Below are 112,893 nucleotides of genomic sequence, written 5' to 3'. Positions count from 1 at the left end.
CAGCGGCTCGATGTCGCTGTCCTTCTCCAACCCGCGCTTCGAGGACGTCAAGGCGTCCCTCGAGGAGTGCAAGGACAAGGACATGACCTACGCGGCGCCGCTGTTCGTCACCGCCGAGTTCATGAACAACACCACCGGCGAGATCAAGTCGCAGACGGTGTTCATGGGCGACTTCCCGATCATGACGAACAAGGGCACGTTCGTCATCAACGGGACCGAGCGCGTCGTCGTCTCCCAGCTCGTCCGCAGCCCCGGCGTCTACTTCGACAAGACCCTGGACAAGACGTCGGACAAGGACGTCTTCTCGGCCAAGGTCATCCCCAGCCGCGGTGCGTGGCTGGAGTTCGACGTCGACAAGCGCGACACCGTCGGCGTGCGCATCGACCGCAAGCGCCGTCAGCCCGTCACCGTGCTGCTCAAGGCCCTGGGCTGGACCGAGGACCGCATCCGCGAGCACTTCCAGTGGTCGCCCACGGTGCTGGCCACCCTCGAGAAGGACCACATCGCCGGGCAGGACGAGGCCCTGCTCGACATCTACCGCAAGCTGCGCCCGGGCGAGCCGCCGACGCGCGAGTCGGCGCAGGCGCTGCTGGAGAACCTGTTCTTCAACTCCAAGCGCTACGACCTGGCCAAGGTCGGCCGGTACAAGGTCAACAAGAAGCTGGGCGTCTCGGTGCCCCAGAGCACCAGCACGCTGACCGAGGACGACATCGTCGCCACCATCGAGTACGTCGTGCGTCTGCACGCCGGGGAGCCCGAGCACGGCGTCGACGACATCGACCACTTCGGCAACCGTCGCCTGCGCACCGTCGGCGAGCTGATCCAGAACCAGATCCGGGTCGGCCTCTCCCGCATGGAGCGCGTGGTCCGCGAGCGGATGACGACCCAGGACGTCGAGGCGATCACGCCGCAGACCCTGATCAACATCCGGCCGGTCGTCGCCTCCATCAAGGAGTTCTTCGGCACCAGCCAGCTGTCGCAGTTCATGGACCAGACCAACCCGCTCGCGGGCCTGACCCACAAGCGCCGCCTCTCGGCGCTGGGTCCCGGTGGTCTGTCGCGCGAGCGCGCCGGCATGGAGGTCCGCGACGTCCACCCGAGCCACTACGGCCGCATGTGCCCGATCGAGACGCCGGAAGGCCCGAACATCGGCCTGATCGGTTCGCTGTCCTCGTTCGGCCGGGTCAACGCGTTCGGTTTCATCGAGACGCCGTACCGCAAGGTGGAGAACGGCACCGTCACCGACCAGATCGACTACCTGACCGCCGACGAGGAGGACCGCTTCGTCGTCGCGCAGGCCAACAGCCCGCTCGACGCGCAGGGTCGCCTCGCCGAGGAGCGCGTCCTGGTCCGCACCAAGGGCGGTGAGGTCGACTACCTCGCCCCCGAGAACGTGGACTACATGGACGTCTCGCCGCGGCAGATGACCTCGGTCGCCACGGCGATGATCCCGTTCCTCGAGCACGACGACGCCAACCGCGCGCTCATGGGCGCCAACATGCAGCGTCAGGCGGTGCCGCTGCTGCGCAGCGAGGCCCCGCTGGTCGGCACCGGCATGGAGCTGCGTGCCGCCGTCGACGCCGGCGACGTCGTCGTCGCGGAGAAGGCCGGTGCGGTCGAGGACTCCACCGCCGACTACGTCACGGTCATGGCCGACGACGGCACCCGGCAGACCTACCGGCTGCTGAAGTTCCGCCGCTCGAACCAGGGCACCTCGATCAACCAGACCCCCGTGGTCCACGAGGGCCAGCGGGTCGAGGTCGGTCAGGTCATCGCCGACGGCCCCTGCACCGACCAGGGCGAGATGGCGCTGGGCAAGAACCTGCTCGTCGCCTTCATGCCGTGGGAGGGCCACAACTACGAGGACGCGATCATCCTGTCGCAGCGCCTCGTGCAGGACGACGTCCTGTCCTCGATCCACATCGAGGAGTTCGAGGTCGACGCCCGCGACACCAAGCTCGGTGCCGAGGAGATCACCCGGGACATCCCGAACGTCTCCGAGGACGTGCTGGCCGACCTGGACGAGCGCGGCATCATCCGCATCGGTGCCGAGGTCGTCCCCGGCGACATCCTCGTCGGCAAGGTCACGCCGAAGGGCGAGACCGAGCTGACCCCCGAGGAGCGGCTGCTGCGGGCGATCTTCGGTGAGAAGGCCCGCGAGGTGCGCGACACCTCGCTCAAGGTCAAGCACGGTGAGTCCGGCAAGGTCATCGGCGTCCGCGTGTTCTCGCGCGAGGACGGCGACGAGCTGCCCGCCGGCGTCAACGAGCTGATCCGGGTCTACGTCGCCCAGATGCGCAAGATCTCCGACGGCGACAAGCTCGCCGGACGCCACGGCAACAAGGGCGTCATCTCGAAGATCCTGCCGCAGGAGGACATGCCCTTCCTCGAGGACGGCACCCCGGTCGACATCGTCCTGAACCCGCTCGGCGTCCCCGGCCGGATGAACGTCGGCCAGGTCCTGGAGACCCACCTCGGGTGGATCGCCAAGCAGGGCTGGGAGGTCAACGGGGACCCGGACTGGGCCAAGAACCTGCCCGAGGCCGCGAAGTCGGCGGCGCCCGGCACCCGGACCGCCACGCCGGTGTTCGACGGCGCCAAGGAGGACGAGATCATCGGCCTGCTGGGCTCGACGATCCCGAACCGCGACGGCAACCGGATGGTCCAGGAGACCGGCAAGGCGCGGCTGTTCGACGGTCGCTCCGGCGAGCCGTTCCCCGAGCCGATCTCGGTGGGCTACGTCTACATCCTGAAGCTGCTGCACCTGGTCGACGACAAGATCCACGCCCGCTCGACCGGCCCGTACTCGATGATCACGCAGCAGCCGCTGGGTGGTAAGGCGCAGTTCGGTGGTCAGCGCTTCGGTGAGATGGAGTGCTGGGCGATGCAGGCCTACGGCGCGGCCTACGCGCTGCAGGAGCTGCTCACCATCAAGTCCGACGACATCCTCGGCCGCGTGAAGGTCTACGAGGCCATCGTCAAGGGCGAGAACATCCCCGAGCCGGGCATCCCCGAGTCGTTCAAGGTGTTGCTCAAGGAGCTGCAGTCGCTCTGCCTGAACGTGGAGGTCCTCTCCAGCGACGGCAACGCGATCGAGCTGCGTGACACCGACGACGAGGTCTTCCGGGCAGCTGAGGAGCTGGGCATCGACCTGTCCCGCCGGGAGCCGTCGTCCGTCGAAGACGTCTGATCGGCAGCCGGCCGGCCCTGAGCAGTCGGGGCCGGCCGGCCACCACCTCCAAGTCATAGAAGCGAAGCACTAGCCCCTGAAAGGGGTCACACCTTGCTCGACGTCAACTTCTTCGACGAGCTCCGCATCGGGCTGGCCACCGGCGACGACATCCGCCAGTGGAGCCACGGTGAGGTGAAGAAGCCCGAGACCATCAACTACCGGACCCTCCGCCCGGAGAAGGACGGTCTCTTCTGCGAGAAGATCTTCGGTCCCACCCGGGACTGGGAGTGCTACTGCGGCAAGTACAAGCGCGTCCGGTTCAAGGGCATCATCTGCGAGCGCTGCGGCGTCGAGGTGACCCGGGCCAAGGTCCGCCGCGAGCGGATGGGCCACATCGAGCTGGCCGCGCCGGTCACGCACATCTGGTTCTTCAAGGGCGTCCCCTCGCGCCTGGGCTACCTGCTCGACCTGGCGCCCAAGGACCTCGAGAAGATCATCTACTTCGCGGCCTACATGATCACCTCGGTCGACGACGAGGCGCGCCACCGCGACCTCCCGACCATCGAGGCCGAGATCAGCGCCGAGAAGTCGAACCTCGAGGGCCAGCGCGACGCGAACGTCGAGGCGCGCCAGCAGAAGCTCGAGGCCGACCTCGCCGAGCTCGAGGCGGAGGGTGCCAAGTCCGACGTCCGCCGCAAGGTGCGCGAGGGCGGCGAGCGCGAGATGCGCCAGCTGCGCGACCGCTCGCAGCGGGAGATCGACCGCCTCGACGAGGTGATGGACACCTTCCGCAAGCTCGAGGTCAAGCAGCTCATCGCCGACGAGGGCCTCTACCGGGAGCTTCGCGACCGCTTCGGGGAGTACTTCGAGGGCGGCATGGGTGCCGCGGCGCTGCAGAAGCTGCTCGCCGGCTTCGACCTCGACGCCGAGGCCGCCTCGCTGCGCGAGACCATCCGCAGCGGCAAGGGCCAGCGCAAGCTGCGGGCCCTCAAGCGGCTGAAGGTCGTCGCGGCGTTCCAGCAGACCCGCAACTCGCCCATGGGCATGGTGCTGGACTGCGTCCCGGTCATCCCGCCGGACCTGCGCCCGATGGTGCAGCTCGACGGCGGCCGCTTCGCCACCAGCGACATGAACGACCTGTACCGCCGCGTGATCAACCGGAACAACCGGCTGAAGCGTCTGCTGGACCTCGGTGCGCCCGAGATCATCGTGAACAACGAGAAGCGGATGCTCCAGGAGTCCGTGGACGCGCTGTTCGACAACGGCCGTCGCGGCCGGCCGGTCACCGGCCCGGGCAACCGCCCCCTGAAGTCCCTGAGCGACCTGCTCAAGGGCAAGCAGGGCCGGTTCCGCCAGAACCTGCTGGGCAAGCGCGTCGACTACTCCGGTCGTTCGGTCATCGTCGTCGGCCCGCAGCTGAAGCTGCACCAGTGCGGTCTGCCCAAGCAGATGGCCCTGGAGCTCTTCAAGCCCTTCGTCATGAAGCGGCTGGTCGACCTCAACCACGCGCAGAACATCAAGTCCGCCAAGCGGATGGTGGAGCGCGCGCGTCCTGTCGTCTGGGACGTGCTGGAGGAGGTCATCACCGAGCACCCGGTGCTGCTGAACCGCGCGCCGACGCTGCACCGCCTGGGCATCCAGGCATTCGAGCCGCAGCTGGTCGAGGGCAAGGCCATCCAGATCCACCCGCTCGTCTGCACCGCGTTCAACGCGGACTTCGACGGTGACCAGATGGCGGTGCACCTGCCCCTGTCGGCCGAGGCGCAGGCCGAGGCCCGGATCCTGATGCTGTCGAGCAACAACATCCTGAGCCCGGCCGACGGTCGCCCGATCACCGCGCCGACCCAGGACATGGTGCTGGGCCTCTACCACCTGACGACCCTGGTGCCCTCGCGGCACGAGGCCGACGGTGGGCGGCCGGCGGCGTACGCCTCGGCGGCCGAGGCCCTCATGGCGTTCGACATGGGTGCCCTGGGGCTGCAGGAGCGCGCGCTGATCCGCCTCGACGAGGTGTTCGGCGTCGACAACGGCAAGGTCAACGAGGCCTGGACGCAGCCCGAGGACTGGGCGCCGGGTGCCCCTGCCCTGGTGGAGACCTCGCTGGGCCGCGTGCTGTTCAACGAGGCCCTGCCCGAGGACTACCGCTTCGTCAACTACCAGGTGCCGAAGAAGGAGCTCGGGGCGATCGTCAACGACCTCGCCGAGCGCTACCCCAAGGTGCAGGTGGCGGCGACGCTGGACGCCCTCAAGGCGGCCGGCTTCCGCTGGGCGACCCGCTCGGGTGTCACGATCGCCATCGACGACGTCGTCACCCCGCCGGCCAAGCGCGAGATCATGGACCGGCACGAGGCCGAGGCCGCCAAGATCGAGAAGCAGTACGAGCGCGGCGTCATCACCGACGCCGAGCGTCGCGGCGAGCTGATCGAGATCTGGACCCGCGCGCGGGCCGAGGTCTCCCAGGCGATGGTGGACAACTTCCCGACCACCAACCCGGTCTGGGTCATGGTCAACTCGGGCGCCCGAGGCAACATGATGCAGATCAGCCAGATCGCCGGTATGCGCGGCCTGGTGGCCAACCCGAAGGGCGAGATCATCCCGCGGCCGATCAAGGCCAACTTCCGGGAGGGTCTGTCCGTGTTGGAGTACTTCATCTCCACGCACGGCGCCCGCAAGGGTCTCGCGGACACCGCCCTGCGGACCGCCGACTCCGGGTACCTCACCCGTCGTCTGGTGGACGTCTCGCAGGACGTCATCATCCGCGAGGAGGACTGCGGCACCGAGCGCGGCGTGATCATGCCGATCGGCACCGTCGTCGACGGTGTGGTGACGCGTGACGCGCACGTGGAGACCAGTGTCTACGCCCGCGCACTCGCCGCCGACGTGGTGGCCGAGGACGGGACGGTGATCGCCCCCGCGAACGCCGACCTGGGTGACGTGCTGATCCAGTCGCTGATCGACGCCGGGGTGGCCGAGGTCAAGGTCCGCTGCGTGCTCACCTGCGAGTCGCTCCTGGGCACCTGTGCGACCTGCTACGGCCGCTCGCTGGCCTCGGGCAAGCTGGTGGACGTCGGCGAGGCCGTCGGCATCATCGCCGCCCAGTCCATCGGTGAGCCGGGCACGCAGCTGACGATGCGCACCTTCCACACCGGTGGTGTGGCCGGTGCCGACATCACGCACGGTCTGCCGCGTGTGGTCGAGCTCTTCGAGGCCCGCGTCCCCAAGGGCAAGGCGCCGATCGCGGAGCTGGCCGGCTCCGTCCGGATCGAGGACAGCGAGCAGTTCCGCAAGCTGACCATCACCCCGGACGACGGCTCGGACGAGGTCGTCTACGAGAAGCTGTCGCGTCGCTCGCGGCTGCGGGTCGAGGACGGGGCGCACGTCGAGGTCGGCGAGCAGCTGACCGAGGGTGCCGTCGACCCGCACGAGGTGCTGCGGATCATGGGCCCGCGCGAGGTGCAGCTGCACCTGGTCCGCGAGGTCCAGGAGGTCTACCGCTCGCAGGGTGTGTCGATCCACGACAAGCACATCGAGGTGATCATCCGCCAGATGCTGAAGCGGGTGACCATCATCGACTCGGGCGCCACGGAGTTCCTGCCGGGTGCGCTCGTCGAGCGGGCGCTGTTCGAGACCGAGAACCGCCGTGTCGTCGCCGAGGGCGGCGAGCCGGCCTCGGCCCGACCGGTGCTCATGGGCATCACCAAGGCCTCGCTCGCGACCGAGTCGTGGCTGTCGGCCGCCTCCTTCCAGGAGACGACGAAGGTCCTCACCGACGCCGCGATCCAGGGCAAGAGCGACAGCCTGCTCGGGCTCAAGGAGAACGTGATCATCGGAAAGCTGATCCCGGCGGGTACGGGCATCAGCCGCTACCGGAACATCACGGTCGAGCCGACCGAGGAGGCGCGGGCCGCCGTCTACACCATGGCCGGCTACGACGACGGGCAGTACTACAGCCCGGACGTCTTCGGTCAGGGCACCGGCGAGGCCGTGCGTCTCGAGGAGTACGACTGGCGGGGCTGATCCCCTAGCCACGCAGTGACGAAAGGGCCCCGCGAACCGTCAGGTTCGCGGGGCCCTTCCGCATTTCGGTCAATCCATGGACGAAAGCCGCCTCGTCGTCGCCAGAGCCGCCTTACGAGGTGGCTCCGGAGGCCATGGGGCGGCTCCGGTGTGCGGCGACGGCAGCCATTCCGAACGTCGCTCCACCGACCAGGAACCAGGGATTCCACAGCAGCAGCGTCCACGTCCGCTGCGCGCCGCCGATGTCGCCGTTGCCATGGCCGACGTCGGCCAGGAGGAGCACCTCGATGCCCACCGCGCGCGGGACCAAGACGGTGGCCAGGTCCGGCTTCGAGTAGCGGCAGGAGCCGACGCCGGCCCGTCATCGGTATCCGAGCCAGGCCGACTCCCAGCGCTGCGGCCACGAGCAGAGCGAGGGCGACGCCCCCAGAGGCCTCCGACCACGAATCAGGTGGGCCGCTCGTCAGCGAGCTGCTCACCCGCGGACTCGGCGAGGCCCACGGTCCCACCCAGCGCCCAGTAGAGGTGCAGGATCGCGAAAGTGGTCGCCCTACCGGCGGCGGCGTAGCCCCATCGCCGGGATGGTCGGCCCTGCCGATTCACCCGGCGAGGCGCTTCACGGTCTCCACGGTGCGCAGGCGGGCCTCCCGGCTGCCGTCGAGGGGCTGGAGCATCAGCGTCGTGACGCCGGCCTCGGCGAAGGCGGCGATGCGCTCGGCGACGTAGGACTCGGGGCCGATGAGCGACGACGCCCGGACGAGGTCGTCGGGCACCGCGGCCGCCGCCTCGTCCTTCTTGCCGTCCAGGTACAGGTCCTGGATCTGCTTGGCCTCGGCCTCGTAGCCGTAGCGGACGGCGAGGTCGTTGTAGAAGTTCTTGCCGCGGGCGCCCATCCCGCCGATGTAGAGCGCCAGTGCGGGGCGGACGAACTCCAGCAGCGACTCGACGTCGTCACCGATGGCGACGGGCACCCCGGTGATGACCTGCAGCTCGCCCAGCGCGGGGTCGCGCTCGGCCCTACCGGCGGCGAGGGAGTCGCCCCACACCGACCCGGCCTTCTCCGGGACGAAGAAGATCGGCTCCCAGGCTTCGGCGATCTCCGCCGCGAGCTCCACGTTCTTCGGGCCGAGGGCGGCCAGCATCACCGGGACCCGCTCCCGCACCGGGGTGTTGATGAGCTTGAGGGGCTTGCCGAGGCCGGTGCCCTGGTCGGCCGGCAGCGGGACCGTGTACTTCTTGCCTTGGTGGTCCAGCCGCTCGCGGCGCCACACCTGGCGGCAGATCTCGACCACCTCGCGGGTCCGCTGCAGCGGGGCGTCGTAGGGGAGCCCGTGCCAGCCCTCGATGACCTGCGGCCCGGAGGCACCGAGGCCCAGGGTGAACCGGCCACCCGAGACGAAGTCCAGCCCGGCCGCCGTCATGGCGGTCAGGGCCGGCGTGCGGCTGTAGATGGGAAGGATCGCGCTGAGCAGCTCCACCCGCTCCGTGACGGCGGCCAGGTAACCGAGCTGGCTGACCGCGTCGAAGGTGTAGACCTCGGCCACCGCGGCGACGTCGAGGCCGGCCGCCTCGAGATCCCGGATCTCCGCCGCTGTCTCCTGGAAGCCGCCGCTGTAGCTGGCCTGGATGCCGATGCGCACGTGCACTCCTCTGTCCCTCGGCGCCACCGTTGGCGCCGCTGGGCACGGTATCGGGCGCCGCGCGGGGGAACGGAGGAGCTGTGCTCCGCCCGCCGGCGGCGGTAGCCTCCGGCTCCTCGGCTGGTGCCCGCCCCCTCCCTGTCGGCCTGTCGACAAGGATGTGAGGGACCCGGCTTTGACCGGCCCAGGTGGCACGGGTATCGTGGTCAGCCGTGCCCAGGGTGCCCTGGGCCTGCTCCCGTTCGCGGTGCGCCTGGGTGGCTGGAGGAACAACTTCTCCTGGTCGCCGGGGACCATCCGCCGGGCCGCGTCCGACGCGGTGACCGGAGGGTGGCGGCGCCGAGTCGCGAGGGGCAACCGAGTTCGGTCCTTCATCGGACCGGTCCGGGGAAGGGCGACACACCCGACCGCGTGGACCGGAGGTGGAACACGGCCGGGGTCGGGAAGGTTCCCTCGCGGGGGCCGGCACCCGAGCACCACCAGCAGAGCACCAGCAGTCAGCAGGCATTCGATGAGCACCACCCAGCGCAGGTAGGAGATCCAGGCCACCCATGCCCACGATCAACCAGCTGGTCCGCAAGGGCCGCGAGGACAAGGTCGTCAAGACCACGACGCCGGCGCTGAAGGGTTCCCCCCAGCGCCGCGGCGTGTGCACCCGCGTGTACACGACCACGCCGAAGAAGCCGAACTCGGCGCTGCGGAAGGTCGCCCGCGTCCGCCTCACCAGTGGCATCGAGGTGACCGCCTACATCCCGGGCGTCGGCCACAACCTGCAGGAGCACTCGATGGTGCTCGTGCGCGGCGGTCGGGTCAAGGACCTCCCGGGCGTGCGCTACAAGATCATCCGCGGTTCGCTGGACACCCAGGGCGTCCGCAACCGCAAGCAGGCTCGCAGCAAGTACGGCGCCAAGAAGGAGAAGAGCTAATGCCGCGCAAGGGTCCCGCGCCGAAGCGCCCGCTGATCGCCGACCCGGTGTACCAGTCGCCCCTGGTCACCCAGCTGGTGAACAAGGTGCTGGTCGACGGCAAGCGCTCCGTCGCCGAGGCGATCGTCTACGGCGCTCTCGAGGGCGCCCGTGCGAAGAGCGACACCGACCCGGTCGTCACGCTCAAGCGCGCGCTGGACAACGTGAAGCCGTCCCTCGAGGTCCGCAGCCGCCGTGTCGGTGGCGCGACCTACCAGGTCCCGGTCGAGGTCCGCGCCTCCCGCAGCACCACGCTCGGCCTGCGCTGGCTGATCCAGTACAGCCGGGCGCGCCGGGAGAAGACGATGACCGAGCGTCTGATGAACGAGCTGCTCGACGCGAGCAACGGTCTGGGTGCCGCCGTCAAGCGGCGCGAGGACACGCACAAGATGGCCGAGTCGAACAAGGCCTTCGCGCACTACCGCTGGTGACGTCCGTCCACCAGCGCCCGCGGCCGGCGGGACGACCGGGCCACCCCCGGAACCCGCTCGCGGACCAGAACCAAGAGGAGAAGTAATGGCCAGCAACGAGGCCCAGCTCCGCAAGACCCGGAACATCGGGATCATGGCGCACATCGACGCCGGCAAGACCACCACGACCGAGCGCATCCTCTTCTACACCGGTATCACGTACAAGATCGGTGAGGTCCACGACGGCGCGGCCACGATGGACTGGATGGAGCAGGAGCAGGAGCGCGGCATCACCATCACGTCCGCCGCGACGAAGTGCTCCTGGAACGGCCACGACATCAACATCATCGACACCCCGGGTCACGTCGACTTCACCGTCGAGGTGGAGCGTTCCCTGCGCGTGCTCGACGGTGCCGTCGCGGTCTACGACGGTGTCGCCGGCGTCGAGCCGCAGACCGAGCAGGTCTGGCGGCAGGCCGAGAAGTACGGCGTCCCGCGCATGTGCTTCGTCAACAAGCTCGACCGCACCGGCGCGGACTTCTTCCGCTGCGTCGACATGATGATCGAGCGCCTGGGTGCCAACCCGCTGGTGCTGCAGCTGCCGATCGGTGCCGAGGCCGACTTCATCGGTGTCGTCGACCTGGTCCAGATGCGCGCGCTCACCTGGCGCGGCGAGACCAAGATGGGCGAGGACTACGCGATCGAGGAGATCCCGGCCGAGCTCTCCGACCAGGCCGCCGAGTACCGGGAGAAGCTGCTCGAGAACATCGCGGACTTCGACGACTCGCTCATGGAGGACTACCTCGGTGGCGAGGAGATCGAGGTCGACCGGCTGAAGGCGGCCATCCGCAAGGCCACCATCGGCGGTCAGGTCAACCCGGTCCTCACCGGCACCGCGTTCAAGAACAAGGGCGTGCAGCCCCTGCTCGACGCCGTCGTCGACTACCTGCCCAGCCCGCTGGACATCGAGGCGATCATCGGCACCGCGCTCGACGGCGAGACCGAGGTCCTGCGGCACGCGGACGAGGACGAGCCGTTCTCCGCGCTGGCCTTCAAGATCCAGACCGACCAGCACCTGGGCAAGCTCACCTACGTCCGCGTGTACTCCGGTCGCCTGGATGCCGGTTCGCCGGTGCTGAACAGCACCAAGGACCGCAAGGAGCGGATCGGCAAGATCTACCAGATGCACGCCAACAAGCGCGAGGAGCGCGATGGTGTGGGTGCCGGTCAGATCGTGGCGGTCAACGGACTCAAGCAGACGACGACGGGTGACACCCTCTGCGACCCGCAGAAGCCGGTGATCCTGGAGTCGATGACCTTCCCGGCGCCCGTCATCTCGGTGGCCATCGAGCCGAAGACGAAGAGCGACCAGGAGAAGCTGGGCACCGCGATCCAGAAGCTCGCCGAGGAGGACCCGACCTTCCAGGTGAAGCTGGACGAGGAGACCGGCCAGACGGTCATCTCCGGCATGGGCGAGCTCCACCTCGAGATCCTCGTGGACCGCATGCGCCGCGAGTTCAACGTCGAGGCGAACGTCGGCAAGCCGCAGGTCGCCTACCGCGAGACGATCCGCAGGGCCGTCGAGCGCTACGACTACACCCACAAGAAGCAGACGGGTGGCTCCGGCCAGTTCGCGAAGGTGCAGATCGCCATCGAGCCGCTGGAGATGAGCGGTGACTCGGCGACCTACGAGTTCGAGAACAAGGTCACCGGCGGTCGCGTCCCGAAGGAGTACATCCCCTCGGTCGACGCGGGCATGCAGGACGCCATGCAGTACGGCGTCCTGGCCGGCTACCCCATGGTCGGCGTCAAGGCCAGCCTGCTCGACGGCCAGTACCACGAGGTCGACTCCTCGGAGATGGCCTTCAAGATCGCCGGCTCGATCGCCTTCAAGGAGGCGGCGCGCAAGGCCGACCCGGCCCTGCTCGAGCCGCTGATGGCGGTCGAGGTGACGACGCCCGAGGAGAACATGGGCGACGTCATCGGCGACCTGAACTCCCGCCGCGGGATCATCCAGGCGATGGAGGAGCGTTCCGGCGCCCGCATCGTCAAGGCCCTGGTGCCGCTGTCGGAGATGTTCGGCTACGTGGGCGACCTGCGCAGCCGCACCCAGGGACGGGCGAGCTACTCGATGGTGTTCGACTCGTACGCCGAGGTCCCGGCCAACGTCGCCAAGGAGATCATCGCCAAGGCGACCGGCGAGTAATCGAAATGCGGGCAGTCCTGCCCGCGCTCCTGCGAGCACCACCCCACCCCAGAGCACGCACCACCTGCGTAACCACGAGGAGAGGAACCCAGTGGCCAAGGCCAAGTTCGAGCGGACCAAGCCGCACGTCAACATCGGCACCATCGGGCACATCGACCACGGCAAGACGACGCTGACCGCGGCGATCACCAAGGTCCTGCACGACAAGTACCCGAACCTCAACGAGGCGTCCGCGTTCGACCAGATCGACAAGGCGCCCGAGGAGAAGGCTCGCGGCATCACGATCTCGATCGCGCACGTCGAGTACCAGACGGAGAACCGTCACTACGCGCACGTCGACTGCCCCGGGCACGCCGACTACATCAAGAACATGATCACCGGTGCCGCCCAGATGGACGGCGCGATCCTCGTGGTCGCCGCCACCGACGGCCCCATGCCGCAGACGAAGGAGCACGTCCTCCTGGCCCGCCAGGTCGGCGTCCCCTACATCGTCGTGGCGCTCAACAAGGCCGACATGGTCGACGACGAGGAGATCCTCGAGCTCGTCGAGCTGGAGGTCCGCGAGCTCCTCAGCGAGTACGAGTTCCCGGGTGACGACGTCCCCGTGGTCCGCGTCTCGGCGCTCAAGGCCCTCGAGGGCGACGCCGAGTGGGGCGACAAGCTCATGGAGCTGATGAACGCCGTCGACACCGCGATCCCGGAGCCGGAGCGCGAGATCGACAAGCCGTTCCTCATGCCCGTCGAGGACGTCTTCACCATCACGGGTCGTGGCACGGTCGTCACCGGCCGCGTCGAGCGTGGCATCGTCAAGGTCTCCGAGGAGATCGAGATCGTCGGTATCCGCGAGGGTTCCACCAAGACGACCGTCACCGGCGTCGAGATGTTCCGCAAGCTGCTCGACCAGGGTCAGGCCGGCGACAACGTGGGTCTGCTCCTCCGCGGCATCAAGCGCGAGGACGTGGAGCGCGGCCAGGTCGTCGTGAAGCCCGGCTCGATCACCCCGCACACCAACTTCGAGGGTTCGGTCTACATCCTCTCGAAGGACGAGGGTGGCCGTCACACGCCGTTCTTCAACAACTACCGTCCCCAGTTCTACTTCCGGACGACGGACGTGACCGGCGTGGTGACCCTGCCCGCCGGCACCGAGATGGTCATGCCCGGCGACAACACCGAGATGACGGTGGAGCTCATCCAGCCCATCGCCATGGAGGAGGGCCTCCGGTTCGCCATCCGTGAGGGTGGCCGTACCGTCGGCGCCGGCCGGGTCGTCAAGATCAACAAGTAACACCCTGGTGGGCGGCGGCCGCTGGTCGGCCGCCGCCCGCCCAGGAGCCGGGCCCACCCGGATCCGCCCCCGGGTCAACAGACCCACTCGAACTTTCACAACCGATCGGCAGGAGCAGAAGACAGCGATGGCGGGACAGAAGATCCGCATCCGGCTGAAGGCCTATGACCACGAGGCGATCGACGCCTCGGCGCGGCGCATCGTGGAGACGGTCACCAAGACCGGAGCGCGTGTGGTCGGCCCGGTGCCTCTGCCGACGGAGAAGAACGTGTACGCGGTGATCCGTTCGCCGCACAAGTACAAGGACTCGTTCGAGCACTTCGAGATGCGCACGCACAAGCGGCTCATCGACATCCTCGACCCGACGCCGAAGACGGTCGACGCGCTCATGCGCATCGACCTGCCGGCCTCGGTCGACGTCAACATTCAGTAAGGGCAGTCAGCAGACATGGCGAGCACATTTCGCGGTCTCCTCGGCGAGAAGCTGGGGATGACCCAGGTTTTCGACGAGAACAACCGTCTCGTGCCGGTGACCGTCGTCAAGGCGGGCCCGTGTGTGGTGACCCAGGTGCGCACCCCCGAGGTCGACGGCTACTCCGCCGTCCAGCTCGGCTTCGGTGAGATCGACCCGCGCAAGGTGAACCGTCCCGAGGGCGGGCACTTCACCAAGGCGGGCGTGACGCCGCGGCGCCACCTGGTGGAGCTGCGCACGAAGGACGCCGGCACCTACACGGTCGGCCAGGAGCTGACCGCTGACGTGTTCGACGGCGTGGCCAAGGTCGACGTCATCGGCACCAGCAAGGGCAAGGGCACCGCCGGCGTCATGAAGCGTCACGGCTTCAAGGGCCTCGGCGCGTCGCACGGCACCCAGCGCAAGCACCGGTCGCCCGGCTCGATCGGTGGGGCCTCGACGCCCGGCCGCGTCTTCAAGGGCCTGAAGATGGCCGGTCGCATGGGTGCGGTCAAGACGACCACCCTGTCGCTGGTCGTCCACAAGGTGGACGCCGAGCGCGGCCTCCTGCTGATCAAGGGCGCCATCCCGGGTCCGAAGGGCGGCCTCGTGCTGGTCCGCTCGGCCGTCAAGGGTGGCCCCGTGGGGAGTGACAACAAGTGACCCAGTCAACCGAGACGCGCACCGACCGCCAGGTCGACGTCCGCACCCCGGCAGGGGAGACCTCCGGCAGCGTGACGCTGCCCGGTGAGCTCTTCGACGCCAGCGCGAACGTGTCGCTGATGCACCAGGTCGTCGTGGCCCAGCTGGCTGCGGCCCGCCAGGGCACGCACGCCACCAAGACGCGCGGCCAGGTCAGCGGTGGTGGCGCCAAGCCGTACCGCCAGAAGGGCACCGGCCGGGCCCGTCAGGGCTCGACCCGCGCGCCGCAGTTCGCCGGCGGTGGCACGGTCCACGGCCCGCAGCCGCGCAACTACGAGCAGAAGACCCCGAAGAAGATGAAGGCCGCCGCTCTGCGCGGTGCCCTCTCCGACCGGGCCCGCGAGGGCCGGGTGCACGTGGTCTCCGCGTTCGTGGACGGCGACGCCCCGAAGACGAAGGCCGCTCTCGCGACGCTGAACGCGGTGACCCAGGCCAAGCGGGTCCTGATCGTCCTCGACCGGGACGACGTCCTCAACTGGGTCAGCCTGCGCAACGTCCCCGAGGTGCACCTCATCGAGGCCGGCCAGCTCAACACCTACGACGTGCTGGTGTCCGACGAGGTCGTCTTCACCGAGACCGCGCTCGCCGAGTTCGTGGCCGGCCCGGCGAAGGGCAAGCGCTCCGGCGTCGACCTTCCCGACCTCGCCACCCACGAGATCTCCGGTGGCGTCCCGTCCATCGCCCCCGCCGCTGGTGAGGGCACCGTCGAAGAGTCCACCGAGGAGAAGGCATGAGCGTCCGCGACCCCCGGGACGTCCTGCTCGCCCCGGTCATCTCCGAGAAGAGCTACGGGCTCCTCGAGGCCAACCAGTACACGTTCATCGTGCTGCCGGAGGCCAACAAGACGCAGATCAAGATCGCGGTCGAGCAGATCTTCAAGGTGAAGGTCCTCGGCGTGAACACGATCAACCGCCAGGGCAAGCGCAAGCGCAGCCGGGGTGCACAGATGGGCAAGCGCAAGGACACCAAGCGCGCCATCGTGTCGCTGGCCGCGGGCGACCGCATCGAGATCTTCGGGGGCCCGGGCGCCTGAGCGCGGCTGGGCACCCGCCCACCCCGCCACCCCCGGACCCACGGACCAGAGATAGAAGACAGGGACTGAGTCAGCAATGGCTATCCGCAAGTACAAGCCGACGACGCCGGGCCGCCGCGGCTCCAGCGTCGCCGACTTCGCCGAGGTCACCCGCGACCACCCCGAGAAGTCGCTGGTCCGACCGCTGCACGGTCGGGGCGGGCGCAACGTGCACGGGAAGGTCACCGCTCGTCACCAGGGCGGTGGTCACAAGCGCGCGTACCGGCTCATCGACTTCCGCCGGGCCGACAAGGACGGTGTGCCGGCCAAGGTCGCGCACATCGAGTACGACCCCAACCGCACGTCGCGGATCGCGCTCCTGCACTTCGCCGACGGCGAGAAGCGCTACATCATCGCGCCGGCCCGCCTGAAGCAGGGCGACACGGTGGAGTGCGGCCCCGCGGCCGACATCAAGCCGGGCAACAACCTGCCGCTGCGGAACATCCCGGTCGGCACGGTGGTTCACGCCATCGAGCTCCGTCCCGGTGGCGGGGCGAAGATCGCCCGCTCGGCCGGGACCAGCGTCCAGCTGGTCGCCCGTGAGGGCCGGTTCGCGCAGCTGCGCATGCCGTCGGGCGAGATCCGCAACGTCGACGTGCGCTGCCGCGCCACGATCGGCGAGGTGGGCAATGCCGAGCAGTCCAACATCAACTGGGGCAAGGCCGGCCGCATGCGGTGGAAAGGCAAGCGCCCGACCGTCCGTGGTGTGGCCATGAACCCGGTGGACCACCCGCACGGTGGTGGTGAGGGCAAGACCTCCGGTGGTCGCCACCCGGTGAACCCGAAGGGCAAGCCGGAGGGCCGGACGCGCAAGCGGAAGGCCAGTGACGCCCTGATCGTGCGCCGCCGGCGCACAAACAAGAAGCGCTGAGCGGGTAGAGGAGTCCGACAGACATGCCACGCAGCCTGAAGAAGGGCCCGTTCGTCGACGACCACCTGCTCAAGAAGGTGGACGCGCAGAACGAAAAGGGCACCAAGAACGTGATCCGTACCTGGTCACGCCGTTCGACGATCATCCCGGACATGCTGGGTCACACCCTCGCGGTGCACGACGGCCGCAAGCACGTCCCGGTGTTCGTGACCGAGGCGATGGTCGGGCACAAGCTCGGCGAGTTCGCTCCCACGCGCACCTTCCGTGGGCACATCAAGGACGACCGCCGCTCGCGGCGGGGCTGACCAGGTAGAGAGAGATTCAGATGACTTCCCAGTTGGGACAGGAGGCGCCGGTCGCCCGGGCTACGGCCCGGTTCGTCCGAGTGACCCCCATGAAGGCCCGCCGGGTGGTGGACCTGATCCGCTACCTGCCGACCGATGAGGCCCTGGCGCTGCTGCGGTTCGCCCCGCAGTCCGCCAGCGAGCCGGTGGCCAAGGTGGTCGCCAGCGCGGTGGCCAACGCCGAGCACAACCTGCAGCTGGACCCGGCTGCACTCGTGGTCAGCGCCGCCTACGTCGACGAGGGCCCCACGCTCAAGCGGATCCGTCCGCGTGCGCAGGGTCGGGCGTTCCGCATCAACAAGCGGACCAGCCACATCACCGTCGAGGTGAGCGAGGTCGCCACCAGCGACGTCCTCGCGCAGAAGTCGCGCAAGGCGCGCCGGGACACCGGCATGTCGGGCCCGGCCACGCAGCAGACGAACAACACGAGGGGAGGGACCCGCTAGTGGGTCAGAAGGTCAACCCGCACGGGTTCCGACTCGGGATCACCACCGACTACAAGTCCCGGTGGTACGCGGACAAGCTGTACAAGGACTACGTCAAGGAAGACGTCGCGATCCGCAAGCTCATGTCCAAGGGCATGGAGCGGGCCGGCATCTCCAAGGTCGAGATCGAGCGCACCCGCGACCGGGTCCGCGTCGACATCCACACCGCGCGGCCGGGCATCGTCATCGGCCGTCGCGGTGCGGAGGCCGACCGCATCCGTGGCGAACTGGAGAAGCTGACCGGCAAGCAGGTGCAGCTGAACATCCTCGAGGTGAAGAACCCCGAGTCCGACGCGCAGCTGGTCGCCCAGGGCGTGGCGGAGCAGCTCTCCAGCCGGGTCAGCTTCCGCCGCGCCATGCGCAAGGCGATGCAGTCCGCGCAGCGGAGCCCGCAGGTCAAGGGCATCCGGGTGCAGTGCTCCGGCCGTCTCGGTGGTACCGAGATGAGCCGCTCGGAGTTCTACCGCGAGGGCCGCGTGCCCCTGCACACGCTGCGCGCCAACATCGACTACGGCATCTACGAGGCCCGCACGACCTTCGGTCGCATCGGCGTCAAGGTGTGGATCTACAAGGGTGACGTGAGCGGCTCCCGGGCCGAGCGTGCCGCCCTCGAGGCGCTGGCCGACCGTCAGCAGCGTCGCGAGCGGGCCCAGCGCCCGCAGCGCCGTTCCGGCTCGTCGGGCACGACCGCCGGTGGGACCGAGGCCGGTCGCGCCGCCGTCGAGTCCTCCACCGGTCCGGTCGAGGAGGCCCCCGAGGCCGTCGTCGCCCAGACGTCCGGTGAGGTCGCGCCCGAGCAGACCGTCGCCGAGGCCGCCGGCCCGGAGGCCACCGCGGCCGCCGAGACCACGGCCACCGAGAACACGAGTCCGGAACAGGGGGCCTGACGCCATGCTCATCCCACGGCGCGTCAAGCACCGCAAGCAGCACCACCCGAGCCGCTCCGGCCGGGCCAAGGGCGGCACCGAGATCAACTTCGGTGAGTTCGCCATCCAGGCCCTGGAGCCGGCGTACGTCACCAACCGGCAGATCGAGTCCGCCCGTATCGCCATGACGCGGCACATCCGCCGTGGCGGCAAGGTCTGGATCTCGATCTACCCGGACCGTCCGCTCACGAAGAAGCCGGCCGAGACCCGCATGGGTTCTGGCAAGGGTTCCCCGGAGTGGTGGGTGGCCAACGTCAAGCCCGGCCGCGTCCTGTTCGAGCTGTCCGGTGTCGCCGAGCCCGTGGCCCGCGAGGCCATGCGCCGCGCGATCCACAAGCTGCCGATGAAGTGCCGCTTCATCACGCGTGAAGGAGAAGTGTGATGGCCGCCGGTCTGACCGCTCCCGAGCTGCGCGAGCTCTCTGCTGACGAGCTCGCTGCGCGGCTGCGCGAGTCCAAGGAAGAACTGTTCAACCTGCGGTTCCAGGTGGCCACCGGCCAGCTGGACAACAACCGGCGACTGCAGACCGTCCGCCGCGACATCGCCCGGATCTACACGATCATGCGCGAGCGCGAGCTGGGTCTCTCGGTCGCCCCGAACGAGGGTGTGGCATGAGCGAGACCCAGGAGTCGACCGGCCCCGGCCTGGCCGGCCGTGGCTACCGCAAGGTCCGTGAGGGCCTCGTCGTCAGCGACAAGATGGAGAAGACCATCGTCGTCGAGGTCGAGGACCGCGTGAAGCACGGCCTGTACGCCAAGGTCATCCGCCGGACCAGCAAGCTCAAGGCCCACGACGAGCAGGGGGTCGCCGGCATCGGCGACCGCGTGCAGATCATGGAGACCCGTCCGATGTCCGCCACCAAGCGCTGGCGGCTCGTGCAGGTCATCGAGAAGGCCAAGTAACCCCAGCAGCACGGCGTGCGGTGGCCCCCGGGGCCGCCTCGCGCACGTCCAGCAGCAGCGAGTAGGCTGGACGACTGGCGCGCCCCTCGGGTGCGCGCCGCATCCCGGTACCCGTGCCTCGGACGCACCGGCGGCCTCAGCCGCCGGTGCGTCCGCACGCGGGTGCCGGACAGCCGGTTCACCGTTCCGGCCCGGCTGTCACAACAAGATTTGGGAGTAGGCGTGATCCAGCAGGAGTCGCGACTGCGGGTCGCCGACAACACCGGTGCGAAGGAGATCCTCTGCATCCGGGTGCTCGGCGGTTCCGGGCGACGCTACGCAGGCATCGGTGACGTCATCGTCGGCACCGTCAAGGACGCGCTGCCCGGTGCCGGCGTCAAGAAGGGCGATGTGGTCAAGGCCGTCATCGTCCGCACGGTGAAGGAGCGCCGTCGTCCGGACGGCTCCTACATCCGTTTCGACGAGAACGCCGCGGTCATCATCCGCGACAGCGGCGACCCGCGCGGGACGCGCATCTTCGGCCCCGTCGGACGTGAGCTCCGCGACAAGCGCTTCATGCGGATCATCTCGCTCGCGCCGGAGGTGCTGTGATCATGGCGGACAAGACGCCGTCGATGAAGGTCAAGAAGGGCGACACCGTCCTCGTGCTGTCCGGCAAGGACAAGGGCGCGAAGGGCCGGGTCATCGCCGCCTACCCGAAGGACCAGAAGGTCCTGGTGGAGGGCGTCGGCCGGGTGAAGAAGCACACCCGCATCAGCTCGACGCAGCGCGGCGCCCAGCAGGGCGGGATCGTCACGCAGGAGGCCCGCATCCACGTGAGCAACGTGATGGTGATCGACTCCGAGGACAAGCCGACCCGGGTCGGTTTCCGCAAGGACGAGGAAGGCCGCAGCATCCGGGTCTCGCGGCGCACCGGTAAGGACCTCTGACCTCATGAGCGCACCCACCCGTGAGCTGCCCCGCATGCTCTCGTACTACCGCGAGGCGATCGTGCCCGCACTCCAGTCGGAGTTCGGCTACGAGAACGTCATGCAGATCCCGCGTCTGACCAAGATCGTGGTCAACATGGGCGTCGGCGAGGCCACCCGTGACGCCAAGCTGATGGACGGCGCGGTCCGCGACCTCACCGCCATCACCGGCCAGAAGCCGGCCGTCGTCCGGGCCCGCAAGTCCATCGCGCAGTTCAAGCTGCGCGAGGGCATGCCGATCGGCGCGAAGGTCACCCTCCGCGGTGACCGCATGTGGGAGTTCCTGGACCGCCTGCTGGCCCTGGCGCTGCCGCGCATCCGCGACTTCCGCGGGCTGTCCGCCAAGCAGTTCGACGGCCACGGCAACTACACGTTCGGCCTGACCGAGCAGTCGATGTTCCGCGAGATCGACGTCGACAAGATCGACCGGCAGCGCGGTATGGACATCACGCTGGTCACCACCGCCACGACCGACGAGGAGGGTCGCGAGCTGCTCCGCCAGCTCGGGTTCCCCTTCGCCGGCCTGACCGTCGTGAACACGACCCGCTGAGCCGGGGCAGGAGAGACAGATGGCCAAGAAGGCTCTGATCCAGAAGGCGGCCCGCAAGCCGAAGTTCGCGGTCCGCGGTTACACCCGCTGCCAGCGGTGCGGTCGCCCGCACTCCGTCTTCCGCAAGTTCGGCCTGTGCCGGATCTGCCTGCGGGAGATGGCGCACGCCGGGGAGCTCCCCGGCGTCAAGAAGTCCAGCTGGTGAAGGACCCGGCCGCTCCCCAGGACACGCTCCGCGTGCCTGGGGCCCTGCGGCCGGGCCGTTCCATCCCTTTCAGTAGCACCACCGATCGCCGAGAGGCCCAGCGCCAAGTCTCGAAAGACCCAGCGCATGAGGAACCGCGGCGAGAGAGGCACCACACGCCATGACGATGACCGACCCGATCGCGGACATGCTGACGCGTCTGCGTAACGCCAACCAGGCGTACCACGACTCAGCGTCCATGCCGTCGTCGAAGTTGAAGACGCACATCGCCGAGATCCTCCAGCAGGAGGGCTACATCGCCGGCTGGACCGTCAACGACGTCGAGAAGGACGGCCACACCTTCAAGCAGCTCGTGATCGACCTGAAGTACGGCCCCAACCGTGAGCGGAGCATCGCCGGCGTGCGCCGGGTCTCCAAGCCCGGTCTGCGGGTGTACGCGAAGTCCACGGCCCTGCCCAAGGTGCTCGGCGGTCTCGGCGTGGCGATCATCTCGACCTCGACCGGGCTGCTGACCGACAAGCAGGCGAACAAGAAGGGCGTAGGTGGGGAAGTCCTCGCCTACGTCTGGTAAGGGGCGAGCGAGATGTCACGGATCGGACGACTCCCGATTCCCGTGCCGGGTGGCGTGGACATCGCCATCGACGGCCAGACGGTGAACGTGAAGGGCCCCAAGGGTGCCCTCTCGCACACGGTCGCGGCGCCCATCACGGTGGAGCGCAGCGACGACGGCGCGCTGCTGGTGCAGCGGCCGAACGACGAGCGGCAGAACCGGGCCCTCCACGGGCTGTCCCGGACTCTGATCGCCAACATGATCACCGGCGTCACCGAGGGCTACACCAAGACCCTCGAGATCGTCGGCGTCGGCTACCGCGTCCAGGCGCGCGGCTCGAACCTCGAGTTCGCCCTGGGCTTCAGCCACCCGGTTCCGGTGGAGGCGCCCGAGGGCATCACCTTCGCCGTCGAGTCCCCGACCCGCCTGCGGGTCAGCGGCATCGACAAGCAGCTGGTCGGCGAGGTCGCAGCCAAGATCCGCAAGATCCGCAAGCCCGACCCGTACAAGGGCAAGGGTGTGCGGTACCAGGGCGAGGTCGTCAAGCGCAAGGTCGGGAAGACGGGTAAGTGATGGCTCAGGCAGAGAAGGCCGTTCGGGTCCACAAGCCCGTCGGAACCGACATCAGCACGGCGCGCCGCGTCTCGCGGCTCCGCCGTCACAACCGGCTGCGCAAGCGGGTCACCGGCACGCCGGAGCGTCCGCGCCTGGCGGTCAAGCGCAGCTCGCGGCACATCCACGTGCAGCTCATCGACGACACCGTCGGTCGCACGGTGGCCAGTGCCTCCACGATGGACGCCAGCCTGCGTGGCGCCGAGGGCGACAAGTCGGCCCTCGCCCGTCAGGTGGGTGCGCTCATCGCCGAGCGCGCGAAGGCCGCCGGCTTCACCGCCGTCGTCCTCGACCGTGGTGGCAACCGGTACGCGGGGCGCATCGCCGCCCTGGCCGACGGTGCCCGTGAGGGTGGGCTGGACTTCTGATGCCCGCCACCCGTAGCAGCACGAACGAGCAGATCGAGAGGGACGTCTGATGCCAGGACCACAGCGACGCGGCGGCGGCGCCGGCGGCGGTAACGACCGCCGCGACCGTCGTGACGGCGGGCGGGGCCCCGGAGGCGCTCCCGCCGAGAAGAGCAACTACATCGAGCGCGTGGTCGCCATCAACCGCGTGTCCAAGGTCGTCAAGGGTGGTCGGCGCTTCAGCTTCACCGCCCTGGTGATCGTGGGCGACGGTGACGGCACCGTGGGCGTCGGTTACGGCAAGGCCAAGGAGGTGCCCGCGGCGATCGCCAAGGGTGTCGAGGAGGCCAAGAAGCACTTCTACAAGGTGCCGCGCATCGCCAGCACCATCCCGCACCCCGTGCAGGGTGAGGCGGCGGCCGGTGTCGTGCTCCTGAAGCCGGCCAGCCCCGGTACCGGTGTCATCGCCGGTGGTCCGGTGCGCGCCGTGCTGGAGTGCGCCGGTATCCACGACGTGCTCTCCAAGAGCCTCGGGTCGTCGAACCCGATCAACATCGTGCACGCCACGATGCAGGCGCTGAAGGACCTCGTCCGCCCCGAGGAGATCGCGGCTCGCCGCGGCCTGCCCCTCGAGGACGTCGCCCCGGCCGCCATGCTCCGTGCCCGTGCGGGTCAGGGGGTCTGAGATGACGCAGCTGAAGGTCACCCAGGTCAAGTCCGCGATCGGGACCAAGCCCAACCAGCGCCAGACGCTGCGTTCGCTGGGCCTGAAGAAGATCAACGACTCGGTCGTCCAGGAGGACCGTCCCGAGATCCGCGGGATGGTCGCAACGGTGCCGCACCTGGTCACCGTCGAAGAGGTCTGAGGAATACTCGCCATGACTCTGAAGGTCCACCACCTCCGCCCGGCCAAGGGCGCCCACACCCCCAAGACCCGCGTGGGTCGCGGTGAGGGCTCCAAGGGCAAGACGGCCGGTCGCGGTACCAAGGGCACCGGCGCGCGGGGCAACACGCACGCGCGGTTCGAGGGTGGGCAGACCCCGCTGCACATGCGGCTGCCCAAGCTCTCGGGCTTCAAGAACAACAACAAGGTCGTGTTCCAGGTCGTCAACCTCGACCGCATCGCGGCGCTCTTCCCGCAGGGTGGTCTGGTCGACCCGGACACCCTCGTGGAGGCCGGCGCGGTCCGTCGCGGCCACCCGGTCAAGGTGCTCGGCACCGGCGACCTGGGCGGCGTGAAGGTCGACGTCCACGCGCACGCCTTCTCCTCGTCCGCCGCCGAGAAGATCGGCGCGGCCGGGGGCAGCACGAACCGCATCTGACACCGGGCGACCCCCGCGGGAGTGTGACACCGCGCCCGTGGGGGTCGTCTGCTGCCCGGTCGCCGTCGGCGGCCGGGCGCTGACCGTTCTGCAGTCGCGTGCGGCGACCGTGTCATGGAAGCGGCGGATGGCCGCATTGCTAACCTCATACGACCGATCAGGGGAGGGCACGTGCTGCAGGCGTTCGCTGCGGCGTTCCGGACGCCAGACCTCCGGCGCAAGCTGCTGTTCTCCCTGGCGATCATCGCCGTGTACCGGCTCGGGGCGCAGGTCCCGGGACCAGGTGTCTCCGTGGAGGCCATCAACAGCTGCCTGGAGCAGGCGCAGGCATCAGACCAGCGGGACATCTACTCGCTGGTGAACCTGTTCTCCGGCGGCGCCCTGCTGAGACTCTCCGTCTTCGCGCTCGGGATCATGCCCTACATCACGGCGAGCATCATCGTGCAGCTGCTGGTGGTGGTGATCCCGCGCTTCGAGGTGCTGAAGAAGGAAGGGCAGTCGGGTCAGGCCAAGCTGACCCAGTACACCCGCTACCTGACCATCGCCCTCGCGGTGCTGCAGAGCACCGGCATCATCGCCCTGGCCCGCAGCGGCCAGCTCTTCCCGAACTGCAGCGCCCAGATCATCCCGTCCAACTCGGTGTGGACGACCGTGGTGCTGGTCATCGCGCTCACCGCCGGCACGGCGATGATCATGTGGCTGGGCGAGCTGCTGACCGAGCGGGGCATCGGCAACGGCATGTCCGTGCTGATCTTCACCTCGATCGCCGCTCGCATCCCGGCCGAGGGCGGGTCGATCCTCCAGTCCCGCGGCGGCCTGGTGTTCGCCGTCGTGTGCGTCATCGCGGTCGTCATCATCGGCACGGTCGTGTACGTGGAGCAGGCGCAGCGCCGCATCCCGGTCCAGTACGCCAAGCGCATGGTCGGCCGGCGCATGTACGGCGGTACGTCGACCTACCTGCCGCTGAAGGTGAACCAGGCCGGCGTCATCCCGGTGATCTTCGCGTCGTCGCTGCTGTACCTGCCGCAGCTGATCATCCAGCTGCAGGGCAACGAGACCGGCGGCGTCCGCCAGTTCTTCGAGAACAACATCGTCGACCAGAGCAGCCCGGTGCACATCGCGGTGTTCTTCGGCCTGATCGTGTTCTTCACGTACTTCTACGTGTCGATCACGTTCAACCCCGAGGAGCGAGCCGACGACATGAAGCGCTACGGCGGTTTCATCCCTGGCATCCGACCGGGTCGCCCGACGGCTGAGTACCTGCAGTACGTGCTGTCCCGGATCACGCTGCCGGGCTCGATGTACCTGGGACTGGTCGCGGTCCTCCCGAACTTCTTCCTCGCCGTCACGCAGCCGGGGCAGAACCAGAACTTCCCGTTCGGCGGGGTGGCGGTCCTCATCATGGTCGGAGTGGGGTTGGAGACGGTGAAGCAGATCGAGACGCAACTCAACCAGCGCAACTACGAAGGGTTCCTGAAGTAGTGCGCGTCGTCCTCCTGGGCCCTCCCGGAGCGGGCAAGGGCACCCAGGCGCAGATCATCGCCGGCGAGCTGAAGGTCCCGGCCATCTCCACCGGGGACATCTTCCGCGCCAACGTCAGCGGTCAGACCGAGCTGGGCCAGAAGGCCAAGACCTACATGGACGCCGGTGACCTCGTCCCGGACGAGATCACCGTGGCCATGGTCAAGGACCGGCTGGCCGAGCCCGACGCCAAGGCGGGCTTCCTGCTGGACGGCTTCCCGCGGACCATCGCGCAGGCCGAGCAGCTGCGGTCGTCCCTGGAGGACCTCGGCAACGCCCTCGACCGGGTGCTGGAACTCGTCGTCGACGAGGAGGAGCTGGTCCGCCGGCTCTCCGGACGGCGGATGATCGTCGACGGCCAGGAGGTCCAGCGGGACGACGACAAGCCGGAGACGGTGCGTCACCGGCTCAAGGTGTACCGGGAGCAGACCGCCCCGCTGTCCGGCTTCTACGAGGGCGAGGGCCTGCTGGCCCGTATCGACGCGATCGGCTCGGTCGAGGAGGTCACCGCCCGGGCGCTCCGCGCCCTGGGCGTCGACGGGGACGGCGAGGCCGGGCAGCCGGCCTCGGTCTGACCGCCTGCCTCCGGGCACGGTGAAGGAGCAGCACGGCAGATGACGGCAGGCATCCTCGGTCGCATCCCGCTGCTGGCGAAGTGGAGTGGACGCATGATCCAGATCAAGACCGCGCAGGAGATCGAGCTCATGCGTGCCTCCGGCCTGATCACGGCCGGGGCCCTCAAGGCGGTCAGGGCGGCCGTGGCTCCCGGTGTCAGCACCGGTGAGCTGGACGCCGTGGCGGAGGACCACATCCGGTCCCACGGCGCCGTGCCGAACTTCCTCGGTTACCACGGCTTCACCGGCACGATCTGCGCCTCGATCAACGACGAGATCGTCCACGGCATCCCGGACAAGGAGCGGCGGCTCGCCGCGGGCGACAACATATCCATCGACTGCGGCGCCATCCTGAACGGCTGGCACAGCGATTCGGCGATCACCGTCACGGTGGGAGAGCCGTCCGCCGAGGATGCCGCCCTCCTCGAGGTGACCGAGCGCTCCCTGTGGGCTGGCCTGGCCCGCGCGGTCGCCGGCGGCCGCCTCACCGACATCAGCCACGCGGTCGAGGAGTCGATCCGCTCGCACGCGCACCCGTACGGCATCGTGGACCACTACGGGGGGCACGGCATCGGCACCGAGATGCACCAGGACCCGCACGTGCTCAACTACGGCCGCCCCGGGCGTGGGCCCAAGCTGGTGCCGGGGCTGGCCCTGGCCATCGAGCCCATGGTCACCGTGGGCGACCCCGCGACGGCCGAGCTCGACGACGGGTGGACCGTCGTCACCAAGGACGGCTCCCGCGCCGCCCACTTCGAGCACAGCGTCGCCATCACGCCGGAGGGCCCCTGGGTCCTGACGGCGGAGGATGGCGGCGTCGCCGGTCTGGCCCCGTTCGGCATCACGCCCCGCACGTAGGGCCCTCGCACCGCTGCGGGGGCGCAACCGCGGGCGATGGCCAGCGTCACCCCGGGGCGGGTTGGTGACGGAAGTGACGTCGGGGTACAGTGGCCGACGGCGTTCGCGCCGTCTCGTCGTCGTGCTGTGGCCGCATGATCCGGGACGCCCTCGCGAGAGCGTCTGCACCACCAGTTCTGCAATCACCGAGTGCGTGCAGCGGGAACCCCCGTGTGCGCAGAGGTATTCGCACCACCGAGTCAAGGAGCGCGTTCGAGGCATGGCGAAGAAGGACGGGGCCATCGAGGTCGAGGGTCGCGTCGTCGAGCCGCTGCCCAATGCGATGTTCCGGGTCGAGCTGCAGAACGGACACCGGGTGCTCGCCCACATCAGCGGCAAGATGCGGCAGCACTACATCCGCATCCTGCCCGAGGACCGCGTGGTCGTGGAGCTCTCGCCCTACGACCTGACGCGCGGTCGCATCGTCTACCGCTACAAGTAACCGCTCGGACCGTGCAGCTGCCGCGAGGCAGAGCGCGGCGGGCGCACGATCCGAGGAAATGAGGGGCGGCACCGGTGAAGGTCCAGCCGTCGGTGAAGACAATCTGCGACAAGTGCAAGGTGATCCGCCGGCACGGCCGGGTCATGGTCATCTGCGACAACGCCCGGCACAAGCAGCGCCAGGGCTGAGGGAGTACCAGAACATGGCACGACTGGCTGGCGTCGACCTCCCCCGCGAGAAGCGGATGGAGATCGCGCTCACCTACATCTACGGAATCGGCAAGCACCACGCCAAGGAGACCCTGGCCGCGACGGGCGTCAGCCCGGACCTGCGTGCCAAGGACCTCAGTGACGAGGACCTGCTGAAGCTCCGCGACTACATCGACGAGCACTTCCGGGTCGAGGGTGACCTCCGCCGCGAGGTCGCCGCCGACATCCGTCGCAAGGTGGAGATCGGTTGCTACCAGGGTCTGCGGCACCGCCGTGGTCTCCCGGTGCACGGTCAGCGCACCAAGACCAACGCGCGCTCGAGCAAGGGCCCGCGCAAGACCATCGCCGGCAAGAAGAAGGCCGGCAAGAAGTAAGCCGCGCAACCGCGCCGTCGCGCGTCCCTGAGGGGGGAACGACGGTGCAGCGCGTGCTGCCTCTCTAGGCCACGAAGAGAAGGAACCCCACACACACATGCCTCCCAGGGCTCGCGCCGCGGCCGGTGCCAAGAAGGTCCGCCGCAAGGAGAAGAAGAACGTCGCTCACGGTGCTGCGCACATCAAGAGCACGTTCAACAACACGATCGTCTCGATCACCGACCCCAACGGGAACGTGATCAGCTGGGCCTCGGCCGGCCACGTCGGCTTCAAGGGCTCCCGCAAGTCGACCCCCTTCGCCGCGCAGATGGCCGCCGAGAACGCGGCGCGCAAGGCGCAGGAGCACGGCATGCGCAAGGTGGACGTCTTCGTGAAGGGCCCCGGCTCCGGCCGGGAGACCGCGATCCGCTCCCTCCAGGCCACCGGCCTCGAGGTCGGGCAGATCCAGGACGTCACGCCGCAGCCGCACAACGGCTGCCGCCCCAAGAAGCGCCGCCGGGTCTGACCGGCCACCGACGAAGACGAAGAGGTAGATAGACGTGGCCCGTTACACCGGAGCCGACTGCCGCCTGTGCCGGCGCGAGAAGATGAAGCTGTTCCTCAAGGGCAGCAAGTGCGAGTCCGCCAAGTGCCCGATCGAGATCCGGCCGTACCCGCCGGGCGAGCACGGCCGCGGCCGCAGCAAGGACAGCGAGTACCTGCTCCAGCTTCGTGAGAAGCAGAAGGCCCGCCGCATCTACGGCGTGCTGGAGAAGCAGTTCCGCGGTTACTACGAAGAGGCCAACCGCAAGACCGGCAAGACCGGTGAGGTCCTGCTCCAGATCCTGGAGTCGCGGCTGGACAACGTGGTCTACCGGGCCGGCTTCGCCGAGTCCCGCGACATGGCCCGCCAGCTGGTGCGCCACGGCCACATCCGGGTGAACGGCCGCAAGGTCGACATCCCGTCCTACCGGGTCAGCGAGAACGACATCATCGAGGTCGCGGAGAAGTCGCGCACGATGCTGCCGTTCGAGATCGCCCAGGCGCGCGCCGGCGAGCGTCCGGTTCCGCCGTGGCTGGAGGTCATCAGCAGCCAGCTGCGCGTGCTCGTCCACAGCATCCCGGCCCGCCAGGTGATCGACACCCCGGTCCAGGAGCAGCTGATCGTCGAGCTCTACTCGAAGTAATAGAAGGACCACGTCCTCCCACCCTTCGCAAGCTCGGGGCGGGACCCGGGACGGGGCCGTTCCAGCACTTCACCAGCACCACGGCTCCGGCGGGCGGACAGATGCCCGCCGGAGCCCGCACCACCCCCCTCACGGCGTCATATGGCGGGTGCCGGAGGACCTCGAGGAGAAACAATGCTCATCGCACAGCGCCCCACGCTGACCGAGGAGATCATCTCGGAGCAGCGCTCGCGGTTCGTCATCGAGCCGCTCGAGCCGGGCTTCGGCTACACCCTCGGCAACTCCCTGCGGCGCACGCTGCTGTCGTCCATCCCCGGTGCGGCTGTCACCAGCATCCGCATCGAGGGCACCCTGCACGAGTTCACCACCGTGCCGGGCGTCAAGGAGGACGTCACCGAGATCATCCTGAACCTCAAGGGTCTGGTGGTCAGCTCCGACTCCGACGAGCCGGTGACCATGTACCTGCGCAAGCAGGGTCCCGGTGAGGTCACGGCCGCCGACATCGCGCCGCCGGCCGGTGTCGAGGTGCACAACCCCGACCTGCACATCGCGACCCTCAACGGCAAGGGCCGTCTCGAGGTCGAACTGGTCGTCGAGCGTGGCCGTGGCTACGTGCCGGCGCCGCAGAACAAGCAGCCCGGCCAGGAGATCGGCCGCATCCCCGTGGACTCGATCTACTCGCCGGTCCTCAAGGTCACCTACGCCGTCGAGGCGACCCGCGTCGAGCAGCGCACCGACTTCGACCGCCTGGTCGTGGACGTCGAGACCAAGCCGTCGCTCGCCCCGCGGGACGCCATCGCGTCCGCCGGGTCGACGCTGGTGGAGCTGTTCGGCCTGCTGCGCGAGCTGAACGTCGACGCCGAGGGCATCGAGGTCGGGCCCAGCCCGGCCGAGGCCGCGGACATCGCGAACTTCTCGATGCCGATCGAGGACATGGACCTGACCGTCCGGTCCTACAACTGCCTCAAGCGCGAGGGCGTGCACACCGTCGGTGAGCTCGTCACCCGCTCCGAGGCCGACCTCCTCGACATCCGGAACTTCGGTGCCAAGTCGATCGACGAGGTCAAGATGAAGCTGGCGGCCATGGGCCTCGCGCTCAAGGACAGCCCGCCCGGGTTCATCCCCACCTCGGTCGAGAGCTACGACGAGGGCTACGAGACCGACGCCTACCAGGGCACGGGCGAGTACGCCGCCGGCTACGACCAGGCCCAGTACGACGAGACCTCCTACCAGGAGACCGAGCAGCTCTGACCGGTGCGGGCCGGACGGCGGCGCACCCGCCGTCCGCCCCCGCCGCGGGGCGCGCGACACTGACGCCACGAGCAGTTCAGCACGACGCAGTACGGACGAGAAGCAGCATCACGGATGCAGCCGGCAGCGAGCGCCCGGCCGCCTGAGGAAGGACCGACATGCCCACCCCCACCAAGGGCCCCCGTCTCGGCGGGTCCCCCGCGCACGAGCGGCTGATGCTGGCCAACCTGGCCACCTCGCTGTTCGAGCACGGGCGGATCACCACCACCGAGACGAAGGCCAAGCGGCTGCGTCCGCTGGCCGAGAAGCTGGTGACCTTCGCCAAGCGCGGTGACCTGCACGCCCGTCGTCAGGTGATGACCACCATCCGTGACAAGGACGTCGTCCACACGCTGTTCGCCGAGATCGGTCCTCGCTACGAGAACCGTCCCGGTGGCTACACCCGGATCACCAAGGTGGGTCCCCGCAAGGGCGACAACGCCCCCATGGCGGTCATCGAGCTGGTCGAGGCGCTGACCGTGGGTCAGCAGGCCGTCGGCGAGGCCGAGCGCGCCCGTGGCACGAAGTTCGCCGCCGGTGCCGGTGCCGGTGCCGGTGCCGGTTCCGCCGCTGCCGCCGGTGAGGTCACCGCGGACGCCGTCGAGGTTGCCGAGGACGCGACCGAGGACAGCACCGAGGAGTCGGGCACCCTCGCGTCGGAGAACGAGGACGTGGCCGCTGCCGAGGGCGGCGCGGACGTCGAGGCGCCGGCCGACGAGGCTGCTGCCGACGACGCCGAGGGCACGGACGGCGCCAAGTGAGCGAGGCCGACGGCACGACGACCGGCCCGGGTGGCGACACCTCGCCGGCCGTGACCGACGGCAGCATCACGGACGAGGCGCAGGAGATCGTCACCGACGTCTACAGCCCCGACGGTGAGCGCCAGGACGACGGCGACGTCACCCCGCAGCCGACCGCGCAGAACACCGCGGTCGTCGACGACCCGGCTCTCTCGCCCGAGGTGGCCGACGCCGCCGCGGGTGAGGTGAACGCTGCGGAGACGGGTGACGCCGCCACGGCCAGCCTGCACGCTCCGGGTGGCGAGTCGGCGCCCGACCCGAAGTGACGCACCGCTGACCATTCAGCACCCGGACGAGCCCGCCACCGGCAACGGTGGCGGGCTCGTCCGTCTCCGTCTGGCCGTCCAGTACGACGGCACGGACTTCCACGGCTGGGCCCGCCAGCCGGCACTGCGCACGGTGCAGCAGGAGCTCGAGCGGGGACTGGCCACGGTCCTCCGCACCGACGTCGACCTGACCGTCGCCGGACGCACCGACGCCGGCGTGCACGCCACGGGGCAGGTGGTCCACTGCGACGTCCCGCGGGCCGTCTGGGAGGACCAGCAGGAGAAACTCCTCCGCCGGCTGCGCGGAGTCCTGCCGCCCGATGTCGCGGTGCCCCGGGTCGAGGAGGCGCACCCCGACTTCGACGCCCGCTTCGGAGCGCTGGCCCGGCACTACGTCTACCGGCTGACCGACGCGCCCGCCGGGCCCTCGCCGCTGCGCCGCGCCGACACGGTGGCCTGGCCCCGGCGGCTGGACGCGAGCGCCATGGACCTCGCCGCCGGCCTGCTGCTCGGCCAGAACGACTTCGCCGCCTACTGCAAGCGCCGCGAGGGCGCGACGACGATCAGGACGCTGCTGCGGCTCACCGTCGCCCGGCAGCACGAGGACGACGGATCGCACACCGTCCGGATCGACGCCTCGGCCGACGCCTTCTGCCACTCGATGGTCCGCAGCCTCGTGGGCGGGCTGGTCGCGGTCGGCGAGGGGCGCCGGCCGCTGGACTGGCCCGGCAGCCTGCTCGTCCGCACCGAACGGGCCAGTGACGTCCCGGTCGCGCCCGCGCACGGGCTGACGCTGGTGGCCGTGGACTACCCGCCCGACGCCGAGCTCGCCGCTCGCACGCAGGTCACCCGCGCCCGCCGCGGCGACTGAAGAAGGACCCCGCCCTCCCCGCCCCTCGCAGGCTCGGGGTGGTGCCCTGGGCGGGGCCGTTCCATCACGTCACGTCGGCGACGGCCTCGGCGATCGGCGTCCCCCCGGACACCAGTTCCACGACGGCGCCGTCGCGTCCGGCGTCCAGCAGCGCGACGAGGACGGCGGCGACGTCGTCCCGCGGGACGCTGCCCCGCTCCACGTGCCGGTCGAGGGTGACCGTCCCGGTGCCCGGGTCGTCGGTGAGCCCGCCGGGCCGCAGCACCGTCACGGCGAGACCCGGGCGGGCGAGCAGGTCCTGCTCGGCGGCGAGCTTGGCCCGCAGGTAGGCCGTGAACACCTCGTCCACGCCGTCGGGGGAGGCACCGTCGGCGACGAGGTCCACGCCCATGGAGGACACGAGCAGGTAGCGCCGCACACCCGCCTGCTCGGCGGCGTCGGCGAGGAGCACGGCCGCGCCCCGGTCGACGGTGTCCTTGCGGGCCGTGCCGCTGCCCGGGCCGGCGCCCGCCGCGAAGACCACGGCGTCGGCGCCGGAGAGGACCTCGGCGACGTCGTCCACGGTCGCCTGCTCCAGGTCGAGGACGACGGGTTCGACGCCGTCGCCCTCCAGGTCGGACCGGTGGTCGGGGTTGCGGACGAGACCTGTGACGGAGTCCCCGCGGGCGGACAGCAGGCGGCCGAGGCGGCGGGCGACCTGCCCGTGGGCCCCGGCGACGACGATGCGCATGCAGCCGCCCTACCCGGTGCGGCGCGCGGCTACCGCCCGGGCGTGCGCCAGCTCCTCGGGGGTGTCGCAGTCCAGCCACGGCGGGGGAGCGCCCACGGCCACCTCCGGCCGGTAGCGGTGCACCACCAGCCCCCTGAGCGCCCGGTGCAGGGCCGTGGGCCCGTCGGGGTCCCCCACGGCCGTCCGGAGCGCCGCCGTCCGCCAGACGCCGAGCAGGAGCTGGTCGCGACCGGTGTCGTCGACGACGAGCACGCCGTCGGCGGACAGCCGCTCCCGCAACCGGGCGACGAGCTCCGCGGTCAGGAAGGGCAGGTCCCCGGCGAGGACGGCGACGACGTCGGTGCCCACGGCGGCCAGCCCGGCCCGGAGCGCGGCCACCGGTCCGCCACCCACGGGGTCCTCCCGGGCGAACAGCACGTCCCCGGGAGCCGGCTGGGGAGGTCCGACGACCACCCGGCGGCGGGCGCCGGGCACGGCGTCGAGCACCGCGGACAGCAGGCTGCGGCCGCCGACCTCCAGCTGCGGCTTGGCCTGCCCGCCGAGACGGGACGCCCGGCCACCGGCCAGCACGACGGCCGAGTACGGCGGGAGTTCCTGCATGCGCAGCACCGTAGGCCGCGCGGCGTGGGTACCGTCCACGTCGTGGGACGAGTCACCAGTCGCACCCCGGTGCTGCGCATCCGGGGTCCGCAGCACACCACCCGGCCGGACACGGTGGCGGCCGAGGAGCCGCTGGAGATCCGGCTGAACGGCACACCGCTGGCCGTGACCATGCGGACGCCGGGCGACGACTTCGACCTGGTGCACGGCTTCCTGGCCACCGAGGGCGTGATCCACGGCTCCGGCGACGTCGCCGGGCTGCGCTACTGCGACTCCGTGGACGCCGACGGCCGGAACACCTACAACGTCGTGGACGTCGACCTCGCGCCCGGCGTGCCGGTCCCGGACACCGGCCTGGAGCGGAACTTCTACACGTCCAGCTCCTGCGGGGTCTGCGGCAAGGCCAGCATCGACGCGATCCGCACCAAGACCTCCTTCGACGTCGCCGCCGACCCGGTGCGGCTGCCGCTGGAGGTGCTGCTGGCGCTGCCCGACCGGCTCCGCGCCGCGCAGCAGGTGTTCGACAAGACGGGCGGGCTGCACGCCGCCGGCCTGTTCACCGCCGAGGGCGAGCTCCTCGCCCTGCGCGAGGACGTCGGCCGGCACAACGCGGTGGACAAGGTCATCGGTGACGGGGTGCGCCAGGGGCGGCTGCCGCTGGCCGGTCACGTGCTGATGGTGAGCGGCCGGGCGAGCTTCGAGCTCACCCAGAAGGCGGCGATGGCCGGCATCCCGGTCCTGGCGGCGGTGTCGGCGCCGTCGTCCCTGGCGGTCGAGCTGGCCCGCGAGGTCGGCATCACCCTGGTGGGCTTCCTGCGCGGCGACGGCTGCAACGTCTACACGCACACCGAGCGGATCCAGCTGGACTGAGAGACCGGACCACGGCCGCGCACGAACGTGAGCCGCCCCGCGAGGCGTCCGGAGGAGTGGGGGCCGGAGGCTCCCGCGACGAGGGGCGGGACGGGCTCAGTGCAGGTCGGGGACGGCACGTGGCCGCGGTGCGGTCCGGAGGACCGCACCGTCATTGCTCAGTGATCGCCGCCGCGGAGCTGGCTGACCACGTGGGGGAGCAGCGGGCCCAGCACGGCGAGGCCGTCCTTCACCCCACCGGTCGAGCCGGGCAGGTTGACGATCAGCGTGCGGCCGGCCGTGCCGGCCAGCCCCCGGGACAGCACCGCAGTCAGCACGCCGTTCTCGGCGCCGTAGCGGCGGACCGCCTCGGCGATGCCGGGTGCTTCGCGCTCGAGCACCGCACGGGTCGCCTCGGGGGTGACGTCGGTCGGCGAGAGGCCGGTGCCGCCGGTGGTGACGACCAGGTCGACGCCGAGGTCCACCGACGCCCGCAGCACCGCCTCCAGCTCGGCGACGTCGTCGGGGCGCACGTGCGGCCCCTCGACGGCGAAGCCCAGCTCACGCAGGCCGGCGGCGAGGGCCTGGCCGCTGCGGTCCTCGTAGACGCCGGCGGACGCGCGGTTGGAGGCGGTGACGACGACGGCGCGCGCACCGGCCGGGAGCTCCCTCATCGCGTCCACTCCCCGCTCTTCCCACCGCTCTTGCGCAGCAGCCGGACGTCGGTGATCGCCGCTCGGGGGTCGACGGCCTTGACCATGTCGATCATCGTCAGGCCGGCGACGGAGACCGCGGTGAGGGCCTCCATCTCCACGCCCGTCCGGTCGGCGGTGCGCGCCGTGGCGGTGATCTCGACGGCGTCGTCGGTGACCTGGATGTCGACGGTGACGCCGTGCAGGGCGATGGGGTGGCACAGCGGCACGAGGTCGGGCGTGCGCTTGGCCCCGGCGATCCCGGCGATGCGCGCCACGGCGACGGCGTCCCCCTTGGGCACGCCCTTCCCGCGGAGCAGGTCCACGACCTCAGAACTGACCAGCACCCGCCCGGCGGCAGTGGCCTCGCGTGCGGTGACCTGCTTGGCGCTGACGTCGACCATGCGCGCGGCGCCGGCCTCGTCGACGTGGGTGAGCCGCGGTCCGGTCATTGCAGGGCTCCTTCGATCAGCACGACGTCCACTGCGGCGCCGGCGGGCAGTTCGGTGACGTCCTCGGGGACGACGACCAGGCAGTTGGCGCGGGCCAGGTGGGCCACCAGGTGCGAGCCGGGGCCGCCGACCTGGGAGACCTCACCGGCGTCGTAGCGGCCGCGCAGGAACTGGCGGCGACCGGCGGGGGAGCGCAGCGAGCTGGTGAGCCGGGCCGGCGCGCGCAGCCGGTGCGGGGACGCGTGCCCCAGGGCGCGGCGTAGCGCCGGGCGGACGAACACCTCGAAGGAGACGAACGCGCTCACCGGGTTGCCCGGCAGGGTGACCACCGGGACGCCGTCGACCGTGCCGGCGCCCTGCGGGCCCCCGGGCTGCATGGCGACCTTGCCGAACTCGACGGTCCCCAGGGTCGCGAAGGCGTCCTTCACGACCTCGTACGCACCCGCGCTCACCCCGCCGCTGGTGACCAGCAGGTCGGCGCCCGCCAGCTCGGCCCGCACCGTGGCGAGGAACTGGTCGACGTCGTCGGGGACGAAGTGCAGCCGCCGCGGGATCCCCCCGGCCTCCTCGACGGCGGCGGCCAGCAGCACCGAGTTGGACTCGTAGATCTGGCCGCGGGCCAGCGGCCGGCCGGGGGCGACCAGCTCGCTGCCGGTGGAGAGGATCAGCACCCGCGGGCGGCTCCGGACCGACAGCTCGGTCACGCCGACGGCCGCGGCGAGGCCCAGCTGGGCGGCGGCCAGCGGCGCCCCGGCCGACAACGCCATCGTGCCGGCCGCGATGTCCTCGCCGGCCGCGCGCAGGTGGCTGCCGATCGGGGGGCGGGCGCGGATCTCCACCACCTCGGTGCCGGCGTCGGTGAGCTCCACCGGGACGACCACGTCGGCACCCGGGGGCAGCGGGGCGCCGGTCATGATGCGGTGCACCGTCCCGGGCGCCAGGGGGACGACGTCGGTGCGCCCGGCGGGGATGTCCTCGGCCACCGGCAGCCGCACGGGTGAGCCGTCGGCGGCCGCCAACTCGGCCCACCGGCCGGCGTAGCCGTCCATCGCGGAGTTGTCGAACCCGGGCAGGGGGACCTGGGCGACCACGTCCCGCGCCAGCACGCGACCGTGGGCCTCGGCCAGCGGGACCGTCTCCGCGGGCATCGCCGGCAGCAGGCCGTCGACCACCGCCTGATGTTCCTCGACGCTGCGCACGGGGCACATCCTCGCTGATCGCCGGGCGAGCGGCGCCGGCAGCGACCGAGGACGGGGATCCATGGCCGACGTGGTCGTCCTGGGTCAGATCGGCAGGGACCTCGTGCTGCGGGTGGGCGAGCTGCCCGCCGCGGGGGGGTCGGTGCCCGCCGCGGAGCGCCGCGAGCTGCTGGGTGGCAAGGGGGTCAACCAGGCCGTGGCGCTGGCGCAGCTCGGCGTCCCGGTCGCCCTGGTCGGCGTCGTGGGCGACGACCGGGCCGGCGGGGACGCCCTCGCCCAGGCCGCGGCGGACGGCATCGACGTCTCGGGGGTCCGCACGCGGGCCGGCGCCACCACCGCGCTGCTGCTGGACATCGTGGAGGACGGCGGGCGACGCCGGCTGGTCGAGGACGTGCCGCCCGACGTCCTGCTGACCGCCGGCGACGTCGCGGCTTCGGGGTCTGCGATCGCGGGCTGCCGCGTGCTGAGCCTCCAGCTGCAGCAGCCCGGTGCCGCGGTGCGGGCAGCGCTCGAGCGGGCGCCCCGGACCGCCGTCGTGGTGGCCGACGGTGCCCCCGAGGACGGGCCGACCCGGGACGCGGTGCTCGCCCGCGCGGACGTCGTCCGGGCCGATGCCGCGGAGGCCGAGCTGCTCGTCGGTCGCCCGCTGGCCGACGTGGACGACGCCCGCGAGGCGGCCGCCCGGCTCCTCGCGGCGGGGCCCCGGCTGGTGGCCCTGGCGGTCGGGGAGCCCGGCGACCTGGTCGCCTGGCGGTCCGGGCCCGCGCCCGGCGCGGCGGCCGGACCGGGCGAGGTCGACCCGGCGTGGGCCGACGGCGAGCTCGTCGTGCCCCGGCTCGGCGGCGCACCGGTCGACCCGACGGGCGCCGGTGACGTGTGGGTGGCCGCGCTCGTCGCCGCGCTGCTCGGGCGCCGCGGTCCCGAGGAGGCGGCGTGGCTCGCGGCGGCGGCAGCGGCCTCCACCGTCTCGCACGCGGGCGGCCGCCCGGCGCTGGACCCGGAAGAGTTGGCCGCGCTGATCGCCCGGGAGCGCGACCGCGCCGCAGCCCGGTTATCGTCCGGTCGTGGCTGAGATCGACCGGATGCTGGCGGCGAACGAGGAGTGGGCCGGGCAGGCCTCCGGCCTGGGCCTGCCGGCGGCGCCGGCCCGGGGAGTGGCAGTGGTGGCCTGCATGGACGCCCGGATGGACGTCTACCGGCTGCTGGGCCTGGCACCGGGTGAGGCGCACGTCATCCGCAACGCCGGCGGGGTGGTGACCGACGACGTGCTGCGCTCGCTGGCCATCTCCCAGCACGTGCTCGGCACCCGCGAGGTGGTGCTGGTGCACCACACCCGCTGCGGCCTGACCGGGGCCGACGAGGCAGCCTTCGCCGATCAGGTCCAGCGGGCGACCGGGCAGCGTCCGCCGTGGCCGATGCGCGCCTTCGCCGACGTCGACGACGACGTCAGGGAGTCGGTGCGGCTGGTGCGGGAGTCCCCGTACCTGCTGACCGCCGAGGTGCGCGGAACGGTGTACGACGTCGACACGGGGCGGCTGCGCGACGTGGCGTGAACGCGGGCGGCCCTGGTGACGTGCTGGAACGGCCCCCGTCCAAAAGGCTCGCCCCGAGCCTGCGAGGGGGGACGGGGACGGGGACGGGGGTCCTTCGACTGGTATCGTGCCTGGTTGGCGCGCGTGCCGGCTGGTGCCGCGCGTGCAGATCCGTCTCCCGTGCTCGGTGAGGCGATCCCACCAGCCATCCCGACGACGACGCAAGGAGTCGAGCGCCCGTGCGCACGTACACCCCCAAGCCCGGCGAGGTATCCCGGGCCTGGCACGTCATCGACGCCACCGATGTGGTGCTCGGTCGACTGGCCAGCCAGACCGCGCAGCTCCTGCGCGGCAAGCACAAGCCCCAGTACGCCCCGCACGTCGACGTCGGCGACTTCGTCGTCATCGTCAACGCCGGCAAGGTGGCCCTGACCGGCTCCAAGCGCGACGACAAGGTCGCCTACCGGCACTCCGGTCACCCGGGTGGTCTCAAGACCACCAACGTCGGTGACCAGCTCCGCACGCACCCCGACCGCGTCGTCGAGCGCGCGATCAAGGGCATGCTGCCGCACAACACCCTGGGCCGTCAGATGCTCAAGAAGCTCAAGGTCTACGCCGGCCCGGAGCACCCGCACGCCGCGCAGCAGCCCCAGACCTACGAGATCAAGCAGGTGGCCCAGTGACCAGCGCACTGACCGTGACCGACGCCGACGGGCGTCCGATCCAGACCGTCGGCCGGCGCAAGGAAGCGATCGTCCGCGTCCGCCTCCTCCCCGGCACCGGCCAGTTCAAGCTCAACGGCCGCACCCTCGAGGAGTACTTCCCCAACAAGGTGCACCAGCAGCTCATCCGTGAGCCGTTCGTGACCCTGGAGAAGGCCGAGCAGTACGACGTCGTCGGCCTGCTCAAGGGTGGCGGCGTGACGGGTCAGGCCGGCGCGCTGCGCCTGGCCATCGCCCGTGCCCTCATCGAGGTGGAGGCCGAGGACCGTCCGGCCCTCAAGAAGGCCGGCTTCCTCACCCGTGACCCCCGGGTCAAGGAGCGCAAGAAGTACGGGCTCAAGAAGGCCCGCAAGGCTCCTCAGTACTCCAAGCGCTGACCGGTACGTCCGTGGGTCGCCTCTTCGGGACCGACGGCGTCCGGGGTCGGGCCAACTCCGACCTCACGCCGGAGCTGGCCCTCTCGGTGGCTCGTGCCGCCGCAAGCGTGCTCGCCGACCGCGACGGGACCTCGCGTCCCGTCGCGGTCGTCGGTCGCGACCCCCGTGCCAGCGGGGAGATGCTCGAGGCCGCCGTCGTCGCGGGCCTCACGAGCGCCGGAGCGGAGGTGCTCCTGGCCGGGGTGGTCCCCACCCCGGCGCTGGCCTACCTGACCGGCCGCAGCGATGCCGATCTCGGGGTCATGATCTCGGCCAGCCACAACCCCATGCCGGACAACGGCATCAAGCTGTTCAGCCGGGGCGGGCACAAGCTGCCCGACGCCGTCGAGGCCGCCATCGAGCAGACCGTGGGCTCCGGCTCCTCCGACGACCACCGGCCCACCGGTGGTGCGATCGGCCGCGTGCGCGCGCTCGCCGACGGCGTCGACGCCTACGTCGCGCACCTGCTCTCCACCGTGGACCAGCCCCTGTCGGGGCTCTCGGTCGTCGTCGACGGTGCCCACGGCGCGGCCGCGGGCGCGGCGCCGGAGGTCTACCGCCGTGCCGGTGCCACGGTGCACGCCATCGGCTGCGCCCCCGACGGCTGGAACATCAACGACGGCATCGGCTCCACCCACCTGGGGCCGCTGATCGACGCGGTCCGCGAGCGCGGCGCCGACATCGGCCTCGCGCACGACGGTGACGCCGACCGCTGCCTGGCGGTCACGGCCGCGGGCGACGTCGTCGACGGCGACGCGATCCTCGCCGTCTGCGCCCTCGCACTGCACGAGCGCGGCGCCCTCAAGGCCGACACCGTCGTGGCGACGGTGATGAGCAACCTGGGCTTCCACCACACCATGCGCGACGCCGGCATCTCCGTGGCCACCACCGCGGTGGGCGACCGGTACGTGCTCGAGGCGCTGCGGGCGCAGGGCCTGAGCCTCGGCGGGGAGCAGAGCGGGCACCTGGTGTTCCTCGAGCACGCCACGACCGGCGACGGCCTGCTCACCGGGCTGGCGCTGCTGTCCCGCATGGCCGCCACCGGCTCCTCGCTGGCCGAGCTGGCCTCGGTGGTGCGCCGGCTGCCGCAGGTGCTCGTCAACGTGCCCGTGCGGGACCGGCTCGCCGTCGCCGCGAGCGACGAGGTGGCCGCCGCGGTCAACGCGGTGGAGGAGGAGCTCGGGGAGGCCGGGCGGGTGCTGCTGCGCCCCTCGGGCACCGAGCAGCTCGTCCGCGTGATGGTCGAGGCGCCCACCCAGGACCAGGCCGACGCGGTGGCCCAGCGCCTCGCGACGGTGGTCGCGCAGGCCGGCTGAGCGAGCCGGACCCCACCGGGCGGTACCCACCCCTTGGGGGCCTGCCCCGGCCGACGCGGCCGTCGACCGACCTCCGCCCCGGTACCCTCGGTGCAATGTGCGGCATCGTGGGTTACGTCGGTCCGCAGGGCGCGTTGGACGTCGTCCTGGAGGGCCTCCGCAGGCTGGAGTACCGGGGCTACGACTCCGCGGGCATCGCCGTCCTCTCCGACGGGCGGCTGAGCACCGCGAAGAAGGCCGGCAAGCTGGCCAACCTGGAGAAGGTGCTGGCCGACCAGCCGCTGCCGGAGTCCACCATCGGCATCGGGCACACCCGGTGGGCCACCCACGGCGGCCCGACCGACCGCAACGCGCACCCGCACGTCTCCGCCGACGGTGCGGTCGCGGTGATCCACAACGGCATCATCGAGAACTTCGCCGCGCTGCGGGCCGAGTGCGAGACCGCCGGCGTCGAGTTCAGCTCCGAGACCGACACCGAGGTGGTCGCCCACCTCCTGGCGTCGGTCTACGAGAGCACGCCCGAGGGCGAGGGGCGCCTGGCCGAGGCGCTCCGCCGGGTCTGCCGGCGGCTCGAGGGCGCCTTCACCCTCGTCTGCACGCACGTCGCCGAGCCCGACACGCTGGTCGCCGCCCGGCGCAGCAGCCCGCTCGTCGTCGGCGTCGGGGAGACGGCCGACGGCACCGCCGAGTACTTCCTGGGCTCCGACGTCGCCGCCTTCATCGGCCACACCAAGGAGGCGAGAGAGCTCGGCCAGGACCAGGTCGTCGAGATCGACCGCACCCGCGGCCTCACCGTCACCGGCTTCGACGGCGCGCCGGCCGAGCCGGTCGCCTACACGGTCGACTGGGACGCCGCCGCTGCCGAGAAGGGCGGCTACGACTGGTTCATGCTCAAGGAGATCGCCGAGCAGCCGCAGGCGATCGCCGACACCCTGCTCGGCCGACTGGGCGAGGACGGTGAGCTGGTCCTCGACGAGGTGCGCCTCTCGGACCAGGAGCTGCGCGACATCGACAAGATCTTCGTGGTCTCCTGCGGCACCTCCTATCACGCGGGGCTGATCGCCAAGTACGCCATCGAGCACTGGACCCGCATCCCCGTCGAGGTCGAGGTGGCCAGCGAGTTCCGCTACCGCGACCCGGTGCTCGACCGCTCCACGCTCGTCGTCGTGATCAGCCAGTCCGGCGAGACCATGGACACCCTGATGGCGATGCGGCACGCCAAGGAGCAGAAGGCCCGCGTGCTGGCCATCTGCAACGCCAACGGGTCGACCATCCCGCGCGAGTCCGACGCGGTGCTCTACACCCACGCCGGGCCGGAGATCGCCGTCGCCTCGACCAAGGCGTTCCTCGCCCAGATCGTGGCCTGCTACCTGGTGGGGCTGTTCCTCGCGCAGGTCCGCGGGGTGAAGTACGAGGACGAGATCGCCGCGATCGTCGACGACCTGCGCGCGCTGCCCGGCGCCGTCGCCACGGTGCTGGAGCAGATGGAGCCGGTGCGGGAGCTCGGCCGCTCGTTGGCCGACGCGGACACCATCCTCTTCCTGGGTCGCCACGTCGGCTTCCCGGTGGCGTTGGAGGGGGCGCTCAAGCTCAAGGAGCTGGCCTACATCCACGCCGAGGGCTTCGCGGCCGGCGAGCTCAAGCACGGCCCGATCGCCGTCGTCGACCAGGGCACCCCGGTCGTGGTGATCGTCCCGTCGCCCCGCAGCCGCAACTCCGTGCACGGCAAGGTCGTCTCCAACATCCAGGAGGTCCGCGCCCGCGGGGCCCGGACGATCGTGATCGCCGAGGAGGGCGACGACGACGTCCTCCCGTACGCCGACCACCTGATCCGGGTGCCGCGCACGCCCACCCTGCTCGCCCCGGTGGTCACCACCGTGCCGCTGCAGGTGCTGGCCTGCGAGATCGCCGACACCCGCGGGTTCGACGTCGACCAGCCCCGCAACCTGGCCAAGTCCGTCACCGTCGAATGACCTCCCTGATGATCAGGTGACCTGGTCACCGCGGCTCCTGGCTCACGGTCGACGGTGAGCCAGGACGCCGGACGGTGAGCCAGGACCCCGGACGGTGAGCCAGGACGGCGGCCGACAGGCAGACTGACCCGGTGATCATCGGGGTCGGGATCGATGTCGTGCCGGTGGAACGGTTCGCGCAGTCGCTGCAGCGCACGCCCGGGCTGCGCGACCGCCTGTTCACCGCCGACGAGCAGCGGACGCCCTCGGGTGCGCCACGGACGGGGGAGTCGCTGGCCGCCCGGTTCGCCGCCAAGGAGGCGCTGGCGAAGGCGCTCGGCGCCCCCGGTGACCTGCGCTGGCACGACGCCGAGGTGACCGTCGGCGACCACGGCCGGCCGCACCTGGAGGTGCGCGGATCGGTCGCCGGTCGCGCGGCACAGCTCGGCGTCACGTCCTGGCACGTGTCCCTCAGCCATGACGGCGGGATCGCCTCGGCGGTCGTCGTCGCCGAGGGCCTGGCGCGGGAGTCGTCGTGATCGAGCGTGCGAGGTCATGCGGGGACAGAGCATCGCGACCGATCACGGATCCGACGAGCGCCAGCGAGGAGGGTTCGTGATCGGCCTGTTCACCGCCGCGGAGATCCGCGCAGCCGAGGCGCCGCTGCTGGCGGCCCTGCCGGACGGCGCCCTCATGCAGCGCGCGGCGACCGGGCTGGCCACCGTCTGCCTGCGGCTGCTGGGCCGGGCCCACGGTGCTCGCGCGACCCTCCTCGTCGGGGCGGGCGGCAACGGCGGGGACGCGCTCTTCGCCGGCGCCCACCTGGCCCGCCGGGGCGTGCGGGTCACCGCCGTCCTGCTGGCGCCCGACCGCGCCCACGCCGGCGGCCGCGCCGCGCTCGTGCGGGCCGGTGGCCGCATGGTGGACCCGTCCGCGGCCGGGGCGCACCTAAACCGGGCCGACCTCGTGCTCGACGGGATCGTCGGGATCGGTGGCTCCGGCGGGCTGCGACCCGACGCCGTCGCCGTGGTGGACCGGGCCGCCGCCGGACCGGCGCTGATGGTGGCCGTCGACGTGCCCAGCGGGGTGGACGCGGACACCGGCGCGGTCGCCGGAGCCGCGTTCCCGGCCACGCACACCGTCACCTTCGGCGCGGTGAAGCCCGGGCTCGTCGTGGGGGAGGGGCGGGCCCACGCCGGCGAGGTCCACCTGGTCGGGATCGGCCTGGAGGAGCACCTCCCGGTCCCCGGCGCGTGGCAGCTCACCGACGCCGATGCCGCCGGCCGGCTGCCGCTGCCGGACGCGGGGGACGACAAGTACTCGCAGGGGGTCGTGGGCGTCGTCGCCGGATCGTCCACCTATCCCGGCGCCGGGGTGCTGTGCACGGGCGCGGCACTGCGCACCCGCCCGGGGCTGGTCCGCTACGCGGGCACGGCGGCCGACGGCGTGCGGGCCGCGTGGCCGGAGGCGATCGTCACCGACGGGCGGCCGTCGGACGCCGGCCGCGTGCAGGCCTGGGTGGTCGGGCCCGGCATGGGCACCGACGACGACGCCCGCACGGTGCTGGCCGAGGTGCTGGCCACCGACCTGCCGGTGCTCGCCGACGCCGACGCGCTGACCCTGCTCGCCCGCGAGCCCGGGCTCGTGCGGGACCGGCGGGCGCCCACGGTGCTCACCCCGCACGACGGCGAGTTCGCCCGTTTCGGCGCCGAGCCGGGTCCCGACCGCATCGGCGCCGCCCGCCGGCTGGCCGCCGACCTCGGCGCGGTCGTGCTGCTCAAGGGGGACGCCACGGTCGTCGCCGCCCCCGGGGGCACCGCGTTCGTCAACGCCACCGGCACCCCGTGGTTGGCCACCGCGGGCACCGGTGACGTCCTGTCCGGGATCGCCGGCGCGCTGCTGGCCACCGGCCTGCCCGCGGCCGAGGCGGCCGCCGTCGCGGCGCACCTGCACGGCCGCGCCGGGCAGCTGGCCGCTGCCGGCGGGCCCTTCGTCGCCGGGGACCTCGTCCGCCACCTGCCCGCGACGATCAACCGGGTGCGCGGGTTCCGCCCCGGCGGCCTGCCAGACTCGGAGCCGTGACGACGAACGGGACCGGGGCCGAGGTGGTCGTGGACCTCGACGCGATCGCGGCGAACACCGCGGTGCTGCGCGGGCGGGTGGGCCGGCCGCTGATGGCGGTGGTGAAGGCCGACGGCTACGGCCACGGCCTGGTGCCGGCGGCGCGCGCGGCGCTGGCCGGCGGCGCGGACCAGCTCGGGGTCGCCGTGCTGGCCGAGGCGCTGGCCCTGCGGGCGGCGGGCGTGACCGCCCCGGTGCTCGCCTGGCTGAACGGGCCGGGTGCCGACGTCGCCGCCGCGCTGGCCGCCGACGTCGAGGTGTCGGTGAACGCGGGCTGGGGCCTGGCCGAGGTGGTCGCCGCCGCCCGCGCGACCGGCCGCCCCGCGCGGCTGCACCTGTTCGCCGACACCGGCCTCTCCCGCGAGGGCGCGCCCATGACCGAGTGGCCGGAGCTGGTGGCCGCGGCCGCGCGCGCCCAGGCCGACGGCGACGTGTCCGTCGTCGGGCTGTGGAGCCACCTGGCCTACGCCGACGCGCCCACCCACCCCACGATCGCTGCGCAGGTGCGGGTGTTCGAGGAGGCGGTGGCGATCGCCCGTGCCGCCGGGCTCACCGACGCCCGCCGGCACCTGGCCAACTCCGCGGCGACCGTGGCGCTGCCGGACACCTGGTTCGACATGGTGCGACCGGGCGTCGCCGTCTACGGGCTGGACCCGCTCGGCGGGGACGCCGCCGACCACGGCCTCCGGCCGGCGATGACCGTGCGGGCCCGGGTCGCGCTGACCAAGCGGGTGCGGGCCGGCGCCGGGGTCTCCTACGGGCACACCTACACCACACCCGCCGAGACCACGCTCGCCCTGGTGCCGGTGGGTTACGCCGACGGCGTGCCGCGGGCCGGCGGGAACTCGGCCCCGGTGCTGGCGGCCGGCGCGCAGCGGACGATCGCCGGGCGGGTCTGCATGGACCAGTTCGTCCTCGACGTCGGCGACGCGACGGTGTCCCCGGGGGACGAGGTGGTGCTCTGGGGCCCCGGCGACCGCGGGGAGCCGACCGCCCAGCAGTGGGCGGACGCCACCGGCACGATCCACTACGAGCTCGTCACCCGGGTCGGCGGGCGGTTCACCCGCCGCTACACCGGGTCCGCGGGGGCCGTCTGATGGCGCGCGACCGCACGCCCGCCGGCAAGCACCCGCGGGCGCACGCGGCCGGCGTCATCGGCGGCCTGCTCGGCCTGGCCGCGGCCGGCACGGCCGCCGGGGTCGCCGTCAGCCGGATCGCGGCCCGGCGGGTGCGCGCCGCCGAGCTCGGTCCGGCCGCGGAGCTGCCGGAGAACCTCAGCGAGGGCCAGCTGCGGCAGGTCGACCCGCTCGGCATCGAGGCCCGGCCCGCCGACCGGAGCGCGCTGGTGCAGGCCGACGACGGCGTGGTCCTCGCCGTGGAGGAGATCGGGCCGCGGGACGCCCCGCTGACCGTCGTCTTCGTGCACGGCTACACGCTGTCGATGGCCTCCTGGGCGTTCCAGCGGCGCACGCTGGCCGCCGAGGTGGCCACGGAGAACGGGCACCGGCCGAGCGCGCGGCTGGTCTTCTACGACCAGCGCGGGCACGGCGCCTCGGGGCGGGGCAGGTCGGAGCACTCGACCATCGACCAGCTCGCCCGCGACCTGCTCGCGGTCCTGGACGCCCGGGCCCTGCGCGGACCGGTCGTCCTCGTCGGCCACTCGATGGGCGGCATGACGATCATGGGCCTCGCCGCCCTGCACCCGGAGCTGTTCGGCAGCCGCGTCGTCGGCGCCGCCCTGGTCTCGACGTCGAGCGGCAACCTGGCCGACCTGAACTTCGGGCTGCCAGAGATGCTCACCCGGGTGCGCGCCGCCGTGCTCCCGGTGGCCGCCTGGACGATGCGGCACCGGCCCGTGTTCGCCGAGCGGACCAGGCGGCTGGCCGCCGAGCTGGTGTCCGCCGCGACCCGGTCGCTGTCGTTCGGCTCGGCCGACGTCGACCCGGTGCTGGTGCGCTACGTGGACGCGATGATCGCCGGCACGCCCGTCGACGTGATCGCGGAGTTCTACCCGGCGCTCGCGGGCCTGGACGAGACCGGCTCGCTGGAGCCGCTGCGCGCGGTGCCCACCCTGGTGCTGACCGGGGACCGCGACACGATGATCCCCAAGGAGCACAGCGAGCTCATCGTCGAGCGGCTCGGGGGCCCGGAGGACGTCCGGGTCGAGTACGTCGTCGTCCCCGGCGCCGGGCACATGGTGCCGCTGGAGGAGCCGGGCGAGGTCAGCGACGCCCTCGCCGGCCTGATCCGCCGGGTTGCGGCGGAAGTTCGCACCGGCAGCTGAAGGCGCGAGTCAGGCGCCGCCGCCGTCACCACCGGCGCCGCCGTCACCGAGCCCGAGGCCGATCGCGCCGCCCAGCGCCGTGTACGACTGGTGCACCCGGAAGGCCGGCTCGACGCTCTCCTGATTCCAGCGGCCCTGCCTGATCCGGCGGCCGATCTCGGCCGCGCCGAGCGGTGGCGGCGAGGGCCGCTCGAAGATGGCCGACCGCAGCGCCGTGTCGGTCATGAACTCACGCCCGTGCCGCGCGACCGCGACCGCGCTGCCCCCGTCGAGCGCGCGGTCGCCGAACGGTCCCTGGCGGAGGACCTTTCGGCCGGCCGGCGTCGGGCACCACTGTCCCCGGCCGCGAAGGGGACGGCGGCGAAGCAGTCCGGCCGCTGCGAGCGGTCGGGCCAGGCCGGTGATCCGGTCGTCGTTCACCAGCCGCCAGCGGATGGTGTCGACCGACCGGCGCCCGCGCATGCCCACCGCGTCGAGGACAGCCGCCTCGACCGGATGCCGGCGGAACGCCTCGACCATGGCGAGCTCGCCGGAGGGGTGCACGCGCAAGCGGCCGCATTCGACGAGGGCGACGATGGCGGTGTCGACGACGCGCTGCCGTCCGCCGGCGAGGAACGCGAACTCGTACAGATCCAGCTCGGCCATGACCAGCCCCTTCACGCCGGGTCGTCGTGAGCGCAATGTCGCACGCCGCCGGTGCTGGCGGAAGAGGCCCAGGGCACATCGTTAGGGTGCGGGGGTGGCCGCTCCCCGTCCGCCCCGGCTCGACGCGGCCGCCGACGAGGTGGCCCGCGCCGCTGCGGCCGCCCCTGACTGGGCGACCCTCGCGGACACCGCGCGCTCCTGCGTCGCGTGCCCGGAGCTCGCGGCGGCCCGGCAGCACGTCGTCGTCGGGGACGTGCCGGTGACCGGGCGTCCGCTCGTGGCGATCGTCGGGGAGGCCCCGGGGGCGACGGAGGACGAGACCGGCCGGCCGTTCGTCGGGAAGTCCGGCGCGCTGCTCGACCTGCTCCTCGGGGAGGCCGGGCTGGACCGCGGGCGGACCGCCGTGCTCAACGTGGTGAAGTGCCGCCCGCCGGGGAACCGGACGCCGAGGGCCGACGAGGTGGGCCGCTGCAGCGGCTGGCTGCGGCGGCAGCTGGAACTGCTCGACCCGCCGGCGGTGGTCGCCCTCGGGCTCTCGGCCGCGAAGTGGTTCCTGGGCCCGCGCACCGTGCTCGCCCGGGCACGGGAGGCCGGCCCCGTGGAGTGGGAGGGCCGCGGCCTGTACGTGACCTACCACCCGTCGGCGGCCATCCGGTTCGGCCCGAACGGTGCGCCGCGGGCCGCGCTGGCCGCCGACCTCCGCCACGTGGCGACCATGGTCGGCGCCCGGGAGACGCGGTGAGGCGGGAGCACGTGCTGGCCACCCTGGCCGACACGCACGCCCTCGGCCGGGAGCTGGCCGCCCTCGTCGAGCCCGGCGACCTCGTCGTGCTGGTCGGCCCGCTGGGCGCGGGCAAGACGGCGCTCACCCAGGGCATCGGCGCCGGGCTCGGCGTGCGGGAGCCGGTCACCTCGCCGACGTTCGTCATCGCCCGCGTGCACCGCGACGGCCGCATCCCGCTGGTGCACGTCGACGCCTACCGGCTGGGCGGGCACGCCGACGTCGACGACCTGGATCTCGACGCGTCCACCGAGGAGTCGGTGACGGTGGCCGAGTGGGGGCAGGGCCTGGTCGAGCAGCTGGCCGACGAGCACCTCGAGGTGCGCCTGGACCGGCGCGACGACGACGTCCGCACCGCCGTGCTCGTGCCGCACGGCCCCGGCTGGGAGCAGCGGCTGGGCTGAGGGCCGGGTCAGTGGCGGAAGACCACCCGGCGGAGCAGCACGAAGTTGATCGCGGTGCCCAGACCCTGGGAGAGCGCCCAGGCGAGCGTCACCCGCCAGGAGCTGCCGGGCAGCAGCGCGAGGGAGAGGGCGTTGGTCGCCAGGATGACCACGAAGGTCGTGCCGTAGAGGACGGCGAAGCCCGCCGCCCGGCGCCTGCCGCCGGTCGCCCGGAAGGCCCACCGGCGGTTGAGGGCGTACGCGGTGGTGGTGCCGGCGGCGAAGCTCAGCGTCCGCGCCGCGTACGTGGGCAGCCCCAGGTGCAGGCCCACGGTGTAGACGGCGAGGTCCACGAGGGCGCTGAACCCGCCCACGACGCCGAAGCGCAGCAGCTGCCGGAGCAGTCCGTCCCCGGCCTCCCGCGCCATCGGCCGTCCTCCCGCGTCGGCCCCGGCGCGGCCGCCGGGGTCCGCCGGAGTATCACTGCCCGTGCGGCGGGCGGCCGGAGGGCGCCCCGGTTAGCCTGCCGCGGTGAGCGAAGGCAGCGGTCCGCGGGTGGAGCTGGTCCGGCTGGACCCGGGGACCTTGCGCGCCCTCGCCGACGGCGACCGGGCCGCCGCCGAGGCCGGCGCGCCGGTGCCGCTGAGCGCGTACCTCGTGGGCGAGGAGTGCCGGCCGGTGTGGGCCATCCGGGCCGTGCAGGTGCTGGTCGACCCGCCCAGCGCGGACTGGATCACCGGGGTGGTCTGGGACCCGGACCGCCGGCTGGCGGTCGGCAAGGCCGGCTTCCACGGCCCACCGGACGCCTCGGGCATGGTCGAGGTCGGCTACTCGATCGACTCCGCGCAGCGCCGGCAGGGGTACGCCCGGGCGGCGCTGCGGGCGATGCTGGCCCGCGCGGCCGCCGAGCCCGCCGTCACCACCGTCCGCGCCAGCATCGCCCCCGACAACGTCGTGTCCCGCGACCTCGTGCTCGGCGAGGGGTTCGTGGTGGTCGGCGAGCAGATCGACGAGGAGGACGGCCTGGAGATCGTGTACGAGGTGGCGGCCGGCACTCGCCTAGGCTGACCGGTCGTGCTGGTCCTCGCGCTCGACACCGCCACCCCGACGCTCGTCGCCGGGCTGGCGCGCTGGACGCCGGGCGGCGGCACGGAGGTGCTCGCCGAGCGTGCGGTTCCCTCCGGCACGAAGCACGCCGAGCTGCTGACGCCGGCCATCCGGGGCGCGCTCGCCGACGCGGGGGTGGCGCTCGCCGACGTGGAGGCCGTCGTCACCGGGCTCGGTCCCGGCCCCTTCACCGGGCTGCGGGTGGGCGTGGTCACCGCGGCGGCGATCGCCGACGCCCGCGGGCTGCCCGTGGTCGGCGTCTGCTCGCTGGACGCGGTCGGGTCGGGAGCGCGCACGGTCGTCACCGACGCCCGGCGCAAGGAGGTCTACTGGGCCGCCTACGCCGCCGACGGCTCGCGCACCGACGGCCCGGCGGTGGTCCGGCCGGAGGAGCTCGGGCTGCCCGGCCCGTTCACCGGCGACCCGGCGTTCGCCGCCCGGCTGGGTGCCGACGTCGTCCCGGCCGACGTCACGACCGCGGGCCTGCTCCGCGCGGCCACCCCGCAGCTGGCCGACCCGTCCTCCGCCGGACCGCTGGTGCCGCTGTACCTGCGCCGGCCCGACGCCGTGCCGCCGACGTCGATCAAGGCCGTGACGCAGTGACCCGGCTGCGGCCGATGACGCTCGCCGACCTCCCCGCGGTCATGCTGCTGGAGGAGGAGCTCTTCGCCCCCGACACCTGGACGGCGGCGATGTACCGCGACGAGCTCGCGCAGACCCGCACCCGGCACTACCTGGTGGCCGACGACGGCGGCGCGGTCGTCGGGTACGCCGGCCTGATCGCCTACGACGACGAGGCGCACGTGGCCACGATCGGCGTGACGGGCGCGCGGCAGGGGCAGGGCATGGGGGCGCTGCTGCTCGACGCACTGCTGGCCGAGGCAGACCGGCGCGGCAGCCCGGTGGTGCTGCTCGAGGTGCGGGCGGACAACGAGCGGGCCCAGGAGCTGTACCGGCGGCGCGGGTTCGCCGAGATCGGCCGGCGCCCGAAGTACTACCAACCGAGCGGTACCGACGCCGTGGTGATGAAACGGGAGCGGACAGGGGCGTGAGCATCGCAGCGAGGAACGAGCGAGGAGCGGAGCGCCCCGTGGGAGCGACCGGGAGCAGGGAGAAGCCGTGAGCGAGCCGCTGGTCATCGGGTTCGAGACCTCGTGCGACGAGACCGGTGTGGGCATCGTCCGCGGGCACACGCTGCTCGCCGACGCCCTGGCCACCTCGATGGCGGAGCACGAGCGCTTCGGCGGGGTCGTCCCGGAGATCGCCTCCCGGGCGCACCTGGAGGCGATGGTGCCCACCGTGCACCGGGCGCTGGCCGACGCCGGCATCAGCGCCTCCGACGTCGACGCGGTGGCGGTGACGAGCGGTCCGGGCCTGACCGGCGCCCTGCTGGTCGGCGTGGCCGCGGCCAAGGCCTACGCGCTGGCCCTGGACAAGCCGCTCTACGGGGTCAACCACCTGGCCGCGCACGTCGCCGTCGACGAGCTGCAGCACGGGCCGCTGGCCGAACCGTCGATCGCGATGCTCGTGTCGGGCGGCCACAGCTCCCTGCTGCTCGTGCCCGACCTCGCGCAGGAGGTGCAGTCGCTGGGCCGCACCATCGACGACGCCGCGGGGGAGGCCTTCGACAAGGTCGCCCGCGTGCTGGGGCTGCCGTTCCCCGGCGGGCCGCCGATCGACCGGGCCGCCCGCGACGGCGACCCGGGCGCGATCGCCTTCCCACGCGGGCTCACCGGGCCGCGCGACCCCGCCTACGACTTCTCGTTCTCCGGGCTGAAGACCGCCGTCGCCCGCTGGATCGAGGCCCGCGAGCGGGCGGGGGAGCCGGTGCCGGTGGCCGACGTCGCCGCCTCGTTCCAGGAGGCGGTCGCCGACGTGCTCACCGCCAAGGCGGTGCGCGCCTGCCGGGACCACGGCGTCGACCACCTGGTGCTGGGCGGGGGAGTGGCGGCCAACTCGCGGTTGCGCGCCCTGGCCGAGGAGCGGTGCGCCGCGGCCGGCATCGTGCTGCGGGTGCCGAGCCCCAAGCTCTGCACCGACAACGGCGCGATGGTGGCGGCCCTTGGGTCCCGGCTGGTCGCGGCCGGGGTCGCGCCGTCGGAGCCGGACCTGGGTGCCGACAGCTCGCTGCCGATCGACGTCGTCAGCCGCTGAGGCCTCCCGCCGAGATCGCGCGATCTCGGCGCTCCAGCGGCTCTGATGTGTCGAGATCACGCGATCTCGGCGATTCAGCCGGGGAGGCTGACGTCGCAGACCAGCGCGGTGGGGGCGCCGGCCACCCGGGTGACGACGACGGTCGCGGTGCCCCGGGCATCGGTGCGCAGCTGGCGGGCGAGCGTCTCCGGCTCGATCGCCGAACCGCGCTTCTTGACGACCACGCGGCCGATGCCGCGCGAGCGCAGCAGCGCCCTGAGCTTCTTGAGGTTGAACGGCAGGACTTCGTCGACCCGGTAGGACCTGACCCACGGGCTGTCCGCCGCGGCGTCGGAGCTCAGGTAGGCGATCGTCGGGTCCACCAGGGTGGCGCCGAGCTCGTCGGCCGCCAGCGAGACCAGGCCCGAGCGGATGACCGCGGGGTCGGGTTCGTGCAGCCAGGACCGCACCGGCCCGGCCGTCGCCGGACCGGGATCGGCGTCGGCGGTCAGCTCGTGCACCTCCCCGCCCCGGACGACGGTCGCCCGCCGCCAGGTGGTCGCGACCGCCGGGCCCCAGAGCAGCGCCTCGACGATGAAGCCGCCGACCGACACCCACTCCGCCTCGATCCCCGCCGGCGCCCGGTCGTGGTCCAGCCCGGGCGCCACCTTCACCACCGACGTCGGCACCTTCGCGAGCAGCTCCACGACGGTCGACCACGGCGGCGACCAGCGGTCGGGGTCCAGCTGCCGCTTGCCGCCGGCCCGACGGGCGGGGTCCAGCACGGCGGCGCCGCAGCCGGCCACCTCGCCGCCGCGGGCCGCCGCGACGAGCTCCACGGCGTCGCCCGCGACCACCCACACGTCGTCCGCGACGCCCAGGGCCTCGACGTTCGTCGCCGTCAGCTCGCGGGCGACGGGGTCCACGTCGACCGCCAGCACGCGGGCGCCGGCCCGGGCGAGCGCGATCGTGTCGGTGCCCGCCGCGCAGCCGAGGTCGGCGACGGAGTCGGCCCCGCCGGCCAGCAGCCGGGCAGCGCGCCGGGCGGCGAGCTCCGGACGTCCGGCCTGCTCCAGGGCGTCGGAGGTGAACAGCATCCGTTCGGCGTCCGGCCCGAACGTCGCCCGCGCCCGCTGCCGCTGGCGCGCGATGCCCCACGCCGGTCCGGCCAGGTCCGTGCCGGCCTCGCTGCGCAGCCGGGTCAGCGCCGCCACCGGGTCGGTCCCCGCGTCGAGCAGCGCCAGCGCCCGGTCCAGCGCCACCGCGCCCTCCGGCGTCGCCAGGGCGCGCAGCTGGCGCACCGTCTCGGCGGCCTGCTGCTCGGATTCCGGGTCCACCGGCACAGCCTCGCGCACCGGTCCGGGCGGCGGGTCGTCACCCACCCCGGGGACCAGGTTGAGCAGCTGGCACTCTCATAGGTAGAGTGCCAAAGCGACACGGGCTGGCGCCCGACCCCCGCGACGGCGGGTGCCCGGATCCCGTGCCACAGCATCGATATCCCTGCCGTCCTACACCGAAGGGGGCGTCACCGACGTGACGACCGCTACCAAGGTCAGCATCAAGCCGCTGGAGGACCGCGTCGTGGTCCAGGCCAACGAGGCCGAGACCACCACCGCCTCCGGTCTGGTCATCCCGGACACCGCCAAGGAGAAGCCCCAGGAGGGCACCGTCGTCGCCGTCGGCCCCGGCCGCATCGACGACAACGGCAACCGCGTTCCGCTCGACGTGAACGTCGGTGACGTGGTCATCTACTCGAAGTACGGCGGCACCGAGGTCAAGTACGCCGGCGAGGAGTACCTCGTGCTCTCCGCCCGCGACCTGCTCGCCGTCGTGGAGAAGTGACCTCTCCGCTACCCCGGCTCTGACGAGCCACCCGACCGCCCCGGCGACCCGACTTTCACCGGGTCCCGGGGCGGTCGTCGTCCCACCCCTGCACAACCTCTGAGAGAGGTCCTGGCATGGCCAAGATCATCAAGTTCAACGAGGACGCCCGTCGGGCCCTCGAGCGCGGCGTCGACAAGCTCGCCGACGCGGTCCGCGTGACGATCGGCCCGCGCGGCCGCAACGTCGTCCTGGACAAGAAGTTCGGCGCGCCGACCATCACCAACGACGGCGTCACGATCGCCCGCGAGGTCGAGCTCGACGACCCGTACGAGAACCTCGGCGCGCAGCTGGCCAAGAGCGTCGCGACCAAGACCAACGACGTCGCCGGTGACGGCACCACCACCGCCACGGTGCTGGCCCAGGCGCTCGTGCACGAGGGCATGCGCAACGTCGCCGCCGGTGCCAACCCGATGGCGCTGGGCCGGGGCATGCGTGCCGCCGTCGACGCGGTGCACGCCGCGCTCGACGCCGCCGCCATCCCGGTGGAGAAGCGCGACGCCATCGCCGAGGTCGCCACGATCTCCGCGCAGGACGCCGAGGTCGGCGACCTGATCGGCGAGGCGATGGAGCGCGTCGGCAAGGACGGCGTCATCACCGTCGAGGAGAGCAACACCCTCAACACCGAGCTGGACGTCACCGAGGGGCTCCAGTTCGACAAGGGCTACCTCTCGCCGTACTTCGTCACCGACCAGGAGGCCATGGAGGCCGTCCTGGACGACGCCCTGGTGCTGCTGGTCAGCGGCAAGGTCGGCGCCCTGGCCGAGCTCCTCCCGCTGCTGGAGAAGGTGCTCTCGACCGGCAGTCGCCCGCTGCTGATCGTCGCCGAGGACGTCGAGGGCGAGGCGCTCTCGACCCTGGTCGTGAACTCCATCCGCAAGACGATCAAGGTCGTCGCGGTGAAGTCGCCGTTCTTCGGCGACCGCCGCAAGGCCTTCATGACCGACCTCGCCGTCGTCACCGGTGGGCAGGTCGTCACCGAGGACGTCGGGCTCAAGCTCGACCAGGTCGGCCTCGAGGTGCTCGGCACCGCCCGCCGGGTGACCGTCACCAAGGACGCCACCACGATCGTCGACGGCGGCGGCACGTCGGAGGCCATCGGCGACCGCGTGGCGCAGATCCGCCGCGAGATCGAGGCGACCGACTCCGACTGGGACCGCGAGAAGCTGCAGGAGCGGCTGGCGAAGCTCGCCGGCGGCATCGGCGTCATCCGGGTCGGCGCGGCCACCGAGGTCGAGCTCAAGGAGCGCAAGCACCGCATCGAGGACGCCATCGCGGCCACCCGCGCGGCGGTCGAGGAGGGGGTCATCCCCGGCGGCGGCTCGGCGCTGGTGCACGCCGCCGCGGCGGTCGACGCGCTGGACCTGCAGGGCGACGAGCTGACCGGTGCCCGCGCGGTGCGGGTCGCGCTGGACGCCCCCGCGGTGCAGATCGCCGAGAACGCCGGCTTCGAGGGCCGCGTCGTCGTGGCCAAGATCCGCGAGGCCGGCGCCGGTCAGGGCTTCAACGCCGCCACCGGCGAGTACGGCGACCTGGCCGGCCAGGGCGTCATCGACCCGGTCAAGGTCACCAAGGCCGCGCTGGGCAACGCCGTGTCGATCGCGGCGATGGTCCTGACCACCGACTCGGCGGTCGTCGAGGCGCCCGAGGTCGACCACGACCACGGCGCCGGCGGGCACCACACCCACGGCCACTCGCACGGCGGGCACGGCCACAGCCACTGAGCCGCGCCCCGGTGATCAGGTGACCTGATCCCCGAGGGTCCTGGCTCACCGTCGACGGTGAGCCAGGACCCCGTGCGGTGAGCCAGGACCCCGGCGCGCGAGACGGCGACGGCGCACACGCGAGAGGGCCCGGTCCAGGAATCCTGGACCGGGCCCTCTCGGCGTTCCGGGGCGTTACACCCCGGCGGCGACGGCGGCGGGCTCCGCGGCGATCAGCCGGGCGCGCTCCTCCTCGCTCATGCCGCCCCAGACCCCGTAGGGCTCGCGGACGGCCAGTGCGTGCTTCAGGCAGGCTTCCACCACGGGGCACCGTGCACAGACGGCCTTGGCGGCGGTCTGCCGCCGCGCCCGGGCCGGACCACGCTCGCCGTCCGGGTGGAAGAAGAGGGACGTGTTCTCGCCACGGCAGGCGCCGTGGAGCTGCCAGTCCCAGACCTCCGCCACGGGCGTCGGGAGTCTGCGGATGTCGGCCATGTCTCCTCCAGGACTCTATGAGCCGGAGAAGGGCTGTCCGGCTGCAAGGGGCCGGTGCCCGTGGCGTCCCCTGGTCAAACACGGCCGATTCGCAACTTTCACCCGTGTGTGCTGCCCCGCCACCGTTCGGGGGCGCTCACCCCCGGGAGTGAGGGCGTCTGTCGAACCCCCCACGAGTCGATCAAGGTGGCTGCAGGTCGCGCCGACGTCCCTGGTGGGGGAGTTACCCGGCACGTCTCGCGACCCGCGACGAGGTGGAGGGCTCCCCGGGTGGGAGTCCTCCACCCGAGCGACACCCGGTCGGGGTCATCCCGGCCGGTCGGGGGACCCGGCCGTCGGCCGGAGAAGCGAGGAGCAGGCGTGATCGAGGACAGGATGCGTGCCCCGGTGCACGGCGCGACCGTGTGGGTGTACGACGAGCGACGTCGGGTCCGTGACGACGTCGCCTCGCGGCTGGTCGCACTGCCCTTCGTCGGCCGGGTCGAGGTCGTGGGCGACGGTCAGTCGCTGATGTCCCGGCTGGCCACCCGCACCCCCGACGTCCTGGTGGTCGGCACCCAGCGGGCCGTCGACACCGGCCTGTCGGCCGCCACCCAGGCGCTGCGCAGCCACCCCGGTCTGCCGGTGCTGGTGCTCGGCGCCCCCGACGACGCCGAGAGCGTCCGGGCCGCCGTGGCCTTCGGTGCCCGCGGCTACCTCCGCTGGGACGCCAGTGCGATCGAGATGGGCCTGGGACTGTCCCGCGTCGGCCTGCGTGCCGACGGTGCCCGCATCCCGCAGCAGCAGCTGCCCCAGCCGGTGCCGGCGTGGAGCGGTGCGGCCCCGCTGGCGGGCTCCGCGCCCACCACGGTGCGCTCGACCGTCCGCGACGCCGCCCCGACGGTCGCCCTGTCGATGCGCGAGATGCAGGTGCTCACCGGCATGAGCCAGGGCAAGAGCAACGCCCAGATCGGCCGGGAGCTCTACCTGTCCGAGGACACCATCAAGACCCACGCCCGGCGGCTCTTCCGCAAGCTGGGCGCGAAGGATCGTGCCGAGGCCGTTGCGACGGGCTTCCGCCGCGGCATCATGACCTGAGGTATGACACGGCGATCCTCCGGATCGCACCGCGGGCAGGTGCCGTTCCCCTGCAGCGCTGAGCGTGTCCGTCAGACGTGCGAGGGACCCCCCGGGCCCCACTCGGCCTGACCGGGCTCGCGACTTTCGCCGGCATACGCATGGTGGCGGTTATCCGACCCGGACAACCGCCACCATGCGTATCCAGGCGCTTCGGCGCCTCGCTCAGTCGTCGCGGGCGTGCTTGCCGGTCGGCCGGCCGCTTGGCTCGTCCCGCTCCGCGAGGGCGGCGATGCCGTCGGCGTAGCCGCTGGCGTAGTCCCAGCTGACGTAGTCGTCGGGGTTCGGGTCGAACGGCGGCTCGTGCCGGCCGGTCTGCCCCTCGTCGAGCAGCTGGCGCAGGTTCGCCTGCATCAACGCCCAGTCGACGTGGTGCTCCTCCTCGCAGTCGGGGCAGTCCACGACGATGCCCTTGATGCCCGTGGGCTCCAGGAGGGTGCGGAACACCTCGAGCTCGGCGAGGTCGTCGAGCACCCCGGCGCGCTCCTCCATCGTGAGCGGCGGGGGAGCGGGACTGTCGGCCGAACCGAAGTCCGGCCCGAGGGCGTCATCGAACGGGGACACACCCCCACGGTAGCCGCCGAACAGCCGGGACACCGCCCCTGTTCTGCTGCCGCCTAGGATCAGAGGTGGTCTCCCGCGCCTGGCGCGGCGTCCCGACCGGCCCGAACCGATCTGCTGCGAAGGGTGGCCGCGCACATGCAGCCCGACTCCGTGCCTGAGCTGCCGGCGAAGTTCGCCCGCCTCGGACTCACGTACGACGACGTGCTCCTCGTCCCGGGGGCGTCCGACGTCGTCCCGGCCGAGGTCGACACCAGCAGCCGCGTCACGCGGCGGATCACGCTGGCCGTCCCGCTGCTGTCCAGCGCCATGGACACCGTGACCGAGGCCCGCATGGCGATCGCGATGGCCCGCGTCGGCGGCATGGGCGTGCTGCACCGCAACCTCTCCGCCGAGGAGCAGGCGGGCCAGGTCGACCTGGTCAAGCGGTCGGAGGCCGGCATGGTCACCAACCCGGTCACCTGCTCGCCGGAGAACACCCTCGCCGAGGTCGACGCGTTGTCGGCGCGGTACCGCATCTCCGGTGCGCCGGTCGTCGACGCCGATGGCGTCCTGGTCGGCATCGTCACCAACCGCGACATGCGGTTCGAGACCGACTACGACCGCCTCGTCCGCGACGTCATGACGCCGATGCCGCTGGTCACCGCCCCGGTCGGCGTGGACGCCGACACCGCCCTGCGGCTGCTCTCCCAGCACAAGGTGGAGAAGCTGCCGCTGGTCGACGACGCCGGCCGGCTGCGCGGGCTCATCACGGTCAAGGACTTCGTCAAGCGCGACCAGTTCCCGCTGAGCACCAAGGACGCCGACGGCCGCCTCGTCGTGGGTGCCGCCCTGGGGGTCGGTGAGGACGCGTTCAAGCGCGCCGGGCTGCTGGTCGACGCGGGTGTGGACGTGCTCGTCGTCGACACCGCGCACGGCCACCAGCGCGCCGTCCTCGACATGGTCGCGCGGGTCAAGAAGGAGTTCGGCGGCGAGAACGGCGTGGAGGTCGTGGGCGGCAACATCGCCACCCGCGCCGGTGCCCAGGCCCTGGTCGACGCCGGCGTGGACGCGGTCAAGGTCGGCGTCGGGCCCGGCTCGATCTGCACCACCCGCGTGGTCGCGGGCGTCGGCGTCCCGCAGATCAGCGCGATCTACGAGGCCTGGCTGGCCGCCGGTCCCGCCGGGGTCCCGGTCATCGCCGACGGCGGGCTGCAGTACTCCGGCGACATCGCCAAGGCCATGGTCGCCGGCGCCGACACCGTGATGATCGGTGGCCTGTTCGCCGGCGTCGAGGAGGCGCCGGGCGAGCTCGTCTTCATGAACGGCAAGCAGTACAAGACCTACCGCGGCATGGGCTCGCTGGGCGCCATGCAGAAGCGCGGCAACCAGTCCTTCAGCCGGGACCGGTACTTCGCCGACGACGTCCTGTCCGACGACAAGCTCGTCCCCGAGGGCATCGAGGGCCAGGTGCCCTACCGGGGCGCGCTGTCGGGCGTCGCCCACCAGCTCGTCGGCGGCCTGCGTGCCTCCATGGGCTACGCCGGTGCCGCCACGATCGCCGACCTCAAGGAGCGCGGGCAGCTGACCCGCATCACCTCCGCGGGCCTGGTCGAGTCGCACCCCCATGACATCCAGATGACCGTCGAAGCACCGAACTACCGGGGGCGCTGAGCATGAGCGTGCGTGACACCGTCGAGATCGGGCTCAACCGCTTCGCCCGGCGCGGCTACGACCTGGACGAGGTGTCGATCGTCCCGTCCCGCCGAACCCGGGACGTCGACGACGTCTCCACCGCCTGGCAGATCGACGCTTTCCGGTTCGACATCCCGCTGATCACCAGCCCGAGCGACGCCGTCGTCAGCCCGGCCACGGCCGTCGCCGTCGGCAGGGCCGGTGGGCTGGGCGTGCTCAACGGCGAGGGTCTGTGGACGCGGTACGACGACCCGGCTCCCGTCTACCGCGAGATCGCCCAGGCGGCCGCGGCCGGCGCACCTCCGGTCGCACTTCTGCAGAAGGTCTACGCCCAGCCGGTGCAGCCCGACCTCATCGCCGCGCGGATCAAGGAGATGAGCGACGCCGGGGTGACCACGGCGATCCGCGTCTCCCCGCAGCACACCCAGCAGCTGGCGCCGGCGGCGCTGTCGGCCGGGGTGGACCTGCTGGTCATCCAGGGCACGATCGTGTCGGCCGAGCACGTGACGACCCAGGGTGGTGCGCTCAACCTCAAGGAGTTCATCGCCGACCTCGACGTCCCGGTGATCGTGGGCGGTGCGGCCAACTACACGACGGCGCTGCACCTCATGCGCACCGGCGCGGCCGGGGTCATCGTCGGCGTCGGGGCCGACACGTACTCCACGACCGACGCGGTCATGGGCATCCGGGTGCCGCTGGCCAGTGCGATCGCCGACGCCGCCGCGGCCCGCCGCGACTACCTGGACGAGACCGGCGGGCGGTACGTGCACGTTATCGCCAACGGCCGGATCGAGACCAGCGGCGCCATCGCGCGGGCGCTGGCCTGCGGCGCCGACGCCGTCCAGCTGGGGGAGCCGCTGCGCGTCGCGGCCGAGGCCCCGGCCGGTGGCGTGTGGTGGGACTCGGTGGCCGCGCACCCGCGGCTGCCGCGCGGTGCCACCTCCGCGCCGGTCGAGCCCGCGGGCTCGCTGGCCGACGTCCTGAACGGGGCGGCGGAGAGCGCCGACGGCCGCACCAACCTCTTCGGTGCGCTGGCCCGCACGATGGCGAAGACCGGCTACCGGGACCTCAAGGAGTTCCAGCGCGTCGATCTCGTGATCGGCGGTTGAGCGTGGATTTCCCGACCGTCCTCGTCGTCGACTTCGGCGCCCAGTACGCCCAGCTCATCGCGCGGCGCATCCGGGAGGCGGGGGTCTACTCCGAGATCGTCTCCTCCGAGGTTCCGGCCGAGGAGATCATCGCCCGCGAGCCGGCCGCGATCGTGCTCTCCGGCGGACCGTCGAGCGTCTACGCGCCCGAGGCGCCGCAGGTCGACCCGACGCTGTTCGAGTCCGGCGTCCCCGCCTTCGGCATCTGCTACGGCTTCCAGGCGATGGCCGCCTCCCTCGGCGGCACCGTCGCCCGCACCGGCGACCGCGAGTACGGCGGCACCCCGCTCACCGTGACGACCGAGGGCCGGCTGTTCGGCGATCTGCCGCTGGAGCAGAACGTCTGGATGAGCCACGGGGACGCCGTCAGCGAGGCGCCTCCCGGGTTCACCGTCACCGCCACCTCCACCGGGGCCCCGGTCGCGGCGTTCGAGGACGTCGACCGCAGGCTCGCCGGCGTGCAGTTCCACCCCGAGGTGCGGCACACCGCGCACGGCCAGACGGTGCTCGAGCACTTCCTGTTCGACATCGCGGGGCTGCAGCCCACCTGGACGATGAGCAACGTCGTCGACGAGCAGGTGGCGCGGATCCGCGAGCAGATCGGCGACCGGCGGGCGCTGTGCGCGCTGTCCGGCGGCGTCGACTCGGCGGTGGCCGCGGCCCTGGTGCAGCGCGCGATCGGGGACAGGCTGACCTGCGTCTACGTCGACCACGGGCTGATGCGCGAGGGCGAGACCGAGCAGATCGAGCGGGACTTCGCCGCCACCACCGGTGCGGACCTGCGGGTCGTCGACGCCAGCGAGCAGTTCCTGTCCGCGCTCGCCGGGGTCAGCGACCCCGAGGAGAAGCGGAAGATCATCGGGCGGGAGTTCATCCGGGTCTTCGAGCAGGCGGCCACCGACGTCGTCGCCGACGCCCAGGCGCACGGCGGAGGAGTCGACTTCCTCGTGCAGGGCACGCTGTACCCCGACGTCGTCGAGTCCGGCGGCGGCAGCGGGACGGCGAACATCAAGAGCCACCACAACGTCGGCGGGCTCCCCGACGACCTCACGTTCAGCCTGGTCGAGCCGCTGCGCACCCTGTTCAAGGACGAGGTGCGCGAGGTCGGCCGGCAGCTCGGCCTGCCCGACCGCCTCGTGCAGCGTCAGCCCTTCCCGGGTCCGGGCCTCGGCATCCGGATCGTGGGCGAGGTGACCCGCGAGCGGCTGGACGTGCTCCGCCGGGCCGACGCGATCGCCCGCGAGGAGCTGAGTCAGGCCAAGCTCGACGGCGAGATCTGGCAGTGCCCCGTCGTGCTGTTGGCCGACGTCCGTTCGGTGGGCGTCCAGGGCGACGGTCGCACCTACGGGCACCCGATCGTGCTGCGCCCGGTGTCCAGCGAGGACGCGATGACCGCTGACTGGACCCGGCTGCCCTACGACGTGCTGGCGAGGATCTCGACCCGGATCACCAACGAGATCGTCGAGGTCAACCGGGTGGTGCTGGACGTGACCAGCAAGCCGCCCGGCACGATCGAGTGGGAATAAGGACCCTCTTGCCCCCCAACCCTTGCTGACGCTCGGGTCGGGTCCCTGCAAGAGGACCGTTCCAGCACGTCACCAGGGGCCGTTCCGGTAGGTCACCTCTCGGCGCGGTAGACCAGCGTCGGGGCCGGGGCGCCCCGGCCGTCGGCGCGGTCGACGACCAGCCGGTCGCCGTCCACCCGCAGCTGGAAGCCGCCGGCCAGCACGTCGACGAGCGCCTGGTCCTGCCCGGCCACCTCCGGCGGGCAGTCCAGCAGCTCGTACTCCCAGTCCGCCAGGTGGACCGTGTCGCCGCCGGTCCGCCAGGTGGCCTCGAAGCTGCGGCAGCCGGTGGTCACGGCAGCGGTGCCACCGGAGCGCAGCTCCAGCGAGGCATCGCCGGTCGCCGGGACGGCGGTGCCGCCGGCCCCCACCGACTCCAGGAGCCACCGGCGGTCGGAGACCGCATCGAGGGGCGGCGGCAGCAGCCGCCGGAAGGTCAGCTCGCCGGCGGGGCTGGAGAGCCTCAGCCGGTCGGCATCCACGGTGAACCGGTGGGTGCGGTCGAGGAGGGCGTCGAGGTAGGCGCCCTCCGCTTCCCCCACCGGGCCCTCGCACAGCACCAGCGAGACGGCGACCTCCTCGAAGCGCAGCTCGTCGCCGTCCACGGCGTAGTCGCCGCCGTAGCCGTTGCAGAACGACGTCCCACCCGTCTGCGAGCCGGCGGAGAAGGTGAGGGTGGCGCGGGCGCCCCCGGGCAGCGGCAGGGCGTGCCCGTCCGCCGTCCCGGCGATCAGTTCCCAGGAGCCGAGCAGGCCGTCCTCGCGCTGGCCCTCCGCCTCGGCGCGGTAGACCAGGCCGCGGGCGTCGGGGGCGCTCAGGGTCAGCCGGTCGCCGTCGATCGCCGGCGCCGGCCTGCCGCCCAGGACGGCGGCCACGTGGGCGTCCTGCGCGGCGAGCTCCGGCGGGCAGTCGCCGGTCGGCGCCAGGCCGTCGAGCACCAGGACGCCGGCGTCGACCAGCCAGGTGCCGGCGCCCGACCGGCAGCCGGTGGAGGCCTCGACGCCGCCGTCGCTGCGCAGGACGAGGACGGCCGGCTCCCCGGTGGTCGAGGACGCGGTCTCGCCGTCGACCAGCGTCTCGAGCACCCACCGGGTGTCCGCCAGGGCCCGGTCCGGCGTCGGCGGGACCGGGCTGAACCGCAGCCGCACGCCGTCCCCGCCGAGCACCAGGTCCGCGCCCTCGCGCGTGACCGTGGCGGTCCGGGCGAGCGCGCCCAGGAACGCCGTCTCGGCGGCCATGACGTCCGGCTCGCACCCCATCTCGGTGCTGCCGAGCCCGTCGAGGACGAGGCTGTCGCCGGACAGCCGGTAGGACGCGAAGAACGAGTTGCAGAAGCTCCGGCCCCGCACCTCCTGGGCCTCGAACCGGAGCGTGGCCGTCGCCCCGCCGGGGGAGGGGAGGGCGCTCCCGTCGACGGCCCCCTCCACGAGGTGCCACTCCCCGCGCACGTCGGGGCCGCCGGCACCGCCGCCGCACGCGGTGAGCAGTGCGGCGCCCAGGAGCAGGACGGCGACGAGGCGCATACCGGCACGACGCGCCACCACCTCCGTCCGGTTCCCCGAGCCACCCGGGAGGCTCGGCGCGCCGGATCCGGGCAGCTGTGATGGGCTCGGCGGCGGCCGCCCGTCGACGAACCCGGAGGGCAAGCAGTGACCTCGTCGCCGTGGCCCCTCCTGCCCAGCGTGGGCGTCCTCGCCGCGATGGCCGTCGTCATCGTTGTCGCCGGGGTCCGCCTGACCCGCGTCGCCGACACCCTCGCCGAGCGCACCGGGATGGGTGACGCCATCGGGGGTGCCCTGCTGCTGGGCGCGGTCACCTCGCTGCCGGGCAACGTCACGGTGCTCACCGGCGCCCTGGAGGGCGACCCCGGCTTCGCCCTGGCCAACCCGATCGGCGGTATCGCGCTCCAGACGGTGTGGCTCGCGATCGCCGACCTGCTCTACCGCCGCGTGAACCTCGAGCACGCGGCGGCGTCGCTGCAGAACGTCCTCCAGTCGGTGCTGCTCATCGCCATGCTCGCGATCCCGGTCGTCGCCTACGCGACCCCCGACCTGCGCCTGGGCTGGATCCACCCCATGACGCTGCTGATCCCCGCCCTCTACGCCTACGGCCTGGTGCTGCTGCGCCGGATGCAGCGCGAGCCGCTGTGGCAGCCGGTCCGCACCGACCAGACGGCCGACGGCGACGGCGACCAGTCGGAGAGCGAGAGCGAGGGCGACGGCGGCGACGAGGACCGGGACGAGCGCTCGACGGCCCGCCTCTGGGGGCTGCTGGCCGTGATGGGGCTGGTCACCGGGGTGGCCGGCTGGCTCGTGGGTCGGGCGGGGCTCAGCGTCATCGCCGAGGCCGGGCTCGACAGCGGCGTCGTGGGCTTCACCCTCACCACGGCGATCAGCTCGCTGCCCGAGCTCGTGGTCCTGCTGACCGCGGTGCGGATGGGTCAGCTCACCCTCGGCGTCGGCAACATCGTCGGCGGCAACGTCTACGACATCCTGATGATCTCGGTGGCCGACATCGGCTACCTCGAGGGTCCGATCTACCGGGACGCCGGGCCGACCAGCCTGGTGCTCCTCGGTGGCACGCTGGTCATGACGGCGGTGCTGGCGGCGGGACTGCTCGTGCGGGACCGCAAGTGGATCGGGTTCGAGGGGGTCTCCATCCCGTTGATCTACGTGGCCACCGTCGTCCTCGCCGTCGTGGGGTGAGGCGGGGAACGGCAGAGGGCCCAGGAGCGCTTGCTCCGGGCCCTCCGAGTCCGTCCCTCCCGCCGGGTCAGCCCCGGCCGCGTGCCTTGCGCAGTTCCTTGACCATCAGGGCGATGCCGGCGGCGATCACGAGGACCCAGACGACGCCGCCGTCCTCGAACACCCACAGCGGCAGGGACGCGCCCACCATGACCGTGACCGCCAGGGCGAGGAAGACCAGGCCGGCGACGAGCGAGACCGCGTCGACCCTGCGACGGGCCGGCGGCGGCGGCGGGTCCTCGGTGTCGAGCTGGGACACCGCCAGCCACTCCTGCTCCTGCCACCTGGTCGGCGTGGTCGGGAACTCGCTGTAGTCAGCCACGGGACACCTCCACCTCTCCGATACCGGACTCCACGACGAGCTCGAACTCGGCCTCGCCGTCGTCGCTCCAGGGCTGGGAGCCGCTGCCCCGGAAGAACCGGCTGCCGTCCACGGCCGAGCCGAACACGGAGACGTCGCCGACGCCGTGGTCGACCCGGACGCGGGCGTCGGCCGAGCGCGGCAGGATCACCTCGACGCGGCCGATCCCGTGCTCGACCCGGACCTCCAGCGCCTCGTCCAGGTCCTCGAGCGGGACGCGGGACAGGTCCACGGTGAGGTCGCCGACCCCGCCGCTGTAGACCTCGCGGACGTCGGCCACGGAGCGCGGGGCGAAGGTGCGGTCACCGACGCCGGCCCCGTCGTCCCAGGACGGCGCCGAGGCCGCGACGGCCAGCGCCAGGGACAGGACGACGCCGAGGGTGATCAGCCCACCGCGGGCCCGACGGCCGGAGGAGAAGGCGACGGCGACCAGTCCGGCGCCGACCACGGCGAGGGCCGCGCCCAGGTAGCCCGTGGCGGGGATGTCCCAGCCGGTGAACCGGGCGGTCAGGGCCAGCGAGCCGACGAGGATCAGCAGGCCGGCGATCGTGATCCCGGGAACCGGCGAGCGGGGGCCGGCGGGCTGCCGCGGTGCGGTGGTGGCGGGCTGCCCGGCCGCCGGTGCGACGGCACCCGCCGGACCGGAGGGCATCAGCACCCACAGCAGCAGGTAGACCAGGACGCCGGTGCCGGCGGCGAGGGTGAGCGCGACGAAGCCGACCCGCCAGAGGAGGGCGTCGATGCCGGTGTACTCGGCGAGCCCGCCGTTGACACCGCCGATCACCTTGTCGGTGCGGCTGCGGCGCAGCTGCGACCGGGCCGGCGGGCCCGCCGGCGGCTGCGGCTGCCACGGGGGTGGGTCCGCCGTGGGCGGAGCGGGAGGGAGTGCGGAGGTCATGGCAGCAAGCGTGCCGACGACGGCGGTCCCTGACATCAGGGAAACCCCCGAACCGACCCTGGTTCCTCTTCCGGGGTGATCACCGGTGTCGGCGGGCCCTCCGCCGGTGCGACCATCGACACCGTGACCACCACTGCCGGAGCGCCGCCGCGGCCTGCGCTGGCCCGCCCGCGCGAGGGCCGGGTCATCGCCGGTGTCGCCGCGGGGACCGCCGCGCACCTGCGGCAGGACCCGCTGGTGGTGCGGGTCGGCTTCGTGCTGCTGGCCACCACGGGGCTCGGGATCATCGCCTACGCCCTGCTCTGGATGACCATGTCGGTCGCGGCGCCGGGCGAGGACGCCCCGCCCATCCGCGGGTGGCGCCCGGTCGGCGCGCTGCAGTGGATCGCACTGGTCGTGGTGGGGCTGGCCGCGGCCGGCCTGCTGGGCCAGATGATCAACTGGGCCAGCAGCGACGTCGTCCTCCCGCTCGTGCTGCTGGCCGGCGGCCTCACGGTGATCTGGCGCCAGCTGGACACCGACCGGACGCTGGCGGTCCCCGGTGTCCGCTGGGCACTGGCCGGCGGCGTCGCCGTCGTCGGCACCGGGTTGTTCCTGCTGCTGGCCACCACCGGCCAGCTGGCCAACGCCCGCAACGGCTTCGCGGCCACGCTGCTCATCCTCACCGGCGTCGTGCTGGCGACGGCGCCGCTGTGGCGCCGGCTGCTGGACTCGCGCGCCGACGAACGTGCCGCGCGCATCCGCTCGGAGGAGCGGGCCGCCGTCGCCGCGCACCTGCACGACTCGGTCCTGCAGACCCTGGCCCTCATCCAGCGCAACGCCGAGGAGCCCCAGGCGGTCAGCCGGCTGGCGCGCAGCCAGGAACGCGAGCTGCGCGCCTGGCTGTACGACCCGGCGGCGGTCCGGGAGGGCGGCACCTGGGCCGGGTTGGTGGCCGGGATGGTCGCCGAGGTGGAGGCCGACCACGCGTTCCTGGTCGATCCCGTCGTCGTCGGTGACGCCCCGGTCGACGACGCGCTCGCCGCCCTGGGGGCCGCCACCCGGGAGGCGCTGGTCAACGCCGCCAAGCACTCCGGCGCCGAGTCCGCCGACCTCTACACCGAGGTGACCGCCGACCAGGTGTCGGTCTTCGTCCGCGACCGCGGCAAGGGCTTCGACCCCGCCACCGTCCCCGACGACCGCCGTGGCCTGCGCGACTCGGTGCACGGCCGGCTGGCCCGCCGTGGCGGCGCGGTGCTGGTCCGGTCGGCCCCCGGCGAGGGCACCGAGCTCGAACTGACGATGCCGAGGAGCACCGCATGACGCCGCGTGTCTTCGTGGTCGACGACCACGCCATGGTGCGCACGGGTGTGCGCGCCGAGCTGGGCGACGAGGTGGCGGTGGTCGGGGAGGCCGCGGACGTCGCCACCGCCGTCGACGGCATCCGGGCCGCGAAGCCCGACGTCGTCCTGCTCGACGTGCACATGCCGGGCGGGGGAGGGCGCGCCGTGCTGGAGGCGCTGCGGGCCGAGCTGCCCGAGGTGAAGTGGCTGGCGCTGTCGGTCTCCGACGCCGCCGAGGACGTCATCGCCGTCATCCGGGCCGGCGCTCGCGGGTACGTCACCAAGACGATCTCCGGCCCCGACCTGCTCGACGCCGTCCGCCGGGTGGCCGACGGCGACGTCGTGTTCAGCCCGCGGCTGGCCGGCTTCGTGCTCGACGCCTTCTCGGCCGGCCCCGGTGCCGCGCCCGCGCCCGCCGAGGAGGCGACCGATCCTGGGCTGGACCTGCTCAGCGCGCGCGAGCGCGAGGTGATGCAGCTGCTGGCGCGCGGCTACACCTACCGCGAGATCGGCTCCCGGCTGTTCATCTCGGTGAAGACGGTGGAGTCGCACGCCTCCAACGTCCTGCGCAAGCTGCAGCTGTCCAACCGCAACGAGCTCACCCGCTGGGCGGCGACCAACCGCCTGCTCTGAGACGCCATGGCCTTCCGGTCCGCAGCCCCCGGCAGCCGAACATGTGGCCGCGCGTGACCTCGCCGTCGACGAACCGGTCGACGAGGTCCTCCCACTCGTCCTCCGTCATGGTCGTGATCCTGCCCGCGGATGCCGGTCCACGGGGCAGCGATGCGCGTGCGGCCTCCACGGCGTGCGTCTCCGGCGGGTCCCCTCAGGCGCCGAACGCGGCCTGCCGGAACGCCTCGAACAGCGGCGGGGGCCGTGGCGAGGCCCACATCTGGTTGGTCAGCAGCACCGCCGTCACCCCGGTGACCGGGTCGGTCCACCAGGTGCTGCCCAGGCCGCCGTCCCAGCCGTAGGAGCCGGCGTGGCGGCCACCGGGCTCGTCGGTGCGGCGGACCCCGATGCCCAGCCCCCACCCGCCGCCCTCGTCGTCGACCGGGCCGACCTGCTCGCTGGTCATGGCCCGGACCGTCTCCTCGCCGAGCACCCTCGACCCGTCCGGGGCACGTCCGCCGACGGCGAGCAGGGTGGCGAAGGCGGCGAGGTCGTCGACGGTGGACACCAGGCCGTCACCGCCGTCGGGGAAGGCCGGCGGCCGGGACCACTGACCGTCCGCGGCGTCGTAGACCTCGCGGGCGCCGTCGGGACCGGGCGGGGTCCAGTGGGGGCCCAGGCGGCCGCGGGCCGCGGGCGGCACCCCGAAGCCGGTGCCGTCCATCCCCAGCGGCACGAGGACCCGTTCCGCGAGGGCCTCGGGGAGCGTCAACCCCGCGGCCCGGGCCACGAGGACGCCCAGCACGCTCGCCCCCACGTGGTAGAGCCAGTGGGTGCCGGGCTGGTGCGACAGCGGGACGCCGGCCAGCCGGCGCAACCACTCGTCCGGCCCGGGCGCGGCCTGCGGGGCCGGGGGACCGAGGGGCAGGCCGGCCGCGGCCAGCGCCGCCATCCCCGGGGCCGGCCACGGCACGGTGAAGTCGAATCCCAGGCCCAGCCGGAAGGTGAGCACGTCCCGCACGCTGATCGGCCGGGCCGCCGGCTCCGTCCCGGCGTCGGGGTCGGCTGCGTCGACGAGGACCTGCCGGTCGGCGAGCTCGGGGAGCAGGGCGTCCACCGGGTCGTCCAGGGACAGCAGGCCGTCGTCCACCAGCGACAGCGCCACCGCCGCGACGACCGGCTTGGTCATGGACGAGATCCGGAAGACGTCGTCCGCCGCGACCGGGTCCGCGGCGCCGGGCGTGCGCGTGCCGGCCGCCCCGCGGCTGAGCACCTCGCCGTGCCGGCCCACCCACCACGCGGCGCCGGGCACCTCCCCGGCGGTCACCGCGCCGGTGACCGCCGCCTCGATGCGCACTGCCCGCTCGTCCATGCGGGTACGACTCCCGGGTCGCGGCGAACTGATCGGCTCAGGCCGTGTGGACCACGTGGAAGACCTCGGCGAGCCGCCCCTCGGGCAGCCCGTGGGCGCGGCCGTTCTGCCGCATCCACCCGGTCACGAACTCGTCCAGCTCGGCCATGTGGCCGACCTGGGTGACGTGGCGGCGCAGCGCCGCGAGCTTGCGGTCCACCACGTCGGTGACGTCGACGGCGTGGTCGGCACGCGGGCTGGCACCGAGCCACACCTCCGCGACGGTCCAGGCCTCCAGCCCCTCGTCGGCCAGCAGCTCCGGGAAGGCGAACGGATTGCGGGCGTCGGGGTAGACCGCGCGCAGGGTCGACTCGCCGACCGTCATGTGGTCCGGGTGGCTGGCGGCGATCCGCTCCCACCAGCGCTCCGGCGAGCTCGTGAGCACCCGCTGCGGCCGCACCTGGCGGATGACCCGGCTGATGTCGCGGCGCAGGTCCAGGGTCAGCTCCAGCCGGCCGTCGGGGTAGCCGAGGAACCGGACGTCGGTGACGCCGACCTCCGCGGCGGCCGCCCGCTGCTCTGCCTGCCGGAGGGGACCCATCTCCTCCCGCGGCGTCTCGTCGAAGCCGCCGGCGTCGCCGTCGGTGACGATCAGGTAGGTCACCTCGGTGCCGGCCTTCGTCCACGTGGCGACCGTCCCGGCGCTGCCGAAGTCGACGTCGTCGGGGTGGGCGAGGACGCACAGCGCGCGCTCGACGTGCTCGGCGGGACCGGAGGGGCGCTGGAACGGGGAGCTCACCCGGCGGAGCCTACGGAGAGCCCACGCAGCGCGGAGGGGACACCGGGGCGGTGCCGCGGCCACGACGGCCGTCGCGCAGACTCGCCGACGTGCCCTCGTTCACCCTGTCCGTCGCGCTGCGCTCCTCCGCGCCGCTGGACGACGCCGCGATCGACGCCCTCCGCACCGTCCTCCGGCCCGACGACCCGGAGCTCCGGCTGTGGCGGGAGCCGGACCGGTCGGTGCTGCGGGTGGCCACCGAGTGCGAGGCGGCCGACCTCGACGCGGCGCTGGACCTGGGCAAGGATCTCGGGGACGAGGCCCTGGCCGCCTGTCCGGGCCGGGTGTTCGAGGTCGCCGCCATGGGCGACGACGACTCGCAGGTGTGGCGCAGCGGCCCCTAGGCCCCGTCCAGAGGCTCGCCCTGAGCGTGCGAAGGGTGAGGAGGACGGGGTCCTTCTTCAGAGGCGGCCGCGGCCCTGGCGCAGCAGCATCATGCCCAGCGACGCGCCGTCGGGCCCGAGCTCGGTGCGGAAGCGGTCCAGCACCTGCTGCTCGCGGGACAGCGACAGGCGCGTACCGCCGCTGGCGGCGCGCAGGGCACCGATCTCGTGCGAGATCCGCAGGCGTCGGCGCACCAGCTCGATGATCTCGGCGTCGCACGCGTCGATCGCTCCGCGCAGCTCGCCGATCCGTGCGGCCGGGTCCTCCGGGGCGGTCGGGCCGGCGACGGGGGAGTTGCTCAGGGTGCTCATCGGTCGTCCTCGGTGTTCGTGGACCCGGGACCCCCTGGAACGAGAAACGCCCCGGGCTCCTCGGGCCCGGGGCGTCTGTTGCGGCGTGTGCTCAGCCAGCGGTGACGGACACCGGATCCCGGTGGCCGTAGGCAAAGTCCATCCTGTGAAGGCTGACCGTGGCGAGCACGGGGCGAGTCTGCCACACCACCGCCGGACGGCGCCACGGCCGCGGCGGTGTGACGGGTGGTGCGGGCGGTCCTGCGCCCGCCGGGACCGTCACCCGTCCGGCCTACAGTGGCCTCGTCATGAGCAGCAGCATCCAGCAGTCCTTGCCCGGTACCGCCGCCCTGCAGCGTTCCGCTCCCGGCTCGCTCGGGCGGGAGCTGGACCGGATGCTCGCCGGCCTCAACGGCCCCCAGCGCGACGCCGTCGTCCACGAGGGCGGACCGCTGCTGATCGTGGCGGGAGCGGGGTCGGGCAAGACCCGTGTGCTCGCCCACCGCATCGCCTACCTGCTGGGCGCCCGCGGGGTGCAACCGGGCGAGATCCTGGCCATCACCTTCACGAACAAGGCCGCGGGCGAGATGAAGGACCGGGTGGCCGCCCTCGTCGGTCCGCGCGCCCGGTCGATGTGGGTGTCGACCTTCCACTCGATGTGCGTGCGCATCCTGCGGGCCGAGGCCGCCAAGCTCGGTATGAAGTCGTCGTTCACCATCTACGACCAGGGCGACTCGGTCCGGCTGATGACGATGGTCGCCCGGGACCTCGACCTCGACGCCAAGCGCTACCCGGGGCGCAGCCTCGCCGCCCAGGTGTCGAACCTGAAGAACGAGCTCGTCGACGAGGAGTCGTTCAGCCCTCAGACGGCGCCGGAGAAGGTGCTCAAGGAGGCGTACACCCTCTACCAGCGCCGGCTGCGCGAGGCGCACGCCATGGACTTCGACGACCTGATCATGACGACGGTCAACCTGCTCCAGGCCTTCCCCGACGTCGCCGAGCACTACCGCCGCCGGTTCCGGCACGTGCTGGTCGACGAGTACCAGGACACCAACCACGCCCAGTACATGCTGGTGCGCGAGCTGACCGGCACGGGCGAGGGCCCGGTGCCCCAGGCCGAGCTGTGCGTCGTCGGTGACGCCGATCAGTCGATCTACGCCTTCCGCGGCGCCACGATCCGCAACATCGACGAGTTCGAGCGCGACTACCCGCAGGCCACGACGATCCTGCTGGAGCAGAACTACCGCTCCACCCAGCGGATCCTCAAGGCCGCGAACACCGTCATCGCGAAGAACACCGGCCGGCGTCCCAAGAACCTGTGGACCGACTCCGGCGACGGCGAGCTGATCGAGGGCTACGTCGCCGACAACGAGCACGACGAGGCGGCCTGGGTCGCCGAGCAGATCGACGCGCTGGTCGACGAGGGCGCCTTCCAGCCGAAGGACATCGCGGTCTTCTACCGCACGAACAACGCCTCGCGCGTGTTCGAAGAGGTCTTCATCCGCGTCGGCATGCCGTACAAGGTCGTCGGCGGCGTCCGGTTCTACGAGCGCAAGGAGGTCCGCGACGCGCTGGCCTACCTGAAGCTCGTGGCCAACCCGGCCGACGTCGTGAGCCTGCGCCGGATCATCAACGTGCCCAAGCGCGGCATCGGCGACAAGGCCGAGTCCTGCATCGAGTCCTTCGCCGACCGGGAGCGGATCGCGTTCGGCACGGCACTGCGACGCTGCGCCGAGGTGCCCGACCTCGCCACCCGGTCGCTCAAGGCGCTGCAGGAGTTCGTGGCGCTGCTGGAGGAGTTCGAGCAGCTCGTCGAGACCGGCTCGGGCCCCGCCGCGCTGCTGGAGAGCATCCTCGACCGCACCGGCTACCTGGCCGAGCTGCAGGCGAGCACCGACCCGCAGGACGAGGGCCGGGTGGACAACCTCAACGAGCTCATCTCGGTGGCCGCGGAGTTCGAGGCGGCCAGCCCCGGCGGCACCGTCACGGACTTCCTGGAGCAGGTGTCCCTGGTGGCCGACGCCGACCAGATCCCCGTGACCGGGGACGACGCCGGCGTGGTCACGATGATGACGCTGCACACCGCCAAGGGCCTGGAGTTCCCGGTCGTCTTCCTGACCGGCATGGAGGACGGCGTCTTCCCGCACCTGCGCGCGCTCGGCGACCCGCGGGAGCTGGAGGAGGAGCGCCGGCTGGCCTACGTCGGTATCACCCGCGCCCGTCAGCGGCTGTTCATCTCGCGGGCCACGGTCCGCACGAGCTGGGGGCAGCCGGCCTACAACCCGCCGTCGCGGTTCCTCGACGAGATCCCGGCCGAGACGATCCACTGGGAGCGGCTGGACCCGACCCCGGCGCCGTCGACCGGCTACCGTTCGGCGCAGACGCGGGTGACGGCCACCGGCCTGTCCACCGGCGGCCTGCGCGGCGGTGCCGGCAACCGCCAGGTGATCTCGGTGGAGGTCGGCGACCGGGTGAGCCACGACGCCTTCGGCCTCGGCACGGTGGTCGAGGTCACCGGCGTGGCCGACAAGGCGCAGGCCACGGTGGACTTCGGGTCCGGCGGCACCAAGCGCCTCGTCCTCCGCTACGCCCCGCTCGTCAAGCTGTAGGGGCTCAGCAACGGCGATTGCGCCCTGAAGGATCTCTCCTCGAGGGTCGAGGGGTCCTCCAGGGCGCGATCGTGCGGAGGTCAGACCTCTACGCCGCGCTCGGCGAGGTACTTGGCGGGGTCGATCGGGCGCCCGTCCATGCCGCCGCGGTGCAGCTCGTAGTGCAGGTGCGGGCCGGTGGACTGGCCCTCGTTGCCGACCTTGGCGATCTGGTCGCCGGCGGTGACGAGGTCGCCCTCGGAGACGTTGTAGTAGCGCATGTGCCCGTAGATGTGGACGTTGCCGTCGGGGTCCTGGATGTAGACGGCGTTGCCGTAGCCGGACGCCCGTCCGGCGCGGATGACGACCCCGTCGGTGGCGGCGACGATCGGCGTGCCCAGGGGCGCGGCGAGGTCCAGGCCGTAGTGCATGGTGCCCCAGCGCATGCAGAAGCAGGTGGTGAGGACGCCACGGACCGGCAGCGCCGTCTTCGGCTGGCGGGCGGCGCGGGAGGCGGCGAGCTCACCGAGGCGGGCCTGGGCCTCGGCCTCGGTGATGCCGCGGCGGGCATCGGCGTTCTCGAGGCCACCGCTGAAGCTGACGTCGGTGCTCTCGCCGAGCCCGTAGTCGGAGGCCGACGCCGACACCGCGGGGGTGCGGTCGCCGAACATGGTGGGCACGCCGGCGACCAGGGCCCCGGCCACCAGTGCGGCGAACCACATCGGGGCTCGCCGGCCCGGCGGGTGGGGCAGGCGTCGACCGCCGATGAGCCGCCCCAGCAGCCAGGGCTTCGCGGAGATGGCCTCGGCCTCGGTCCCGGCGGAGGCTGCGGCCCGGCGGGCGGCGAGGGCCTGCACGATGGCGGGGGTCTGCGCGTCCGCGGCGGTCGCCGGTCGCTCCAGCACCTGTGCACTGCTGTGAGACACGGAAGGACCTCTCGGATGGCACGGCGGCGAGCGCGCGAGGCGTTCGTCGGGGGAGCGACGACGGCGAGGGCGCCTGATCGGCACCCGCCGGGATGTCCCGGCGCCGTGATCGAACCGTAACGATGAGTCAGGACGCGGCCAAGCACCCGACGCTGCGTGTCGCGATGCGCGCAAGTCGTGAAGGGAATGAGTCGACAAGCGGTGACCGCTGCGGGGCGCGGCTCAGGCGACGGCGCGCATGTGCCGACGCCGCGCCGCGCGCTGCCCGGCGCCGGCCAGCGTCGTCGCGACCTCGTCCAGGACGCCGCGGTGCATGGGCAGCGACATGTGCCCGACCCCGCGGAACAGCAGGTTCCGGGCACCGAGGTCGGGGTGGTCGCAGCGGCCGGAGCTCGTGGGCAGGACGAGCTGGTCCAGGTCGCTGTAGACGGCGGTGACGCGGGTGCGGCAGCCCGGTGCCGGCTCCTCGAGCTCCCGCAGGACGGGTGACCCGGGGCGGAGCTGGCGGACCAGCGGGGTGGGCAGCACGTGGGCCAGGATCGAGCCCTGGTGCGGGGTGCCGAGGGTGACCAGGGCGTCGACGCGCTCGTCACCACCCTGCCGCTGCACGTGGTAACGGGCGATCAGCCCGCCCAGGCTGTGCCCGACGACGTGCACCCGGTCGTGGCCGGTCTGCTCGCAGATCCGTTCGAGCTGCTGCCCCAGCGCCGTGGCGGCCTGGGTGATGTCGGTGAGGAACGGGCTGTAGTTCCACGAGCAGACGTGGGTGAACCCCCGCCGGCGCAGGCTGCGGCGCATCACGGCGAACACCGACCGGTTGTCGACCAGGCCGTGCACCAGCAGGACGGGGACGCGGGCGGCGAGCGGGTCGTCGGCGAACAGTGCCCGGACGGCGGCCGGCTGCTCGCCCGTGCGCCTGCGGAGATCCGGGCGCAGGGCCTCCATCCGGGTGCCCAGCGGGTACATCAGGACGTGCGCGCCGACCCAGGCCAGCTCGGTCAGGCCGCCGGTGAGGGTGGCCGTCGAACAGAGCGCGCGCAAGCCCCGTGGCGTGGCCTCGGGGTCACCGGTCGTGTGCCACCCTGGAGCAGGGCTCAGCTCGCTCGATGGGTGCATGGCCGTTCTCCCCGTCTGGAGCTTCCGGCGGGACCTCGGGTTCAGGTCGGTCCGTCGGTTCGTTGCTCCCGTGTGTGCTCCGTTCATCCGACCGTAAAGCGGCGGTGTGCCGAGCGTCACACGAACGTCATCTCCGGTCGCCGATCGAGGCCTGTTCGTGACCAAGCCGCCGAAGGGGGAACCGTGCCCGCCCGCGACGACCGCACCGGGACCGACCGCACCCGAGCCACTGCCCGCCGCGACCCGGGGCGCAGGCCTGCTCCGGCGGTGGCCCCGACCGGCGACCGGCTGATCGTCGGTACCGTTCCCCCGGCGGTGCCGGTCGTCGGTGTCCTGCTGGTGCTCGCCGGTCTCGTGGGCGTCGCCGCGGCGTTCCCGACCTACCTGGTCGTGGATGGCGAGGTGCTGCGCCAGGTGCACGGCCCGGGGAGTGCGCTGCTGGCCGTCCTCGTCCCCGCGGTGCAGGTGGCCGTAGGCGCCACGCTGGTGCGCCGCGCCGTCCCCAAGTTCGGCCTCGCCTACGCGTCGATCACCGGCGCCCTCTCCGTCGGCGAGCTGATGATCGAGGTCTACCGGGGCAGCAGTTCCACCTCGCGTCCGGGCGTGGAGGTCCTGGCCGGGGAGCGGGTGCTCACCAGCGGGATCCAGGTGGGCGCCGGCTGGGTGCTGGGCGTGGTCGCGCTGTCCCTCACCGTGCTCGCGGGCGCCGTCGCCCTGACCGCCTGGGGCCGGACGGTCATGGAGGACCGGGGCGCGCTGGACCGGCTCCGCTCCGTGCTGGCCGGCTCGGCCGTGCTGCTCGGGGTGGCCGCCGTCCTGTGCCTGGCCCTGCCGGCCGCCGACGTCCCGGCCGAGCTGCGCACCGATCCCGCGACCGGGCTCCAGACCGTCGTCACCCGCGAGGGGTCGCAGGCGCTGCTGGAGCGTCCGGGCCTGGCCCTGCTCGGTGGCCTGCTGCTCGCCGGCGCCCTGCTGCTGTGCTCGGTCGTGGCGCCGTCGCTGCGGCCGCGGCTGGCCGTCGTCGGCGGGCTGCTGGGGATCACCGTGACGGTCCTGTCCGCCGGCCTGGTGGGGCTGCGCGACGCGGCGTCCTCCGAGGAGCTGGTGTGGACCGTGCCCGGCGCCGGTCTCGTCGTGGTCGGGATGGCGTTCGCCGCGCTGACCGTCCTCGCCTGGCGGGCCCGCCGGTCGGCGGCCTGATCCGGACGGGCGCGAGGGGTGCCCCGGCCCGCCCGTCGGCCCTAAGCTCCGACCCGTGGTGGACGAACGCATCCGGGTGGTCATCGCCAAGCCGGGCCTCGACGGGCACGACCGGGGCGCCAAGGTGGTCGCGCGTGCGCTGCGCGACGCGGGCATGGAGGTCGTCTACACCGGCCTGCACCAGGCGCCCGAGCAGATCGTGGACACCGTCGTCCAGGAGGACGCCGACGCGGTGGGCCTGTCCGTCCTCTCCGGCGCCCACATGACGCTGTTCGCCCGGCTCGCCGAGCTGATGCGCGAACGAGGGATCGACGACGTCGTCGTCTTCGGCGGCGGGATCATCCCGGAGGAGGACGTGCCGGAGCTGGAGCGCCTCGGCGTCGCCGGGGTGTTCACCCCCGGCGCCACCACCACCGACATCGTGGAGTGGGTGCGCACCCACGTCGGCGCACCAGCAGGAACCTGATCCCGTTCCTTCCGGCCCTCCTGCAGGGTCCCGCCCGAGCGTGCGAGGGGTGGGGGGCAGGAGGGGCCTCCTGCTAGGGCACCACCGGGATCGTCAGGCTCTGCGGGGCCCCCGTGCCGGTGGTGAGGGTCACCGGCTGGGCGACGGTGGATCCGCGGTAGGCCATGTCACCGCCGGCCAGCACGACCGCCAGCCGGTGCCCCTCCTCGAACCGGTGCACGATCCCCGGCAGCTCGACCGTGACCGGCTCGGTCACGTCGGGAACCCGCACCGGGGAGATCAGCCGGTGCGGCAGCTCGACCGCCTCCCCGTCGGGGCCGACGTCGTAGACCTTCGCGTAGGCGACCAGCCGGCCGCCGGGCCCGAGCGCCTGGGTGGCCGCGACGCGCGGTGAGCTCAGCTGCACGGTGAGCCGGGGCGAGCCGACGACGTCCATCGCGGAGGTCAGCGGCTCGGTCGAGAAGCGGATGGCCGTACCCGCGGGATCGGAGACCGGCCCGCTCTGGTCGAGCGCCGACGTCTCGGTGTAGTTCGGGCCGATCGGCGCCACGCTGCTGTAGCCGCTGGTCCCGGTCGCGACCTGGTCCGGGGAGTCCACCAGGGCGCCGCCGGTCGGGCCGGTGCTGGAGAGGTGGAACGTGCGTTCCGCGCCGACCGGGTAGGACGGCGCGACCGCGTAGGCCTTCGCGATGTCGCCGGTGGCCGCGAACACCCAGTCCCGGTAGTAGGTGAAGCCCTGGGGCGGCTCCGGGCCGCGGTCGCGCACGTAGTGGTCGAACCAGGCCAGCGCCGCCCTGCCCTGCAGCGACCGCGCGGGGTGGCGCTCGTCCAGCTCGCCCGGCTGCGGCGAGGAGTCGCTGTGCCCCCACGACTGCCAGACCAGCGAGACGGGCGTCCCCTGGCGCTCCAGCGCGGTGTAGGTGGCCACCGACTCCTGCAGGTTGAACAGCGTGTCCGCCTGGCCCTGCCCGAACAGGGTAGGGACCCGGACGTCGTGCGCGTAGCTGGCGACCGAGTTCGACCGCAGGTAGTCGATCGAGGCCTGGCTCGGGTAGCCGACGGTGGCGACCTCGGCCAGGGCCTGGCACACCTGGGGTTCGAAGTTCGCGCAGTTGCCGGCGGCCTGCTCGAAGAAGCGGGTGAAGGCGTCCGGGTCGGCGAGGGCCTGGAGGTCCTGGGCGCCGTTCACCACCCCGAGCGTGGTGAACAGTGCGGCCCACTGGTACTTGAAGACCCCGGTGCCCGACGCGCTCACCGACCCGCTGCGCGCGGTGCTCCCGGGCAGGCTGCTGTTCTCCGGAGCGAGCGAGTACGACAGGTCGTTCCAGGTGATCTGCGGGATGATCGCGTCCAGCCGGTCGGTGCCGGCGGCCCGCTCGAAGCCGGCCGTCGCGAACTGGATCTGCCCGCCGTAGGAACCGCCGATCATGCCGACCTGCGGATCGTGGCGGACGCCGGTTCGCGAGTCCTCGCGGGCGACCTGGTCGATCCGCACCCGCTTCCCGGTCGCGTCGTCGACGGCCTCGATCGACGGGTCGCCGCCCAGGAAGCGCAGCAGCTGGCTCGCCGCCGCCCCGTCGTGCTCGACGTCGTCCAGCGTGATCGGGCACGGGTCGTCGTCGACGAACCCCAGGCCGGTGTAGGCCAGCGTCACGTAGCCGTGCTCGCCGAAGCCCTGGGCGTAGTCGGCCTGGTCGCCCTTGCTGCCGCCGAAACCGTTCGTGGTCAGCAGCGCGGGCGCCGGCCGCTTCTTCGTGACGCCGGCCGGCACGTACAGGTCGGCATCGATCTCGCAGGTCCGCTCCTCCGGCCCCAGGCCGGTGACCGTGATGGTGAGGTCCCGTGGGGTGATCTCGGCCGCGGCGGCCACGTGCGGCGCCAGGGCGACCATGCTCCCGGCAGCCAGCGCGGAGGTGAGCAGGGCGGTCGCGGCTCGGCGCACGGGGGCTCCTCGGGTCGGGGACACGCGGCGGACCGTCCCGTTCGTGCTCTGAACGGGTGAGACGTCGTGTGATGCACGGCACGACGGGCCCACTGGGGTAACGCCCGGGGCAGCGCGGTGGTTACGGGCGGGCTACGGTGCCTGATCGTGGATCTCTTCGAGTACCAGGCCCGTGACCTGTTGGCCTCGCACGGCGTCCCCGTGCTGCCCGGCGGCGTCGCCGAGACGCCCGAGCAGGCGGAGGCGATCGCCCGAGAGATCGGGCAGACCGTCGTCGTCAAGGCGCAGGTGAAGACCGGCGGCCGCGGCAAGGCCGGTGGCGTGAAGCTCGCCGACAACGCCGAGGACGCCAAGGCCCGCGCCCAGGACATCCTGGGGCTGGACATCAAGGGCCACATCACGCACCGCGTGATGGTCGCCCAGGCCAGCGACATCGCCGAGGAGTACTACTTCTCCTACCTGCTCGACCGCTCCAACCGCACCTTCCTGGCCATGGCCAGCGTCGAGGGCGGCATGGAGATCGAGCAGCTCGCCGTCGAGCGGCCCGAGGCCCTCGCCCGGATCCCGGTCGACGCCAGCAAGGGCGTCGACTCCGCCAAGGCCGCCGAGATCGTCGACGCCGCCGGGTTCGCCCCCGAGGTGCGCGACCAGGTCATCGCCATCGCCGTGCAGCTGTGGGACGTCTTCGCCAAGGAGGACGCGACGCTGGTCGAGGTCAACCCGCTGGCCAAGGCGCCGGACGGCACCGTGCTGGCCCTCGACGCCAAGGTGACCCTCGACGAGAACGCCGGCTTCCGGCACGCCGAGCACGCCGCGCTCGAGGACGCCGCCGCCGCCGACCCGCTCGAGGCGCGCGCCAAGGAGAAGGACCTCAACTACGTCAAGCTCGAGGGCCAGGTCGGGATCATCGGCAACGGTGCCGGCCTGGTCATGAGCACGCTCGACGTCGTCGCCTACGCCGGTGAGGAGTTCGGCGGCGTCAAGCCGGCCAACTTCCTCGACATCGGTGGTGGCGCCTCCGCCGAGGTCATGGCCAACGGGCTGGAGATCATCCTCTCCGACCCCGCCGTCAAGAGCGTGTTCGTCAACGTCTTCGGCGGTATCACCGCCTGCGACGCGGTGGCGAACGGCATCGTCTCCGCGCTGAGCATCCTCGGTGACGAGGCCACCAAGCCCCTGGTCGTCCGCCTCGACGGCAACAACGTCGAGGAGGGCCGGCGGATCCTCGCCGAGGCCAACCACCCCCTGGTGACCGTGGTCGACACGATGGACGGCGCTGCGCGCCGGGCCGCCGAGCTCGCCGCCTGATCGCCCCGACTCCCGACAGGACACCAGAGACATGTCGATCTTCCTCAACGAGAACAGCAAGGTCATCGTCCAGGGCATGACCGGCTCCGAGGGCAGCAAGCACACCTCGCGCATGCTCGCCTCGGGCACCGCGATCGTCGGTGGCGTGAACCCCCGCAAGGCCGGCACCAGCGTGGACTTCGACGGCACCAGCGTGCCGGTGTTCGGCGGCGTCGCCGACGCCATGAAGGAGACCGGCGCCGACGTCAGCGTCATCTTCGTGCCGCCGCCGTTCGCGAAGGCCGCCGTCATCGAGGCGGTCGACGCGGGCATCGGGCTCGCCGTCGTCATCACCGAGGGCATCCCGGTGCACGACTCGACCTACTTCTGGGCGCACGCCCAGGGCGGCTCGACGCGCATCATCGGCCCGAACTGCCCCGGCCTGATCAGCCCCGGACGCAGCAACGCCGGCATCATCCCGGCCAACATCACCAAGCAGGGCAAGATCGGTCTGGTGTCGAAGTCGGGCACGCTGACCTACCAGATGATGTACGAGCTGCGGGACATCGGTTTCTCCACCGCGATCGGCATCGGTGGTGACCCGGTCATCGGCACCACGCACATCGACGCCCTGCAGGCCTTCCAGGACGACCCGGAGACCGAGGCCATCGTGATGATCGGTGAGATCGGTGGCGACGCCGAGGAGCGGGCCGCCGACTTCGTCAAGGCCAACGTCACCAAGCCGGTCGTCGGCTACGTCGCCGGCTTCACCGCGCCCGAGGGCAAGACGATGGGCCACGCCGGTGCCATCGTCTCCGGCTCCGCCGGTACCGCCCAGGCGAAGAAGGAAGCCCTCGAGGCCGCCGGCGTGCGCGTGGGCAAGACGCCGTCGGAGACCGCGAGGCTCATGCGGGAGATCGTCGGCGCCTGAGTGGTCGGCCCCTCGGGCCTGCTCCAGCACGTTCTCAGCTGCCCGGCGACCGCATCCGCGGTCGCCGGGCAGCGCTGTTCCCGGCCCACGCCGCCGCGGGCCGGGCGCGCCGTTTGCGGGCGCGCACCCGCGACGGCCACGATCATCGGGCACCAGTCCCGTCCGGAGGAGATCCCGTGACCGCCAGCCAGCCACCGCACCCACCCGAGGGTGGCCAGCCACCGAGCGGCGGTCAGCCGCCCCACGGGCAGGAGGCGCCCGGCGGTGGGTCGGGCCCCGGTCAGCCAGGTCCCGGTGCGCCCGGTCCCGGAGCGCCTGCTCCCGGTGCGCCCGGACACGGCCCCGCCGGTCAGCACCACGGGCAACCGCCGTACGGGCAGCCGGGCCAGCAGCAGCCGCCCTATGGCCAGCAGTACGGCCAGCCGCAGTACGGCCAGCCGCCCTACGGGCAGGGCGGCTACGGCCAGCCGCCCTATGGCCAGCAGTACGGCCAGCCGCAGTACGGCCAGCCGCCGTACGGCCAGGGCGGCTACGGGCAGCCGGCCTACGGCCTGCCACCGTACGGGCAGCCGGGGTACCCCCAGTACGGGCAGCAGCCGTACGGTCAGCCCGGGTACGCGCCCGGGTACGGGCAGCCCCCGTTCGGCGGGGGCCCCGGCCCCTACGGCCGGACGCCCGGTCCCGGGGCGGAGTTCTCGGTGGACCTCAAGCGCATCCGCCCCCTGGACCACGTGTTCGCCGGCGGAACCCTGCTCTTCCTGCTGCTGGGCCTGCTGCCGTGGTGGCGCTTCGGTGACGACACGTTCGGGGTGACCTTCAGCGGGTTCGACGACGGCAAGGTCGTGTCGGCCGCGGTGCTGTTCGTGCTCGCCGCCATCTGGGCCCTGCTGCCCGGCTTCGTGAAGGCGACGGTCAGCTTCCCGCGGTCCTCCCTCACCGTCGGGCTGGCCGCGCTGGGGCTGGTCCTCACGCTCTTCGCCTGGTTGGACACGCTGCAGTACGACTTCTCGTCCTGGGCGTTGCTCGGCTTCCTGACCGCGCTCGCGCTCACGGCCGTCGCCGTGCTGACCCTCCGCCGCGAGATGCGGGAGCGGCCGCCCAGGCCGAGCGCAGCCACCGCCGGTCCCTACTGGGGCGGGCCCCCAGGAGCCGGGCAGGCCTATCCGTACGGCTATCACGGTCCCCCGGCCGGACCGCAGTACCCGCAGGGCCAGCCGTACGCCGCGGACGCCGGGACCCCGCCGTGGCAGCAACCGTCCGGTTCCGGTGCGCAGCACCAGGAGCCGGGCGCGCAGCAGCCCGGGCACGGCGGACCACAGCCGGGGCAGCAGCCCGCGCCGGGTGGGTCCACCGCCTCGGGGGCTGCGGAGGGTGAGCGTCCGAGCACGGAGAACTGAGCTCCCCGGACGGGTCGCGGCGTCCCGGCGAGTGCGCCACGGATGGGCGCGTCCCCCTTGCGAAAGTGGAGGGGTGGTTGCCCTGCTCGCACGACTGCCCTTCCGGCGGCATGACGGGGAGGCCTCCGGGTCGGTCCCGCCCGGACTCTTCGCCGTCGCCGCCGCGGTGGCCGTCACGGTCGTCGGGCTCCTGGGACTCGGGCTCGCCGTGGTCGTCGTCCAGACCCTGGACCCCGACGGCGGCATGTCCACCGGCGCGTCCGCCGTGCTCGCTGCCCGCCTCTGGCTGCTGGCCCAGGGCGGCGAGCTCGCGCTGCTCTCCGGGCCGCTCGTCCTGGCCCCGCTGCTCCTGACGGGGCTGCTGGCGTGGGGGCTGTCGTGGGCCGGGCGGGTGTCGGTGCGGGCGCTCGACGACGACGCCGGCGTCCGGCAGGTGCTGCGGGCGGCGGCCCTCGTCGTGGTCGTGCACGTGCTGCTGAGCGTGCTGGTCGCGATGGTCGCCGGCGGCGAGGGCGCGGGACTCGGCTGGACCCGCACCCTGCTCGGCTGCCTCGTGCTGGCCGTGCTCGCCGTCGGCTGGGGGGCCAGGCGCGACTCGGGCCTCGTCGACGCCGCCCTGGACCGGCTCCCCGGCGTGGTGCGTCCGGTGCTGCGCGGCTTGCTCGCGGGGCTGTTCACCGCGTTCGCCCTCGGCGCGGCGGTCGTCGGGATCGCTCTCGCCAGCGACGCCGGTGGCTACGCGGCGATCTCCGGGACGCTCGGCGGGGCCGGTGCCGGTGCGGTCGGGCTGCTCGGTCTCGGGGCGCTGCTGCTCCCCAACGCCGTCGTCGCGGTCCTGGGGCTGGCGGCCGGACCCGGCTTCTACGTCGGCAGCGGAACGCTGGTGTCGGTGCACGGGGTGACCCTCGGTGCGGTCCCGGCCCTGCCGCTGCTCGCCGCGCTCCCGGACACCCAGGCGGTGCCGCTGGTCGCGTTCGCCTCCCAGGTCGTCCCCGCCGTGGCCGGTCTGGTGGCCGGGCTCACGGCGGGCCGCTGGTTCGGCGACGCCGACGGCGGATCGGTCATCGCCGGGCTGGCCGGGCTGCTCACCGGATCGCTGCTGGGAGTGGCCGTCGGCGTGCTGGCCTGGGCGGGCGGCGGCAGCCTCGGCGACGGCGCGCTCGCCGTGGTGGGGGCGCCGCCCGTGGCGACGGGCATCGCCGTCGCCGCCCAGGCCGGCATCGCCGCGGCCCTGGCCGCCGCGGTGTCCCGCTGGCGCGCCCTGGGCTGAAAGAGGCCCCGTCGCCCCCCACCGCTCGCCGGCTCGCTGCGGGCCCCTGCGAGGGGGCCGTGGGACCGGGACCTCTACTGTCGAGCGCGTGCCCGCCGCCGACGAGCCTGCCGAGCGGGCCCGCGTCGTCGTCCTGCTGTCGGGCGCCGGTTCGCTGCTCGCGGCGCTGCTCGCGGCGACCGACGCACCCGGCTACCCGGCCGAGGTCGTCGCGGTGGGCGCCGATCGCGACGCCCCCGGGCTCGAGCACGCCCGCCGCCGCGGCCTTCCCACGTTCGTCTGCGCGCTCGGGGAGCTGACCGACCGGGCCGCGTGGGACCGGGCGCTGGCCGAGCGGATCGCCGCGTTCGAACCCGATCTGGTGGTGTCGGCCGGTTTCATGAAGATCGTCGGGCCGGCGGTGCTCGAGGCGTTCGAGGGGCGGCTGATCAACACCCACCCGGCGCTGCTGCCGCTGTTCCCCGGTGCCCACGCGGTGCGGGACGCCCTGGAGGCCGGCGCCGGCGTGACCGGATCGACCGTGCACCTGGTCGACGCGGGCGTCGACACCGGGCCGGTGCTGGCGCAGCGCGAGGTGCCGGTGCTGGCCGGCGACGACGAGGCCACCCTGCACGAACGGATCAAGGACGTGGAGCGCGAGCTCCTGGTGGAGACGGTGGCGGAGTTCGTCACCCGGGACCGATGAGGAAGAACCCCAGATGAGCGACCGCAGCCCCATCCGCCGCGCCCTGCTGGGCGTCTACGACAAGACCGGCGTCGAGGAGCTCGCCCGCGGTCTGGCCGCCGCCGGCGTCGAGCTGGTCAGCACCGGGGCCACGGCCCGCCGCATCGCCGAGGCCGGGGTGCCGGTCACGCCGGTGGAGCAGGTGACCGGTTTCCCCGAGTGCCTCGACGGCCGGGTGAAGACGCTGCACCCCGCCGTGCACGCCGGCATCCTGGCCGACCGGCGCAGGCCCGAGCACGTCGCCCAGCTCGAGGAGCTGGGGGTCGCCGCCTTCGACCTCGTCGTCGTGAACCTCTACCCGTTCACCGAGACGGTCGCCTCGGGTGCCTCGCCGGACGAGTGCGTCGAGCAGATCGACATCGGCGGCCCCGCGATGGTCCGCGCCGCGGCGAAGAACCACCCGTCGGTGGCCGTCGTCGTCGACCCAGCGCGCTACGACGACGTCCTGGCCGCCGTCTCCGCCGGTGGGTTCACGCTGACCGAGCGGCAGGAGCTCGCCGCCGCGGCGTTCCGGCACACCGCGAGCTACGACATCGCCGTCGCCTCGTGGATGGGCAACGTGCTCACCAGCGACGACGACAGCGGCTTCCCGGCCTGGGCGGGCGCCGGCTGGGAGCGGGCCGAGGTGCTGCGCTACGGCGAGAACCCGCACCAGCAGGCCGCCCTCTACCGCGGCCTGCAGCCCGGGCTGGCGCACGCCGAGCAGCTGCACGGCAAGGCGATGTCCTACAACAACTACGTCGACACCGACGCCGCCTGGCGGGCCGCGCACGACCACGACGAGCCGGCCGTCGCAATCATCAAGCACGCCAATCCGTGCGGGATCGCCGCCGGCGCCGACATCGCCGCCGCCCACCGCAAGGCGCACGCCTGCGACCCGCTGTCGGCCTTCGGTGGCGTCATCGCCGCCAACCGCGAGGTCGACCTGACGATGGCCGAGCAGGTGGCCGAGGTGTTCACCGAGGTCGTCGTCGCGCCGTCGTTCACCGAGGACGCGCTGCGGGTGCTGACGGCGAAGAAGAACGTCCGCCTGCTGCGGCTGCCGCACCTGCCGGGGACGGGCGCGGAGATGCGCCCGATCGGTGGTGGGCTGCTGCTGCAGACCGTCGACCGCATCGACGCCGCCGGCGACGACCCGACCACCTGGACCCTCGCCACCGGCGAGCCCCTGGACGCCGCCGGCCTGGACGACCTCGTCTTCGCCTGGCGGGCGGTGCGGGCCGTGAAGAGCAACGCGATCCTGCTGGCCCACGACCGCGCAACGGTCGGGGTCGGCATGGGGCAGGTCAACCGCGTGGACTCCGCGCGGCTGGCCGTCGCGCGGGCGGGGGAGCGGGCCGCCGGATCGGTCGCCGCCTCCGACGCGTTCTTCCCCTTCGCCGACGGGCTGCAGGTGCTGCTGGACGCGGGTGTCCGCGCCGTCGTCCAGCCCGGCGGGTCCGTCCGTGACGAGGAGGTCGTCGCCGCGGCAGCGGCCGCCGGCGCATCGCTGTACCTGACCGGCACCCGCCACTTCGCCCATTGATCAGCTCGCGGCCGCACGTGGGCCCTCCCGGGGCGGGCAGCGAGATCGAGGGCGAGGACTTCGCCCGGGTGGACTGGTGGGGCTCCGAGCTCGACGGCGTCACCTTCATCGGCTGCCGGTTCGACGACGCCGGGCTGGAGGAGCTGGTCACCCGGCGCTGCGTGTTCCAGGACTGCGTCCTGACCGGCGTCCGCATGGCCGGGGCGCGGCACTCCGGCACCGCGTTCCTGTCCTGCCGGTTCGACCGGGCGAAGCTCATCGACGTCACCTGGGACGGCTGCAAGCTCACCGGCTCGCAGTTCCCCGGCGCCCACATGCGCCCGATGACCGCGACCGAGTGCGACTGGAGCTACGCCGCGATGCGCGGCGTCGACCTGTCCGGGCTGGACCTCTCCCGCCAGCGGTTCCGGGAGGCCGACCTGACCGACGCCGACCTGCGCGAGTGCGACCTCACCGGTGCCTCCCTCGACCGGGCCCGGCTGCAGGGGACGAAGCTGCGCGGCGCCGACCTGCGCGGGGCGTCCACCGACGAGGTCAACTGGCGCGCGTTCGAGCTCACCGGCGTGCGTCTGGACCTGGCCCAGGCAGTGCAGTTCACCCGGTCGCACGGCGCGTTCGTCGGCGACTGAGCGGCCCGGTCAGCCCGTGGGCGGCTCGGTGCCGTAGCGGGGGCCGGCCACCAGCGCCTTCAGCGCGCCGAGCAGACCCAGGACGGCGACGGCGATCGCGCACCAGAAGCCGGGGCGGAACGAGCCGAGGTCCCAGCCGGCCGCCACCAGGGGCACGAGCACCGCCGCCGTCACGCCGGCGCTGACCAGCAGCGCCAGCAGACCGAGCAGCCGGTGCGTGCGCGCGGGCGCGAACATCAGCAGGCCGAGCACCAGCAGCATCGCGCCGCCGAGCACGATGACCAGCGGCTGCCACAGCCCGGTGCCCACCAGGTCGCCCAGCTCGCCGAAGGCGCGCCCCACCCACTCCAGCCCGTTGGCGTCGTCGTCGGCCAGCCAGCGCAGCAGGAGGCTCGCGCCCGCGGTGATCCCGGCGAGGACCAGGAGGACGCCGGCGAGGGCGTCGGGACGGCGGAACACCACCCGCTCCGTCGCCCAGGACGGCGCCGTCGCGTCGTCCGCCGCCGGGTGCGCACCGGCCGCGGAGGCACCCGCGACCGGGAACGCCCGCGTGGTGGGTTCCTGCTGGCGCTCGGTCATCGAGTCACACCTCCGGTGCGTCTGCCGCAGCGGGCGGAGATCCGCCCGGCCCCGAGCCTAGAACCGGAACACCGCTGTGCGCGCTCCTCCGGCAGACTGTCGGTGTGCCCGCGACGACTCTGGACGGCAAGGCGACCGCGGCGGCGATCCGCACCGAGCTCACCGAGCGGGTGGCTGCGCTCGCCGCGGCCGGCCACCGGCCCGGGCTGGGGACGCTGCTGGTCGGCGACGACCCCGGCAGCCGCTGGTACGTGAACGCCAAGCACTCCGACTGCGCCCAGGTCGGCATCGCCAGCATCCAGCGCGAGCTGCCCGCCGACGCGAGCGAGCAGGACGTGCTGGACGTCGTCGCCGAGCTCAACGCCGATCCGGCGTGCACCGGCTACATCGTCCAGCTGCCGCTGCCCCGGCACATCGACGAGGCCGCCGTCCTGGAGGCGATGGACCCGGCCAAGGACGCCGACGGCCTGCACCCGGTGAACCTCGGCCGGCTGGTGCTGGGCGTGCCGGGCCCGCTGCCGTGCACGCCCGTCGGGATCGTGGAGCTGCTGCGCCGCCACGACGTCCCGCTCGCCGGCGCCGAGGTCGTGGTGATCGGGCGCGGCATCACCGTGGGGCGGCCCCTCGGGCTGCTGCTGACCCGGCGGTCGGAGAACGCGACGGTGACCCTCTGCCACACCGGCACCCGCGACGTCGCCGAGCACGTGCGCCGGGCCGACGTCGTGGTGGCGGCCGCCGGGGTCCCGGGGCTGGTCACCGCGGACATGGTCAAGCCGGGCGCCGCGGTCCTCGACGTGGGCGTCAGCCGGGTCGACGGGAAGATCGCCGGCGACGTCGCCCCGGACGTCGTCGACGTCGCCGGCCACGTGGCGCCGAACCCCGGGGGAGTGGGACCGATGACCCGGGCGATGCTGCTGCGAAACGTGGTGCTCGCGGCCGAGCAGGCGGCCGCCGTCGAGGCGCAGCCGGTCTGACCGTGACCCGCCCGCCGCTCTACGTCCGCCGGCCCTTCCTGGCCGGCGTGATCCGCCAGCTCCCGCTGCTCGCTGTGCTGCTCGCGGTCGGGGCCGGGCTGCTGCTGGTCACCTTCGAGCACTGGCGGATCGGCCTGGTCGTCGTCGGCCTCTCGCTGGTCGGCGCCGCGCTGCTCCGGCTGCTCCTCCCGGCACGGCAGGTCGGGTTCCTGGCCGTGCGCGGCCGGGCCGTCGACGTCGTCCTGCTCGCCGGCGTCGGGCTCGCGCTCACCGGCGTCGCGCTGGCGGTGCCGGGCACGTGAGGACGCCCAGGGCAGCGGTCGGCGACGGTGGGGGCTAGGTTGGCGGCCATGGCAGCGCAGCCCAGAAGCGGCAAGGTGACCGTCGTCGGCGCCGGGTTCTACGGCTCCACCACCGCCCTCCGACTCGCGGAGTACGACGTCTTCGAGACCGTCGTCCTCACCGACATCGTCGAGGGCAAGCCCGAGGGCCTGGCCCTCGACATGAACCAGTCACGCCCCATCGAGGGCTTCGAGACCCGGGTGGTGGGTGTCGGCGGCGGCTCCTACGAGGGCACCGAGAAGTCCGACGTCGTCGTCGTCACCGCCGGGCTGCCCCGGAAGCCGGGCATGAGCCGCATGGACCTGATCGAGACCAACGCCGGGATCGTCCGCCAGGTCTCGGAGAACATCGCGAAGACCTCGCCCGACGCCGTCGTCGTCGTCGTCTCCAACCCGCTCGACGAGATGACCGCGCTGGCCCAGATCGCCACCGGCTTCCCGCACCAGCGGGTGATGGGTCAGGCCGGGATGCTCGACACCGCGCGCTTCTCCACCTTCGTGGCCGAGGAGGTCGGCGTGCCGGTCGCCTCCGTGCGCACGCTGACCCTCGGCTCGCACGGCGACACGATGGTCCCGGTGCCCTCGCGCTGCACCGTCGACGGCAGGCCGCTGTCCGACGTGCTCCCCGCCGACCGCATCGAGCACCTGGTCCAGCGCACCCGCAACGGGGGCGCAGAGGTGGTCGCCCTGCTCAAGACAGGGTCGGCCTACTACGCTCCGTCCGCCGCCGCCGCCCGCATGGCACGGGCGGTCATGGAGGACTCCGGCGCCGTGATGCCGGTGTGCACCTGGGTGGACGGTGAGTACGGCATCTCCGGGGTGTACCTGGGGGTGGAGGCCGAGATCGGCCGCGGGGGCGTGAAGCGCGTCGTCGAGAGCGACCTGTCGGAGGACGAACTGGCAGGCCTGCGCGAGGCGGCCGAAGCGGTGCGCGCCAAGCAGGCCGACGTAGCCGACCTCTGAAAAAGGACCCCTCTGCCCCCCACCGCTCGCACGCTCGCGGCGGGGCCCTGCAGCGGGGCCACGACAGCAACAAGGAGAACGCGTGAGCAAGATCAAGGTCGAGGGCACCGTCGTCGAGCTCGACGGCGACGAGATGACCCGGATCATCTGGCAGTTCATCAAGGACCAGCTGATCCTCCCGTACCTCGACGTCAACCTCGAGTACTACGACCTCGGCATCGAGAAGCGCGACGAGACCGACGACCAGATCACCGTCGACGCCGCCAACGCCATCAAGAAGCACGGCGTGGGCGTCAAGTGCGCCACCATCACCCCCGACGAGGCGCGCGTCGAGGAGTTCGGCCTGAAGAAGATGTGGCGGTCCCCGAACGGGACGATCCGCAACATCCTCGGCGGCGTCATCTTCCGCGAGCCGATCATCATGCAGAACGTGCCGCGGCTGGTGCCCGGCTGGACCAAGCCGATCGTCGTCGGCCGTCACGCGTTCGGTGACCAGTACCGGGCGACCGACTTCAAGTTCCCCGGTGAGGGGACGCTGACGATCACCTTCCAGCCCAAGGACGGCGGCGAGCCGATCCAGCACGAGGTCTTCCAGTCGCCCGGTGGCGGCGTCGCCATGGCGATGTACAACCTCGACGACTCGATCCGCGACTTCGCCCGGGCCTCGATGAACTACGGCCTGCAGCGCGGGTACCCGGTCTACCTGTCCACCAAGAACACGATCCTCAAGGCCTACGACGGCCGGTTCAAGGACCTGTTCCAGGAGGTCTTCGAGGCCGAGTTCAAGGACCAGTTCGACGCCGCCGGCATCACCTACGAGCACCGGCTGATCGACGACATGGTCGCCGCGTCCCTCAAGTGGGAGGGCGGTTACGTCTGGGCCTGCAAGAACTACGACGGCGACGTCCAGTCCGACACCGTCGCTCAGGGTTTCGGCTCGCTGGGCCTGATGACCTCGGTGCTCATGAGCCCCGACGGCCGCACGGTCGAGGCCGAGGCCGCCCACGGCACGGTCACCCGCCACTTCCGGCAGCACCAGCAGGGCAAGGAGACGTCGACCAACCCGATCGCGTCGATCTTCGCCTGGACCCGGGGCCTGGCCCACCGCGGCAAGCTTGACAACACCCCCGACGTGACCCGCTTCGCCGAGATTCTGGAGCGGGTCTGCATCGAGACCGTCGAGAGCGGTCAGATGACCAAGGACCTGGCGCTGCTGATCTCCAAGGACGCCCCGTGGCTGACCACCCAGGACTTCCTGGCGGCCATCGACAGCAACCTGCAGAAGGCCATGGCCTGAAAGAGGACCCCGTCCCTCTCACCCCTCGCACGCTCGGGGTGAGCCTCCGGACGGGGCCACGCGGCCTCCTCACCCCCGTGGTGAGGAGGCCGTCGTGCGTCCGGGGCCCGTCCGCCGGCGGCCGTCCCGGTGCGCTGTTGGACGCCTCGTGCGGTGAACGAGGGCTCCGCGTGGTCCCGTAGAGCCCTGGTTCAGCGCACATGGGGCCTGTGGACGGCGTGCGCGTGAACCCGGCCGCGCACGGCATCCTGCGGACGTGCCTGCGCCCCGTCGTCCCGAGCCCCTCGTCGGGCGGGTCTTCCGGGGCGCGGATGCGGTGGCCGCCGGCCTGCTGACGCGGGATTCGCTCCGTTCGTCGGCCTGGCGTCGTCTCTACCGGGACGTCTACGCCGACGCCGGCCTGCCGATGACCTTCGATCTCCGCGTCTCCGGGGCCTCGTTGCTCGTCCCGTCGGCCGGGGTCTTCAGCGGGCGCACGGCGGCGTACCTGCACGGTGCCCGGGAGCTGGTGGACGCCAGTGGACCGGTCGAGGTGACCGTGCCGCCGGACGTGCGGTTCGGTCCCGTGGCCGGCCTGCGCATCCGCCGGGTGCCCCTGCCCGAGTCGGACGTCGTGGTCGTGCGTGGTCGTCGGTGCACCACCGGCGTGCGCACGGCCCTGGACATCGCTCGGGTGGAGCCGCTCGTCGAGGGCGTGATCGCCCTCGACGTCCTCCTCGCTCGGGTGGTCGCCGGTCGCGGGGAACTGGCGGAAGCTGCACGGGCTATGGGGCAGGCCCGAGGTGCACGCCGTGCGCAGCGAGCGGTCGGCATGGCGGATCCGCGTTCGGAGAGCCAGCCGGAGACGCGGCTGAGGGTCCTCTTGGCCCTCGCCGGGCTGGTCGCCACTCCACAGCACACGATCCGGAACGCGGCGGGGGACTTCGTGGCCCGCGTCGACCTGGCCTTCGTCGAGCAGCGGGTGGCGATCGAGTACGACGGCGCCTGGCACGCCGAACCCGGTCAGTTCGCCGAGGACCGGCGTCGGCTCAACCGGTTGGTGGAGGCAGGCTGGACGGTCCTGCACGTCACGCCGCCGACCTGCGGGACCCGGAGGCGCTCATCGCCCGCGTCCGTGGCCTGCTCGACGACCTCGTGCGCGGAAGTAGGGCCCTGGAGGACGACGCAGGGCCCTACCTCGGCGCGCAAGGCCGCAAGGGTGCTCGTCGAGCGGCGGCCGGGTCTGTCAGCCGAAGATTTGGGTCCACCAGGGGCCGCCGGCGCCGTCGGCGACGCCGACCCCGAGCGACCGCAGGTCGCAGTCGAGGATGTTGGCGCGGTGCCCGGGGCTGTCCATCCACGAGGCCATGACGCCGGCCGCGTCCTGCTGCCCGCGGGCGATGTTCTCGGCCCGGGCGGTGACCCCCGCGGCGGCGGCCCGCTGGAACGGGTCCTGCCCGGCGAGGTTCACGTGGGCGAAGAAGCCCCGGTCGCGCATGTCCGCGCTGTGCGCACGGGCGACGGCGGCCAGGCCCGGGTCGGCCACGAGGGCGCCGCACCCGGCGTCGGCGCGCGCCGCGTTCACCAGCGACAGGACCTCGGCCTCGTCGCCGAGGGCCGCGGGGGTGACGACGGCAGCGGGAGCAGGGGCGGGCGCCGGGGCGGCGGGCGGGGTCTCGCGCGGCGTGGTGGCGGCCGCCGACGGGCTGGGGGACGTCGTGGGCGCGTCGGCCGGCGTGCGGGGCGCGGTCACCTCGGGAGCGGGCGCGGGCTCCTCGACGGGAGCCGGTTCCGGGGCCGCGGCCGACGGGGCCGGCCCCGTGCCGGGCGTCGTCGTCGACGGCAGCGGCTGCTCGGGGAAGACGGAGGTGGACGACTCCGCCGAGGACCGGCCGGCCGACGAGGCCGACGACGCGGGCGACGAGGACGACGAGGACGACGACGACGAACCGGCCGACGGGTCCAGCGAGAGCACCTCCGGCACGTTGACGGTCACCGGCACGGCGAGCAGGACCGCGGTGACCGCCACGGTCGCGACGGCACCCAGGGCGACGCGGCGGCCGGAGAGGCGGAGGAGCAGCCAGATCCGCCGGACGGCGGCGGAGAGGCGGACGGACAGCGGGGGACCGGCGGGCCGGTGGTGCATGTGGATCCTCAGAACGATCACGATCTGTTATCAATCCGAGACTAATCGTGCGCGAGCGGTTGCGGTAGTCCCGAATTCGAGTCCCTCGACGCGGCCGCCGGGGGACTCGCCCGCCCGACGTGTCGCACGGACCGGGCACCATGGACCCGTCCGTCCCGCCCCAACACCCCCCGAGGAGCACGCCGCCGGTGAGCGACGTATGGCTCAACATCGTCATGGTCATCGCGTTCGTGCTGGTCGGCGGCGTGTTCGCCGGAGCCGAGATCGCCCTGGTCTCCCTGCGCGAGTCGCAGGTCCGCGCGATGGGCGAGCAGGGCGGACGCCGCGGCCTGGCGGTGCAGAAGCTGCTCAAGGACCCCAACCAGTTCCTGGCCGCCGTCCAGGTCGGCGTCACGCTGGCCGGGTTCTTCTCCGCTGCGTTCGGTGCCAGCACGCTGTCGGCCCCGCTGGCCGACTGGATGCAGACCCGCGGGCTGAGCGAGGGCCTGTCCGGCACGCTGGCGCTGGTGCTGGTCACGATCGCGATCAGCTACGTGTCCCTGGTGGTCGGGGAGCTCACGCCCAAGCGCCTGGCGCTGCAGCGCGCCGAGGGCTTCGCCCTCCTCGTCGCCGCGCCGCTCAACGCCATCGCGAAGCTGTCCCGGCCCGTCATCTGGCTGCTCTCGAAGTCGACCAACGGCCTCGTCCGGCTGGTCGGCGCCGACCCGAAGGCCAGCGGTGAGGCCATCAGCCAGGAGGAGCTGCGCGACCTGGTGGCCGCGCACGAGTCGCTCAGCAGCGACGAGCGCCGGCTCATCGACGAGGTCTTCCGCGCCGGTGAGCGCGAGGTCCGCGAGGTCATGACCCCCCGCACGGAGGTCCAGTTCCTGGATGCCTCCATGACGGCCAGCCGCGCGGCGAAGCTGGTCGCGGAGTCCAACTGGTCGCGGTTCCCGGTCGCGGGCCGGGACCAGGACGACGTCCTGGGCTTCGTGCACGTCCGCGATCTCTTCCTGCCCAACCACCCGGCCGGCCGTGCCGCGACCGTCGGCGACCTGGCCCGCGAGGTGAAGCGGCTGCCGGGCACTGCAGGCGTGCTCACCGTGCTCAGCGAGATGCGCCGGGAGAACCAGCACCTGGCCATCGTCGTCGACGAGTACGGCGGCACCGACGGCATCGTCACCCTCGAGGACCTCATCGAGGAGGTCATCGGGGAGATCTACGACGAGTACGACGAGGAGGTCGAGCCCGATGCCAAGCAGTCACCCGACGCGCCGCGGGAGGTCGACGGCCTGCTGAACCTCGACGACTTCACCGAGGCCACCGGGCTCCAGCTGCCCGAGGGCCCCTACGAGACGGCGGCCGGGTTCGTGCTTGCCGAGCTCGGCCGGCTGCCCGAGGTGGGCGACGCGGTCGAGGTCGAGGGCCGCCGGCTGGAGGTCCTGGAGCTCGACGGACGACGGATCGCCCGCCTGCGGGTGAGCCCGCCGCCCGCTCCGGTGCCCGACGACGAGGACGGCGTCACGACCGCGAGCTGAGGCCCAGCCCCCCGGGCATGGGAAGCGATACATGCGGATTTCGGCCCAGGACGCATGTATCGCTTCCCATGCCCGGGGTGGTCAACGGGCGCGGGCGACCGCCCAGGCGTCGCGGACGATGCCGACCAGGTCGGTGTGCTTCGGGGTCCAGCCCAGTTCGTCCCGGATCCGGTCGCTGGAGGCGACCAGCTGCGCGGGGTCGCCGGCCCGTCGCTCGCCGACGGTCACCGGGATCGGGTGGCCGGTGACCTCGCGGGCCGCCTCGACGATCTCCTGCACGGAGAAGCCGGTGCCGTTGCCGAGGTTGTAGATCCGGTGCTCGCCGGCCGCCGGGGCGGGCAGGGCCAGCAGGTGCGCGTCGGAGAGGTCCTCGACGTGCACGTAGTCGCGGATGCAGGTGCCGTCGGGCGTGGGGTAGTCCTGGCCGAACACGGTCAGGGAGTCCCGGTGGCCGGAGGCGACCTGCAGCGCCAGGGGGATCAGGTGCGTCTCGGTGGCGTGCCGCTCACCCAGCCCGTACGCCGCGCCGGCCACGTTGAAGTACCGCAGGCTCACCGCGGCGAAGCCGTGCGCGACGGCGTAGCTGGTCAGCATGTGGTCGACCGCCAGCTTGGAGGCGCCGTAGGTGTTCGTCGGCCGGGTGGGCGCGTCCTCCCGGATCGGCACCTGGTCGGGCTCGCCGTAGGTCGCCGCCGTCGAGGAGAAGACGATGCGCCGGCAGTCGGCCGCCCGCATCGCCTCCAGCAGCGCGAAGGTGCCGCCGACGTTGGTGTCCCAGTAGTCCTCGGGCCGCTGCTGGGAGACGCCGACCAGCGACTTGGCCGCGAAGTGCAGCACCGCCTCGGGGCGGACCTCGGCCAGCACCGGGGCCGAGTCGTGCAGCGACACCTCGGCCAGCGTCGCGCCCTCGGGCACCGCGTCCGCGTGACCGGTCGAGAGGTCGTCGAGGACGGTGACCTCGTGACCGTCGGCCAGCAGCGCGGCCGTCACTACGCTGCCGATGTAGCCGGCTCCGCCGGCGACGAGTACGCGCATGGGGTCACCCTACGAGGGCGGCCCAGGAGGTGGAGGATCTCGTGGTCAGCGCCCGACCTGCGGTGCAGTCGCTCCCGGCCTACAAGCCGGGCCGCAATCCCGCCGACCTGGCGCGCGAGATCGGGGTCGAGCGGGCGGTGAAGCTGGCCAGCAACGAGGTGGCCTTCCCACCCCTGCCCGCCGTCGTCCAGGCCGTGACCGCCGCGGTCACCGAGACCAACCGCTACCCCGACAACGGCGCGGTGGTGCTCACCCGCGCGCTGGCCGACCGGTACGGCGTCGACCCGGCGCAGGTGGCCACCGGCTGCGGCGCCGTCGCCATCTGCCAGGAGCTGGCGCAGGCGTACAACGACCCGGGCACGAGCATCGCGTTCGCCTGGCGGTCCTTCGAGATGTACCCGCTGCTGGCACGGGTGGCCGGCGCCCGCGCCGTCCAGGTGCCGCTGGTCGCGGGCCGGGACGGGGGGTCGCCCGACACCCACGACCTCGGGGCGCTGGCCGCTCAGATCGACGACAGCACCCGGCTGGTGTTCGTCTGCAACCCCAACAACCCGACCGGGACGGCGGTGCGCCGGCAGGAGCTCGAGCGCTTCCTCGACGCCGTCCCCACCGACACCCTCGTGGTCCTGGACGAGGCCTACCGGGAGTTCGTGACCGACCGCGACGTCCCCGACGGCGTGGAGCTCATGCGCGGCCGGCCGAACGTCGCCGTCCTGCGCACGTTCTCCAAGGCGTGGGGGCTGGCCGGGCTGCGGGTGGGCTACCTGCTGGCCGAGGACCCGGCGGTCGCCGAGGCGGTGCGCAAGACGCACCTGCCGTTCAGCGTCGGCATGGTGGCGCAGGCGGCCGCCGTCGCCGCCCTGGCCAGCGAGGACGAGGTGCGCCGCCGGTGCGCGGCCGTCACGGCCGAGCGGGCGCGGCTGACCGGCGCGCTGCACGACCGCGGCCTGGAGGTGGCCGACAGCCAGGCCAACTTCGTCTGGCTCCCGCTGGGGGAACGGACGGCGGAGCTGGCCGCGGCGCTGGAGGCCCGCGCGGTCATCACCCGCCCCTTCGCCGGGGAGGGGATCCGGGTCACCGTCGGCACCCCGGAGGAGGACGACGTCTTCCTCGCCGCGCTGGACGACGCCCTCGCCGGCGCGGGTCGCTGACCTGCGCCTCGGTGGCCCGGACCCGGCGCCGGGCGGTTTCGGACGGGGTAGCCCGGACGAGCGGCGGGTGCGGCTGGTTTGATGGCGGACGTGGCCTTGCACTCACTGTCATCGCCCCGAGTGCTGTCCGGCATCCAGCCGACCGCCGGCTCCTTCCACCTCGGCAACTACCTGGGTGCGCTGCGGCAGTGGGTCGACCTCCAGGACTCCGCGGAAGCCTTCTACTGCGTCGTCGACCTGCACGCGATCACGGTGGCGCAGGACCCCGTGGAGCTGCGGCGCAACACCCTGACGTCGGCGGCCCAGCTGCTCGCCCTGGGCGTCGACCCGTCGCGCAGCGCGCTGTTCGTGCAGAGCCACGTGCCGGAGCACGCCCAGCTCGGCTGGGTGATGCAGTGCCTCACCGGCTTCGGCGAGGCCAGCCGGATGACCCAGTTCAAGGACAAGAGCCAGCGGCAGGGCTCAGCGAACACCACGGTCGGGCTGTTCACCTACCCGGTGCTCCAGGTGGCCGACATCCTGCTCTACCAGGCCGCGCGCGTCCCGGTCGGTGAGGACCAGCGCCAGCACCTGGAGCTGACCCGCGACCTCGCCGTCCGCTTCAACGGCCGGTTCGGCCAGACGTTCACCGTCCCCGAGGCGTTCATCCCGCCCGGCGCGGCGAAGATCCTGGACCTGCAGACCCCCGAGAAGCAGATGAGCAAGAGCCTCCCGGGGGCCGGCTGCGTCTTCCTGCTCGACGAGCCGAAGCTGACGGCCAAGAAGATCCGCTCCGCGGTCACCGACACCGGACGCGAGATCGTGGCCGACGCCGCGAACAAGCCGGGCATCACCAACCTGCTGACGATCCACAGCGCGCTGTCCGGCCGGACCGTGGCCCAGCTGGAGGAGGACTTCGCGGGCCGTGGCTACGGCGACCTGAAGAAGGAGCTCGCCGAGGTCGTCACGGAGTTCGTGACGCCGGTCCAGCAGCGCACCCAGGAGCTGCTCGACGACCAGGCGGAGCTGGAGCGGATCCTCGCCGGCGGGGCCGCGCGCGCCCGCGAGGTGGCGTCCCGGACGCTGGCCCAGGCGTACGACCGGGTGGGCTTCCTACCGCCGGCCGGGTCCCCGGCATGAACGACGACACCTTCGTCGGCCGGCTGGCGGGCCCGCCGGAGACGGCGGTGCTCGGCGTGATCGTGCCGGTCCCCGAGCCGTGGGCGGCGCTGCTGGTCGACTGGCGGACGAAGGTCGGTGACCCGCAGGCGACGCTCGTGCCGCCGCACGTGACCCTCCTCCCGCCGACGGAGGTCCCGGTCGGCGACCGCGCCGCGATCGGGGAGCACCTCGAGGCGGTCGCCGCGGCCCATCCGCCGTTCGACATGCACCTGTCGGGCACCGGCACCTTCCGGCCGGTCTCCGACGTGGTCTTCGTCGCCGTGGCGCGCGGGATCGGCAACTGCGAGCTGCTGGCCGACGACGTCCGCCGGGGACCGCTGGCCCGGTCGCTGTCCTTCCCGTACCACCCGCACGTCACCGTGGCCCACGACGTCGCCCCCGACATGCAGGAGCTCGTCTACCACGGGCTGCAGGACCTCTCCGCGGAGTTCCGCGTCGAGCACTTCACCGAGTTCGAGCAGACCACCGCCGGTGGCTGGGCGGTCGCGCGCGAGTACCGGCTCACCGGACCCGAGCACTAGAAGGACCCCCTCGCCCCCCACCGCTCGCAAGCTCGCGTCGGGACCCTGCGAGGGGGCCGTTCCAGCACGTCCCCTGCGCGCGTCGGGACCCTGCGAGGGGGCCGTTCCAGCACGTCCCCTGCGCGCGTCGGGACCCTGCGAGGGGGCCGTTCCAGCACGTCCCCTGCGCGCGTCGGGACCCTGCGAGGGGGCCGTTCCAGCACGTCCCCTGCGCGCGTCGGGACCCTGCGAGCGGGCCGGCCAGGCGGCAGACTCGGGCGGTGACGTCGAGCCGCTCCGGGGACGCGAAGCCGTCCCAGGCCTGGCCGGCCCGGCTGTGGGGCCGCGTCGAGGGAGCTGTGGACGCAGGCCGGGCGCGGTTCGGCTGGTTGGACCACCTGGCCCGTGCCGGTGGCCGGTACCAGCGCACCCAGGGCGACCTGATGGCTGCCGGCGTCACCTACTTCGCGTTCCTGGCGCTGTTCCCGGTCCTGCTGCTGGTGGCCTCGGTGATCGGGCTGGTCATCGCCGGCGACGAGCTGCTGCAGCGCGAGCTCTACACCGCCATCCGGGAGACCTTCCCCGGCGCGCTGGGCCGCCGGCTGGTCGAGCAGCTGTCGGGTGCCATCGACTCTGCCGGCGTCGTGGGGCTCATCGGGCTGGGCGGCTTCCTCTACGCCGGCCTGCGGACCATGGACAAGCTGCGGGTCGGCATGGAGCGGATCTGGAAGGGGCGGGTGGACGAGCCCGAGTTCCTCCGCGACAACGTGCAGGACGTCGTCGCGCTGGTGGCGCTCGGTGCCGTCGGCGTGGCCAGCCTCGGGCTCACCGGCGTGGTCACCCAGGCCTCCTCGCGGGTGCTGGACTTCCTGGACCTCGCGGACGAGCCGGGGTACGGCGTGCTCACGTGGCTGCTGGGCATCGGCCTGGCCATGATCGGCGACGTCGTCGTCTTCCTGTGGCTGCTGCGGGTGGTGCCGGGGGTCGACCACCCGCTGCGCCGGCTGCTGCCCGGTGCGCTGTTCGGCGCGGGGGGGTTCGAGGTGCTCAAGGTCGTCGGGGGCTACTACCTGTCGATGATCTCCGACAGCGTCACCGCGTCGGCGTTCGGCGGCGCGGTGGGCGTGCTCGTCTGGATCAACCTGGTGGCCCGGTTCTCCTTCTTCACCGCCGCCTGGACGGCCACCGGCCTCGAGGCGGAGGAGACGTCCGAGCCGTCGCCCCGGCCGGACGGCGACGAGCAGCCCGCAGGCGACCCAGCAGCAGCGTCGCGCTGACCGCCAGCCCGGCCAGCCCCAGACCGCCGACCACGGGGGCGGCGAGCCACCCGGAGGACGTCGCCGGGACCGTCGTGCCGGGTGGGGAGCGGTGAGGCGTCGGTCCGGCGAGCGGTGCGGTGGTCGGTGCGACCGGCGTCCGCAGCTCCCCGGGCCGGACGAGCCGGCCGACCCCCTCGCTGCCGGCCGGGACGGTGAAACCCCAGTCCAGCAGCAGGGCCGCCTGGTCGGCGGCCCTCAGCGGCACGTTCTCCGTGTCCAGGACGCTCACCACGAGGCGGCGGCCGTCGCGCTCGGCGCCGGCCACGTAGGTGTGGCGGGCGGCGTCGGTGAAGCCGGTCTTGCCGCCCAGGATGCCCGGGTAGTCCGCCAGCGGGTTCTGGTTCTGGATCTGGAAGCCGGGGGCCCGGCCGTCGACCGGTGGGACGTCGGCACGCGGGGTCTGCAGCACGGCCACCGCGGCCGGGTCCTCCAGCAGCGTCCGGAAGATCAGGGCCAGGTCGTAGGCGGAGGAAGTCTGGCCCGCCACGTCCAGACCGGACGGCGTCCCGACGACCGTGTCGTGGGCGCCGAGCTCGGCGGCCGTCGCGTTCATCAGCGCCACCGTGGACGGGACGCCACCGGCCGCCCGCGCCAAGGCGGTGGCCGCGTCGTTGCCCGACTGCAGCACCAGCGCCTCGAACAGCAGGCGGACCGGGTACTGCCCGCCGGCGACGAGCCCGACCCTGCTGCCTTCGGCGTTCTCGTCCTCTGCGGTGCCGGTCACCACGGCGGCCGGGTCGAGGCGGTGCGCGAGCGTCAGGAGGGTGAGCGCCTTGAGAGTGCTGGCCGGGTAGTAGCGGCCGTGCGGATCGCGGGCGGCCAGCACCTGTCCCGTCCCGGCGTCCGCGACCAGCCACGCCGACGCGGCGAGCCCCTCGGGGAGCGGCGGCGCGACCTCGGCGACGACGGTCCCACGCGTGCCGAGCCGCCCGCCGCCCACCGTGCTGCCGTCCGGCGCCGTGCCCTGGGGAGGCATCCCGGTGAGCGGCGCCGACGGGGTGGGGGCCTCCGGGTCGACCGTCGGTCGGGCAGGGGGGCCGCTCGACCCGGAGGCGGGTGCGGCGGCCGAGGAGGTGGGCGCGGCGGACGCGGGAACGGGGCCCAGGAGCACTGCCGACAGGGTGATGACGCCGCACAGCAGGCCGGCGCTGAGGCGTCGTGGCATGCGGGCACCGTATGCCGCCGTGACCTGGAGCACGTCGCTCCCGTCCGTCGTGCCCGAACGGATGAGCCTTCGCAACGATCGTGTCTCAGTCCGCACCGAAGGTTGTAGCCCCCTCGGGGAGCGCGATTAGCGTCCTTGCCGGTGGCCTGCCGCGCCGCGCGCAGCGGGTGGCGGGCACCGGTACCTGAACCCCCGGGACACCGCGACGCCACGAGGTGTGCGGGTCCCCCCAGAGAGGAGATCGTCTTGCGCCGAGCGCGGATGACGAAGGCCGCGGCGCTGCTGCTGGCCGGCAGCCTGGCCCTGGCGGCCTGTGCCAGCGACGACGAGAGCAGCTCCGGCGGCACCAGCGGCGGCGGCGAGGGCGACCTCAAGGTGGGTGTCGCCTACGACACCGGCGGTCGTGGTGACAAGTCCTTCAACGACTCGGCGATCGCCGGTGTCGAGGCGGCCGTCAAGGAGGCCGGCGGTGACGTCACGGAGGACATCCAGGAGCTCTCCCCGAACGCGGACGGCTCCGACCGCGCCGAGCTGCTGACCCAGCTCGCCGAGAACGGCTTCAACCCGGTCATCGCCGTCGGCTTCGCCTACGGCGACATCATCGGCGACATCGCCGCCGAGTACCCGGACACGCAGTTCGCCATCGTCGACACCTCGGTGTCGGAGATGGGCGTCGACAACCTCACCGGTCTGGTCTTCGCCGAGGAGGAGGGCAGCTTCCTCGCCGGTGTCGCCGCGGCGTCGAAGAGCGCCACCAACCACGTCGGTTTCGTGGGCGGCCAGGAGAGCCCGCTGATCGCGAAGTTCCAGGCGGGCTTCGAGGCCGGTGCCCAGGCCGTCAAGCCGGACATCACCATCGACGTCAAGTACCTCTCGCCGGCCGGTGACCCCTCCGGCTTCGGTGACCCCGAGGGCGGCAAGGTCGCCGCGCAGGGCATGTACCAGGCGGGCGCGGACATCGTCTTCCACGCCGCCGGCGGGTCGGGCGAGGGCGTCTTCGAGGCGGCCGTCGAGGCCGGTCAGCGCGCCATCGGCGTCGACTCCGACCAGTACCTGAGCGCCTCGGCCGAGCAGCAGGCCGTGATCATGACGTCGATGCTCAAGCGGGTCGACAACGCGGTCCAGGGCTACATCGAGGACTTCGCCGCGGGCGACCTCGAAGGTGGCAGCGACATCCTGAACAACCTGGAGACCGGCGGCATCGCCCTGTCGACCTCCGGCGGTTTCATCGATGACATCCAGGGGGTCATCGAGGACTACCGCCAGCAGATCATCGACGGCGACATCGAGGTCCCGACCACCCCGTGACCTCCGGCGCGGGTCGACCTCCGGGTGGGCCCGCGCCGAACCGGTTCGGTCCACGGCGGGCCCGGGCGCATGCGCCCGGGCCCGCCGTCGTGGTCCCGGGACTGACCGGCGGCGGGGGCGGACTGGGACTGCGCCAGGCGGTGCGGGATCATGCCCGTGCCGCCTCGGCGGCCGGTGGCCGCTCCGGGAACCGGTCAGGACGAGGACGCACGACCTGCGTCCCACCGTTGCAGACGAGTGGACGTGCGCCGCCGACCCGCGGCCGCACCGCGAGAGAGGGGCCCACCATGGCCGCAGCAGGAGCGACCGGTTCCCCGCCGGCGGACGGCGCCCCGTACGCCGTCGAGCTGCGTGGCATCACCAAGCGGTTCCCCGGCGTCGTCGCCAACCGCGACATCCAGCTGCGCGTGCGGCGCGGCGAGGTGCACGCCATCGTCGGCGAGAACGGCGCAGGCAAGTCCACGCTGATGAAGACCCTGTACGGGATGCACCGCCCCGACGAGGGCACGATCCTGCTCGACGGCCGCGAGACGACCCTGCGCAGCCCGGCCGACGCGATCGCGGCGGGCATCGGCATGGTCCACCAGCACTTCATGCTGGCCGACAACTTCACCGTCCTGGAGAACATCGTCCTGGGCAGCGAGCCGACCAAGGGCGGCCGGCTCGACCGGGCGGAGGCCGCGCGGCGCATCCGCGAGATCTCCGACCACTACTCGCTCGCCCTGGAGCCCGACGTGCTGGTCGAGGACCTCGGCGTCGGCGACCGGCAGCGCGTCGAGATCGCCAAGGTCCTCTACCGCGGCGCCACCACGCTGATCCTCGACGAGCCGACCGCCGTCCTGGTGCCGCAGGAGGTCGACGAGCTGTTCAGCAACCTCGGCGAGCTCAAGCGCGAGGGGCTCACCGTCATCTTCATCTCGCACAAGCTCGACGAGGTCCGCAAGGTCGCCGACTCCATCACCGTGATCCGCCGCGGCACCACCGTGGGCACCGCCGACCCGAGGACGACGACGGCCCGGCAGCTCGCCGAGCTGATGGTCGGCTCCGAGCTGCCCTCCCCGGAGACCCGGACGTCGACCGTCCGCGAGACCGCCGTCCTGCAGGTCACCGGCCTCACCGTCCCCTCCGTCGTCGGGCGCCCGGCCGTCGACGACGTGGCGCTCACGGTGCGCGAGGGCGAGGTCGTGGGCATCGCCGGCGTCGAGGGCAACGGCCAGGCCGAGCTCGTCGAGGCGATCATGGGGCTGCGCGCGCTGACGGCCGGCACCATCACCTTCGCCGGCCAGGACATCACCCGCTGGAGCACCCGGGCCCGCCGCGAGGCCGGGCTGGGTTTCATCCCGGAGGACCGGCACCGCCAGGGGATGCTGCTGGACGCCCCGCTGTGGGAGAACCGGATCCTGGGTCACCAGACCCGCCCGCCGGCGGTCAAGGGCTTCTTCATCGACCGCCGCTCGGCGCGGGCCGACACCGAGCGCATCATGCGCGAGTACGACGTCCGCGCCCCCGGGCCGGACACGCTGGCCGTCGCCCTCTCCGGCGGCAACCAGCAGAAGCTGATCATCGGGCGCGAGATGAGCGCCGCTCCGAAGCTGCTGATCGCCGCCCACCCCACCCGGGGTGTCGACGTCGGCGCGCAGTCGGCCATCTGGGAGCTGCTCAAGGACGCCCGCGCGGAGGGGATGGGGATCCTGCTGATCTCGGCGGACCTGGACGAGCTGATCGGACTGTCCGACACGCTGCACGTCATGCTCCGCGGCCGGCTGGTGGCGACGCTCGACCCGACGTCGCTGACGCCGGAGGAGCTCGGTGGCCACATGACCGGCGCCCACGACGGTTCCGTGGGTGCCGCGTGAACGCGCTCCGCCGCATCGGCGCGTCGCTGTTCGCGCCCGCGCTGGCCGTCGTGGTGGCGATCGTCCTCACCGCGATCGTCATCCTGGTCATCGGCCAGGACCCGGCCGTGGCGCTGCGCGTGCTCCTCGACTTCGGGGACACCCCGGCGCAGCAGACCCAGTCGATCGTGGTGATCCTCAACCGCGCCGTCCCGCTGTTCCTGGCGGGGCTGGCGGTCGCGGTGGCCTTCCGCATGGGTCTGTTCAACATCGGCGTCGAGGGCCAGTACCGCATGGCCACCGTGATCGCTGCCGGCGTCGGCGCGGCCGTGGTGCTGCCCGCACCGCTGCACGTCCTGCTGATCGTCGTGGTCGCCATGACCGTCGGCGCGCTGTGGGCCGGCATCGTCGCCGTCCTCAAGGTCACCCGCGGCGTCAGCGAGGTGATCAGCTCGATCATGCTGAACTTCATCGCGCTCGGCACCGCCTCCTTCCTCCTCACCGGGCCCCTCCGGGGCAGCGAGGAGGGGGCGGCGATCATCACCACGACCGACATCCCCGAGTCCGGCCGCTTCCCGGCGATCAACGGGCTGTTCGGCGTGCTGGGCCTCGAGCAACCGAGGGGTCAGCTCTTCGGCTTCCTGCTCGTGGCGGTCGTCGTCGGCGTCGTCGTCTCGGTGCTGCTCAAGCGGACGCGGTTCGGCTTCGACCTGCGGGCCACCGGGCTGTCGCCGTCGGCGGCCACGGCCAGCGGCATCGACGCCCGCGCGATGGTCATCAAGACGATGCTCATCTCCGGCGCGGTGGCGGGCCTGATCGGCCTGCCGGACCTGCTGGGCCGGACGTACCACTTCGGCACCGAGTTCACCGCCGGCCTGGGCTTCCTCGGCATCGCCGTCGCGCTGCTCGGCCGCAACTCCCCGGTCGGCATCGCGTTCGCGGCCCTGCTGTTCGCCTTCCTCGACCGGGCGGCGGTGCCGCTGCAGTTCGCCGACATCCCCGCCTCCGTGGTGACGATCATCCAGGGCACCATCGTGCTGTCGGTGGTCGTGGCCAACGAGGTCGCGCGCCAGATCACCCGCCGGCGGGCCGGCCGTGCCGGCGGCCAGGGCGGTGACGGCGGCCCCGACGCCGGGACGTCCGCCGGTCCCGCGGGACCGGCCGGCACCCGCATCACCGACGACCGGCAGGAGGCGGGCGCGTGAACTCACCCCACGAGGACGCTCCGCCGGCGCTCCACGTCTCCATGGGGGTCCCGAGATGAGCACCGCGACGTCCGCACCCACGGCTCCCGGTGGGAGCCGGGGCGCGCTCACCGAGCTGTTCCTCGGTGGTGGCCGCAGCCGCCGGATCGCCTGGCTGTTCATCGGGCTGATGCTGCTGCTGTCGGCCGTCCGGATCATCTCCGGCGAGCAGGCGCTGACCTCCTCGTCCACCTTCGCCGCGGCGCTGCTGCTGGCCGTGCCGATCGGTCTGGCCGCGCTCGGCGGGCTGTTCGCCGAGCGCGCGGGCGTGGTGAACATCGGCCTCGAGGGCATGATGGTCCTCGGCACCTGGGGCGCCGGCTTCGCCGGATACCAGTGGGGCTGGGTCGCCGCGATCATCGGCGGGGCCGTGTTCGGGGCCATCGGCGGGCTGCTGCACGCGGTGGCCACGGTGACCTTCGGGGTGGACCACGTCGTCTCCGGTGTCGCGATCAACATCCTCGCCGAGGGCGTCGTCCGGTTCCTCTCCGAGCTGCTGTACGCCGGCGGGGCCGAGGGCGGCGGTGTCACCCAGTCGCCCGCGCTGGCGAGCAGGCCACCGAGCTTCTCGCTCCCGGTGCTCTCCAGCGGGCCGGACCTGCTCGGGGACGTCGAACGCGCGCAGTGGTTCCTGGTGTCCGACATCGCCGGGCTGCTGCGCGGTCTGACCAGCGGGGTGGGCGTGCTGACCCTGCTGGCGGTGCTGCTCGTGCCGGCCAGCTACCTGCTCCTGTGGCGCACCGCCTTCGGGCTCCGGCTGCGCTCCTGCGGCGAGAACCCGGCCGCGGCGGACACCCTGGGCGTGCCGGTCTACCGGATGAAGTACGTCGCGGTGGTCATCTCCGGGGCCCTCGCCGGCCTCGGCGGGGTGGCGCTGGTCTTCGTCGCCAACATCTACCGCGAGGGCCAGACCGGCGGTCGTGGCTTCATCGGTCTGGCGGCGCTGATCTTCGGCAACTGGCGGCCCGGTGGCCTGGCCGCGGGCGCGGGGCTCTTCGGCTTCGCCGACGGCCTGCAGCTGCGCAGCCGGGGTGCCGTCGTCGCGCTGCTGCTGCTGATCGCGATCCTGTTGCTGGCCGTTGCCTTCTACCAGGTCGGCAAGCGCCGGCTCGTCCAGGCGGTGCTCGCCGTCGTCTTCGCCGCCGGCAGCCTGGTCGCCTTCCTGACCATCGAGGAGCTGCCCGAGGGCATCGTCTCCTTCACCCCGCACCTGATCACGTTGCTGGTGCTCTCGCTGGCCGCCCAACGGCTGCGGATGCCCAAGGCCGACGGGCTGGTCTACCGACGAGGAGAGCACTAGTGAGCGCGCCTGCGCCCGACTGGGAGGTCCTGCGGGCCGCCGCCCGCGAGGCCATGACCCACGCCTATGCGCCGTACTCCAGGTTCCCCGTGGGGGTGGCCGGACTCGTGGACGACGGGCGGGTGGTCACCGGCTGCAACGTGGAGAACGCGTCGTACGGGCTGGGGCTGTGCGCCGAGTGCGGGATGGTCAGCGACCTCGCCCGCACCGGTGGCGGGCGGCTCGTCGCCGTGGCCTGCGTCGGCGGGGACGGGCAGCCGCTCATGCCGTGCGGCCGGTGCCGGCAGCTGCTGTGGGAGCACGGCGGTGCGGACATGCTCATCGAGACGGTGTCCCTCGGCATCGTGCCGATGCGCGAGGTCCTGCCGGACGCCTTCGGCCCGGAGGACCTCGTCGCGGCGGCCGAGCGGGGGCAGGGCTGATGGACGCGATCGACGTCATCCGGGCCAAGCGCGACGGCGCGCAGCTCACCCCCGAGCAGATCCGCTGGGTGATCGGCGCCTACACCGACGGCCGCGTGCCCGACGAGCAGATGAGCGCGCTGCTCATGGCGGTGTTCTTCAACGGCATGGCCGGCGAGGAGCTCGCCGTCTGGACGCAGGCGATGATCGACTCCGGGGAGCGCAAGGACCTGTCCTCGCTCGGCCGGCCGACGGCGGACAAGCACTCCACCGGCGGGGTCGGGGACAAGATCACGCTGCCGCTGGCTCCGCTGGTCGCCGCCTGCGGTGTCGCGGTGCCGCAGCTCTCCGGGCGGGGCCTGGGCCACACCGGCGGCACGCTGGACAAGCTGGAGTCGATCCCGGGCTGGCGCGCCGACGTGCACGAAGGGGCGTACCTGGCGCAGCTGCGCGACGTCGGGGCGGTGATCTGCGCGGCCGGCAGCGACCTGGCCCCGGCCGACAAGCTGCTGTACGCCCTGCGCGACGTCACCGGCACGGTGGAGTCGATCCCGCTGATCGCCAGCTCGATCATGAGCAAGAAGATCGCCGAAGGCGCCGACGCGCTGGTGCTCGACGTCAAGACCGGCTCCGGTGCCTTCATGAAGAGCGCCGACGACGCCCGCACGCTGGCCCGCACCATGGTCGGCCTCGGCGAGGCGGCCGGGGTGCGCACCGTGGCCCTCGTGACGGCGATGGACCGGCCCCTGGGCCGCGCCGCCGGCAACGCGGTCGAGGTCGCCGAGTCGGTCGAGGTGCTCGCCGGCGGGGGACCGGCCGACGTCGTCGAGCTGACCCTGGCGCTGGCGCGGGAGATGCTGGCCGGTGCCGGGCGTTCCGACGTCGACCCCGCCGACGCGCTGCGCGACGGGCGGGCCATGGACGTGTGGCGGCGGATGATCGCCGCGCAGGGCGGCGACCCCGACGCGCCGCTGCCCCGGCCGGCCGAGACCCATGTGGTGACGGCGCCGGCCGGCGGCACCCTGACCCGGCTGGACGCCTACGCCCTCGGCGTGGCGGCCTGGCGGCTGGGCGCCGGCCGGGCCCGCAAGGAGGACCCGGTGTCGGCTGCGGCCGGCATCACCTGGACCGCCGGGGTGGGGGAGCGGGTCACCGCCGGCCAGCCGCTGCTGGCGCTGCGGACCGACGACGCCGCCCGCATCCCGCGGGCGCTGGAGGCGCTGGAGGGCGCGATCGGCGTCGACACCGACGACCGGCCCCTGCCGCTCGTCCTGGAACGCATCACGGCCTGACGAGCGGGGCCCGGAGGGTCCCGGAGGAGGGCCGGGTGCCCGCCCTGCGAGGCGGCGCGAGGAGTGGGGCCCGGAGGTCCCCGACGATCGCCGGGACGCCTCAGCGCCGCTGGCAGACGGCACGTGGCGGCGGTACCACGAGCATGGGGGAGACTGTTCCCTCGTGACCAGTCCCACCGCGGTCCGCGGCCGGCCGCAACCCGGAGACCCGCTCGACCCGGACGCCGCGATCTCCATCCGCGGGCTGGTCAAGCGCTACGGCGACTTCACCGCCGTCGACGGCCTGGACCTCGACATCCACCGGGGCGAGATCTTCGCGCTGCTCGGCCCCAACGGCGCCGGCAAGACGACGACGGTGGAGATCTGCGAGGGCTACCGCGGCCGCGACGGCGGTGAGGTGCGGGTGCTGGGCGCCGACCCGGCCGACGGCACCCGGCGCTGGAAGGCGCAGCTGGGCATCGTCCTGCAGTCCGGCGGCGGCGACAGCCAGCTGTCCGTGCGGGAGCTGGTGCGGGCGCAGGCGTCCTACTACCCGCGGCCGCGCGACCCCGACGAGGTGCTCGAGCTCGTCGGCCTCACCGAGAAGGCCGGTGTCCGCGCGAAGGCGCTCTCGGGTGGGCAGCGCCGCCGGCTCGACGTCGCGCTGGGCATCGTCGGCGGGCCGACCCTGCTCTTCCTCGACGAGCCGACGACGGGCTTCGACCCGGAGGCCCGGCGGCAGTTCTGGTCGCTGATCCGCTCGCTGCGCGACCTCGGTACCACGATGCTGCTCACCACCCACTACCTCGACGAGGCCGAGGCCCTGGCCGACCGGGTCGGCGTGATCGCCCGCGGCCGGCTGGCCGAAGTTGCCGTGCCGTCGGCCCTGGGCGGGCGCGAGACGGCGCCGGCGGTGGTCACCTGGACCGAGGGCGGCACGCGTCGCACCGAGGCGACGGCGACACCCACCGCCTTCGTGCGGGGCCTGGCCGAGCGGTTCCCCGGTGAGGTGCCCGACCTCGTGGTGGCCCGCCCCACGCTCGAGGACGTCTACCTGCGGATGATCGGCGAGGGCGAGCGCGCGGGCACCGCCGCGACCGCCGGGGGAGAGGTGACCCGATGACGACGACCCGGCCCGCCCGCGAGGCGGGGTCCGGCCACGAGCCGGCCCTGCCGTCCATCGCCTCGGTCTACCGCTCGCGCGCGGTGGTGGAGCTCAAGGAGTTCTTCCGCCAGCGGGAGTCGGTGGTGTTCACGCTGCTCCTGCCGGTCCTGCTGCTCACGGTCTTCGGCGCGGTGCTGGACTTCGACCTGGGCGAGGGCGTCAGCTTCACCCAGTACTTCATGGCCGGGATCATCGCCGCCGGCATCCTCGGCGCCAGCCTGCAGAACATGGCGATCAGCATCGCCACGGAACGCTCCGACGGCACCCTCAAGCACCTGGCCGGCACACCGATGCCGCGCAGCGCCTTCTTCGTGGGCAAGGTCGTCCAGGTGCTCGCGGTGACGGTGGCGATCATCGTCGTCCTGCTGCTGATCGGCGTCGTCTTCTACGGCATCGACCTGCCCTCGGGCTCGGACTGGCTGGTGTTCGCCTGGGTGTCGGCGCTCGGGGCCGCGGCGTGCACGCTGCTGGGCATCGCCCTGTCGAGCCTGGCGAAGAACGGCCGCTCGGCCTCGGCGACGGTGACCCCCTTCGCGCTGGTGCTCCAGTTCATCTCCGGCGTCTTCTTCCAGTTCAGCGAGATCCCGACCTGGATGCAGACGGTCGCCGCGGTCTTCCCGTTGAAGTGGATGGCCCAGGGGCTGCGGTCGGTGTTCCTGCCCGACGCGCTGGCCGCCGACGAGCCGGCCGGCACCTGGGAGCTGGGCCGGGTGGCGCTGGTGCTGGCGGTCTGGTGCGTCGTCGGCCTGCTGCTGTGCGTCAAGACGTTCCGCTGGCAGGACCGCGGGCAGTGACTCTGCGGAGGCCTCCGGGCCCCACCCGGCACGACAGGTAGCGTCGCGGGGTGCCTGCACCACTGAACGCCGAGAACGTCCGCCGGGCCCCGAAGGTCCTCCTGCACGACCACCTGGACGGCGGTCTGCGCCCGCAGACGGTGCTCGAGCTGGCCGACGCGGTCGGCTACCGGGGCCTCCCGGCCGACGAGGCGGGGGCGCTGGGTCGCTGGTTCCGCGAGGCCGCCGACTCCGGCTCGCTCGTGCAGTACCTGGAGACCTTCGCCCACACCGTGGCCGTGATGCAGACCCCGGACGCCGTCGCCCGGGTGGCCCGCGAATGCGCGCTGGACCTGGCCGCCGACGGGGTCGTGCACGCCGAGGTGCGCATGGCCCCGGAGCTGCTGGCCCCCGGCATGCCGCTGGAGGCCGCGGTCGAGGCGATGCTCGAGGGCTACGCGCAGGGCAGCCGGGAGGCCGCCGCGGCCGGCACGCCGATCAGCGTCGGCACGCTGCTGTGCGCCATGCGGCAGGACGACCGCTGGGAGGAGGTGGCGGACCTCGTCGTCCGCTACCGCGACGCCGGCGTCGTCGGCTTCGACCTGGCCGGCCCCGAGGACGGCTTCCCGCCGGACCGCATCCCGGCCGCGCTGGCGCTGCTGGACCGCGCCGGGGCGCACCGCACCGTGCACGCCGGTGAGGCGGCCGGCATCGGGTCCATCCGCGCGGCCCTCGACGGCGCCCGCGCCGAGCGCCTGGGCCACGGCGTGCGGATCGCCGACGAGGTGACCGCCGAGGGCACCCTCGGCCCGGTGGCGCGGCGGGTGCGCGACGGGCAGGTGACGCTCGAGGTGGCGCCGTCGTCCAACGTGCAGACCGGCGCCTACCCGTCGCTGGCGGCGCACCCGGTGGACCGGCTGCACCGGCTCGGCTTCGCCGTCACCCTCAACACCGACAACCGGCTGATGAGCGGGGTGTCGGTCACCAGCGAGGTCACCGACGTCGCGACGACGTTCGGGTGGGGCTGGGACGACGTCCGGACGGTCACCGAGCGGGCACTGGCGGGTGCGTTCCTGACCGACGAGGAGCGGCGCCGGCTGCTGGAGGACGTCGTGCGGCCGGGTTACGCGGCACTCCAGGGCTGATCCGGTGATCCTGGCGCTGGCCGCGCCGAGCCCGGAGACGTGGGAGCACGTCGGGAACCTGGGGGTGGCCTTCCTGCTCTCGGCGCTCATCGGTCTCGAGCGCGAGCTGCGGCACAAGGCGGCGGGGCTGCGGACGCTCACCGTCGTCGGGTTCGCCGCGGCGCTGTTCATGGTCATCAGCCAGGCGCAGTTCGGCGACTCCCGGGTGGCCGCGCAGGTGGTCTCCGGGCTCGGCTTCATCGGCGGCGGGCTGATCTTCGTCCGCCGCGACGCGGTCCGCGGCCTGACGACGGCGGCGATCGTCTGGCTGACCGCCGCAGTGGGGATGGCGGCCGGCGCGGGGCTGTGGCTGCTCGCGGTCGTGGCGACCCTCGCGCACTTCGCGGTCTCCTACGGCTTCACCCCGCTGGCCCGCCGGCTGTCCGACCGGGCCACCCGGGTGCACGCCCTGACGCTCACCTATCGCGACGGCGAGGGCGTGCTCCGGCGGGCGCTGGCGGAGTGCACGCAGCGCGGCTTCACGGTGCGCGACCTGGTCGCGACGACCGACGACGGGGGTGGAGCTGCCGTGCGGCAGGCGACCGTGCGGCTCTCCGTCGAGGGAAGCGGACCGGTGACCCAGCTGGCGACGTGGCTGGCCGACATCGACGGGGTGCTGGCGATCACCGCGGGCGGGCCCGCCGAGGACGCCGACTGACTCAGCGTGACGGTGCCCACCCCTGGGCGGGAATCGTTTCGCGATCTTCGCTGCTAGCCTGGGGGTACCGGCACAAGGCCGGTCATCCTCCCGGACGGTTTGTCCGGGCACGAGCGCATCCGTGCAGATCCCGCGTTCCACACCTGGGCGCAAGCGATCGCCACTAGGAACGCGGCGCACACCGCCGTGACCTCCTTTTCCACGGGACGCGCTCCGAGCAGTATCGGAGCCCCACCCCGCATGACGTTGGTCAACCCTGTCTCGTTCGAGTCGAACGAGGTCGAGAACACCACTGGGAACACTTCCACCGAGAACGT

General features: G+C 72.8%; 121 protein-coding genes (2 of these 121 running past the window's edge). 96 read left to right on the top strand and 25 right to left on the bottom strand.

What is annotated here, in order from left to right:
- Both rpoB and C5507_RS06815 read left to right on the top strand, forming a co-directional pair.
- A protein-coding gene (gene rpoB / locus C5507_RS06820) for a DNA-directed RNA polymerase subunit beta (RefSeq protein ID WP_211295503.1) crosses the window boundary here: on the top strand, window positions 1–3,190 show its 3' portion. The gene continues 317 nt to the left of window position 1, outside the view; the window shows 3,190 of its 3,507 coding nt (coding positions 318–3,507); the start codon falls outside the window, past its left edge; it ends in the stop codon at window positions 3,188–3,190.
- Between the two features lie 93 nt (window positions 3,191–3,283).
- A complete protein-coding gene (locus C5507_RS06815; RefSeq protein WP_104527750.1) occupies window positions 3,284–7,189 on the top strand; it encodes a DNA-directed RNA polymerase subunit beta' in 3,906 nt (1,301 codons plus the stop codon).
- A 112-nt stretch (window positions 7,190–7,301) separates the two neighbouring features.
- On the opposite strand, the gene C5507_RS22805 is transcribed toward C5507_RS06815, so the two are convergent.
- Together C5507_RS22805 and C5507_RS06805 are read right to left on the bottom strand one after the other, a co-directional pair.
- The gene (locus tag C5507_RS22805; protein ID WP_104527749.1) at window positions 7,302–7,484 is read right to left on the bottom strand and encodes a hypothetical protein; all 183 of its coding nucleotides are present in this window, start codon (window positions 7,482–7,484) and stop codon (window positions 7,302–7,304) included.
- A gap of 304 nt (window positions 7,485–7,788) precedes the next feature.
- A complete protein-coding gene (locus tag C5507_RS06805) occupies window positions 7,789–8,829 on the bottom strand; it encodes an LLM class F420-dependent oxidoreductase (RefSeq protein WP_104527748.1) in 1,041 nt (346 codons plus the stop codon).
- Window positions 8,830–9,380: 551 nt separating this feature from the next.
- On the opposite strand from C5507_RS06805, the gene rpsL reads away from it, so the two are divergent.
- The 37 genes from rpsL (at window position 9,381) to truA (ending at window position 32,452) form a co-directional block, all read left to right on the top strand.
- Entirely contained in the window at window positions 9,381–9,755 is a 375-nt protein-coding gene (gene rpsL / locus C5507_RS06800; protein WP_014377998.1) for a 30S ribosomal protein S12, read from the top strand.
- Complete coding sequence (gene rpsG, locus C5507_RS06795; protein ID WP_104527747.1) at window positions 9,755–10,225, top strand: 30S ribosomal protein S7; 471 nt, start codon at window positions 9,755–9,757, stop codon at window positions 10,223–10,225. Before rpsL ends, rpsG begins: the two co-directional genes overlap by 1 nt.
- 85 nt (window positions 10,226–10,310) lie before the next feature.
- Window positions 10,311–12,410: an elongation factor G gene (fusA, locus tag C5507_RS06790; RefSeq protein WP_104527746.1), complete on the top strand. Its 2,100-nt coding sequence runs from the start codon at window positions 10,311–10,313 to the stop codon at window positions 12,408–12,410.
- Window positions 12,411–12,501: 91 nt separating this feature from the next.
- The gene (gene tuf / locus C5507_RS06785; RefSeq protein ID WP_014377995.1) at window positions 12,502–13,695 is read left to right on the top strand and encodes an elongation factor Tu; all 1,194 of its coding nucleotides are present in this window, start codon (window positions 12,502–12,504) and stop codon (window positions 13,693–13,695) included.
- 127 nt (window positions 13,696–13,822) lie between these two features.
- Window positions 13,823–14,128, top strand: a complete 306-nt coding sequence (rpsJ, locus tag C5507_RS06780; protein WP_014377994.1) for a 30S ribosomal protein S10 — start codon at window positions 13,823–13,825, stop codon at window positions 14,126–14,128.
- Window positions 14,129–14,143: 15 nt separating this feature from the next.
- The gene (rplC, locus tag C5507_RS06775) at window positions 14,144–14,809 is read left to right on the top strand and encodes a 50S ribosomal protein L3 (protein WP_104527745.1); all 666 of its coding nucleotides are present in this window, start codon (window positions 14,144–14,146) and stop codon (window positions 14,807–14,809) included.
- Window positions 14,806–15,582 (top strand): 50S ribosomal protein L4, encoded by a 777-nt coding sequence (gene rplD, locus C5507_RS06770; protein WP_104527744.1) that lies wholly within the window; start codon window positions 14,806–14,808, stop codon window positions 15,580–15,582. The genes rplC and rplD overlap by 4 nt, the downstream gene beginning before the upstream one ends.
- Entirely contained in the window at window positions 15,579–15,881 is a 303-nt protein-coding gene (gene rplW, locus C5507_RS06765) for a 50S ribosomal protein L23 (RefSeq protein WP_104527743.1), read from the top strand. The genes rplD and rplW overlap by 4 nt, the downstream gene beginning before the upstream one ends.
- A gap of 76 nt (window positions 15,882–15,957) precedes the next feature.
- Window positions 15,958–16,791, top strand: coding sequence for a 50S ribosomal protein L2 (gene rplB / locus C5507_RS06760; RefSeq protein ID WP_104527742.1), 834 nt, complete (start codon window positions 15,958–15,960; stop codon window positions 16,789–16,791).
- Between the two features lie 23 nt (window positions 16,792–16,814).
- Complete coding sequence (gene rpsS, locus C5507_RS06755; protein ID WP_029340037.1) at window positions 16,815–17,096, top strand: 30S ribosomal protein S19; 282 nt, start codon at window positions 16,815–16,817, stop codon at window positions 17,094–17,096.
- Between the two features lie 20 nt (window positions 17,097–17,116).
- On the top strand, window positions 17,117–17,581 hold the full coding sequence (rplV, locus tag C5507_RS06750) for a 50S ribosomal protein L22 (RefSeq protein ID WP_104523785.1): 465 nt from the start codon (window positions 17,117–17,119) through the stop codon (window positions 17,579–17,581).
- Window positions 17,581–18,507 (top strand): 30S ribosomal protein S3, encoded by a 927-nt coding sequence (gene rpsC / locus C5507_RS06745; protein ID WP_104527741.1) that lies wholly within the window; start codon window positions 17,581–17,583, stop codon window positions 18,505–18,507. Before rplV ends, rpsC begins: the two co-directional genes overlap by 1 nt.
- 4 nt (window positions 18,508–18,511) lie before the next feature.
- A complete protein-coding gene (gene rplP / locus C5507_RS06740; protein WP_104527740.1) occupies window positions 18,512–18,928 on the top strand; it encodes a 50S ribosomal protein L16 in 417 nt (138 codons plus the stop codon).
- Window positions 18,928–19,161 (top strand): 50S ribosomal protein L29, encoded by a 234-nt coding sequence (gene rpmC / locus C5507_RS06735; protein ID WP_104527739.1) that lies wholly within the window; start codon window positions 18,928–18,930, stop codon window positions 19,159–19,161. The genes rplP and rpmC overlap by 1 nt, the downstream gene beginning before the upstream one ends.
- Entirely contained in the window at window positions 19,158–19,448 is a 291-nt protein-coding gene (gene rpsQ / locus C5507_RS06730; RefSeq protein ID WP_104527738.1) for a 30S ribosomal protein S17, read from the top strand. The genes rpmC and rpsQ overlap by 4 nt, the downstream gene beginning before the upstream one ends.
- Before the next feature lie 222 nt (window positions 19,449–19,670).
- Window positions 19,671–20,039 (top strand): 50S ribosomal protein L14, encoded by a 369-nt coding sequence (gene rplN / locus C5507_RS06725; RefSeq protein ID WP_014377983.1) that lies wholly within the window; start codon window positions 19,671–19,673, stop codon window positions 20,037–20,039.
- A 2-nt stretch (window positions 20,040–20,041) separates the two neighbouring features.
- Window positions 20,042–20,377: a 50S ribosomal protein L24 gene (gene rplX, locus C5507_RS06720; RefSeq protein ID WP_428839418.1), complete on the top strand. Its 336-nt coding sequence runs from the start codon at window positions 20,042–20,044 to the stop codon at window positions 20,375–20,377.
- A gap of 4 nt (window positions 20,378–20,381) precedes the next feature.
- Window positions 20,382–20,966, top strand: coding sequence for a 50S ribosomal protein L5 (rplE, locus tag C5507_RS06715; protein ID WP_104527737.1), 585 nt, complete (start codon window positions 20,382–20,384; stop codon window positions 20,964–20,966).
- A 19-nt stretch (window positions 20,967–20,985) separates the two neighbouring features.
- Window positions 20,986–21,171 carry a type Z 30S ribosomal protein S14 gene (locus tag C5507_RS06710; RefSeq protein WP_104527736.1) on the top strand — a complete coding sequence of 62 codons (186 nt, stop codon included), beginning with the start codon at window positions 20,986–20,988 and terminating at the stop codon, window positions 21,169–21,171.
- A gap of 166 nt (window positions 21,172–21,337) precedes the next feature.
- Complete coding sequence (gene rpsH / locus C5507_RS06705) at window positions 21,338–21,742, top strand: 30S ribosomal protein S8 (RefSeq protein WP_428839417.1); 405 nt, start codon at window positions 21,338–21,340, stop codon at window positions 21,740–21,742.
- 12 nt (window positions 21,743–21,754) lie between these two features.
- The gene (rplF, locus tag C5507_RS06700; protein WP_104527734.1) at window positions 21,755–22,294 is read left to right on the top strand and encodes a 50S ribosomal protein L6; all 540 of its coding nucleotides are present in this window, start codon (window positions 21,755–21,757) and stop codon (window positions 22,292–22,294) included.
- Window positions 22,294–22,701, top strand: coding sequence for a 50S ribosomal protein L18 (gene rplR / locus C5507_RS06695; protein WP_104527733.1), 408 nt, complete (start codon window positions 22,294–22,296; stop codon window positions 22,699–22,701). The genes rplF and rplR overlap by 1 nt, the downstream gene beginning before the upstream one ends.
- A gap of 49 nt (window positions 22,702–22,750) precedes the next feature.
- The gene (gene rpsE / locus C5507_RS06690; protein WP_026857030.1) at window positions 22,751–23,365 is read left to right on the top strand and encodes a 30S ribosomal protein S5; all 615 of its coding nucleotides are present in this window, start codon (window positions 22,751–22,753) and stop codon (window positions 23,363–23,365) included.
- Window position 23,366: 1 nt separating this feature from the next.
- Window positions 23,367–23,546 carry a 50S ribosomal protein L30 gene (rpmD, locus tag C5507_RS06685; protein WP_104527732.1) on the top strand — a complete coding sequence of 60 codons (180 nt, stop codon included), beginning with the start codon at window positions 23,367–23,369 and terminating at the stop codon, window positions 23,544–23,546.
- A gap of 12 nt (window positions 23,547–23,558) precedes the next feature.
- Complete coding sequence (gene rplO / locus C5507_RS06680) at window positions 23,559–24,002, top strand: 50S ribosomal protein L15 (RefSeq protein WP_104527731.1); 444 nt, start codon at window positions 23,559–23,561, stop codon at window positions 24,000–24,002.
- A gap of 171 nt (window positions 24,003–24,173) precedes the next feature.
- Window positions 24,174–25,484 (top strand): preprotein translocase subunit SecY, encoded by a 1,311-nt coding sequence (gene secY, locus C5507_RS06675; RefSeq protein WP_104527730.1) that lies wholly within the window; start codon window positions 24,174–24,176, stop codon window positions 25,482–25,484.
- A complete protein-coding gene (locus tag C5507_RS06670) occupies window positions 25,484–26,098 on the top strand; it encodes an adenylate kinase (RefSeq protein WP_104527729.1) in 615 nt (204 codons plus the stop codon). Before secY ends, C5507_RS06670 begins: the two co-directional genes overlap by 1 nt.
- A gap of 39 nt (window positions 26,099–26,137) precedes the next feature.
- Complete coding sequence (map, locus tag C5507_RS06665; protein WP_242611170.1) at window positions 26,138–26,995, top strand: type I methionyl aminopeptidase; 858 nt, start codon at window positions 26,138–26,140, stop codon at window positions 26,993–26,995.
- A 259-nt stretch (window positions 26,996–27,254) separates the two neighbouring features.
- Window positions 27,255–27,476 carry a translation initiation factor IF-1 gene (gene infA, locus C5507_RS06660; RefSeq protein ID WP_012950459.1) on the top strand — a complete coding sequence of 74 codons (222 nt, stop codon included), beginning with the start codon at window positions 27,255–27,257 and terminating at the stop codon, window positions 27,474–27,476.
- A gap of 74 nt (window positions 27,477–27,550) precedes the next feature.
- Window positions 27,551–27,664, top strand: coding sequence for a 50S ribosomal protein L36 (gene rpmJ / locus C5507_RS06655; protein WP_104527728.1), 114 nt, complete (start codon window positions 27,551–27,553; stop codon window positions 27,662–27,664).
- 14 nt (window positions 27,665–27,678) lie between these two features.
- Window positions 27,679–28,059, top strand: a complete 381-nt coding sequence (gene rpsM, locus C5507_RS06650; RefSeq protein ID WP_104527727.1) for a 30S ribosomal protein S13 — start codon at window positions 27,679–27,681, stop codon at window positions 28,057–28,059.
- A gap of 97 nt (window positions 28,060–28,156) precedes the next feature.
- The gene (gene rpsK, locus C5507_RS06645) at window positions 28,157–28,564 is read left to right on the top strand and encodes a 30S ribosomal protein S11 (RefSeq protein ID WP_014377968.1); all 408 of its coding nucleotides are present in this window, start codon (window positions 28,157–28,159) and stop codon (window positions 28,562–28,564) included.
- Between the two features lie 34 nt (window positions 28,565–28,598).
- The gene (gene rpsD, locus C5507_RS06640) at window positions 28,599–29,225 is read left to right on the top strand and encodes a 30S ribosomal protein S4 (RefSeq protein ID WP_104527726.1); all 627 of its coding nucleotides are present in this window, start codon (window positions 28,599–28,601) and stop codon (window positions 29,223–29,225) included.
- A 174-nt stretch (window positions 29,226–29,399) separates the two neighbouring features.
- Complete coding sequence (locus C5507_RS06635) at window positions 29,400–30,476, top strand: DNA-directed RNA polymerase subunit alpha (protein WP_104527725.1); 1,077 nt, start codon at window positions 29,400–29,402, stop codon at window positions 30,474–30,476.
- A gap of 158 nt (window positions 30,477–30,634) precedes the next feature.
- Window positions 30,635–31,276, top strand: a complete 642-nt coding sequence (gene rplQ, locus C5507_RS23395) for a 50S ribosomal protein L17 (protein WP_104527724.1) — start codon at window positions 30,635–30,637, stop codon at window positions 31,274–31,276.
- Complete coding sequence (locus C5507_RS06625; protein ID WP_207225843.1) at window positions 31,273–31,581, top strand: hypothetical protein; 309 nt, start codon at window positions 31,273–31,275, stop codon at window positions 31,579–31,581. The genes rplQ and C5507_RS06625 overlap by 4 nt, the downstream gene beginning before the upstream one ends.
- The gene (gene truA / locus C5507_RS06620) at window positions 31,553–32,452 is read left to right on the top strand and encodes a tRNA pseudouridine(38-40) synthase TruA (protein ID WP_242611169.1); all 900 of its coding nucleotides are present in this window, start codon (window positions 31,553–31,555) and stop codon (window positions 32,450–32,452) included. The genes C5507_RS06625 and truA overlap by 29 nt, the downstream gene beginning before the upstream one ends.
- A 64-nt stretch (window positions 32,453–32,516) precedes the next feature.
- Here the strand turns inward: truA and C5507_RS06615 are convergent, their stop codons facing one another.
- Window positions 32,517–33,182: an SDR family oxidoreductase gene (locus C5507_RS06615; protein ID WP_104527723.1), complete on the bottom strand. Its 666-nt coding sequence runs from the start codon at window positions 33,180–33,182 to the stop codon at window positions 32,517–32,519.
- A gap of 9 nt (window positions 33,183–33,191) precedes the next feature.
- Complete coding sequence (mobA, locus tag C5507_RS06610; protein WP_104527779.1) at window positions 33,192–33,782, bottom strand: molybdenum cofactor guanylyltransferase; 591 nt, start codon at window positions 33,780–33,782, stop codon at window positions 33,192–33,194.
- Between the two features lie 42 nt (window positions 33,783–33,824).
- Here mobA and fdhD point away from each other — a divergent pair, with 42 nt between their 5' ends.
- Window positions 33,825–34,652 carry a formate dehydrogenase accessory sulfurtransferase FdhD gene (gene fdhD, locus C5507_RS06605; protein WP_104527778.1) on the top strand — a complete coding sequence of 276 codons (828 nt, stop codon included), beginning with the start codon at window positions 33,825–33,827 and terminating at the stop codon, window positions 34,650–34,652.
- A gap of 158 nt (window positions 34,653–34,810) precedes the next feature.
- On the opposite strand, the gene C5507_RS06600 is transcribed toward fdhD, so the two are convergent.
- From C5507_RS06600 to moeA, 3 genes are read right to left on the bottom strand one after another with little or no spacing between them, the layout of a single operon-like run.
- Complete coding sequence (locus C5507_RS06600) at window positions 34,811–35,305, bottom strand: MogA/MoaB family molybdenum cofactor biosynthesis protein (protein ID WP_104527777.1); 495 nt, start codon at window positions 35,303–35,305, stop codon at window positions 34,811–34,813.
- Window positions 35,302–35,775, bottom strand: coding sequence for a cyclic pyranopterin monophosphate synthase MoaC (gene moaC, locus C5507_RS06595; protein WP_104527722.1), 474 nt, complete (start codon window positions 35,773–35,775; stop codon window positions 35,302–35,304). The genes C5507_RS06600 and moaC overlap by 4 nt, the downstream gene beginning before the upstream one ends.
- Entirely contained in the window at window positions 35,772–36,983 is a 1,212-nt protein-coding gene (gene moeA / locus C5507_RS06590; protein ID WP_242611168.1) for a molybdopterin molybdotransferase MoeA, read from the bottom strand. The genes moaC and moeA overlap by 4 nt, the downstream gene beginning before the upstream one ends.
- 52 nt (window positions 36,984–37,035) lie before the next feature.
- Between moeA and C5507_RS06585 the strand changes: the two genes are divergently transcribed.
- The 10 genes from C5507_RS06585 to C5507_RS06540 all read left to right on the top strand — a co-directional run bounded on the left by C5507_RS06585 (window position 37,036) and on the right by C5507_RS06540 (window position 47,317).
- On the top strand, window positions 37,036–38,046 hold the full coding sequence (locus tag C5507_RS06585) for a PfkB family carbohydrate kinase (RefSeq protein WP_104527720.1): 1,011 nt from the start codon (window positions 37,036–37,038) through the stop codon (window positions 38,044–38,046).
- Window positions 38,039–38,527 carry a beta-class carbonic anhydrase gene (locus C5507_RS06580; protein ID WP_104527719.1) on the top strand — a complete coding sequence of 163 codons (489 nt, stop codon included), beginning with the start codon at window positions 38,039–38,041 and terminating at the stop codon, window positions 38,525–38,527. Before C5507_RS06585 ends, C5507_RS06580 begins: the two co-directional genes overlap by 8 nt.
- Window positions 38,528–38,745: 218 nt before the next feature.
- A complete protein-coding gene (gene rplM, locus C5507_RS06575) occupies window positions 38,746–39,189 on the top strand; it encodes a 50S ribosomal protein L13 (RefSeq protein ID WP_104527718.1) in 444 nt (147 codons plus the stop codon).
- Window positions 39,186–39,605, top strand: a complete 420-nt coding sequence (gene rpsI / locus C5507_RS06570; protein ID WP_104527717.1) for a 30S ribosomal protein S9 — start codon at window positions 39,186–39,188, stop codon at window positions 39,603–39,605. Before rplM ends, rpsI begins: the two co-directional genes overlap by 4 nt.
- An 11-nt stretch (window positions 39,606–39,616) precedes the next feature.
- Window positions 39,617–40,960, top strand: a complete 1,344-nt coding sequence (gene glmM / locus C5507_RS06565; protein ID WP_104527716.1) for a phosphoglucosamine mutase — start codon at window positions 39,617–39,619, stop codon at window positions 40,958–40,960.
- A gap of 95 nt (window positions 40,961–41,055) precedes the next feature.
- The gene (gene glmS / locus C5507_RS06560; RefSeq protein WP_104527715.1) at window positions 41,056–42,933 is read left to right on the top strand and encodes a glutamine--fructose-6-phosphate transaminase (isomerizing); all 1,878 of its coding nucleotides are present in this window, start codon (window positions 41,056–41,058) and stop codon (window positions 42,931–42,933) included.
- 131 nt (window positions 42,934–43,064) lie between these two features.
- On the top strand, window positions 43,065–43,451 hold the full coding sequence (locus C5507_RS06555) for a holo-ACP synthase (RefSeq protein ID WP_104527714.1): 387 nt from the start codon (window positions 43,065–43,067) through the stop codon (window positions 43,449–43,451).
- A 76-nt stretch (window positions 43,452–43,527) separates the two neighbouring features.
- Window positions 43,528–44,994 carry an NAD(P)H-hydrate dehydratase gene (locus tag C5507_RS06550; protein WP_207225842.1) on the top strand — a complete coding sequence of 489 codons (1,467 nt, stop codon included), beginning with the start codon at window positions 43,528–43,530 and terminating at the stop codon, window positions 44,992–44,994.
- Window positions 44,991–46,130 (top strand): alanine racemase, encoded by a 1,140-nt coding sequence (gene alr / locus C5507_RS06545; RefSeq protein WP_104527713.1) that lies wholly within the window; start codon window positions 44,991–44,993, stop codon window positions 46,128–46,130. Before C5507_RS06550 ends, alr begins: the two co-directional genes overlap by 4 nt.
- Window positions 46,130–47,317, top strand: coding sequence for an alpha/beta fold hydrolase (locus C5507_RS06540; protein ID WP_104527712.1), 1,188 nt, complete (start codon window positions 46,130–46,132; stop codon window positions 47,315–47,317). The genes alr and C5507_RS06540 overlap by 1 nt, the downstream gene beginning before the upstream one ends.
- Window positions 47,318–47,326: 9 nt before the next feature.
- On the opposite strand, the gene C5507_RS06535 is transcribed toward C5507_RS06540, so the two are convergent.
- Complete coding sequence (locus C5507_RS06535; RefSeq protein ID WP_104527711.1) at window positions 47,327–48,034, bottom strand: TIGR04222 domain-containing membrane protein; 708 nt, start codon at window positions 48,032–48,034, stop codon at window positions 47,327–47,329.
- Window positions 48,035–48,056: 22 nt separating this feature from the next.
- On the opposite strand from C5507_RS06535, the gene C5507_RS06530 reads away from it, so the two are divergent.
- On the top strand, window positions 48,057–48,704 hold the full coding sequence (locus tag C5507_RS06530; RefSeq protein ID WP_104527710.1) for a uracil-DNA glycosylase: 648 nt from the start codon (window positions 48,057–48,059) through the stop codon (window positions 48,702–48,704).
- A complete protein-coding gene (gene tsaE, locus C5507_RS06525; protein ID WP_104527709.1) occupies window positions 48,701–49,147 on the top strand; it encodes a tRNA (adenosine(37)-N6)-threonylcarbamoyltransferase complex ATPase subunit type 1 TsaE in 447 nt (148 codons plus the stop codon). Before C5507_RS06530 ends, tsaE begins: the two co-directional genes overlap by 4 nt.
- A gap of 8 nt (window positions 49,148–49,155) precedes the next feature.
- On the opposite strand, the gene C5507_RS06520 is transcribed toward tsaE, so the two are convergent.
- The gene (locus C5507_RS06520; RefSeq protein ID WP_104527708.1) at window positions 49,156–49,554 is read right to left on the bottom strand and encodes a GtrA family protein; all 399 of its coding nucleotides are present in this window, start codon (window positions 49,552–49,554) and stop codon (window positions 49,156–49,158) included.
- Between the two features lie 103 nt (window positions 49,555–49,657).
- On the opposite strand from C5507_RS06520, the gene C5507_RS06515 reads away from it, so the two are divergent.
- The 4 genes from C5507_RS06515 to tsaD all read left to right on the top strand — a co-directional run bounded on the left by C5507_RS06515 (window position 49,658) and on the right by tsaD (window position 52,387).
- A complete protein-coding gene (locus tag C5507_RS06515; RefSeq protein WP_207225840.1) occupies window positions 49,658–50,194 on the top strand; it encodes a GNAT family N-acetyltransferase in 537 nt (178 codons plus the stop codon).
- A gap of 6 nt (window positions 50,195–50,200) precedes the next feature.
- Window positions 50,201–50,836: a tRNA (adenosine(37)-N6)-threonylcarbamoyltransferase complex dimerization subunit type 1 TsaB gene (gene tsaB / locus C5507_RS06510; RefSeq protein ID WP_104527706.1), complete on the top strand. Its 636-nt coding sequence runs from the start codon at window positions 50,201–50,203 to the stop codon at window positions 50,834–50,836.
- Between the two features lie 14 nt (window positions 50,837–50,850).
- Window positions 50,851–51,285 (top strand): ribosomal protein S18-alanine N-acetyltransferase, encoded by a 435-nt coding sequence (rimI, locus tag C5507_RS06505; RefSeq protein ID WP_104527775.1) that lies wholly within the window; start codon window positions 50,851–50,853, stop codon window positions 51,283–51,285.
- Window positions 51,286–51,352: 67 nt separating this feature from the next.
- Entirely contained in the window at window positions 51,353–52,387 is a 1,035-nt protein-coding gene (gene tsaD, locus C5507_RS06500; protein WP_104527705.1) for a tRNA (adenosine(37)-N6)-threonylcarbamoyltransferase complex transferase subunit TsaD, read from the top strand.
- A 74-nt stretch (window positions 52,388–52,461) separates the two neighbouring features.
- On the opposite strand, the gene C5507_RS06495 is transcribed toward tsaD, so the two are convergent.
- Window positions 52,462–53,703, bottom strand: coding sequence for a class I SAM-dependent methyltransferase (locus C5507_RS06495; RefSeq protein WP_104527774.1), 1,242 nt, complete (start codon window positions 53,701–53,703; stop codon window positions 52,462–52,464).
- A 196-nt stretch (window positions 53,704–53,899) separates the two neighbouring features.
- On the opposite strand from C5507_RS06495, the gene groES reads away from it, so the two are divergent.
- Window positions 53,900–54,208, top strand: coding sequence for a co-chaperone GroES (groES, locus tag C5507_RS06490; RefSeq protein WP_014377938.1), 309 nt, complete (start codon window positions 53,900–53,902; stop codon window positions 54,206–54,208).
- Window positions 54,209–54,324: 116 nt separating this feature from the next.
- Complete coding sequence (gene groL / locus C5507_RS06485; protein WP_104527704.1) at window positions 54,325–55,971, top strand: chaperonin GroEL; 1,647 nt, start codon at window positions 54,325–54,327, stop codon at window positions 55,969–55,971.
- Window positions 55,972–56,145: 174 nt separating this feature from the next.
- Here groL and C5507_RS06480 read toward each other — a convergent pair whose 3' ends face one another.
- Window positions 56,146–56,445 carry a WhiB family transcriptional regulator gene (locus C5507_RS06480; RefSeq protein ID WP_104527703.1) on the bottom strand — a complete coding sequence of 100 codons (300 nt, stop codon included), beginning with the start codon at window positions 56,443–56,445 and terminating at the stop codon, window positions 56,146–56,148.
- Between the two features lie 360 nt (window positions 56,446–56,805).
- Between C5507_RS06480 and C5507_RS06475 the strand changes: the two genes are divergently transcribed.
- On the top strand, window positions 56,806–57,522 hold the full coding sequence (locus C5507_RS06475) for a helix-turn-helix transcriptional regulator (RefSeq protein WP_104527702.1): 717 nt from the start codon (window positions 56,806–56,808) through the stop codon (window positions 57,520–57,522).
- A gap of 204 nt (window positions 57,523–57,726) precedes the next feature.
- Here the strand turns inward: C5507_RS06475 and C5507_RS06470 are convergent, their stop codons facing one another.
- Window positions 57,727–58,125: a DUF5319 family protein gene (locus C5507_RS06470; protein ID WP_104527773.1), complete on the bottom strand. Its 399-nt coding sequence runs from the start codon at window positions 58,123–58,125 to the stop codon at window positions 57,727–57,729.
- A gap of 135 nt (window positions 58,126–58,260) precedes the next feature.
- On the opposite strand from C5507_RS06470, the gene guaB reads away from it, so the two are divergent.
- From guaB to guaA, 3 genes are read left to right on the top strand one after another with little or no spacing between them, the layout of a single operon-like run.
- Entirely contained in the window at window positions 58,261–59,775 is a 1,515-nt protein-coding gene (guaB, locus tag C5507_RS06465) for an IMP dehydrogenase (RefSeq protein ID WP_104527772.1), read from the top strand.
- A 2-nt stretch (window positions 59,776–59,777) separates the two neighbouring features.
- The gene (locus C5507_RS06460) at window positions 59,778–60,905 is read left to right on the top strand and encodes a GuaB3 family IMP dehydrogenase-related protein (RefSeq protein WP_207225839.1); all 1,128 of its coding nucleotides are present in this window, start codon (window positions 59,778–59,780) and stop codon (window positions 60,903–60,905) included.
- 2 nt (window positions 60,906–60,907) lie between these two features.
- Window positions 60,908–62,470 carry a glutamine-hydrolyzing GMP synthase gene (gene guaA / locus C5507_RS06455; RefSeq protein WP_211295502.1) on the top strand — a complete coding sequence of 521 codons (1,563 nt, stop codon included), beginning with the start codon at window positions 60,908–60,910 and terminating at the stop codon, window positions 62,468–62,470.
- A 92-nt stretch (window positions 62,471–62,562) separates the two neighbouring features.
- Here guaA and C5507_RS06450 read toward each other — a convergent pair whose 3' ends face one another.
- A complete protein-coding gene (locus tag C5507_RS06450; protein ID WP_104527700.1) occupies window positions 62,563–64,032 on the bottom strand; it encodes an META domain-containing protein in 1,470 nt (489 codons plus the stop codon).
- Window positions 64,033–64,158: 126 nt separating this feature from the next.
- Here C5507_RS06450 and C5507_RS06445 point away from each other — a divergent pair, with 126 nt between their 5' ends.
- Entirely contained in the window at window positions 64,159–65,214 is a 1,056-nt protein-coding gene (locus C5507_RS06445) for a sodium:calcium antiporter (protein WP_242611166.1), read from the top strand.
- 67 nt (window positions 65,215–65,281) lie between these two features.
- Here the strand turns inward: C5507_RS06445 and C5507_RS06440 are convergent, their stop codons facing one another.
- A complete protein-coding gene (locus C5507_RS06440) occupies window positions 65,282–65,575 on the bottom strand; it encodes a hypothetical protein (RefSeq protein ID WP_104527699.1) in 294 nt (97 codons plus the stop codon).
- Window positions 65,568–66,512 (bottom strand): PspC domain-containing protein, encoded by a 945-nt coding sequence (locus C5507_RS06435; RefSeq protein WP_104527698.1) that lies wholly within the window; start codon window positions 66,510–66,512, stop codon window positions 65,568–65,570. The genes C5507_RS06440 and C5507_RS06435 overlap by 8 nt, the downstream gene beginning before the upstream one ends.
- A 123-nt stretch (window positions 66,513–66,635) precedes the next feature.
- Here C5507_RS06435 and C5507_RS06430 point away from each other — a divergent pair, with 123 nt between their 5' ends.
- On the top strand, window positions 66,636–67,814 hold the full coding sequence (locus C5507_RS06430) for an ATP-binding protein (protein ID WP_104527769.1): 1,179 nt from the start codon (window positions 66,636–66,638) through the stop codon (window positions 67,812–67,814).
- Window positions 67,811–68,467 carry a response regulator gene (locus tag C5507_RS06425; RefSeq protein WP_104527697.1) on the top strand — a complete coding sequence of 219 codons (657 nt, stop codon included), beginning with the start codon at window positions 67,811–67,813 and terminating at the stop codon, window positions 68,465–68,467. Before C5507_RS06430 ends, C5507_RS06425 begins: the two co-directional genes overlap by 4 nt.
- Before the next feature lie 193 nt (window positions 68,468–68,660).
- Here C5507_RS06425 and C5507_RS06420 read toward each other — a convergent pair whose 3' ends face one another.
- Both C5507_RS06420 and C5507_RS06415 read right to left on the bottom strand, forming a co-directional pair.
- Window positions 68,661–69,818: a serine hydrolase domain-containing protein gene (locus C5507_RS06420; RefSeq protein ID WP_104527696.1), complete on the bottom strand. Its 1,158-nt coding sequence runs from the start codon at window positions 69,816–69,818 to the stop codon at window positions 68,661–68,663.
- Between the two features lie 37 nt (window positions 69,819–69,855).
- Window positions 69,856–70,596, bottom strand: coding sequence for a PIG-L deacetylase family protein (locus C5507_RS06415; protein WP_104527695.1), 741 nt, complete (start codon window positions 70,594–70,596; stop codon window positions 69,856–69,858).
- An 89-nt stretch (window positions 70,597–70,685) separates the two neighbouring features.
- Here C5507_RS06415 and C5507_RS06410 point away from each other — a divergent pair, with 89 nt between their 5' ends.
- Window positions 70,686–70,979, top strand: a complete 294-nt coding sequence (locus C5507_RS06410; RefSeq protein ID WP_104527694.1) for a hypothetical protein — start codon at window positions 70,686–70,688, stop codon at window positions 70,977–70,979.
- Between the two features lie 57 nt (window positions 70,980–71,036).
- On the opposite strand, the gene C5507_RS06405 is transcribed toward C5507_RS06410, so the two are convergent.
- Window positions 71,037–71,330, bottom strand: coding sequence for a chorismate mutase (locus C5507_RS06405; protein ID WP_104527693.1), 294 nt, complete (start codon window positions 71,328–71,330; stop codon window positions 71,037–71,039).
- A gap of 287 nt (window positions 71,331–71,617) precedes the next feature.
- Between C5507_RS06405 and pcrA the strand changes: the two genes are divergently transcribed.
- On the top strand, window positions 71,618–73,918 hold the full coding sequence (gene pcrA, locus C5507_RS06400; protein WP_104527692.1) for a DNA helicase PcrA: 2,301 nt from the start codon (window positions 71,618–71,620) through the stop codon (window positions 73,916–73,918).
- Between the two features lie 80 nt (window positions 73,919–73,998).
- Here the strand turns inward: pcrA and C5507_RS06395 are convergent, their stop codons facing one another.
- Window positions 73,999–74,823 carry a M23 family metallopeptidase gene (locus C5507_RS06395; RefSeq protein WP_242611165.1) on the bottom strand — a complete coding sequence of 275 codons (825 nt, stop codon included), beginning with the start codon at window positions 74,821–74,823 and terminating at the stop codon, window positions 73,999–74,001.
- A gap of 222 nt (window positions 74,824–75,045) precedes the next feature.
- A complete protein-coding gene (locus tag C5507_RS06390) occupies window positions 75,046–75,864 on the bottom strand; it encodes an esterase/lipase family protein (RefSeq protein ID WP_242611164.1) in 819 nt (272 codons plus the stop codon).
- A 258-nt stretch (window positions 75,865–76,122) separates the two neighbouring features.
- Here C5507_RS06390 and C5507_RS06385 point away from each other — a divergent pair, with 258 nt between their 5' ends.
- Both C5507_RS06385 and icmB read left to right on the top strand, forming a co-directional pair.
- Window positions 76,123–77,139, top strand: a complete 1,017-nt coding sequence (locus C5507_RS06385; RefSeq protein ID WP_242611163.1) for a hypothetical protein — start codon at window positions 76,123–76,125, stop codon at window positions 77,137–77,139.
- 55 nt (window positions 77,140–77,194) lie between these two features.
- The gene (gene icmB, locus C5507_RS06380; RefSeq protein WP_207225838.1) at window positions 77,195–77,605 is read left to right on the top strand and encodes a coenzyme B12-dependent isobutyryl CoA mutase small subunit; all 411 of its coding nucleotides are present in this window, start codon (window positions 77,195–77,197) and stop codon (window positions 77,603–77,605) included.
- A 73-nt stretch (window positions 77,606–77,678) separates the two neighbouring features.
- On the opposite strand, the gene C5507_RS06375 is transcribed toward icmB, so the two are convergent.
- Complete coding sequence (locus C5507_RS06375; RefSeq protein WP_104527690.1) at window positions 77,679–79,547, bottom strand: CocE/NonD family hydrolase; 1,869 nt, start codon at window positions 79,545–79,547, stop codon at window positions 77,679–77,681.
- Between the two features lie 147 nt (window positions 79,548–79,694).
- Between C5507_RS06375 and sucC the strand changes: the two genes are divergently transcribed.
- From sucC to C5507_RS06340, 7 genes are all read left to right on the top strand, one after another.
- Entirely contained in the window at window positions 79,695–80,855 is a 1,161-nt protein-coding gene (gene sucC, locus C5507_RS06370; RefSeq protein ID WP_104527689.1) for an ADP-forming succinate--CoA ligase subunit beta, read from the top strand.
- Between the two features lie 31 nt (window positions 80,856–80,886).
- Window positions 80,887–81,765, top strand: coding sequence for a succinate--CoA ligase subunit alpha (gene sucD / locus C5507_RS06365; RefSeq protein ID WP_104527688.1), 879 nt, complete (start codon window positions 80,887–80,889; stop codon window positions 81,763–81,765).
- 176 nt (window positions 81,766–81,941) lie between these two features.
- On the top strand, window positions 81,942–83,162 hold the full coding sequence (locus tag C5507_RS22795; protein WP_207225837.1) for a hypothetical protein: 1,221 nt from the start codon (window positions 81,942–81,944) through the stop codon (window positions 83,160–83,162).
- 73 nt (window positions 83,163–83,235) lie between these two features.
- Window positions 83,236–84,432, top strand: a complete 1,197-nt coding sequence (locus tag C5507_RS06355; RefSeq protein WP_104527687.1) for a cell division protein PerM — start codon at window positions 83,236–83,238, stop codon at window positions 84,430–84,432.
- A gap of 88 nt (window positions 84,433–84,520) precedes the next feature.
- A complete protein-coding gene (purN, locus tag C5507_RS06350; protein WP_104527686.1) occupies window positions 84,521–85,117 on the top strand; it encodes a phosphoribosylglycinamide formyltransferase in 597 nt (198 codons plus the stop codon).
- A 13-nt stretch (window positions 85,118–85,130) separates the two neighbouring features.
- Window positions 85,131–86,681, top strand: a complete 1,551-nt coding sequence (gene purH, locus C5507_RS06345) for a bifunctional phosphoribosylaminoimidazolecarboxamide formyltransferase/IMP cyclohydrolase (protein ID WP_104527685.1) — start codon at window positions 85,131–85,133, stop codon at window positions 86,679–86,681.
- Window positions 86,678–87,310 carry a pentapeptide repeat-containing protein gene (locus tag C5507_RS06340; protein ID WP_104527684.1) on the top strand — a complete coding sequence of 211 codons (633 nt, stop codon included), beginning with the start codon at window positions 86,678–86,680 and terminating at the stop codon, window positions 87,308–87,310. Before purH ends, C5507_RS06340 begins: the two co-directional genes overlap by 4 nt.
- 9 nt (window positions 87,311–87,319) lie before the next feature.
- Here the strand turns inward: C5507_RS06340 and C5507_RS06335 are convergent, their stop codons facing one another.
- Complete coding sequence (locus C5507_RS06335; RefSeq protein WP_242611162.1) at window positions 87,320–87,889, bottom strand: hypothetical protein; 570 nt, start codon at window positions 87,887–87,889, stop codon at window positions 87,320–87,322.
- 104 nt (window positions 87,890–87,993) lie between these two features.
- Between C5507_RS06335 and C5507_RS06330 the strand changes: the two genes are divergently transcribed.
- From C5507_RS06330 to C5507_RS06315, 4 genes are all read left to right on the top strand, one after another.
- On the top strand, window positions 87,994–88,863 hold the full coding sequence (locus tag C5507_RS06330; protein ID WP_104527683.1) for a bifunctional methylenetetrahydrofolate dehydrogenase/methenyltetrahydrofolate cyclohydrolase: 870 nt from the start codon (window positions 87,994–87,996) through the stop codon (window positions 88,861–88,863).
- Between the two features lie 2 nt (window positions 88,864–88,865).
- A complete protein-coding gene (locus tag C5507_RS06325; protein ID WP_104527682.1) occupies window positions 88,866–89,165 on the top strand; it encodes a DUF3017 domain-containing protein in 300 nt (99 codons plus the stop codon).
- A gap of 48 nt (window positions 89,166–89,213) precedes the next feature.
- Window positions 89,214–90,167 carry a malate dehydrogenase gene (mdh, locus tag C5507_RS06320; protein ID WP_104527681.1) on the top strand — a complete coding sequence of 318 codons (954 nt, stop codon included), beginning with the start codon at window positions 89,214–89,216 and terminating at the stop codon, window positions 90,165–90,167.
- Between the two features lie 82 nt (window positions 90,168–90,249).
- Entirely contained in the window at window positions 90,250–91,464 is a 1,215-nt protein-coding gene (locus C5507_RS06315) for an NADP-dependent isocitrate dehydrogenase (RefSeq protein WP_104527680.1), read from the top strand.
- A gap of 1,225 nt (window positions 91,465–92,689) precedes the next feature.
- On the opposite strand, the gene C5507_RS06300 is transcribed toward C5507_RS06315, so the two are convergent.
- Entirely contained in the window at window positions 92,690–93,589 is a 900-nt protein-coding gene (locus C5507_RS06300) for a CAP domain-containing protein (protein WP_104527677.1), read from the bottom strand.
- A gap of 188 nt (window positions 93,590–93,777) precedes the next feature.
- Here C5507_RS06300 and C5507_RS06295 point away from each other — a divergent pair, with 188 nt between their 5' ends.
- Window positions 93,778–95,106: a hemolysin family protein gene (locus C5507_RS06295; protein ID WP_104527676.1), complete on the top strand. Its 1,329-nt coding sequence runs from the start codon at window positions 93,778–93,780 to the stop codon at window positions 95,104–95,106.
- 81 nt (window positions 95,107–95,187) lie between these two features.
- On the opposite strand, the gene galE is transcribed toward C5507_RS06295, so the two are convergent.
- Window positions 95,188–96,141 carry a UDP-glucose 4-epimerase GalE gene (gene galE, locus C5507_RS06290; protein ID WP_104527675.1) on the bottom strand — a complete coding sequence of 318 codons (954 nt, stop codon included), beginning with the start codon at window positions 96,139–96,141 and terminating at the stop codon, window positions 95,188–95,190.
- Window positions 96,142–96,182: 41 nt separating this feature from the next.
- On the opposite strand from galE, the gene hisC reads away from it, so the two are divergent.
- The 4 genes from hisC (at window position 96,183) to C5507_RS06270 (ending at window position 100,230) form a co-directional block, all read left to right on the top strand.
- Window positions 96,183–97,292, top strand: a complete 1,110-nt coding sequence (hisC, locus tag C5507_RS06285) for a histidinol-phosphate transaminase (protein WP_104527764.1) — start codon at window positions 96,183–96,185, stop codon at window positions 97,290–97,292.
- Window positions 97,293–97,412: 120 nt separating this feature from the next.
- The gene (trpS, locus tag C5507_RS06280) at window positions 97,413–98,411 is read left to right on the top strand and encodes a tryptophan--tRNA ligase (protein ID WP_242611161.1); all 999 of its coding nucleotides are present in this window, start codon (window positions 97,413–97,415) and stop codon (window positions 98,409–98,411) included.
- Window positions 98,408–98,974, top strand: a complete 567-nt coding sequence (locus tag C5507_RS06275; protein WP_104527673.1) for a 2'-5' RNA ligase family protein — start codon at window positions 98,408–98,410, stop codon at window positions 98,972–98,974. The genes trpS and C5507_RS06275 overlap by 4 nt, the downstream gene beginning before the upstream one ends.
- 260 nt (window positions 98,975–99,234) lie before the next feature.
- Window positions 99,235–100,230 carry a YihY/virulence factor BrkB family protein gene (locus tag C5507_RS06270; RefSeq protein ID WP_242611160.1) on the top strand — a complete coding sequence of 332 codons (996 nt, stop codon included), beginning with the start codon at window positions 99,235–99,237 and terminating at the stop codon, window positions 100,228–100,230.
- On the opposite strand, the gene C5507_RS06265 is transcribed toward C5507_RS06270, so the two are convergent.
- A complete protein-coding gene (locus tag C5507_RS06265) occupies window positions 100,118–101,437 on the bottom strand; it encodes a D-alanyl-D-alanine carboxypeptidase family protein (protein ID WP_104527762.1) in 1,320 nt (439 codons plus the stop codon). The two genes, C5507_RS06270 and C5507_RS06265, sit on opposite strands and share 113 nt — an antisense overlap.
- Window positions 101,438–101,683: 246 nt before the next feature.
- Between C5507_RS06265 and C5507_RS06260 the strand changes: the two genes are divergently transcribed.
- From C5507_RS06260 to C5507_RS06210, 11 genes are all read left to right on the top strand, one after another.
- The gene (locus C5507_RS06260) at window positions 101,684–102,745 is read left to right on the top strand and encodes a BMP family lipoprotein (RefSeq protein WP_242611159.1); all 1,062 of its coding nucleotides are present in this window, start codon (window positions 101,684–101,686) and stop codon (window positions 102,743–102,745) included.
- 287 nt (window positions 102,746–103,032) lie between these two features.
- Window positions 103,033–104,601: an ABC transporter ATP-binding protein gene (locus tag C5507_RS06255; RefSeq protein WP_104527671.1), complete on the top strand. Its 1,569-nt coding sequence runs from the start codon at window positions 103,033–103,035 to the stop codon at window positions 104,599–104,601.
- Window positions 104,598–105,785 (top strand): ABC transporter permease, encoded by a 1,188-nt coding sequence (locus tag C5507_RS06250; protein WP_104527670.1) that lies wholly within the window; start codon window positions 104,598–104,600, stop codon window positions 105,783–105,785. The genes C5507_RS06255 and C5507_RS06250 overlap by 4 nt, the downstream gene beginning before the upstream one ends.
- A gap of 55 nt (window positions 105,786–105,840) precedes the next feature.
- A complete protein-coding gene (locus C5507_RS06245; RefSeq protein ID WP_104527669.1) occupies window positions 105,841–107,124 on the top strand; it encodes an ABC transporter permease in 1,284 nt (427 codons plus the stop codon).
- Window positions 107,124–107,546 (top strand): cytidine deaminase, encoded by a 423-nt coding sequence (locus C5507_RS06240; protein WP_104527668.1) that lies wholly within the window; start codon window positions 107,124–107,126, stop codon window positions 107,544–107,546. Before C5507_RS06245 ends, C5507_RS06240 begins: the two co-directional genes overlap by 1 nt.
- Window positions 107,546–108,817, top strand: coding sequence for a thymidine phosphorylase (locus C5507_RS06235; protein ID WP_104527667.1), 1,272 nt, complete (start codon window positions 107,546–107,548; stop codon window positions 108,815–108,817). Before C5507_RS06240 ends, C5507_RS06235 begins: the two co-directional genes overlap by 1 nt.
- A gap of 163 nt (window positions 108,818–108,980) precedes the next feature.
- Entirely contained in the window at window positions 108,981–109,919 is a 939-nt protein-coding gene (locus C5507_RS06230; RefSeq protein WP_104527666.1) for an ABC transporter ATP-binding protein, read from the top strand.
- Window positions 109,916–110,755: an ABC transporter permease gene (locus tag C5507_RS06225; RefSeq protein ID WP_104527665.1), complete on the top strand. Its 840-nt coding sequence runs from the start codon at window positions 109,916–109,918 to the stop codon at window positions 110,753–110,755. The genes C5507_RS06230 and C5507_RS06225 overlap by 4 nt, the downstream gene beginning before the upstream one ends.
- A gap of 50 nt (window positions 110,756–110,805) precedes the next feature.
- Window positions 110,806–111,879: an adenosine deaminase gene (locus tag C5507_RS06220; protein WP_104527664.1), complete on the top strand. Its 1,074-nt coding sequence runs from the start codon at window positions 110,806–110,808 to the stop codon at window positions 111,877–111,879.
- Window positions 111,880–111,883: 4 nt separating this feature from the next.
- Window positions 111,884–112,576, top strand: coding sequence for an MgtC/SapB family protein (locus C5507_RS06215; protein ID WP_104527663.1), 693 nt, complete (start codon window positions 111,884–111,886; stop codon window positions 112,574–112,576).
- A 240-nt stretch (window positions 112,577–112,816) separates the two neighbouring features.
- Window positions 112,817–112,893 carry the beginning of a DEAD/DEAH box helicase gene (locus tag C5507_RS06210; protein WP_104527662.1) on the top strand. It continues 1,387 nt past the right edge of the window, so only the first 77 of its 1,464 coding nucleotides appear in the window; the start codon lies at window positions 112,817–112,819; its stop codon lies off the right edge, out of view.

It is taken from the genome of Blastococcus saxobsidens (assembly GCF_002938435.1).
Lineage (GTDB): Bacteria > Actinomycetota > Actinomycetes > Mycobacteriales > Geodermatophilaceae > Blastococcus > Blastococcus saxobsidens.
This window is presented reverse-complemented; position numbering and strand designations above follow the sequence as displayed.

Bases quoted from the DNA above. Each gene is read 5' to 3' on its own strand.
- rpsL (WP_014377998.1), top strand. From the start codon at position 9,381: ATGCCCACGATCAACCAGCTGGTCCGCAAGGGCCGCGAGGACAAGGTC.
- rpsG (WP_104527747.1), top strand. From the start codon at position 9,755: ATGCCGCGCAAGGGTCCCGCGCCGAAGCGCCCGCTGATCGCCGACCCG.
- fusA (WP_104527746.1), top strand. From the start codon at position 10,311: ATGGCCAGCAACGAGGCCCAGCTCCGCAAGACCCGGAACATCGGGATC.
- rpsJ (WP_014377994.1), top strand. From the start codon at position 13,823: ATGGCGGGACAGAAGATCCGCATCCGGCTGAAGGCCTATGACCACGAG.
- rplC (WP_104527745.1), top strand. From the start codon at position 14,144: ATGGCGAGCACATTTCGCGGTCTCCTCGGCGAGAAGCTGGGGATGACC.
- rplW (WP_104527743.1), top strand. From the start codon at position 15,579: ATGAGCGTCCGCGACCCCCGGGACGTCCTGCTCGCCCCGGTCATCTCC.
- rplB (WP_104527742.1), top strand. From the start codon at position 15,958: ATGGCTATCCGCAAGTACAAGCCGACGACGCCGGGCCGCCGCGGCTCC.
- rpsS (WP_029340037.1), top strand. From the start codon at position 16,815: ATGCCACGCAGCCTGAAGAAGGGCCCGTTCGTCGACGACCACCTGCTC.
- rplV (WP_104523785.1), top strand. From the start codon at position 17,117: ATGACTTCCCAGTTGGGACAGGAGGCGCCGGTCGCCCGGGCTACGGCC.
- rplP (WP_104527740.1), top strand. From the start codon at position 18,512: ATGCTCATCCCACGGCGCGTCAAGCACCGCAAGCAGCACCACCCGAGC.
- rpmC (WP_104527739.1), top strand. From the start codon at position 18,928: ATGGCCGCCGGTCTGACCGCTCCCGAGCTGCGCGAGCTCTCTGCTGAC.
- rpsQ (WP_104527738.1), top strand. From the start codon at position 19,158: ATGAGCGAGACCCAGGAGTCGACCGGCCCCGGCCTGGCCGGCCGTGGC.
- rplX (WP_428839418.1), top strand. From the start codon at position 20,042: ATGGCGGACAAGACGCCGTCGATGAAGGTCAAGAAGGGCGACACCGTC.
- rplE (WP_104527737.1), top strand. From the start codon at position 20,382: ATGAGCGCACCCACCCGTGAGCTGCCCCGCATGCTCTCGTACTACCGC.
- C5507_RS06710 (WP_104527736.1), top strand. From the start codon at position 20,986: ATGGCCAAGAAGGCTCTGATCCAGAAGGCGGCCCGCAAGCCGAAGTTC.
- rpsH (WP_428839417.1), top strand. From the start codon at position 21,338: ATGACCGACCCGATCGCGGACATGCTGACGCGTCTGCGTAACGCCAAC.
- rplF (WP_104527734.1), top strand. From the start codon at position 21,755: ATGTCACGGATCGGACGACTCCCGATTCCCGTGCCGGGTGGCGTGGAC.
- rplR (WP_104527733.1), top strand. From the start codon at position 22,294: ATGGCTCAGGCAGAGAAGGCCGTTCGGGTCCACAAGCCCGTCGGAACC.
- rpsE (WP_026857030.1), top strand. From the start codon at position 22,751: ATGCCAGGACCACAGCGACGCGGCGGCGGCGCCGGCGGCGGTAACGAC.
- rpmD (WP_104527732.1), top strand. From the start codon at position 23,367: ATGACGCAGCTGAAGGTCACCCAGGTCAAGTCCGCGATCGGGACCAAG.
- rplO (WP_104527731.1), top strand. From the start codon at position 23,559: ATGACTCTGAAGGTCCACCACCTCCGCCCGGCCAAGGGCGCCCACACC.
- map (WP_242611170.1), top strand. From the start codon at position 26,138: ATGACGGCAGGCATCCTCGGTCGCATCCCGCTGCTGGCGAAGTGGAGT.
- infA (WP_012950459.1), top strand. From the start codon at position 27,255: ATGGCGAAGAAGGACGGGGCCATCGAGGTCGAGGGTCGCGTCGTCGAG.
- rpsM (WP_104527727.1), top strand. From the start codon at position 27,679: ATGGCACGACTGGCTGGCGTCGACCTCCCCCGCGAGAAGCGGATGGAG.
- rpsK (WP_014377968.1), top strand. From the start codon at position 28,157: ATGCCTCCCAGGGCTCGCGCCGCGGCCGGTGCCAAGAAGGTCCGCCGC.
- C5507_RS06635 (WP_104527725.1), top strand. From the start codon at position 29,400: ATGCTCATCGCACAGCGCCCCACGCTGACCGAGGAGATCATCTCGGAG.
- rplQ (WP_104527724.1), top strand. From the start codon at position 30,635: ATGCCCACCCCCACCAAGGGCCCCCGTCTCGGCGGGTCCCCCGCGCAC.
- C5507_RS06615 (WP_104527723.1), bottom strand. From the start codon at position 33,182: ATGCGCATCGTCGTCGCCGGGGCCCACGGGCAGGTCGCCCGCCGCCTC.
- mobA (WP_104527779.1), bottom strand. From the start codon at position 33,782: ATGCAGGAACTCCCGCCGTACTCGGCCGTCGTGCTGGCCGGTGGCCGG.
- C5507_RS06600 (WP_104527777.1), bottom strand. From the start codon at position 35,305: ATGAGGGAGCTCCCGGCCGGTGCGCGCGCCGTCGTCGTCACCGCCTCC.
- moaC (WP_104527722.1), bottom strand. From the start codon at position 35,775: ATGACCGGACCGCGGCTCACCCACGTCGACGAGGCCGGCGCCGCGCGC.
- moeA (WP_242611168.1), bottom strand. From the start codon at position 36,983: ATGTGCCCCGTGCGCAGCGTCGAGGAACATCAGGCGGTGGTCGACGGC.
- C5507_RS06585 (WP_104527720.1), top strand. From the start codon at position 37,036: ATGGCCGACGTGGTCGTCCTGGGTCAGATCGGCAGGGACCTCGTGCTG.
- glmS (WP_104527715.1), top strand. From the start codon at position 41,056: ATGTGCGGCATCGTGGGTTACGTCGGTCCGCAGGGCGCGTTGGACGTC.
- C5507_RS06540 (WP_104527712.1), top strand. From the start codon at position 46,130: ATGGCGCGCGACCGCACGCCCGCCGGCAAGCACCCGCGGGCGCACGCG.
- C5507_RS06520 (WP_104527708.1), bottom strand. From the start codon at position 49,554: ATGGCGCGGGAGGCCGGGGACGGACTGCTCCGGCAGCTGCTGCGCTTC.
- rimI (WP_104527775.1), top strand. From the start codon at position 50,851: ATGACGCTCGCCGACCTCCCCGCGGTCATGCTGCTGGAGGAGGAGCTC.
- groL (WP_104527704.1), top strand. From the start codon at position 54,325: ATGGCCAAGATCATCAAGTTCAACGAGGACGCCCGTCGGGCCCTCGAG.
- C5507_RS06480 (WP_104527703.1), bottom strand. From the start codon at position 56,445: ATGGCCGACATCCGCAGACTCCCGACGCCCGTGGCGGAGGTCTGGGAC.
- guaB (WP_104527772.1), top strand. From the start codon at position 58,261: ATGCAGCCCGACTCCGTGCCTGAGCTGCCGGCGAAGTTCGCCCGCCTC.
- C5507_RS06460 (WP_207225839.1), top strand. From the start codon at position 59,778: ATGAGCGTGCGTGACACCGTCGAGATCGGGCTCAACCGCTTCGCCCGG.
- C5507_RS06450 (WP_104527700.1), bottom strand. From the start codon at position 64,032: ATGCGCCTCGTCGCCGTCCTGCTCCTGGGCGCCGCACTGCTCACCGCG.
- C5507_RS06435 (WP_104527698.1), bottom strand. From the start codon at position 66,512: ATGACCTCCGCACTCCCTCCCGCTCCGCCCACGGCGGACCCACCCCCG.
- C5507_RS06425 (WP_104527697.1), top strand. From the start codon at position 67,811: ATGACGCCGCGTGTCTTCGTGGTCGACGACCACGCCATGGTGCGCACG.
- C5507_RS06420 (WP_104527696.1), bottom strand. From the start codon at position 69,818: ATGGACGAGCGGGCAGTGCGCATCGAGGCGGCGGTCACCGGCGCGGTG.
- C5507_RS06405 (WP_104527693.1), bottom strand. From the start codon at position 71,330: ATGAGCACCCTGAGCAACTCCCCCGTCGCCGGCCCGACCGCCCCGGAG.
- pcrA (WP_104527692.1), top strand. From the start codon at position 71,618: ATGAGCAGCAGCATCCAGCAGTCCTTGCCCGGTACCGCCGCCCTGCAG.
- sucD (WP_104527688.1), top strand. From the start codon at position 80,887: ATGTCGATCTTCCTCAACGAGAACAGCAAGGTCATCGTCCAGGGCATG.
- purH (WP_104527685.1), top strand. From the start codon at position 85,131: ATGAGCGACCGCAGCCCCATCCGCCGCGCCCTGCTGGGCGTCTACGAC.
- C5507_RS06335 (WP_242611162.1), bottom strand. From the start codon at position 87,889: ATGACCGAGCGCCAGCAGGAACCCACCACGCGGGCGTTCCCGGTCGCG.
- mdh (WP_104527681.1), top strand. From the start codon at position 89,214: ATGGCAGCGCAGCCCAGAAGCGGCAAGGTGACCGTCGTCGGCGCCGGG.
- C5507_RS06300 (WP_104527677.1), bottom strand. From the start codon at position 93,589: ATGCACCACCGGCCCGCCGGTCCCCCGCTGTCCGTCCGCCTCTCCGCC.
- galE (WP_104527675.1), bottom strand. From the start codon at position 96,141: ATGCGCGTACTCGTCGCCGGCGGAGCCGGCTACATCGGCAGCGTAGTG.
- C5507_RS06275 (WP_104527673.1), top strand. From the start codon at position 98,408: ATGAACGACGACACCTTCGTCGGCCGGCTGGCGGGCCCGCCGGAGACG.
- C5507_RS06265 (WP_104527762.1), bottom strand. From the start codon at position 101,437: ATGCCACGACGCCTCAGCGCCGGCCTGCTGTGCGGCGTCATCACCCTG.
- C5507_RS06255 (WP_104527671.1), top strand. From the start codon at position 103,033: ATGGCCGCAGCAGGAGCGACCGGTTCCCCGCCGGCGGACGGCGCCCCG.
- C5507_RS06245 (WP_104527669.1), top strand. From the start codon at position 105,841: ATGAGCACCGCGACGTCCGCACCCACGGCTCCCGGTGGGAGCCGGGGC.
- C5507_RS06235 (WP_104527667.1), top strand. From the start codon at position 107,546: ATGGACGCGATCGACGTCATCCGGGCCAAGCGCGACGGCGCGCAGCTC.
- C5507_RS06225 (WP_104527665.1), top strand. From the start codon at position 109,916: ATGACGACGACCCGGCCCGCCCGCGAGGCGGGGTCCGGCCACGAGCCG.